Here is a 115,343-nt window from a genome sequence, read left to right as displayed (position 1 = left end):
AGACTTTATGCATAGGAATGGTGGGTGAATACCTCGGCCGAACGTATTTGAAATTAAACTGCAAACAGCAATTCACTATCGGCAGTACTACATGGCAAGGAACGGGATTACATGAACAAACCCGAGTTTGATAAGTTTGCGGATGAATATGACAAGGTTCTTGGCGAAACCATCCCAAACGCGTTGAATGAAGACGCTTACTTTGCCGAGTATAAGATAGCGCTTATGGCTTCCCGCCTGAAAGGCAAAAAGGTCACCCGCATCCTCGACTTTGGTTGTGGCGCAGGCAGAAGTCTGCAGTTCCTGAAAAACTATTTCCCGGATAGCGAAATATGGGGCTACGACGTCTCTCCTGAGTCCTTGAAGGTCGCGTCGAATCAATTACCGGAAGCCTTGCTGTTTTCGGACTGGTCGACCCTGGGCGATATTCAGTTTGACGCCATCATAGCCGCCAATGTCTTTCATCACATTCCAGTAGCAGAACGTCTGCCCGCGCTGGTACTTTGCCGAAAGTCGTTAAGTACCAAGGGGCAAATGTTCATGTTTGAACATAACCCTTACAACCCAATGACACGCTGGATTTTTGAACGCTGCCCGTTCGATGCCGATGCCGAGATGCTGAATCTCAGCACAGCCCTCGATCTCGCGCGGAAGGCCGGTTATGCCTCAGAGCAACACTCCTACACATTGTTCTTCCCCAAGCAACTTGCCTTCCTGCGCAAACTTGAACCTTGGCTAAAACGCCTACCATTAGGAGCTCAGTACTATGTCCAGATGGCAGGCTGAGTCGACATACCTTGGGCGTTATATTGGAAGCGGCGCATTCAACACCCTGGTGGGCTTTGCAGTCATATTTTTGGCAATGTGGGCCGGCTTCTCGCCTTCCGCCGCCAATATTTCCGGCTATGCCGCAGGGTTTATATTGGGATTTATATTGTCCAAAAAGATCGTATTTCGTAGTAACGGAAACTTCGTAAAAGAAAGCGTGCGCTACTTGATTGCGTTCTTGGGCGCATTCGCTTTGAACTTTATTGCTCTGCACATAGCTTTGGAAAAACTTGAGTTAGCGGCGATACTGGCTCAGATTGTCGCCGCGATCGTCTACACTCTGGCCATGTATGCCTTGACACGCTTTTATGTATTCTCGCCCGCCCTGGCTTCCAAAAGTACCCGTCAGTAACCGACCCGGCCTATCGCCATAAAGCGTAGCAGCCCGCCTGCTACTCCATGAACGTCAACTTACACGGCAAAAACAAGGCAATGGAATTCAATAATGCCCAGTAAAACATTTCTGATAATATCCGCAGTGATTGGAGTTTTGATCCTGGGACCGGTGTCCGTCGCGTTTTACCAAGAGCTGGCCGCGTTACCCTATAGCGTGCGCATGCTCAGTACCGGTCTCGCCATTACCATCTTCATCCTGGCATTTTTCTTGATCCGCCAACCCTTCCGAGAAATGGGGGCTGTTAAATATTGGTTGCTTGGCGCCACGTTCCTGCTTGGATGGGGATTATACGCCTCATCCGATATTGAAGTTCAGTCTGGGGATGTTGCTCAAGCGCACTACTCAGACGGCACGCAAATAGAAGATGTCAAACCCTCCGGCGTAATCGCTTGGGGCCGCACGGTCAGTGGCTACAATATGCACCCCGCGTACAGAACAGCAGTCGTTTTAAACTCCGTGGTGGCCACATTTGCGTCCCACCCCGGCAAGGTCAAGCTGCTGTTCACCAAACCCCCAAAAGCTTTATTCCAAGCCGACGGCACCCCCACTGCGAGTGATGGCATTTCTGTCGAACTCAGTGCCTTTGACGCAAAAGGCAATCTTGGCTATTCACAGACCTTCATGATTTCCCAGGAAAGTTTCCTGAAAGACAAGTGGATTGAGAAAGCCGTACGGATGGACGCCGGCATTGCTTCGATCAAAGTGACGCTGGGATGCGGGCCTCCTGGAAGCACACCTGATTTTGATGCCACGATAGTTGGATTCCAGATTTTGAACTGGCACACCCATGCCAAATTAATCGGGAAAGTGATGCTCGTGTGCATCGGTTTCTTCGTTGTTGGACTGTTCCTGATTCTCAACCTCAACTTTTCTACCACGGGCTCCGCAGCCAGCCGGAAAACCGCATCCTCGCGAACCCTTTTCTTTTACGTTTTGGTACTCGCCTGCTTGGTGCTTCTGGCCTATTGGTCCGAAAGCAAGACTTCATACGTATTTTTCTGGGATTTCCGAAATTACTGGGAAAAAACCGAGACGTTGTACGAACTATTCAAAGCAGGCTCGTGGGCACGAGCCATAGGCATGTTGTCGTCCACTTATGCTACGGATTACTCAATGCTGCCATCGGTGTTGCCAGCGTTGTTGAGTCTCGTGACAGGGTACCCAACCCGACTCAACTACTCACTCACCATCACGGCGCTTTATGCCGTTCCGGCCTATATAATGGTGGCCTACCTTGCCAAGAGGCTAATTGAAGGCAATCCCCCTCTAACTGGCGATGCATCGCTGCGAAGCGGATGGATCCTAGCGAGCTTCCCAGTCTTTTTTGGCCTACCTCTCTTCTTCGCGACAACGCTTTTCCTGATGCCGGACATCGGTGGTGTCATCATGTTTGTTGGCGCATTGTTAAGCGCCTCGACCTTGGTCGATGCTATCAGGGTAGAAGACGATAAGGCGCAGCCCTGGAAGGTATCTAAGACGCTATTGCGAGCCAGCATCAGTCTTGGCGTACTCTTCAGTCTGATGTTCGTTTTTCGGCGTTGGTATGTGTTTGCTGCCGCAGGGATAGCTTGCTCCCTGTTCGTCCTGGTACTGATTGAGATACTTCGCGCTCAATCCTCTCAAGGAATGGTAGCGTTTCGCGCCGTAAGCGCTGCTGTGCTAATGGCTTTTGCCGCATTACCTCTGTTGAGTTGGGTTCTGTTTGTCTGGTCGCAAGATTTTGGTCAACACGACTACTCGACTTTGTACGCGTCCTATCAGTATTCACTAAGTTCCGATATTAAACTTTTCGGAGCCGTATTCGGCTACATCGTCCCTCTACTATGCGTCGTAGGAGCCACGTTGTTGTACCGTCAAGGTAAATCCACGCGTCTTTTCTTCCTTCTCAGTGTATCGACGTGTATTGCTTGCATATTGTTTCTCCAAGTTCAAAGTCCAGGACACCATCACTTTTTCCTGCTCATGCCCTTGTTGGGGACGTGCCTAGCTGGGCTATCCATACTGTTGGCTCGTCGCTTTGGTCCGATGGCGCCGATTTGCCTTACCCTCCTCCTAGTCATAGGCAGCACTGTGACGACGCTATCCAGGGAGAAGTTCGAAGCCACTGCTTTTGCCTCTTACGAAGACTGGATGCCACAACATCAGCAGTATGCAGGCGGCTTTATCGACTTGTCCCATTGGCTCGCATTACCGGAGAATGAGAACAAGAAATTTTGCTTGCTTGCCTCTAGCAAGACGATAAATCTAGGGGTTCTCAACGAAATTTGGCAAATAGCGCCGACTGTCACTAAACATGCTTATGATCAACGATTGATCCAGCTGGGGCAGATAGACAGTGTCAACGGCCCACCCATGCCAGCTATCAGACAGTGCGAGATCTTTCTGGTCGGTGTGCCTTTTCAAACACACATGCCGCCCGGCCAGCAATCTACTTTAGAAATAGCTCAAAAAGACGTGATCAGTGGAACAGGTATCGGCGCAGCTGTTGCGCCGACTCCCACCACCTTCCCAATGGGCGACAATATAGAAGTGCGCGCGTACCAAAGGGTGAGGGACATAACCGACGAGGAGTACACAGACCTGGTCAAGCGTTTTCTGAATGGCAAGGGGCCTGGCTACATCAATCCCACCGCCTACCGATGAACCCGATTTACTGAACCCCTAAACTCACCCTCCCCCAGCCGTACTTGATCCATCTGGTACGGTTGGGGGTTTTGGCAAGTCTGCTTAATGCCTGGAGAAAACGACTATATCGAGTTCGACTCCACGGGCGCATTGAAAGCCTGAGCAACTTGAGTAGCCAATGCACGAGCATGTTGGCGAAGTTCCGGGACGGCTGTAGCCTCCAACAGTTGAGCCTTGAGCATAGGGCCTACATAACTAAACCACCCTAAGCTTTTCCCGGACCTGTCCACAACTGCATAGTCTTTACCGACATTGATTCCGAGATTCAATGCATCAGTGCAGATCATTACGCTCTTTCGACAAGTACGAAGTAAAAGTATCGGTAGTTTTCCCGATATCAGCGCCAACAGCAGTGGACATCCGCCGCAATTCGGCCAACGGGTTGCGGTGCGTTTGTCGGCTGAAAACCATCGCCAGCGCTGGTCCCGGAAAGCTTCGTCGTGCTGAGCGACTTAGCCGGCGGTCTGCCAGTAAGGTAGGTCCATGTAGTGGAAGGTATGGATGTGACTGATGGCCTGGACGCATTTATGCGCTATCTGGTGCCCGAAGGCGCAATTATCAATTTCGAGGTGTTCCTGGACACCGAACAGGACACGGCCAGCCAAATCGCCCAGGGCAAAGTCTATTGGTGCATTCGCTTTACCGACGTGCCGCAGGCAGAAAACCCGAATTTCCTTTTCGAAGTCACCGATCAATGGATGACCGAAGCTCCTTCGAAACAAAAGCTGATGCCCAAGCGTGGGTGCGCATGATCGAAAGCGAAATCGAGCGAGGCATTTTTGCCTCTCGCGTCGAGGCCGAATACTTTCTGGATCGACTCGTCTGGTATCTGAAAAACACTCAGGCGGCTACCGTCCAGGTGGGGCGGATGACATTTTTTCTGTGAGCCGCCTCGGATTGTTTCATCTTTTCTGGGATGATGGGCTTCTGCGATCCCGGAAGTGATGGACTCCCCCCTGAATTGGCGGGAGACAGGGATCAGCTTTTCTGAGATCCGACACAGGTTGTCGCTTTCGACATTAAAGAGATGGGCCCGAGCGTTGCGGCGTAAAGGGAAAGTGTTGTTCTAGAGGATTGAACATGGCGCCACCTAACCGAATTGAGCATGTTGGCTTCGATGATTTCCGACGCTTTGCACAGGATGAGTCGCTGTCCAAATATGAGCGCATCGGGTTTCCCGACTCATATCGTCAGGGTTATGAAGCAGTTATCTTCGAAGATATTTGCTCAAAGCTGACCAACCTGAAGAAAGCTGGCCAGCAAGTTGTCGATATCGGTCCGGGCTGTAGCGATCTGCCCAAGATGTTGATCGACCTGTGCGCATTGAATAGTCATGCCTTGACGCTGATCGACAGCCAGGAAATGCTGGATCTGCTTGAGAGCGCGTCCTTTATCGAAAAGGTGCCAGCGATGTATCCGCAATGCCCGGATTGGGTTGCGGGAAACGCAGGAAAGGTCGACGCGATCCTATGCTATAGCGTGCTGCACTATGTCTTAGTCGATGTGGGTTTCTTTCGATTTCTCGATGTTTCGCTTTCCCTGTTGGCGCCCGGCGGACAGATGTTGATAGGCGATATACCCAATATTTCCAAGCGCAAACGCTTTTTTTCCAGCGAAACCGGTGTGAGTTTTCATAAAGACTATATGAAGACGGATGAGGCGCCTGTCGTCGAATTCAACCAGATCGAGCACGATCAGATTGACGATGCCGTCGTGATGTCGATCATCCAGCGGGCACGGCTCCAGGGATTCGATGCCTATCTGTTACCGCAGGACCAGGCACTTCCGATGGCGAATCGGCGCGAAGATATCCTCATCATCAGACCTTGAGAGCAGGAAATGATAAAGACGAAAAAGGTTGTCATTCTGGGCGACAGTGCCTTCGCCGAGGTGGCTTATGAATGCTTTACTCACGACTCTGAATACGAAGTCGTCGGCTTCTCTGTCAACTCTGCATTTCTTGAACGTAATGAGTTGTTTGGTCTACCTGTCGTACCGCTTGAGGAGATTGAGCGCTTCTTCGATCCCGACCAGGTCGAGTTCTACGCGGCGCTTGTTTACTCCCAGCTTAATCGGCTGAGGACGCGGTTATACGAGGAAGCGAAGACGAAGGGGTATCGGCCAGCGAGTTATATCAGTAGCCGGGCGTTTGTATGGCCTAATGCGGTTTTGGGCGAACACTGCTTTATCTTTGAAGATAATACGATTCAGCCATTCGTCAAAATTGGCAATAACGTCGTGCTTTGGAGCGGAAACCATATCGGCCATCATTCGGTGATCGAGGACAATTGCTTTATCTCCTCTCACGCTGTTATTTCCGGATTTTGCACGGTCGGAAAAAATACTTTCATTGGCGTTAATTCGGCGATTGCCAATAACGTCGTCATCGGCGCCGATAATTGGCTGGGTGTTGGGGTCAATATCCTCAAGAACACGGATCCTGATTGTATTTTCAAAAGCGAGCATCCGGAGCCAGCCAAAGTATCCGCACGGCGTTTTTTCAAGGCCAGGACATGAAGTGGAATAAACTGGGCGTTGTCTGGACGCCTGATGGATCTCTCGATTGGGCCAGAACACATGCGATGGGCCCGACACCTTACCGACTCAACGATGATGTCATCCGTGTCTATCTGACATGCCTGGACGACAAGGGACGCGGTCGCCCGGGTTATGTCGATGTCTCAAGCTCGGACCCGACCCGGGTGTTGAAGGTCGCGACAACGCCATTGCTCGATATCGGCGAACCTGGGACGTTTGATGACAATGGTTTGATGGTCCTGAGTCTTGTCCCTGTCGATACGCAAACTGTGTATATGTACTACGCGGGATTCGAGCTCTGCGTGAATGTGCGATATCGGATCTTTACGGGGCTGGCGATCAGTCACGATGGCGGCGAGACGTTCCAGCGCTACAGCAAGGTCCCGATCCTGGATCGTAGCGATAGCGAGCGAGTGATTCGCGGTGGGAGTTTTGTCGTCAAGGAAGCTGACGTGTTCAAGATGTGGTACGTCGCAGGCAACGACTGGACCGAACTGCGGGGAAAACTGATGCCTGTGTACGACTTGCGGTATCAGGAGTCGGCCGACGGAGTGACGTGGTCGGATCGCGGTATTTTGTCGATGGCGCTCACCGGTGACGATGAGCACGGTTTCGGCCGCCCGTGGATCGTCAGACGCGACAACGGTGATTATCAGATGTTCTATTCGATCAGGCGCTGTTCGTTTGCCGCCTATCGTCTCGGCTATGCCGAGTCCAGCGACGGGGTTCAATGGGTACGTCAGGATCAGGAAATGGGACTCGATGTATCGCTGGAGGGCGTGGATGCGGAGGCAATCATGTATTCCGCCGTAATATCGGTTGGTGCCAAAACGTACTGCTTCTATAACGGCAATAATTTTGGTGAGCAGGGCTTCTGCGTCGCGGAGCTGATCCAGTGACCATCGAAGTCGTGCGCTATCAACCAGCACTGAGTGAAGCGTGGAATGCATTCTGCGCGAAGGCGGCAAACGCCACGTTCCTGCATTCGCGCCGTTTTCTCGAATACCATGGCGACCGGTTTCTGGATGTATCGGTTGTACTCATGCACGCCGACAGCATAGTCGGCGTTTTCCCTGCGGCGCAGTCCCCGGCAGATCGCTCCATGGTCATCAGCCACCCCGGTATCACCTATGGCGGCATTGTCCACGATGGCTACCTGTGCGGCGGCAAGATGATCGAAGCACTGGAGCGGGTGGGCGAGCACTACCGCGAGAGCGGATACGAACGCCTTCGCTATAAGGCGGTCCCCCATATCTACCAGTCTCGACCTTCGCAGGACGATCTTTATGCCTTGTTCCGGCTCGGCGCGCGTCGATCGCGCTGCGACTTGTCGTGCACAATTGATCTGGCCGATCGCGCAAAACCTTCCGAACGCCGCCGACGCGGGCTGAAAAAGGCGCTTAAATCGGTGTCAGTGGTGACGGGGACCGAGCAGGTGCGGGCATTGTGGCAGGTGCTGAACGATAATCTGGAGCGCAAGCACGGCGCGGCTCCCGTACACAGCCTGGAAGAGATGGAGCAGTTGATCACTCTTTTCCCTGGGGGGATCGAGTTGTTCTGCGCCAAGATCGATGGGCAAGTCGAGGCCGGGGTCGTGGTGTTCAAAGCGCGCACGGCATGGCATGCGCAATACATTGCGGCGAGTGAGGTGGCCTATTCGGTTTCCGCGCTCGATGCAGTGTTCGATCACGCCATGACCGAGGCCCTTTCAGCCGGGGTCCGGTATTTCGACTTCGGTACGAGCAACGAGTGTGAGGGCACGATTCTCAATGAAGGCCTCTACCAGTACAAGCATGAATACGGAGGCGGAGGCGCTGTGCACGAATATTACGATATTGATCTATTAGGTGTTCAGCATGTCTGTGTCTGATTGCAAGATTATCAATTTACCCAAGATCACCGATCCGCGGGGAAACCTGACTTTCCTGGAAAGTGGACGACACATTCCCTTCGATATCAGGCGTGTATTTTACCTGTACGATATCCCGACCGGGGAAGGCCGTGGCGCGCATGCGCACAAGGAACTGCACCAGCTGTTGATCTGCCTGTCCGGCAGTTTCGATGTCACGCTTGACGACGGGATGGAGAAGACGACGATCCACCTCAATCGTCCGTGGCAAGGTTTGCATATTCCCCCCATGATCTGGGCGGCCGAGCTCAATTTCGATCCCGGGTCTGTCTGCCTGGTCCTTGTGTCCATGGAATTCGACGAGTCCGATTATTATCGGGACTACGACGAGTTTATCGCCGCCGTCCGGTCTCGTTGAGTTTCTGCGAGACCTGGCCGCCTCGATAGCCATACCTTCAACCGCCACGCCGGAACGGTCTCGACTGCGTGCGCAGGGACACCCCGCCGATACGACGGATATGTCGTTCGGGGGGGGGGCAGGCGTCCAGTATGTGTTCGCGCATCGCCAATTATCGTCTGGTGCTACGAATGTGCGGCCAATGCAATTCCATTCCAGAGTTAGGAGCATGATTGTGAAAGTGCCATTTCTTGATGTCCGCAACGCCTATCTCGAGCTCAAGCCCGAACTCGATCAGGCGGTCGCGCGGGCTCTCGATTCTGGGTGGTATATCTTCGGGGAAGAAGTTGCCCAATTCGAAAAATCTTTTGCCGACTATGCGGGCGCCCGTTTTGCGATCGGGCTCGGCAACGGGCTCGACGCCTTGCGTATCACCTTGATGGCGATGGGCGTGTCCGAAGGGGACGAAGTCATCGTGCCGTCCAATACCTATATTGCTACCTGGCTCGCCGTGACACAGTGCGGAGCACGACCCGTGCCTGTCGAGCCCGACGTCGACACCCTCAATATCGATCCACAACGCATTGAGCAGGCCATGACCAGTAAAACCAAGGTCATTCTGCCCGTTCATCTGTATGGGCAGCCTGCAGCAATGGGACCGATCCTCGAACTGGCCCGCCACAAGGGGGTTCAGGTCCTCGAGGATGGCGCACAGGCGCACGGAGCACGTTATCGTGGTACGCGCATCGGTGGGCACGGAGATGCCGTGGCGTGGAGCTTCTATCCCGGCAAAAATCTTGGCGCGTTCGGTGACGGGGGCGGTGTCACTACCAACGACGCCGAACTCGCAGAGCGAATTCGGACGATTGCAAACTATGGTTCTAAAGTTAAATACGTCAATGAGGTTTGTGGCCTAAACAGCCGGCTCGATCCGATCCACGCCGCGGCACTGGCCGTCAAGCTGCCGTTCCTCGATGAATGGAACGCGCGTCGTGGGGAGATTGCAGCCTATTACCGCAAGCACTTGCAAGATACCTGTGTGAGGGTGCCGACTCCGCAACCGGATTGCACGTCGTCGTGGCATCTGTTCCCCGTTTTTTCGCAGCGGCGTGATGTTTTGCATGCGAGGCTGAAGGAGGCCGGCATCGAAACGCTGATTCATTACCCGATTCCTCCTCATATGCAGCAGGCTTACCAGTTTCTTGGTTTCGAAAAGGGCGCTTTCCCCATTGCGGAGGCACTGGCCGAGACTGAGCTCAGTCTACCGATCGGGCCACACATGACACTCGAGCAAGCGGCTTACGTGTGTGAAACTATTGCGAGTTTCCAGTAATGAATGATTTCGATCTCGACCGCTTGCAAGAAACGGTTGTGGAATATATTTGCCGGTCGCAATACGGCGATGCGATGGCGTGCATCAGGTCATTTGCCGAGCAAGTCATCAACGATCCGGCGTCGATTGGTGTTGTGTTCGCGAGCCGCGAGCTCGATGCGCTGTGCCGAATGCTAGCCGATGCCTACTACTACTATGCCGATCGTTGCCATGTGCCCGAGAGGGAAGGCCAGGGCACCGTCATTCTGGCGTCCGAACTGGTCAGGGCCGGAGGGCATACCGAACTGATCAAGGACTATCTGGCTCTCGGACTGTTCGAGAGCCCGGTTCGCGTCGCCTTGACCGATCTGTTCAATCGTATCGATCACGCCTCGATTAACGAGTGGGAGTCTCTGCTCGGCTGCGAAGTCTTCGTTGTGACCGAAACCGGGCTCGATGGCAAACTCGATGCCCTGACCGCGCGGCTTGGCGAGTGGAATCCTTCCACCGTTTTGACCCTCGGTCACAATCAGGACATCGTGTGCATCGTGGCGGCCCACGCCCCTGGCTTCAAGAACCGCTACTACATTCACCATGGCGATCACCATCTGTCTCTTGGTGTGACTTGCGAAGCGTTTCAGCATGTCGACTTGCACAACATGTCATATGAGTTGTGCAAAAACGAAATTGGAGTCGCGCAACAGCTTTATTGGCCGATAAGCGCAGTCCGTACATCCGAAATCAAAACCCGATTCCTCGACCGAGGGGCATTGACGACCTGCTCATGCGGTCGGATGTCCAAGTTCGAATCGGGATCATACGCGGTTCGCTATGAACGGGCAGTGGCTTGCATCCTAAAAGCCTCGCGCGGATACCATGTGCATATCGGGGAATTGTCCGATGCATTTCTGCAGAAAATCCACGAGGAACTCGATGCTGAGAACGTAAGCCATGACCGGTTCGTTCACATACCGTGGGTCGCTTCACTCTCTCAGGCGCTGATCGAAAACGCGGTGGATGTATATGTTTCTTCTTTCCCGCTTGGAGGCGGCAAATCGTTAATCGAGGCGATGTCGATCGGGGTGCCTGTCGTTACTCACGAATCATATCGCTCCCGTTATCACGCCGGATCCGATCTTGCTTATCCTGACAGCTATACTTGGAGCCAATATGAAGAACTCGGTCGGATTTTCAAGCAGTGGGACCAGCCGTTGTTGAAGCAGCACGCCGCATCGGCACAGCTGCATTTTGAGCGTTACTACTCGCAAGAAGCTTTATTGAAAGCTTTTGCCAGCGGGCTGGACAGTGCTGCCCTTGTTCCGCCATTGCATGCGTATCACAGAAACCAGCTGCAGAATCACCTGGATATAAAACGCCAGAAAGTGCAAGAAATCGGGCATTTGATATCTGAAGAGCATTCTGAGACGATCGCGGGGCTACAAGCGGTGATCAATCAGCTGACAAAGGAGAAGCTTGCGTTGGAAGCGTCAGTCATGACTCAACGACGGAATGAGGGTGCTCCAGGATCGTGGAAAGGAAAGATCAGAAAGATCGCTGCCGTGATACTTGATAAGTAAAGTTCAGTTGCTTTGCTTCGATAGAATCAACACATGCTATTTGCAAATCGCCGGCATGACTTCGCTTCCTGATCTCGACCACTTAAACACTGAACAACTGCGCGCTCTGGCGCGCAGTTGATGCTGCGTGCCTAGAATCTCGATCAGAAAGTCGAGACGATGGGTAAGCAAATCCACCATCACAAAGAAGCACTGGTCTTCAGGGCAAAACCAGAGAGTAGAAGTAGCCTGTACGTATAAGTGACGCTCCATGACATTGATAAGGAAGAACAGCTTTTCCGAAGCCGCCTCCCAAACCTAGGTCATGGGGAAGTTCTGTCAAAAATGTGCCTGTTACAGAGCGTGTAACAATCAAGGTTCGAGGCGACGCTGCTGGTAAATCAAGTCGACGATTTCACCATCCGGGGCGTAACCACTGACAGTGTCACGCAGAAGTTGGCGAACCCGCGAATAATCATCCCGCTCAACGGCAGACAGCAACTCCATCAAGTTGCGCTTGAGCACTTCCCAAGGCAAATGATCCTCCTTGGCGCTCATGATCATCGGGTGCTGGGTAGCGGACACGTTGTCGCCGATCAGCAACTCTTCGTAAAGCTTTTCCCCGGGACGCAGCCCAGTGAACTCGATGGCAATATCGCCTTGCGGATTTTTCTCCGTGCGAATGCTCAAGCCAGACAGGTGAATCATCTTCTCCGCCAGCTCGATGATCTTGACCGGCTCGCCCATGTCCAGCACAAACACATCACCACCCTGCCCCATTGAGCCGGCCTGTATTACCAGCTGTGCCGCCTCGGGAATGGTCATGAAGTAACGGGTAATCTTCGGATGGGTAACCGTCAAGGGCCCGCCCGATTTGATTTGGCTGTGAAAGCGCGGAATAACCGAGCCAGACGAGCCCAACACATTACCGAACCGCACCATGGTGAAACGGGTCTTGTTGACCCGGGACACATTGGACTTGTCCCCGAACAACACCGGCGCCAACTCACGACTGAGGGCCTGCAAGGTCAACTCGGCCAGCCGTTTGGTGCTACCCATGACATTGGTCGGGCGTACGGCCTTATCGGTCGAGATCAGCACAAAGTTTGCAACACCAGCCTCCAATGCAGCCTGAGCGGTATTGAGCGTCCCGATCACATTGTTGAGCACACCTTCGGCAATATTGTGCTCAACCATCGGCACGTGCTTATAGGCCGCCGCGTGATAAACCGTGTCCACGCTCCAGGTCTTCATTACATCCAGAAGTTTATGGGGATGGCGAATCGACCCCAGTATCGGTAACAACCGGACAGGCAACGACTCACGAGCAATACGATGCTCGAGCTCAGACAAAATGCTGTAAAGATTGAATTCGCTATGATCGAACAACAACAGCGTGGTCGGTCCCAGGGAGAAAATCTGCCGACAAAGCTCGGAACCGATCGAGCCGCCCGCCCCCGTCACCAAAACCGTCTTGCCCGTCACACATCGAGCCAACAAATCAGGCTGAGCCGGCACCGAATCCCGCCCCAACAGGTCAGCAATGTCGACTTCCTGAATGTTGTCCACCTTGACCCGACCACTGGCCAGATCAGTGAAATTCGGAACACTGCGCACATGGAGCGGGAAACCCTCCAGAAAATTGAGAATCTCCCTGCGCCGCGCACGGGTCGAAGACGGCAACGCCAGAAGAATTTCCTGAGCCCCGGTCATGTCGATCATCTGCTGAATATGCTTGGGCTTATAGACCCGCAACCCGGCAATCGAACGATCCGCGATAGAGGAATCGTCATCGATGAACGCCACAGGGCGCATCACGCGGCCCATGCGCAACGCTGCAACCAACTGGTTGCCTGCCACGCCTGCGCCGTAAATGGCGACCTTGGTCAAACCATCGTCTCGATTGACAAACGGTACATGCTGCGCAGCGGTGAACCAATCACCCATGAAGTATTGACGCATGCACAGACGCAGGCCGCCAACGATTACCAGGCTTAGCCACCAGTAATTGAAGATGATGGAGCGCGGCACCACGGCCTGGTGATTGCTGTACCAATACACCACCACGGCGAGGATCAGCGAGGACAGACTGACCGCCTTGACGATGGCAATCAGCGCATCATTGCCGAAGTAGCGCATGACAGCACGGTACATGCCAAAGCGTACGAAAAGGGGAATGGCAATAATCGAGGCACTGACGAACAGCCAGAAATGCGACTTTAGCGGATTGTACATGTCGTCGATGCCGAGGCGGACGATAAAGGCCAGCCACAAGGCGACCCACACCAAAACCACATCGGTGGCGACCTGTATCAGTCTTTTTTGCCTGCGAGGCAAACCAAGCAACACTCTGCGTATTTTATCCATTCAAGCTTTCGAGCCCGTAGCCCCCTCCTTTTACGCGGTCGTCGGTCGGCATTGTAACCTCAATGAGGACGAGATCGCCCAATACTTGCACAGGGGAGACCCCAGAGAGGAGCATTTTACTCAAAGCGCCGCTATAATTCGCCCCTCTGACCGGTCTGTCGGACAGAGAATGTGAGGATGCGAAACCCGGTCGAAAACCAGGACACGTTGCTGCTGTGAAGCTGCTCGTCGGCAACCATCAGCCAATCTCCCTGACCCCTTTCGATCAGGCGATTTACGTGGGGCACTTACGACCAGACGCTGCGACCTGGCTCAATATGCGTTTCTGGAATGTAGGAAATTTTCTTGGGAGTTAACCTCTGACCGTGGGATGATAGAAAAAGTGAAAATCATCCGGCAGGAACTTTATTTCTGAGCATTCGCACACCTGAATCGCTCGACACAAGCACTGTTTTCTGAACGAGTAGCTCAAGTTTGTCATGGTAGCGAGCGCACCGAGTGCGCGCCCGCCATACGAAATCGCTTCAGACTTTACACCGCCTACTTGCAGCGGGGGCATTCTACGTGGAGTACATCCCGCGATCGTAAAAAACTGGAAACTAGACGGGATGGAAAAAGTGACACTCGCCCCTCCTACAAGATTACAATCATTGACTGTTTTGACAACCCGGTGTTTCGAATGCTAAACAACTCAATTACCGCCGCTATGGCAGATATAGCGACGGCTGTAAAGCGCTATTCTCTGGTAGGCATGCTCGGATGGCAGGATGTACGTCAACGGTATAGGCGCTCTGCTGTCGGACCGTTTTGGCTAACCATCAGCATGGGCGTTATGATTGGTACTATTGGCCTCGTATTTGGCCAAATATTTAATTCCCCCATGAAAGAATTCCTGCCATTTCTCGCAGCAGGTATGATTCTCTGGAGTTTTATTTCTACCTGCGTGTTAGAGGGCTGCACCAGCCTCATCGCCGCAGAAAGCATTATCAAACAACTCCCCATCCCATTATTCGTGCATATTTTACGCACAATATGGCGCAATACTTTGATCCTCGCGCACAACATCGTCATTTTCCCGCTTGTGCTGCTGGCTGTTCAGAAACCATTGGGTCTTGGAGCGCTGTTGAGTATCCCGGGCTTTGCACTGCTTGTTCTCAATCTGGCATGGATCAGCTTGATATTGAGCCTTTTATGCGCTCGATATCGCGACCTCCCGCAGATCATTGCGAGCGTCTTGCAAATTGCCTTTTACTTGACGCCAATCATGTGGCTTCCAAGCCTGCTACCAGGACGAGCCGGCACCTATTTACTGGATTTGAACCCCATCTATCACCTCATACAAATCGTCAGGGCTCCCTTGCTCGGACAGGATGTGAGTACTGTTAGCTGGTGCGTGGCCGGGGGCATGGCTCTGTTTGGCTGGTGCATAGCGATCATCATCTATGGCCTCTATAAACGTCGCATTGCTTATTGGCTCTAAGAAGAAAACTATTATGGCTTTTATTGAATTTCATAACGCATGCGTTGATTTCCCTATCTATAACGCAAGTGCTCGCTCTCTGAAAAAGCGACTGATTCAAGTCGCTACAGGTGGCAAACTCAGTGCCAACGAGCAAGGCCGAGTGATCGTCAGAGCACTGGAAGACCTTACTTTTTCCCTCAATGACGGAGACCGGGTTGGATTGCTCGGTCATAACGGCGCTGGCAAAAGCACATTACTCAGACTGCTGAGCGGCGTATACGCCCCCTCCGCTGGCACCGCCAGTATCAGCGGCGAAGTCGCTTCCCTCATTGATATTTCATTAGGGATAGACCCGGAGGCATCCGGCAGGGAAAACATCTTCATGCGCGGCATCCTGCTTGGGATGACAAAAAGTGATATTGCAGAAAAACTCGACGAAATTATTGAGTTTTCAGAACTGGGTGACTTCATTGACATGCCGGTACGCACGTACTCTTCCGGCATGCACTTGCGCTTGGCCTTTGCGGTATCGACGACCATCAGACCTGAAATATTGATCATGGACGAATGGCTGTCGGTAGGGGACGAAGGCTTCAAGCACAAAGCAGAAGCTCGGATGAACGAACTGGTCCAAGCCACCAGCATTTTGGTGATAGCCAGCCACTCCCGTGACCTGGTGCTGCATACATGCAATCGGGTCATTTGGCTGGAGCACGGCAAAATAAAAATGGACTCGGACCCCGAAACAGTTACCCGAGCTTATTTTGGCCACTAATATTTTCCTACGCGTCTGCAACCCTCATTAAGCTAATAAACCGGTGAACTCATAAAGAACCCACTTTATCAAGTCAAGATAAACGTAGGTTCTGTATGAAAGTAGCCGCGTAGCCATTGCAGCGTAGAAGCCAAAGCAACAAAGCCTCTTGCCAGTTGCATCTCATGATGCGACCCGACGCAAAAGTCGAAAAGGTTTATCTGCATCCAAAACCAGCCCCCCCCCCCCCAAAGCTATGGGCCAAGGCTAGCCAAAACAAATAAATATGCCTATCTTCCCGCGCTTATAGATCAAACAATAAATATTCAAGGCCTGACATGTCAGCAATATTGGAATCCGGAAACAATAGACTATTCCCTCTTGAAGCCTATAGGGGAATAGCTGCATTTATTGTGCTTGTTCACCATTTTTTTTTAGGGTTTTCCCCATACACAACTGGATTATTAGGGGATGCACGAAACAACGACAGCTTAATAGGGCAGCCATTTTTTGCTCTTTTTAACGGTACAGCGGCTGTTGGTTTTTTCTTCACCCTTTCCGGCTTTGTGTTGTGCTGGTCCTATTTTAATCATGAAAACCCACAAAAACTTCTTCTGGCATTTCTTAAAAGATTTCCGAGACTGGCCGCCATCGTAACGATTACCACTGTCGCAAGTTACTGCTTATACAAGCTTGATTTTTATTACTTCCAGGATGCCTCGAAACTTAGCTTGAGCCCATGGCTTGCAACATTTGCTCAAGGATGGACGCCAGGGTTTGAGCCGAGCTTTTGGGAAGCGCTAACGCAAGGAATGACAACTTTTTTCACAGGAGAAAACAATTACAATACAAACCTCTGGACTATGAAAGCCGAGTTTTTCGGCAGCATGATTGTCTTTATGCTTGCATGCTTTATTTCCGTAATACTCGAATACCGCTACCTTATTTACGCCTTTATAATTATTTCAATATCAGCACTATTTTATAACAATTTCATATTCCCCTTTGTTGCCGGTACATTTCTTTCTGTTTATCTGGTCAAAAACAAAAATGAAATCCCCTTCCATACTTCCATAGCGCTAATTATTTTCGGGCTATACATGCTCGGATATATAATCCCGGAAAAATCATACGCATGGGCTTCAGCCATCCCAGATATTATGAAAGTGCACACCCAAACCCTGCTCCACACACTTGGTTCCGCCTGCATAATATTCGCAACCATGAGCAATCAAAAGGTGTTTAAAAGCCTGAATGGAAAACTTTTAAGAGGCATTGGAAAAATCAGTTTTCCACTCTATCTTGTCCATACCCTTGTGATCTGCTCGATATCAAGCTACGTATATCTTAAACTTGCAAATCACGGAGTCAGCAATACACCACGTTTAATTATCGTATTTATTTTCACCGCTACCACTTCAATTGCACTAGCAGTACCACTCTCTCGTTTTGATGACTGGTGGGTTAAACAGGTTAATGCAATCACACGAAAACTCTTGAAAGAGAAACAATTAGTCCATTGAACTCTACCCTATAAGACGCGCTTACCGCTCACCGACAAATCAGGTACAGGCGCGTAAATGGTCTTTCACGGATGACAGGAAATACAGAAACAAGAACGCCGATTTGATTGATGATGTTCGCGGGTGCAAACATATCTAACAAATCGGCGTTCTTATACGTAATATTCTGGAAGGGCTTTTCTTTCGTCACAACCCAGCCGGATGGTGACCCTCTACAGATCGATTTGGCGCCTCATGCCCCCGCCTTTGAAGCCCTCCCAAAGATCGTAACCGCCCCATAAGCTCACCTTCCAAGAGGCGGGCTTATGGAGTGTTTACATCGTTAAATCAATGTGATGATTCCGGATTATCCAATAACCAAGCAGCAAAGCGCTCCAATCCATGATCGAAACTCACGACAGGAACCCATCCTAAAGACTGCTTGGCGCGCTCGATATCCAGGACACTGACAGGCACGTCAAATCCGCGAGCCGACAAGTACTGACGACTTGCATCTCGCCCCGCGACCCTCTCGATCGCGTCAAGAACCTCATTGAGACTATGTCCGCGCCCTGAACCGATATTGAACACATGTTCTTCACCGGATCGCACTGACGATGCCAACAACGCTTGCACTACATCAGAGACATGTATGTAGTCGCGTACAACCGTGCCATCGCCCCAAATCTCGACCGTCTCGCCACGCAGGACTTTGCCAAGGAATACGGCAACCGCGCCTTGGCTAGCATAGGTGCGCTGCCCCTCACCAAAGGGGTTCGCAAGACGTAGAACAGTATAGTCAAGGCCGTATAAGCGATGGAAAAGCGCCAGATACTTCTCGATCGCCAACTTGGCAATTCCATAGGAACAGGCCGGGTCGGTAGCATGGGTTTCTGGAATAGGTACTTGCGTAGGGTCGCCATACACCGTGCCACCGGAGGAGATAAAAATAATCTTCCTCAGACCGGACTTTACCGCAAGGTTAAGCAAGCGGATGGTCGCAACGACATTGCTCTCCACATCGAAGATGGGATCAGCATTTGAAGACTTGGGGAGCGTAGTCGACACAAGGTGATAGCAAACATCGCAACCTTCCAATGCCCGGGCGACTTCGGCCTCACTGGTGAAGTCGCCTTCGCAAAGCTCGAAATTAGGATGATTGAAGTGAGATTCACCCAACGGCACCACATTGGGACGATCGAAACAGCGCACAAAATGCCCCTGATCGAGCAACGCGTCTATCAAGTGGGTGCCTATGAAACCGCGCCCCCCCAGAACCAGGGACCGCTTAACGGGATTAGGGGAAGTGTTCTCGGAATTATTCAACGTCGCCCTCCAGCGCTTGATATGGTTGGAACTGCCGCCTTGTGCAGCAGTAGACAAGGCGGGCGTGACCTGCCCCATCCTTGGCAACCATTGCAACGACCTACACTTTAATATGTAACGGAACACACTGTGACGGCTAATGATACGTCAAGAGAGGCGGCTTACCAAATTGCCGGAGACGCCCGTCTCGCTCTCACTGCAGGCCTGGCAATCAGCCGGACCTGCCCTGTGAGCCCTCCCCTTAACGCTAGCTGTCCTGCTTACAGCAAGTCCGGCTGCAGGTCTTGGACAGTCATGCCAGAGCCTTCGGCCTTCGCCGACTCTGCCCTGTGCTGCTGAATGTCACGCTCGAACAATCGAAGATATTGAGAGGCAACGGCGTCAATTCGGTATCGACTGGAAACGTCTTTCACCAGGCCGACGGCTTCCTGGTATTTCCGCTCATCTGTCGCGAACGCTGCAATTACGCGGCCCGCGCTCTCGATTGGGACGACCCAATCTTCCAACTCGATAATCTCCCCGGCAACGCCGCTCTCTATCGTCAACATGTTCTTGATGTCGCCTACGTCTGTGGCAATGTATGGCTTGCCGGCGAACAGACAATCGACAATGGTCAGGGGGAAACTCTCGGACCTGAAGGTCGATAACATGATGCCCATGTCCGCGGCAGCATAATGGCCTACGGAGTTATCACTAAAGCCAGCCAGGTAAACGAAGTCCGGCGCACCCGCTTGACAGTACTCATCGTACACCAGGCCATTACCGACCAATATAATACGGATGTCCCGACCGGAAAGTGATCGCGCAAGTTCTACCGCCTGGATAGCTTCGCCCCAGCCTTTATCGGGAATTGCCCGACTGACACAACACAATACAAAAGCATCCTCCGGTATACCCATCTGCACGCGCGAGATTGGAACAATTTCCGGCGGCTGCAACCCGTTAGGAACCTTGACGAAACGGGGAGAAGACTTGTCGTACAGCGAGATGTCCGAGAAAGGAACAAGATTTTTCTCAGCGGTATAGACCCATGTACTGACACCTTTGTCAGCAATGCGCAACTGTTCATCAGTCACTCCATTGCCATGTTCAATCATCCCGTGCAGAGCAGCCACGTGGGCGCCGAGCTCGGAAAAAACATCCGGGACATCGACCGGGTACTTCTGAACGTACCACTGGTGGCTATTAAGTGCTTCAATTCCGAAATCATGAATGATCTCTTTCACTGATTCGATATTCGACGTCTCGATCACCGGCACGTCGTTTCTCAGCATCTTGCGAACACCGTCTTCGCGTTTTGGTATTCCGGCGCTAAACAAGGAAACGGAAATACCCTGGCGTTTAAATTCGTTTGCCAGTCGAATCGGAAGAATTTCGGCACCGCCCGGATAGAAGCCGATGGTGGAAACCATCACGTTCGGCAGTCGGTCAGCCCTTGCACGAACAATCGAATCATGGTCATACCAGCGTAGAAACTCTTCTGCGGAGCCCCCGACATAGTGGTCATACAGCTTCTTGCTGGATTCCTCGCAAGCCTCAAGCACCGACATCGGAACATTGTAGAGGGACTGAACCGTTCTGTTGGCCACCCCGAGCTCGCGATAAAAGACCTCTTTGCGATAAGTGGTGTTGGCAGTACTTGCATAATGTCGACGGAAGAAGTTTGTACCCTCAGTGGAGTAAGCAATTTTTCCGCCGCGCAGGATGTGCAAATAGAAGACCCAGTCACCGGCAACTTTCATTGACAACCACGACTGATCATCCAGCAGAGGCATATCAACGGGACGCTTGAAAAGTACGCCACTGGCATTAGGTATTGTATTTTTAATACCCAACGCCGAGCGCACTTCGTTATGCGCCGTACTTACATAGGAACCCGCCCATTTATTCGCACACTCCAGATCACTTACATAGTTAAGGAACTGGTCCGGCATAACAACTTCGTCGGTGGTTACGAACTCACATTTCGAGTACGCAAGCATGACCGCTTCATCATCAAAACAACTGACAAGCGCCTCCAGGAAACGCTCATCACAGTAGTCATCGCTTTCAGCGACCCACACCAGGTCACCTGTGGCCGCCTTGATCCCCTTAGCCCACTGATGAAAAACGCCACCCGAATTCGTCTCATTGAATAACAAGCGCGTTACATCAGGGTACTTTTCCGCATAACCAGTTAACACCGAACGGCTATCATCAGTCGAACAGTCATCCATCAGGATAACTTCTATATTTTTGTAAGTCTGCCCATAAATACTATCCAGCCGACGAGCAAGGTAGCTTTCATGATTATAGTTTGGAACAACTACCGAAACTTTTGGCATAATGATACTGGAATCAATATCCAGCAAAGCGCGTGTTGTTTCGTTCAACCGACCAAAACCGGTGATACTGTCTGGCTCAAGGAAAAGTCCTTCCTGCCAATTGTTCCAGGCATTCACGAACAGTAGACGGCGATCCTCGGGGATAGCTTTTCTCGCGCCTCTGATCGCCGCGTCAAGCCAACGTCCATAGTCACGAATGTGAAAGCGCGAATACACCAGAGGAGAATATTGCTTAAGCGCAGTTTCATCACGCCCCAATGAAATAGCGTGGAAAACCGGAGTAGTACGAAGATGTGTTTTCTGCGCTCGCACGATCCCTTGCGAAGCAACAAGGTTATACGGAACGGTATCTATTCCATTCTTGTTTTGCGGTGTAAATACGCCAGTTTCGCCCGGCACAGGATCTGCAGAAAGATCAAGCGCGGCGTCACACAAACCATCCAGGTCCTGCGCCAACTCTTCCGAACCCGCGAAGCCAAACTGAGCAATCAAGTACACGCCGTCACACAGTTCATTCAAACGCTCACGTAGCTTGCGAATTGAATCAACGATGTCTTCGTCATACTCATTGAGCTTAACCACGATGACGGGTCGCTCATCAACCTGCACACATCGCTTATCAGCTAGAACTGCAACAACAGGCGCAATCAAGTTATTCGCCAGGCCTTCCTGATGCAAATCTATTTGAACGCAGAAATTAAAGTCGATTTCTGTATGGGCAAGAAAAATGTCCAGAGGCTGTGGCGACGCTTGCACAACCGAATCTGCGCTCAGTTTGAAGCAAAAGCCAAAAAAGCCATGGCTCTTGGCACTGAGTGCCTGCTGGGTGAGCACACGCCCATCCAACGAATCATACAATCCAAGCATCTTGTCAGGGCGTGGTCGCTGCGAATTGCCTTTGGCAGCGAATCTGGCACTACGCAACGCCTCCCAGTCAGGCGATACATAGAACGCGAGCAACTTGATGTCGCTGTTAACTTCACCAAAACGGATGTCGTTTTCGTGATTAATGAGTGCGTCCGGTACCGCTATTCTATGCTCCGCCGCGCCAGTGACAATGTAATGCCAAAGCGGGTTAAGACCAATGTGTTGAATGTCTTTGTAAAGTGCGAGGTAGGCGCGCGTATCAAAATCCATGGACGGATTTCTACCTTCGCGCCAGCCCTGTTCACAGTAGTGCCTGAGTGGATCTACCGAGACCTGCTCTACATCGCTGTACATCGCAAGGTAGTACTTCTCGTCGAACAAACCTGACTTTTTGACAGCTTCGATCTGTGCCTCGAGCACAGCCTTGAGTACCGGTATCGGTGTATATTCACCATACGGGTTGAAAATCGCATTACGCCCGACGGGACGACGCTTGACCGCCGTCATTTCGCAACTGCGAACTGGCAATCTGATTGGACGACCTTCGAGCTGTCCGCATTGAATGTAGTGAAGCAGCGGATGAACCTGAGCCTCGGCAACATCAGGGTTGGCCAGCAGATAATCCGAAGGACTGAAAGCGGCGCAAGGATTGCGATTTTCTATCCAGCCCTTGAGCATGTAGTGCTTGAGTGGATCAGTGCCTTTTGCCTGCACATCTGCATTATTGGCCAGGTAATATTCCGGATCAAACAACCCGCTTTCTTGAATCTCACGAAGAGTGTTTTCGTTATAAAGCTCTCGACGACGCCTTAACGAGTCGACAACTTTACTCCATGTCAGCGTTCTGACGTTATGGACAGACTCTCGCACAAACCCTGAAACCATGCGCACAGACGACATTAAACGCCAGGAATGCGAAGAGAGTAATGCCTGGAGTTCCTGCTGCGTCTTGAGCAGATCAGCCTTCAGACTGACATTCTCTTTTTCGTGATCAACCAAAACGGCTTTGAGATCGACTAACTGCCTGTTGAGCACACCCACAGATTGCTCAAGACTGGCGATATGCCGGTCACGCTTAACCAAAGAACCCATGAGCTCTTTTAACTGCGATTCACGTTCGAACAGAGTCGGATTCAATGACGCAATTCGCTGATTCAAATCCTCGATCTGTTGAGTCAAGTCCTGGATTTGAAGGGCGCGCGCACCTATTTGTTGACGACTTTCCCGAATCAGCCTGGCCGCGTCAAACGCGAGATCCAACTGCTCTACCGTAAACGCTTCTGTACGTTCTGGTACCTGCCTGTCATATCCGAAGACATCAAAATCTTCGACATACAACTCTTTAATCAAATTCGCACTTCGTTCCGTTATAAAAGCAGGAAGGAAGGGAATGACATTTTCACTTGGTGAAGGCTCTGCGAAAGGATCGGTGGCCTGCTCACCGAAGTGCTCCGATAATGCTTTATGGAGTTCAGAGGAACTTTCAATTTTGACCAACAAGGAATAATTGATCAGATCCGGACGCAATAGCGTGGCTTGAGGCGCCCAAAAATCTTTTTCAGGTGAAGATGCGCTATTACTAGCGAGATACTCCAGAAACGCCTCAAAAGCCGAAGCAATATCCGCTGTGCTTTTTACCGGCTGCTGTAACAACTCAAACTTTGGATACGATGCGACCTGCTGCGGATCTTGCAACAGTATTTTCGACTGCCATGCAGAGAAGATGCGCTTATAAGGGTTTCGTACGGCGGCAAATCGAAAATATGTATCAGAAAGAAGAGGTTCCAAAAGGTCGTCTATTTCCAGCCCGCTGACATGGGGCGCAACCTTGTGAAACTCGTGAACAACTTGATCAGAATTGCTTCCCGCAGCCTCACCGACGCCACGCAAGGCCTGCGAACAACCTTCCAGTGACGCAAACCACCACTTCAGGGAAGTACTCGCAACCTTGGGGGTACTAACGTATAAAACCTTGTACTTTTCGGAACGGAAACTGTTCCACTTGAGATAGTCAAAGACTTTTTGTTTGTCCACTGATGACAAATCACTAATATTTAGCATATGCGTCAAAAAATCCTATGGGCATGCTGACTCTCAGCAACGCACTTCCAATCGAGTAAATTATCTGCACTAATCCGAACACCCTGTAAGACGGCTACAACCATAGCCCTACATAAAAGGGTAACACTTGCAAATGACCACTCCCTGGTTCCAGCGACGACTATACGTCGACGACGTTAGCCCCCTTGGGCCGAGCGAACCACAAGCGCGGTCACTGACCCGGAGCAAACAAGCGCGAAACCAACCAAAACTGATTTATAACATTTTTTGGTCTTAACATTCAAAATAGCTCAGAAATACTGGGTTTCTCACCTATGGCCTGGCCGCAGCGCCCAAAAAAAAGGTTCAAGCCCCTACCGCCAAGGGCGAAAAACACCTCAAACCCAGGCACGCACACGGTGGACCGAATCGTTGACGGGACACAGGACCGTGCACCGCTCGAAACCATCCTGACCCAGGCTTGCGCCCCTCCCGAAACAGCCTGATTTGCTTATTTAAAGGGCTGCCCCCATCCATCTGGACAAAAAACCAGAATATTGAGGAGCAAAAAACCAATAAAGAGCCAACAAACTGTATACAAAACCAACGACATCGACCAACCAGCCAGAGCTCCATCAGTAGAGAAATACAAAAAAAGAGCCACTCACACGGAATGACTCAATTCACAAAATTCAATACCAAAAACCGCTAAAGCACGAACTCAGGTATAACTCTTACACGTTTTCACTGCGTGATTCTTGGCAATATAATAAGCTTCATGCAACTGCATATGCCGCTCCACCCGTACAGAGGGGTCACCAGGAGTTCTAAACAAAGACGTTGTTTTTGGCACATAAGCAAACGTATTGCCGTAACCATAGCGCAACCAAAGATTCCAGTCTTCGAGACTGCTCATATCGGTTTGAAATCCACCTCTCTGCAAGTAGAGATCCTTTTGAAAAAGGAGAGACTGGATGGCTATAAAGTTGTGATCCAACAGAACATCATAGTCATACTCTTGCTTGAGAATCGGAGGTACAGCATGACTAACCTCAAAATATTGCTCTTCCACGCCACTGGCAACAGTACCGACTTCCAGTGCCAATGAGTAGGCCGCTACCGCATCAGAATTTTTCGCCAACGCACCAACAAGCACCTCGACATGATCCGCAAAAAGCAAATCATCATCATCGAGAAACATGCAATATTTTCCGGCTGCCTTTTCGAGACCATAATTACCGGTAACCGAACGACCGACCTTATCGAGGGAGTAATAACTGACACTCATTCCCTCCGGAAACTCAAAATCAGCGACAACCGAGCTCATCGTAGAACCGCCATCCTCAACGACTATCAACTCGATATTCGGATACGTCTGATTAAGCACGGACATCATGGACTGCCTGAGAAACTCTCCTCGATTCTTGTAAGTTCGAGTAACCACAGTAACAAGAGGGCAATCGGCCAATGGCTCACCCACTTCCCAGAACGCCCCATCCCTGATCATTTCATAATCAAAGCCCCGGAAAGGGAAATAGCAGTTTTCACTCGGCCCCTTGCCCTGCATAAAATACCGAGCCTTCTTGAATATCACACCGAAGTTTCTGAACACATCGCGACGGGCGCCAGCATAGGGTTCCGGACGGAGCAAAAGCAGGCACTGCAAGATAAAGCCACCCACTCTATCGCTCAAATTCCCATAGCGTAGCCTGATATAAGCATTGGCCAGCGTGCTGCCGGTATACTGAATCGGTTTTATATGATGCTCATGCTCATAGGTATAATGATAGACGACGGCGGACGGGCAATACTTGAGTTGGTATCCATAGGACCTGAAGCGATAGGAAAGCTCGACGTCTTCGCCATACATGAAGATCTCGCGCTCGTATCCACCGACTTCAACGTAAGCCGACCTTCTTACGAGTACGCAAGCATGGGACGACCAGTTGGTTTCCAACGTTACCGGATCGTAATATTTAGGATGCTCATAAGGTGCCTGCCTCAACTCCCAGGATGCCACCTCAGCCTTGGCATCAGCCAACGCAGCGGCCACCACTCTGGTTATAGCGTCTTTGGCAAAAACGATATCTACATTACTAACAAGAAAATACTCAGAGCTTCCTTTATGGATTGCCTTTTCATGCCCGGCACCAAACCCGACATTGCCGCCTTCCAGAATGTCGAAACCAGCCACTTCCTCACCAAGCAATGCCTGCCAACGCTGCAATGCTTCGAGGGTGCTGTCCGAAGACCCGTTATCAACAAAGAACATATTCAATTTGCTGAGCGGGTAACTCTGCGCCTTTAACGATTCAAAAAAACCATCAATCCACTTGCCACTATTGAACGTGACCACCGACACATCAATAACGGGTTGCGCCTGGGCGACCGACGAGTTCTGGAACCGTGAAAAACGACGATTCAATATAGCCTGTATCGCCTTGGTATTATTTCGCGAATAAATCACTAACATTATGTTTTCGCGCAAACGCTTGAAAAACAAATGTATACGAACACGAACCCACACAAGGAAAGGAAACTTTTGGTAAAAGGGCCGAATGAACGCTTTAGACTTGGCCAAAAAAGCGCTCAGCCCTCGAAAAAAACGCGTTACGACTTGCCAAGTTTTTGAAGCAACCATACTGAATAAACCACTCATTAAATCGAATCCCCTAACCAATGCAACTTAGCGACCTGCAAATATCACAACATCAGCGGCAGGTTCTTCCCAAGACGCTCCACAAGAGAGGCGACCATGCAAACCTGTGTTGATATGTGTTTCTGACGCTTTTTAATTACACTACTTGCTCCGACTCTCCAGCTTTGTAGGTGCATGCGATAAATAGCAGTGGAGCATAAGCTACGACCATACCAAAAAATCCGGAAATCCACCCACTTGCTACAGCAATCGATATCGGCATGAGCCATACAAAATTAATAGTGATCGATGCCAGCACTACTGTTTTATGGCTACGGTGCTTGCGAGAGGCATATTGGTAACCATGACTGCGGTGGGCTTCATATACTTTTTCACCTCGCAAGAGCCTGCGCATCAGGGTCCACGTCGCGTCAACAATGAAAACGCCAAGCATGATCAACCAGCTCCAGAGCAACTCGGGCGACTTGGAGGCTGCCTCAATGGACATCCCTGCCAATACAACCCCCAAAAAACCACTGCCTGCGTCTCCCATGAAAATTTTCGCCGGCGGATAGTTCCAACAGAGAAAACCCGCGACCGCTGCCACCAGAGCCAGAGGCCCCCACGCCAGTTCGAGGTTTGCGCTAAACCAATAGACCAGCAACATTCCGAGGCAGACACTGATCGCTTCAGCACTGGCCAGGCCGTCAATGCCATCCATGAAGTTGTAAAGATTCAGCATCCAGACCAAATACAGCACGAACAAAATATTCCCAATCCACCCTGGATCAAGGGTAACGCCAAAGAGCGTGACGCAAGGAGAGCCTCCCAGCCAATACAACGCCCATATCGAGGCAGCAAAATGGCCTAATAGGCGCCACCTTGCAGCGATATGCCCGTGATCATCGGCAAAACCGATAAGCGCGACCAACAAGCCGCTCCCCAGCAAACCAAAGAGCGTCGCCAGGCTCATCAAATCAAGACCGCGAAGGATCAGAAGCGCCAACAGAAAAGAGACAACAATAGCTACACCTCCACCCCGAGGAGTAGGCACAGAGTGAGAGCTGCGCTCGTTTGGTATATCCATCAAGCTCTTGGCCAAAGCATAACGACGTAAAACAAGCGTCAGCCCCCAGGAAACAACGAATACTGCAAGTAGCAGCCACAAAAAAGTCATTTCGTCTGCGCGTCCAGATAGTGACCTGCGGTTTGGCGCATGGCTTCATCCATGTTGATGGGGGGTGTCCACCCCAATAATTCACGATTTTTGCTGATGTCGACCTGCAATGACCCGCAGATCCGTTGAGCAACGGATTGCTTTCTCAATGCCGAAGCCGCCACTACCAGCAACCACTCTGGCAATGGCAAGAGCCAGGCCTTCGTCCCGAGCGCATTGCCCAGGCGACGTAGCATTTGAGTTGTGGACAAGTCCTGGCCATCACTGACCAGAAAGGTTTGGTTCGCTGCGGCAGGATGATCGATACAGGTGATTACAAGGTCCACCAGGTTTCCGATCGCCACAAGGCTACGCTGATTCCGGACCGCTCCCAACGGTAACGGAATACCTTTGTTGAGCCAGCGCAGCATACTCAGAAAATTGGCTTTAACCCCCGCCCCATAGACCAATGGCGGGCGAATAATCACCACTTCCATTCCGGTTTCACGAGCAAGTTGTCTCAGGGCTTGTTCAGCCTCGTGCTTGGACACGCCATAAGGATCCACCGGGGCCGGAGTATCGTCAGCCTTGAACGGCTTGCCTGGCAGGGTGCTTTCGCCATTGACCTTGATCGAACTGATGAAGATGAAGCGTTTGACTCCCGATTCAGCGGCGCGCTTTGCCAACCGAAGAGTGCCCTCCACATTGACCTTGCGAAACTCGGCCAAGGCATCAGAAGCGATTTCGTTCATCACATGAACTCTGGCCGCCGCGTGGACGACCGCACTTACATCCTTCAACTCAGACAAGGCTTCAGGATCATTCAGATCAAAGGGTACAACCGGGCATAAACCCTGTAACCGGGTGGGACTGCGAGCGGCTGCGATCGGAGCGAACTGTTTGTCCACCAACATCCTGAAAACCAGCGCCTCACCCACGAAACCGCCTGCCCCCGTGACCAATACCTTTGGGGCTGTCATTGAGCTTTATTCCCTATCAACGCGGTGACCCAACAGATAAAAAAGAAGAAAATTTTGTCCCGTACCCGGCGCCTGCATTGCCAGGCACTGAAGGACAGTTTCATCAATTCCGTACGCCGTAATTGCAGCAAGACACCTTCAAAGGGCTTCGTCCCCTCCCCCACCAGATCTGCAATCAGGCGAACCTGACCGAACCACCAACCATCATGAATGGTTTTGTAACGAGCGATCAACGGACTCAGGCCTGTATTGGCACCGACCTGATTACGCTCGTGCTGCCGGTAATCCATGCTGGGTAACGGGTCGATATACCAACGGTAACCATGACTGCGCGCAAAGGCGTAGCAATACCAGTCATGCAAAGTTACACCTTGCAGTTGCTGCCAGTTGGCGAGCATCGAGCCTTTCAACGCTTCTACCAGGCTTTTTCTAAAGACATAGGTGCAGCCAGGCCCGGCTGCCTCGAACAAAAAATCCCAGGCGACCTGAGGCTGCGCCTTGTCCAGCAGCAGGGTTCTGCCGCTTGGCCAGAACGCCGTCACGTTACTGGAGTAGGCATCTACTCCTCGTGCCTGCAGCGCCTGGGTTGCTCTGTGCAGCTTGTCGGGATACCAGATGTCGTCCTGGTCGGCAAAGGCGACGAAGTCGTAGCCATCGAAGTCAACGTCCCGGATCAACCGAAAGAAGTTGCGCGATGCTCCGCCGAAGCGATTGGCATCCGGAAGCACTACAACTGCTGGATGCTCAGCCGCATAAGCTTTACACCACGCCTCGGTGCCGTCAGTAGAGGGGTCGATGCTAATGTGCAGGGTAACGTCGACCGATAACTGGCCGAGAATCGAGACCAGTTGCTCCTCAATCCACTGCATTCCGTTGTACGCAGCCAGCAAAACTGCAACCTTGGGATGTTTTACTGGCATGCTATTCCTGCTTGCACGGATTAAACGCTAGGTTTGAAAGTAAACCCTCTCGACTCAGAGGGAATCCAAATCCAGCAGTTTTTGCAGGTACTGACCATAGCCAGTCTTCTTCAGCTTATCGGCCTGAGCGCCCAACTGTTCAGCGGTAATCCAACCGTTGTTGTAGGCGATCTCCTCCAGGCAGGCCACTTTCAAGCCTTGACGCTGCTCGATCGTGTGCACGAAGTGACTGGCCTCGAGCAACGAGTCGTGAGTCCCCGTGTCCAGCCAGGCAAAACCGCGTCCGAGCATTTCTACATTGAGGGTGTTCTGCTCGAGGTAGGCGCGGTTAACGTCGGTGATTTCCAACTCGCCACGCTCGGACGGCTTAATGCTCTTGGCGATCTCGACAACATCGTTGTCGTAGAAGTACAGGCCGGTCACTGCATAGTTGGATTTTGGCTTCAGCGGTTTCTCTTCAATGCTAAGAGCGCGCCCGGTTTTGTCGAACTCGACAACACCGAAGCGTTCCGGGTCGGAGACGTGGTAGCCGAATACGGTAGCGCCATGTTGTTGAGAGCTGGCGGAGCGCAGGTTGTCCGAGAAATGCTGACCGTAAAAGATATTGTCGCCCAGGATCAGGCAGCAAGGATCTTCGCCGATGAACTCTTCGCCAATGATGAAGGCTTGTGCCAGACCATCCGGAGTAGGTTGTTCGGCGTAGGTCAGCTTGATGCCGTACAGGCTGCCGTCACCCAGCAATTTGCGGAAACATGGCAAGTCTTCAGGCGTAGAGATAATCAGGACTTCGCGCATACCCGCAAGCATCAGCACTGACAGCGGATAGAAGATCATCGGCTTATCGTAGATCGGCAGCATCTGTTTGGACACGCCGAGGGTCAACGGATGCAGACGCGTGCCCGAGCCGCCAGCGAGGATGATGCCTTTACGATTTGTCGTGCTCATTTATTCAGAACTTCCTTAAGCATTCGGGTTACGCCACTTTGCCAATCCGGCAAGTGTAGAGAAAAGTTGTCACGCAGCTTCTGAGTATTCAATCGCGAATTCAGAGGGCGGCGCGCAGGTGTTGGATAAGCCGTCGTTTCGATCGGATTGATCGCCGTTACGGCGAGCTGCTCGCCGTTGTCTTGGGCGAAACCGATCACATGGCTAGCATAGCCGTGCCAGGACACTTCGCCACTGGCCGCCAAGTGATACAAGCCCGACAGCTCGGGACGTTGCAGAACTTGCTGAATGGCCAACGCAGTCACGTCAGCAATCAGGTCTGCCCCGGTTGGGGCTCCGATCTGGTCGGCGATGACACTCAAGGTTTCGCGATCCTTGGCCAGACGCAGCATGGTCTTGGCGAAGTTGTTGCCGCGAGCGCCATAGACCCAGCTGGTGCGGAAGATCAGATGCTTGCAGCCCGACGCGGTAATCGCCTGTTCGCCGGCCAGTTTACTCGCGCCGTAGTGATTCACCGGGGCGACTGCATCTGACTCTTGCCACGGAGTAAAGCCTTGGCCGCTGAAGACGTAGTCAGTCGAATAATGAATCAGCCAGGCACCCAGAGTCGCAGCCTCTCCGGCAATGACCTGGCTTGCCTGACCGTTCACACGGTCGGCCAACTCGGTCTCGGACTCGGCTTTATCGACAGCGGTGTAGGCCGCAGCATTGACGATGACGTCGGGCTTGACCTGGCGAATCGTTGCGCGCAAGGCATCGAGATCGGACAGATCTCCGCACAAGCCATCAACTGTATGACGGTCCAGGGCGATTAACTCACCCAGCGGTGCGAGGGAGCGCTGCAGCTCCCAGCCTACCTGGCCGTTTTTTCCCAGCAGAAGGATTTTCATGCTTTGTTCGAACGATCTGCGTAGTTCTGGTCGATCCACTGCTGGTAGCTACCGCTCTTTACGTGAGCGACCCATTCAGTGTTGTTGAGGTACCACTCCACCGTTTTGCGAATGCCGGTTTCAAAGGTTTCTTCCGGCGTCCAACCCAGCTCACGCTGGATTTTACTGGCGTCGATTGCGTAACGCTGATCGTGGCCCGGGCGGTCCTGAACGTAAGTGATCAGGCTGGCATGTGGCCGGTGAGCTGAATCGGGACGCAGTTCGTCGAGCAGTGCGCACAGGGTATGCACCACTTCGATGTTTTGCTTTTCGTTATGGCCACCGATGTTGTACGTCTCGCCAATAACGCCTTCGGTCACGACTTTGTACAGTGCGCGGGCGTGGTCTTCGACGTAGAGCCAGTCGCGGACCTGGTTGCCTTTGCCGTAGACCGGCAGCGGCTTGCCTTCCAGTGCATTGAGAATGATCAGTGGGATCAACTTCTCAGGGAAATGGCATGGGCCGTAGTTGTTCGAGCAGTTGGTGACCAGGGTCGGCAAGCCGTAAGTACGGCTCCAGGCACGAACCAGGTGATCGGAACTGGCCTTGCTGGCGGAGTATGGCGAGCTTGGCTGATACGGTGTGGTTTCGGTGAAGAGGTCTTCCGGACCTTCGAGGTCTCCGTAAACTTCGTCAGTCGAAATATGGTGAAAGCGGAAGTTGGTTTTACGCGCATCATCCAGCGCCGCCCAATAGTGGCGTGCAGCTTCCAGCAGGGTGTAAGTGCCGATGATGTTGGTCTGGATGAATTCAGACGGACCAGAGATCGAGCGGTCAACGTGGGACTCTGCGGCCAGGTGCATGATCGCATCCGGTTGGTGTTCACGCAGGACGCGGTCGACCTGATCACGGTCGCAGATGTCGACGCGCTCGAATACGTAACGCGAGTTGTGGCTAACTTCGGCCAATGACTCAAGGTTACCGGCGTAAGTAAGCTTATCGACGTTAACGACAGAGTCGGTAGTGTTGGAGATGATATGACGGATGACTGCCGAGCCGATAAACCCGGCGCCGCCGGTTACTAGAATTTTCACGCGGAACCATACCCTTGAGTTACTGACAGGGCCGCCAACCGAGCACTGTCTAATCCATGAATGCAGAAGCCATCAAGTCAGCTGAGGCCTCTGACAGAGTCAGTCTGAACCGATGTGGGAATATGCCACTATCGGACAAGCGCAGCATTTTACAGCTTAATGACGGTTTTACTAATGGATATAGACAAAGTGTGGCTAAAGTTTAGTGCGCCGTCCGCGCCATGTCGCAATCAGACAAGCCGCTTGCGTGAAACTCTGGAAGTACGCCCCAGAAACCAGCCCAGAATCGGCCCGATCACCATCCCAATCAGCAACGCAACAACCATGACCAGCGATACCGGTAGTTGCGGCCCCGCCCAACCCAGGAACAGCAGGGAAACCGATTGCTGATTCTCGAGAACGAACGCCAGGATCGCCAAAGCCAGCAACAGGACGATTACGGCGAGCAGTACGCGCTTGAGGTTACGCATGAGCGGTTCCTTGAATAACGGAGGCCGTCAAAGCCCTTCCTCCTCTTCCTCGTTCACACGGTCGCGCAATTCTTTGCCTGGCTTGAAATGCGGCACGAACTTGCCGTCGAGGCTGACGGACTGACCGGTTTTTGGATTGCGACCTACGCGCGGTGCGCGGTAGTGCAAGGAGAAGCTGCCAAACCCACGGATTTCGATGCGATCACCGGTGGCCAGACATTGGGACATTTGTTCGAGCATGGTCTTGATGGCCAGCTCCACATCCTTGGATGAGAGCAGCCCTTGATGGGTGACAATTCGTTCGATCAACTCCGACTTCGTCATATTTTTCCCTTCTTTTTCAAGCAGCTAGGAAAAGCGCTTCAAAGGTTTTAGCATGCCCGGAGGAATTTGAACAGCCCGAGTTTTGACATATCTTTACCCACAAAGGGATGTCCGATTTACGATCACTGGAACGCTGATCATGCACTTCCAGATTCATCTGCAGATAACCAGCATGGTGCGCGTCAGATAGCCCGCGGGATTAAAGCCAAAGGGGTACTCATCCTCGTCTTTGGCATCATCAGACCTGGCTACAACTTTGTAGCCCGCCGCCTTGCACTCCTTGTTCGCTCGCTTGTGACACTTCTCCCATCCCGACCCCAGCCCCGAACAATCGATCTCGATGCCACTGACCCCACGCACCGCGTGAGTCTTGGCACTAGTGGTACAACCCGCCAAAGTCAGCACTGCTATGACAACTATGAGCTTGTTCATTCACTTCCTTAGGCCGGACACGCCGCCCGACGGTCGCTCGCTTCACGCTAAAGACTAGCTGCAAATAAACGATTGATCCGATTAAAGAAAGAGACAACTTGCCGGGTCGATTGGTTTCACGGCAAACAATCGCAGCGCCGCGTGACCATCAGAATCACCAAATCACAGGCACAAAAAAGGGCGACCGAAGTCGCCCTTTTTCTATGGTCTGACAGAACTTAGTTCTGTTTTTCCATTTGTGCACGCAACAGGTCGCCCAGAGTGGTAGGACCAGCAGCGATGTCAGCAGCAGGCTTGTCTTTCAAGCTCTGGATTGCTTCTTTCTCTTCAGCATCGTCTTTCGACTTGATGGAGAGCTGGATTACGCGGCTCTTGCGGTCAACGCTGATGATCTTGGCTTCTACTTCCTGGCCTTCTTTCAGAACGTTGCGCGCGTCTTCAACGCGGTCACGGCTGATTTCGGAGGCTTTCAGAGTCGCTTCGATATCGTCGGCCAGAGTGATGATGGCGCCTTTAGCGTCAACTTCTTTCACGATGCCTTTAACGATTGCGCCTTTGTCGTTCTCTTGAACGTACTCGGAGAACGGATCGCTTTCCAGTTGCTTGATACCCAGGGAGATACGCTCGCGCTCTGGGTCAACCGACAGGATAACGGTGTCCAGCTCGTCGCCCTTCTTGAAGCGGCGAACGGCTTCTTCGCCCACTTCGTTCCAGGAGATGTCGGACAGGTGAACCAGACCGTCGATGCCGCCGTCCAGACCAATGAAGATACCGAAATCGGTGATCGACTTGATGGTGCCGGAGATTTTATCGCCCTTGTTGAACTGGCCAGAGAAATCTTCCCATGGGTTAGATTTGCACTGCTTGATGCCGAGGGAGATACGACGACGCTCTTCGTCGATGTCCAGAACCATAACTTCCACTTCGTCGCCGACTTGTACGACTTTCGAAGGGTGGATGTTCTTGTTGGTCCAGTCCATTTCGGAAACGTGTACCAGGCCTTCAACGCCTTCTTCCAGCTCAGCGAAGCAGCCGTAGTCGGTCAGGTTGGTTACACGAGCGGTAACGCGAGTGCTTTCTGGGTAACGGGCTTTGATAGCAACCCATGGATCTTCGCCCAGTTGCTTGAGGCCCAGGGAAACACGATTGCGTTCGCGATCGTACTTCAGAACCTTGACATCGATCTCGTCGCCAACGTTGACGATTTCGGAAGGATGCTTGATACGCTTCCAAGCCATGTCGGTAATGTGCAGCAGGCCATCGACGCCACCCAGATCGACGAATGCGCCGTAATCGGTGAGGTTTTTGACGATACCTTTGACTTGTTGACCTTCCTGCAGGGATTCCAGCAGAGCTTCACGCTCAGCGGAGTTCTCGGCTTCGAGGACGCTACGACGGGAAACGACAACGTTGTTGCGTTTCTGGTCAAGCTTGATGACCTTGAATTCCAGCTCTTTGCCTTCCAGGTGCGTGGTGTCGCGCACAGGACGGACGTCAACCAGAGAACCTGGCAGGAACGCACGGATGCCGTTAACGTCGACAGTGAAGCCGCCTTTAACCTTACCGTTGATAACGCCCTTGACCACTTCTTCGGCTGCGAAGGCTGCTTCCAGAACAATCCAGCATTCAGCGCGCTTGGCTTTTTCACGGGACAGCTTGGTTTCACCAAAGCCGTCTTCAACCGAGTCCAGAGCAACGTGAACTTCGTCACCGACGTTGATAGTCAGTTCGCCAGCATCGTTGTAGAACTGCTCAAGCGGGATGAGTGCTTCAGACTTCAGGCCAGCGTGAACGGTTACCCAGCGAGCTTGGTAATCGATATCAACGATAACACCGGTGATGATGGAGCCTGCCTGAAGGTTCAGGGTTTTTAGGCTTTCTTCAAAGAGTTCCGCAAAGCTTTCGCTCATTTTAATTCCTGTTGAATAAGGGCGAAGGATACGCCCATCTCCACGTCCCAGACGACGTGGGTTATGTTCATTAGAAGAAACACCGCAAGACTATGACTGGTCCCCTACGGAGTTTCTTGGTCACCCGGCGATATCGCGAATGGCGATCTCGCTCATGATGCGTTCCAGCACCTGATCGATGGATAATTCCGTGGAATCCAGCTGTATGGCGTCAGCCGCCGGTTTGAGCGGGGCTACCGCTCGCTGGGTGTCACGCTCATCGCGGACACGTATCTCATCTAGCAGACTCGACAGACTAACACCATCGACTTTTCCCTTCAACTGCAAGTATCGACGGCGCGCACGCTCCTCGGCACTGGCAGTGAGGAATATCTTCAGCGGTGCATCGGGGAAAACCACCGTGCCCATGTCGCGACCATCGGCCACCAGACCCGGAGCCTCCTGAAACGCCCGCTGGCGCTGGAGCAGCGCATCACGCACCGCCGGCAGTGCAGCGACCTGGGAAGCCCAGGCGCCAACTTGTTCGTTGCGCAAATCATCAGTGACATCGTCACCTTCGAGAATGATCCGCTGCGGATGACCTTCGGTCGCACCGACGAACTGCACATCCAGATGAGCGGCCAATAGCTTCAGCGACTCTTCATTGGTCAGATCGACGCCATGGTTACGCGCGGCGAATGCCAGCAGACGGTACAGCGCACCGGAATCCAGCAGGCACCAGCCCAGGCGCTTGGCCAGAATTCCGGCAATAGTGCCCTTGCCCGAACCGCTAGGCCCGTCGATGGTGATGACCGGTGGCTTGATAATCACGACTGAGCCTCTTGTGCAACACGGATACCGACCTGCGCGCACAGCGCGAGGAAGTTCGGGAACGACGTCGCGACGTTGGCGCAATCATGAATGCGGATCGGGGCAGTGGCGCGCAGCGATGCCACGCTGAAGGCCATGGCAATCCGGTGATCGCCGTGACCGTGCACTTCGCCGCCGCCGATCTGGCCGCCGTCGATGATGATGCCGTCCGGAGTCGGTTCGCATTTGACGCCCAGCGCCAGCAAGCCATCCGCCATGACCTGAATCCGGTCCGACTCTTTAACCCGCAGCTCTTCGGCGCCACGCAGGATGGTGCGCCCTTCGGCACAGGCGGCAGCCACGAACAGCACCGGGAATTCGTCGATGGCCAGCGGAACCAGCGCTTCGGGAATCTCGATACCTTTGAGTTTAGCTGCACGTACGCGCAGGTCCGCAACCGGCTCACCACCCACTTCACGCTGGTTTTCCAGGGTGATATCAGCGCCCATCAGACGCAGAATATCGATCACACCGGTACGGGTCGGGTTGATGCCGACGTGCTCGAGCACCAGCTCCGAACCTTCAGCGATCGACGCGGCCACCAGGAAGAACGCGGAAGACGAGATGTCGCCCGGCACTTCAATGTGGGTCGCGGTCAGCTTGTGGCCGGACTCGACCGAAGCGGTCGCACCGTTGACGGAAACCGGGTAGCCGAAGCCACGCAGCATGCGCTCGGTGTGGTCGCGGGTTGGAGCCGGCTCGGTGACGGTGGTTTTGCCTTCGGCGTACAAACCCGCCAGCAGCAGGCAGGATTTAACCTGGGCACTGGCCATCGGCATGGTGTAGGTCAGGCCTTTGAGCTTGTTTCCACCACGAATGATCATCGGTGGACGACCTTCAGCGGCAGTCTCGATCACGGCGCCCATTTCACGCAGCGGATTGGCCACGCGATTCATCGGACGCTTGGACAGCGAAGCATCGCCTGTCAGCGTGCTGTCGAAGTTCTGCGCAGCCAACAGGCCAGACAGCAGACGCATCGATGTGCCGGAGTTGCCCAGATAGATCGGGCCCGGCGCAGGCTTCAAGCCATGCAGGCCGACGCCGTGAATGGTCACGCGGCCGTGGTGCGGACCTTCGATCACTACACCCATGTCGCGAAAGGCTTGCAAGGTTGCCAGGGCGTCTTCGCCCTCGAGGAAACCTTCCACTTCGGTGACGCCTTCAGCCAGGGAGCCGAGCATGATCGAACGGTGGGAAATCGATTTGTCGCCCGGTACTCGAATCCGCCCAGTCAGGCGGCCACCAGGTTGTGCCAGGAAAATCAGGTCGTTGGAATTCATAGCGTCCACATAAGCCCGGCGGGCCAGGATTTTACTGAAATGTTCGCGGGCAACCCGGGCGCGAGTGAACACGCCCAACAATTGGTGCCCATCCCCTGCATCGACCGCGTCGCGCAAGGCGTCGAGGTCGCTGCGAAATGTATCGAGTGTGCGCAGGACAGCTTCGCGGTTGGCGAGGAAGATGTCGTGCCACATGACCGGGTCGCTACCCGCGATTCTTGTGAAATCACGGAAACCGCCCGCAGCGTAACGGAAGATCTCAAGGTTTTCATTGCGCTTGGCCAACGAATCGACCAAACCGAACGCCAACAAGTGCGGCAAATGGCTGGTCGCCGCCAACACTTCGTCATGACGCTCGACCTGCATGTGCTCGACATCGGCGCCCAATTCGCGCCACAACCGGTCGACCACTGCCAGGGCTGCCGGATCAGTCTGATCCAGCGGTGTCAGAATCACTTTATGGCGGCGGAACAGCTCTGAGTTAGAGGCTTCCACCCCGCTCTGCTCGGAACCGGCAATCGGGTGACCCGGCACGAAACGCGCCGGCATGCCGCCAAACGCTTCGGTTGCCGCCCGCACCACATTGCCTTTGGCGCTGCCGACGTCGGTCAGAATCGCTTGCCCCAGGTCCATGCTAGCCAATTGGCCGAGCATTTTTTCCATGGCAAGGATCGGCACGGCCAACTGAATCACGTCAGCGCCCTGGCAAGCAGCGGCCAGGTCTTCTTCGCAGCGATCCACCACACCCAACTCAACCGCCAGTTTGCGCGACTGCGGGTCGAGATCGACCCCGACCACTTCGCGGCACAGGCCGCTTTCACGCAAACCCTTGGCAAACGAACCGCCGATCAACCCCAGTCCGACCACCACCAGGCGACCGATCATAGGTTCAGCAGATTGCAGTGCAGTGACATCAACCACGAGCCAGAACCTTGGTCAGCGCCTCGAGGAAGCGGCTGTTTTCCGCCGGCAAACCGATGGTGATGCGCAGGTGGTTCGGCATGCCGTAATTGGCCACCGGGCGCACGATCACGCCTTCGCGCAGCAAGCCCTGGAAGACCGGCGCCGCAACACGACCCAGATCGACGCAGATGAAGTTGCCCTTGGACGGAATCCAGCGCAACCCCAGCTCACGGAAACCCGCTTCCAGTTGCTGCATGCCGGATTCGTTCAAGCGACGGCTTTCAGCCAGGTACTCGGTATCTTGCAGCGCAGCGCACGCAGCAGCCAAGGCCAGGCTGTTCACATTGAACGGCTGACGCACTCGGTTCAGCACATCCGCAACCACCGCCGTGGACAAGCCATAGCCGACCCGCAACGCCGCCAAGCCGTAGGCCTTGGAGAACGTGCGCGAAACCAGCAGGTTCGGGTAGGCCGCCAGATAGTCCAGGCCATCTGGCAAGTCGCTGCCTTCAGCGTATTCGATATAGGCCTCGTCCAGCACCACCAGCACGTGTTCCGGTACGTCCTGCAGGAATTCATCCAGCGCTTCGGCGCCAAACCAGGTCCCGGTCGGGTTGTTCGGGTTGGCGATAAAGACTACGCGGGTATCAGCATCGATCGCGGCCAGCATGCCCGACAGATCATGGCCCCAGTCTTTGGCCGGGATCACTTTGGCCGTAGCGCCGACAGCTTGCGTGACGATCGGATAGACCGCAAACGCGTGCTCGCTGAACACGGCATTCAGACCCGGCGCCAGATAAGCACGTGCGACCAGCTCCAGAATGTCGTTGGAACCGTTGCCCAGCGTCACCTGATTGAGCTCGACGCGACACTGATCGGCCAGCAGGGTCTTGAGCGAAAAACCATTGCCGTCCGGATAACGGGTCAGCTCGGCCAGCGCTTCGTGAATCGCCGCCAGAGCCTTGGGACTGGCGCCCAACGGGTTTTCGTTGCTCGCCAGTTTGACGATGCTTGCCGGATCAAGGTCCAGCTCACGCGCCAGTTCGTCCACAGGCTTGCCCGGAACGTAAGGCGAAAGTTGTTGCACGCCCGGCTGTGCCAGAGCGAGGAAGTCACCACTCATTTGCTACCGCCCTTAGAGAACTGCTTTCGGGTAGGAACCCAGCACTTTGAGTGCCACTGCTTCCTGACTGATCTTTTCCAGCACACCCTTGATCAACGGATCACGGTGGTGGCCGACGAAATCGATGAAGAACACGTAGGTCCATTTACCGCTGCGCGACGGACGAGTCTCGATTCGCGTCAGGTCGATGCCGTTGTCGTGGAACGGCACCAGCAACTCGTGAAGTGCACCGGGTTTGTTGCTCATGGAGACGATGATCGAAGTCTTGTCGTCGCCGGTCGGCGGCACTTCCTGGCTGCCGATCATCAGGAATCGCGTGGAGTTGTCCGGGCGATCCTCGATTTTCTCGGCCAGACGGGTCAGCCCGTACAAGCCAGCCGCCATGTCGCCGGCAATCGCCGCCGAGTTCCACTCACCCTTGACCCGCTTGGCCGCTTCGGCGTTGCTGGACACCGCCACGCGCTCGACATTCGGGTAATGGGCGTCCAGCCACTTGCGGCACTGGGCCAGGGACTGGGCGTGGGAATAGATGCGGCTGATGCTGTCGGTCTTGGTGTTTTCACCGACCAACAGGTGGTGGTGAATCCGCAGCTCGACTTCGCCACAGATCACCATGTCGTGCTCGAGGAAGCTGTCGAGGGTGTGGTTGACCGCGCCCTCGGTGGAGTTTTCCACCGGGACCACGCCAAAATTCACCGCACCGGCCGCCACTTCACGGAACACTTCGTCGATCGCCGCCATCGGCTTGCTAATCACGGCGTGACCGAAGTGTTTCATGGCTGCGGCTTGGGTGAAGGTGCCTTCAGGGCCGAGGTACGCCACTTTCAGCGGCTGCTCGAGGGCCAGGCACGAGGACATGATTTCGCGGAACAGCCGCGCCATCTCTTCGTTGCCCAGCGGCCCCTGGTTACGCTCCATCACGCGCTTGAGCACCTGAGCTTCACGCTCAGGACGATAGAACACCGGCACTTCGCCTTCGGCCAGCGAGGCCATCTTTACTCGCGCAACTTCCTGGGCGCAGCGTGCGCGCTCACTGATCAGCTCCAGGACTTTCTCGTCCAGGGCATCAATGCGCAGGCGCAGTGCCTTGAGTTCTTGCTCAGACATTAGCCGTGTTCCTTCTCGAACTCTGCCATGTACGAAATCAGTGCGTTGACCGCAACGATGTCGACGGCGTTATAGATGGAGGCACGCATGCCACCCACGGAACGGTGACCCTTGAGGTTCAACAGGCCACGCTCTTCGGCACCGACCAGGAATGGCTTGTCGAGACGGTCGTCAGCCAGACGGAACGGCACGTTCATCCAAGAGCGATCCGACTTGTTGATCGGGTTGCTGTACAAGCCGCTGGCATCGATGAAGTCGTACAGCGTGCGCTGTTTCACTTCATTGAGCTTGCCGATGGCCTCAACACCACCCTGCTCTTTCAGCCACTCGAATACCAGACCCGAGAGATACCAGGCCAGGGTTGGCGGAGTGTTGTACATCGAGCCGTTATCGGCCGCGACCTTGTAGTTGAGCATGGTCGGGCACAGGGAACGGGCGTGACCCAGCAGGTCTTCGCGAACGATGTTGACGACGATGCCGCTCGGGCCGATGTTCTTCTGGGCACCGGCGTAAATCATGCCGAAGCGCGAAACATCGATCGGACGCGAGAGAATGTCGGAAGACATGTCGGCGACCAGCGGGACATCACCGGTTTCCGGAACCCAGTTGAATTCCAGACCGCCGATGGTTTCGTTCGGTGCGTAGTGAACGTAGGCCGCGTCTTTCGACAGGCTCCATTCGTTCTGACCGGGAATAGCAAAATAGTCGTAAGGCTTGGCGGTAGCGGCAACGTTGACGTTTCCGTAGCGCGACGCTTCTTCGATGGCTTTCTGCGACCAGATACCGGTGTCGATATAGTCGGCGGTGCCGCTTTCCGGCAACAGGTTCAGAGGAATCTGAGCAAATTGCTGGCTGGCGCCACCTTGCAGAAACAGCACTTTATAGTTCGAGGGGATATTCAGCAGATCACGCAGATCCTGCTCGGCCTTGGTGGCGATGGACACGAACTCATCACTGCGATGGCTCATTTCCATGACCGACAGGCCCTTGCCGTGCCAATCAAGGAGTTCACCCTGGGCGCGCTGCAGGACAGCTTCGGGAAGTGCCGCAGGACCGGCACAGAAGTTATAGGCTCTCTTGCTCACATCCAATCTCGCTCTGATTTGGTGGATCGTACAAACATATCAGTCGACACAGATCCAATGTGGGGGCGGCGGTGCGACGACTCGACTTGCTCGCGAAAGCGGTGTAACAGGCGACATCTGTGCTGAATGTCAGTCCGTCTTCGCGAGCAAGCCCGCTCCCACAAGGAATCTCCATGGGTGTCGATATTTGTTTACGGACAAACAACAAGGGGGCGAATTCTCATCCGCCCCCTGTCTGTCCGCTTATTCCTGCGGTTCTTCGTCAGCGGCGGCGTCGAGTTGCTGATCTTCAACAACGTCGTCGATTACGACTTCGCCGTCGAACACTGCACCCTCTTCACCCTCTTCACCTTCTTCCAGCTCTTCGCCTTCGACTTCCGACGGCTCCTGAACCCGCTCCAGACCTACCAGCGTTTCATCGCTGGCGAGTTTGATGAGGGTCACGCCCTGGGTGTTACGACCCAGACTGGAGACTTCGTCGACACGAGTACGAACCAGGGTGCCCTGGTCGGAAATCAGCATGATTTCCTCGCCGTCGAGCACCTGGACTGCACCGACCAGACGGCCGTTACGGTCGTTGCTGACCATGGCGATAACGCCCTGACCGCCACGTTTGTACTCAGGGAACTCGGTGATCGCCGTGCGCTTGCCGAAACCACGGGCCGAAGCGGTCAGGATCTGGCTGCCTTCTTCCGGGATCAGCATGGAAATCAGCTTCTGGCCTTCCGGCAGACGCATGCCGCGGACACCGCGAGCGGTACGGCCCATGGCGCGAACGTCGGTTTCCTTGAAGCGAGTGACCTTGCCGCCGTCGGAGAACAGCATGACTTCGCGCTCGCCATCGGTAATGGCGGCAGAGATCAGTACGTCACCTTCGTCCAGCTCCAGCGCGATCAGACCGACGCTGCGTTGACGGCTGAAGGACTCCAGCGGGGTCTTCTTCACGGTGCCTTTGGCAGTGGCCATGAAGATGAAGTGACCTTCGGTGTATTCGTCGACCGGCAGCATGGTGGTGATGTATTCATCACTGTCCAGCGGCAGCAGGTTGACCAGCGGACGACCACGGGCAGCGCGGGACGCTTCCGGGATTTCGTAGGTTTTCAGCCAGTACACTTTGCCTTTGCTGGAGAACAGCAGCAGCGTGGTGTGGCTGTTGGCGACCAGCAGGTGAGCGATGTAATCCTCATCCTTCACGCCAGTAGCCGATTTGCCTTTACCGCCACGACGCTGAGCCTGGTACGCAGCCAATGGCTGGGTCTTGGCGTAGCCACCGTGGGAAATGGTCACGACGCGCTCTTCTTCCGGGATCATGTCACCCAGGGTCAGGTCGAGACGGGCATCGAGAATCTCGGTGCGGCGCACGTCGCCGTATTCGGCGCGGATCACTTCCAGCTCTTCGCGGATCACTTCCATCAGGCGCGTGGCGCTGCTGAGGATGCGGATCAGCTCGCCGATCTGGTTGAGGATCTCTTGATACTCGGCCAGCAGCTTTTCGTGTTCCAGACCGGTCAGGCGGTGCAGACGCAGTTCCAGAATTGCTTGTGCCTGCTCTGGCGACAGGAAGTACTTGCCTTCGCGCAGACCGTATTGCGGGTCCAGGGTCTCTGGACGGCACGAGTCAGCGCCGGCGCGTTCAACCATCGCGACCACGGCGGAAGATTCCCACGCGGTCTTGATCAGCGCTTCCTTGGCTTCCGACGGGGTCGGCGAGGCCTTGATCAGGGCAATGACCGGGTCGATGTTCGACAGGGCAACCGCTTGACCTTCCAGAATGTGGCCACGTTCGCGAGCTTTACGCAGTTCGAACACGGTACGGCGGGTAACAACTTCGCGACGGTGACGAACGAAGGCTTCCAGCAGGTCCTTGAGGTTCAGGATCCGCGGACGGCCGTCGATCAGCGCAACGATGTTGATACCGAACACCGCTTGCAGCTGGGTCTGGGCGTAGAGGTTGTTGAGGATCACCTCAGGCACTTCGCCGCGACGCAGTTCGATCACGACGCGCATACCGTCCTTGTCGGACTCGTCGCGCAGTTCGGTGATGCCTTCAAGCTTCTTCTCTTTTACCAGCTCGGCGATCTTCTCGATCAGACGGGCCTTGTTCAGCTGGTAAGGGAGTTCGGTGATGACGATCTGCTGACGGCCACCGACCTTGTCGATGTCTTCGATCATCGAGCGGGCGCGCATGTAAATGCGGCCGCGACCGGTGCGGTAGGCTTCGATGATGCCGGCGCGACCGTTGATGATCGCGGCGGTCGGGAAGTCCGGACCAGGGATGTACTGCATCAGCTCATCGATGGTCAACTCAGGGTTGTCGATGAGTGCCAGGCAACCGTCGATGACTTCACCGAGGTTGTGCGGCGGGATGTTGGTCGCCATGCCCACGGCGATACCGCTGGAGCCGTTGACCAACAGGTTGGGAATACGGGTCGGCATGACCGCCGGGATCATTTCGGTGCCGTCGTAGTTCGGCACCCAGTCCACGGTTTCTTTGTGCAGGTCAGCCAGCAGCTCGTGCGCCAGCTTGGTCATGCGCACTTCGGTGTATCGCATGGCGGCGGCGTTGTCGCCGTCCACGGAACCGAAGTTGCCCTGACCGTCTACCAGCAGGTAACGCAGCGAGAATGGCTGCGCCATCCGAACGATGGTGTCGTACACCGCGGTATCACCGTGAGGGTGATACTTACCGATCACGTCACCGACAACACGGGCAGATTTCTTGTACGGCTTGTTGAAGTCGTTGCCCAGCTCGCTCATCGCGAACAGCACACGCCGGTGCACGGGCTTCAAGCCATCGCGCGCATCCGGCAGTGCCCGCCCGACAATTACGCTCATCGCGTAGTCGAGGTAGGACTGCTTCAGCTCGTCTTCGATATTGACCGGGAGGATTTCTTTGGCCAGTTCGCCCATGAGAAGCCTGATTCCTTTTTCTGGTGAAACTTCGTCACATCCATATGGGACGAACGAAGCTCGCCGCTGCAGGCTGAGTGCCATGCACCGACTTACGACAAATCAACGAGTTATGCCATGGATCTGCGCAGTAAAGGCAGCCACATCGGGCTACCTTGGAAACCGCCGGATGTTATCACAAGAGCCGCCACGCACCTATCCCCCTGATGCGCATGGAGCATAGTTAGTTGACCGGTGACAGGCTTGAAGGGGACGAGAGAGGCTTAGAGCCTTTTTAATTGAAGATTTACGGAGTGAATGGGGGTTGTTCGGTGGCTGTGAGGGCCTCTTCGCGAGCAAGCCCGCTCCCACATTTGACCGAGTTCTCCAGCGGGAGACGGTCGAGTGTGGGAGCGGGCTTGCTCGCGAAGGCGACTTATCAGACGCCAGAGATCATCAATGCAGACGCTTGCGACACATCAATTGCGCCATTTTCGCAGTGTCCGGGCGCTCGACGATGCCTTTTTCGGTAACGATCGCATCGATCAGGTCAGCCGGAGTCACATCGAATACCGGGTTGAACGCATCGACATCCGCCCCGACCCGCTTGCCGCCGACTTCCAGCAACTCGCGACCATCACGCTCTTCAATCGGGATCTCATCACCGCTGGCCAGGTTCATGTCGATGGTCGAACTCGGCGCCACCACCATGAAGCGCACGCCGTGGTGCATGGCGTTCACCGCCAGCTGATAAGTGCCGATCTTGTTGGCCACGTCGCCATTGGCGGTGATCCGGTCAGCGCCGACGATCACCCAGGTAATGCCCTTGGTCTTCATGATGTGGGCAGCGGCGGCGTCGGCATTGACGGTCACGGGAATGCCCTCGTTGGCCAATTCCCAGGCGGTCAACCGCGAACCTTGCAGCCATGGACGGGTTTCGTCGGCATAGACCCGCTCGACCATGCCTTCAATGAAAGCGCCACGAATGACGCCGAGCGCCGTGCCAAAGCCGCCGGTGGCCAGTGCGCCGGTGTTGCAGTGGGTCAGAATCGCCTGGGCGTTGCCTTGGTGCTTGCGGATCAGGTCCACGCCCAGTTGCGCCATGGTCAGGTTGGCTTCGCGATCACTCTCGTGAATGGCGATAGCTTCTGCCTCCAGCACCGCCAGCGGATCGGTGTGATGCTTCAGACGTTCAAGCCGGTCGCGCATGCGGCCCAGGGCCCAGAACAGGTTGACTGCGGTCGGACGGGAATCGGCCAGCAGCGCGAAATCCTCTTCCAGCGCCGCCTGCCAGTCACCGCCCTCGGCAAACCGCGCGCGGGCCGCCAGCACAACAGCATAGGCGGCACTGATGCCAATCGCCGGCGCGCCGCGCACCACCATCGAACGAATGGCCTCGGCCACGCCAGCAGCGCTGGTGTAGGCGATCCAGGTTTCCTCGAACGGCAAAATACGCTGATCCAGCAGGTAAAGGGCGCCATCACGCCAATCGATGGCCTTCACCTTCTCCGCAGCCAACAGTCGATCGCGCATCCGTCACCCCGTACTCATGAACAAAAGCCGTCGATTATAGCGATCCCCCTGCGAAGACGCTCGGGTATACTTCGCCATCCTTTACAAAAGCTCTGGAACCGACTCTCGATGCCGAACACTGCCGCTGCGCTCGACTTGCTATTGCTGCCGACCTGGCTGGTACCCGTCGAACCCGCTGGCGTTGTCCTCAAAGAGCACGCCCTGGGCATCCGCGACGGACGCATCGTCTTCATCGGCCCACGCTCGGCTGCGCTGAAGCTTAACGCAACCGAAGTCCGCGAACTGCCGGACATGTTGCTCTGCCCTGGCTTGATCAATGCCCACGGTCATGCGGCGATGACGCTGTTCCGTGGCCTGGCCGATGATTTGCCCCTGATGACCTGGCTGGAAGACCACATCTGGCCGGCCGAAGCCAAGTGGGTCGATGAAGCTTTCGTCCGTGACGGCACTGACCTGGCAATCGCCGAACAGATCAAAGGTGGCATCACCTGCTTCTCTGACATGTATTTCTTCCCGAAGGTTGCCAGCGAGCGCGCCCATAACAGCGGCATTCGCGCGCAAATCGTGATTCCGATCCTCGATTTCCCGATCCCGGGCGCCAGCACGGCGGACGACGCCATTCGTCAGGGCGTCGAATTATTTGGCGATCTCAAGCACCACGAGCGCATCAAAGTCACCTTCGGCCCCCACGCACCCTACACCGTGGGCGACGAGAGCCTGGAGAAAATCCGGGTGATCACCGAAGAACTGGACGCCTCGATCCACATGCACGTGCATGAAACCGCCTTCGAAGTGCAGCAGTCCGTCGAGCAGCGCGGCGAACGCCCATTGGCCCGCCTCGGACGCCTGGGCTTGCTGGGGCCGCGCTTTCAGGCGGTTCATATGACTCAGATCAGCGATGAAGACCTGGTGTTGCTGGTAGAAAGTAACACCAACGTGATTCATTGCCCGGAATCGAACCTGAAGCTGGCCAGCGGGTTCTGCCCGGTGGAGCGCTTGTGGCAGGCTGGCGTCAATGTTGCGGTCGGCACAGATGGCGCGGCCAGCAACAATGACCTGGACTTGCTCGGCGAAACCCGCACCGCCGCTTTACTGGCCAAAGCCGTCGCCGGCTCGGCCACCGCACTGGACGCTCATCGCGCCCTGCGCATGGCCACGCTCAATGGCGCCCGCGCGCTGGGCATTGAATCCGAAGCGGGATCGCTGGAAGTCGGCAAAGCGGCAGACATCGTCGCGTTCGACCTCTCCGGCCTGGCGCAGCAACCGGTCTACGACCCGGTTTCGCAGCTTATATATGCCACCGGCCGTGATTGCGTGAAACACCTTTGGGTCGCCGGCAAGCAACTGCTCGACGACCGTCGCCTGACTCGCCTGGATGAAGAACGGCTCTGCGCCACCGCCAAGGCCTGGGGCCAGCGCATCAGCGGCCATACCGAATCGTAAGCACCCCGGACTCAACACCGGGGCAACAGGATTTTTCAAGTTTTAGAGGACATAACCATGAGCAACGTCGACTACGCCGAAATCGCCAAATTCGAAGCCCTGGCCCATCGCTGGTGGGACCGCGAAAGCGAGTTCAAACCGCTGCACGACATCAACCCGCTGCGGGTCAACTGGATTGACGAGCGGGTCAACCTGGCCGGCAAGAAAGTCCTCGACGTCGGTTGCGGCGGCGGCATTCTCAGCGAAGCCATGGCCCAGCGCGGCGCTACCGTCATGGGCATCGACATGGGCGAAGCGCCGCTGGCAGTCGCGCAACTGCATCAACTGGAATCCGGCGTGACTGTCGAATACCGGCAGATCACCGCTGAAGCGCTGGCTGAAGAAATGCCCGAGCAGTTCGACGTGGTCACGTGCCTGGAAATGCTCGAGCACGTGCCGGATCCATCCTCGGTGATCCGCGCCTGCTTCCGTATGGTCAAGCCCGGCGGCCAGGTGTTCTTCTCCACCATCAACCGCAACCCGAAGGCGTACCTGTTCGCCATCGTCGGCGCGGAATACATCATGAAGCTGCTGCCGCGCGGCACCCACGACTTCAAGAAATTCATCCGCCCGTCCGAGCTGGGTGCCTGGAGCCGCATGGCCGGCCTGACCGTCAAGGACATCATCGGCCTGACCTACAACCCGCTGACCAAGCACTACAAACTGGCCTCCGACGTGGACGTCAACTACATGATCCAGACCCTGCGCGAGGAGTAAGCCGATGCGTATCAGAGCAGTTCTTTTCGACATGGACGGCACTCTGCTCGACACCGCGCCGGACTTCATTGCGATTTGTCAGGCGATGCGCGCCGATCGCGGCTTGCCGCCGATGAACGACAAACACATTCGCGACGAGATCTCCGGCGGCGCCAAGGCGATGGTCGCCGTGACCTTCTCCATGGACCCGGAATCACCGGGCTTCGAGGAATTACGCCTGGAGTTTCTGGAGCGTTACCTCGCCGGTTGCGCGGTTCACAGCAAACTCTTCGACGGCATGGGCGAACTGCTCGCCGACATCGAGAAGGCCAACCTGATCTGGGGCGTGGTCACCAACAAGCCGCTGCGGTTCGCCGAGCCGATCATGCAGCAGCTTGGCCTGGCCGAGCGCTCGGCGCTGTTGATCTGCCCGGACCATGTGAAGAACAGCAAACCGGACCCCGAGCCGTTGATCCTGGCGTGCAAGATGCTCGACCTGGACCCGGCCAGCGTGCTGTTTGTGGGTGATGACCTGCGCGATATCGAATCCGGTCGCGATGCCGGAACCAAGACGGCCGCCGTGACCTATGGCTACATTCATCCGGACGATAACCCGCGGCACTGGGGTGCGGATGTGGTGGTCGATCATCCGCTGGAGTTGCGCAAGGTGCTTGATAGCGCCTTGTGTGGTTGCTGATTGTAGGAGCATGGCTTGCCGGCGATGGCGATTCTGAAAACGCCATCGCTGGCAAGCCATGCTCCTACAGGGTCCGCTTTCTGATTTGTTGAGGGTTTCTTATGTTTGATTATTCCGCCCGCCCAGAATTGCTCAAGGACCGGGTCATCCTGGTCACCGGCGCTGGCCGTGGCATCGGCGCTGCCGCCGCAAAAACCTTCGCCGCACACGGCGCCACTGTGCTGCTGCTGGGCAAGACCGAAGCCAACCTGACTCAGATCTACGACGAAATCGAAGCCGCCGGCCATCCACAACCGGCCGTGATCCCGTTCAACCTGGAAACCGCCCTGCCCCATCAATACGATGAGCTGGCAGCGATGATCGAAACCGAATTCGGCCATCTCGACGGCTTGCTGCACAACGCGTCGATCATTGGCCCGCGTACACCGATCGAGCAACTGTCCGGCGAAAACTTCATGCGCGTCATGCACGTCAACGTCAACGCCATGTTCATGCTCACCAGCACCCTGCTGCCGCTGCTCAAGCTGTCGCAGGATGCTTCGGTGGTGTTCACCTCCAGCAGCGTCGGCCGCAAGGGTCGTGCGTATTGGGGCGCTTATGGCGTGTCCAAGTTCGCCACCGAAGGCTTGATGCAAACCCTCGCCGACGAAGTCGACACCGTGGCACCGGTGCGCTCCAACAGCATCAACCCGGGCGCCACCCGCACCAGCATGCGCGCCCAGGCTTACCCGGGTGAAAACCCGCTGAACAACCCGACGCCCGAGGAGATCATGCCGGTCTACCTCTACCTGATGGGTCCGGACAGTACCGGCATCAATGGCCAGGCGTTCAACGCTCAGTAACGCCCGCGCGTCGCTTTTGTGCCGCGACAGCTTCCCGTCGCGGCACTCAAAGTGCGTCGTAACCACTCCCGCGACAAGTCAAAGAACTGTCACCGAACGCAACAACGTTCTTCAACGACAGCTTCAATACTTTGATTTAGAACGTTTTTTATCCGACTGAACTGAATGGCACGACTTTCGCTCTAAATTTGCTCAGACACGCAGTGTGAAAGCAGACAGGGCGGACGCCTGAGCCGATAGGTTACTTATCGTCGGCAAAGCGGACTAAACTTGCGCCAAATGTCCTACGGGACTGATGGACCAGTATGACGCGCAGCCCAAAGCCGCTCTCACCCAGCCTGTAAGACAGCCTTACTGCTTAGGGGCGCATGCCATATGAAATCACCTTCCCAGACCAACGCAATTGACTTCGATAGCGCCAAATTGCAACGCCTGGGCTTTGGTCAGCAGCCTACCCTCATCGAGAGGTCCGTCAGCCTTGCGCAACTGCGCCAGCAACTGAGCCTGCAGCTGCAAACCAGTCTTGAGCCGCAACGCATTCTCGGGCTCTTCTTCCGTGAGATTCAGCAACTTGTACCGCTTGACGCCTTGACGTACGAGCACACGTCCAGCGACTTGCGCCTGGAATTCGGTCTGCGCGGCCATCATTCGATCAGTTACAGCCTCAGCCATGAAGGCGAGCATCTGGGTGAACTGGTGTTCCGCCGCAATCAACGGTTCAGTGAGCAGGAACAGGGCAACCTCGAGTCACTGCTGTCCGCATTGCTGTATCCGATGCGCAATGCCCTGCTCTACCGCGCCGCCACCCAAAGTGCCTTGCGCGATCCGCTCACGGACACCGGCAACCGCATCGCCATGGATCAGACCCTGCAACGGGAAATCGAAATGTCGCGTCGGCATCTGCAACCCTTGTCGCTGCTGATGCTGGACATCGATCACTTCAAACGCATCAACGACAACCACGGACACAGCGCCGGCGATGACGTGCTCAAGGCCGTTGCAGCCTCGATCAAAAACCAGTTGCGCAACGTGGACATGGTCTTCCGCTTTGGTGGCGAAGAGTTCCTGATCCTGCTTTCCAACACAAGTCGTGAGGCGGCGGCCATGGTCGGCGAACGGCTACGATTTGCGGTGCAGGCAGAGGATTATTTGGCCGATGGCCATGCGATCGAGCTGACGGTCAGCCTTGGCTGCTCGACGCTATTGCCCGGCGAGTCTGCTGACAGTCTGTTACGACGGGCCGACAGTGCGTTGTATGTGGCCAAGCGCGAGGGACGTAACCGGTTGGCGATGGCAGGTTGAATGCCCAGAGCGGGCACGCTTGGTTAGCGGCCCGCAACGAAAGGAACTAGCGCACAGCGCCGCGCAATTCCCCCACCATCCCTTGCAACCTGGCTGGCTCTGCCGCCTCAACCGACACCGCAGGCCCTGCCACCAGCGTCACCCGTGACCACAACCGGCGAAACATGCCCTTTTGCGGATCACGACTGAAGAAGCTCCCCCACAACCCCTGCAATGCCAACGGAATCACCGGCACCGGCGTCTCTTCGAGAATCCGCGTCAGCCCGCCCTTGAACTCGTTGATCTCGCCATCGGCGGTCAATTTGCCCTCAGGGAAGATGCACACCAACTCGCCGTCCTTCAGATACTGAGCAATGCGCGTGAAGGCTTTTTCGTAGATCTGAATGTCTTCCTGACGTCCCGCGATCGGAATGGTCCCGGCCGTGCGAAAGATAAAGTTCAGCACCGGCAAGTTGTAGATCTTGTAATACATCACAAAGCGAATCGGCCGACGCACCGCGCCGCCAATCAGCAAGGCGTCGACGAAGGACACGTGATTGCACACCAGCAACGCCGCGCCTTCATCGGGAATAAGCTGCAGATTGCGATGCTCCACGCGGTACATGGAATGGCTGAGCAGCCAGATCATGAAGCGCATGCTGAACTCGGGGACGATGCTGAAGATGTAGGCGTTGACGCCGATGTTCAGCAGCGACACCACAAGGAACAGCTGCGGGATCGACAGCTTGACCATGCTCAGCAAGACGATCGAGACAATCGCCGAGACCACCATGAACAACGCGTTGAGAATATTGTTGGCGGCAATCACCCGAGCCCGCTCGTTCTCGGGGGTCCGTGACTGAATCAGCGCGTACAGCGGCACGATGTAGAAACCGCCGAAAACCCCAAGCCCCAGAATGTCGATCAACACCAGCCAGGCGTGGCCAAAACCCAAGACTTCGATCCAGCCATGGCCTATATCGCTGTCCGGAATCCCACCGGAATGCCACCACAGCAGCAAACCAAACACAGTCAGACCGAACGAGCCGAACGGCACCAGACCGATCTCGACTTTGCGACCGGACAGTTTCTCGCAGAGCATTGAACCCAGCGCGATACCGACCGAGAACACGGTAAGAATCAGCGTCACCACGGTTTCGTCGCCGTGCATCCACTCTTTGGCATAGGCCGGGATCTGCGTCAGATAAATCGCCCCGACAAACCAGAACCACGAGTTGCCGACAATCGAGCGTGACACCGCTGGAGTCTGCCCCAAGCCCAGCTTCAACGTGGCCCAGGACTGGCTGAATATGTTCCAGTTCAGGCGCATTTCCGGGGAGGCGGCCGCGGCTCGTGGAATGCTGCGACTGGCCAGATAGCCGAGCACCGCAACACCGATGATCGCCGTGGAGACGATCGGCGCGTAATGACTGGAAGACATCATGATCCCGGCGCCGATGGTCCCGGCGAGGATCGCCAGGAAGGTGCCCATTTCCACCAGGCCATTGCCACCCACCAGCTCTTCGTCACGCAAGGCCTGCGGCAGGATCGAATATTTCACCGGTCCGAACAGCGCCGAGTGAGTGCCCATGGCGAATAGCGCCACTAGCATCAGCGACAGGTGATCGAACATGAAACCGACCGCGCCCACCGCCATGATGGCGATTTCCCCGAGTTTGATCAGACGGATCAGCGCGTCCTTGGCGAACTTTTCCCCGAACTGCCCGGCCAGTGCCGAGAACAGAAAGAACGGCAGAATGAACAGCAGCGCACACAGGTTGACCCAGATCGAGCGATCACCCTCGATAGTCAACTTGTAGAGAATGGCGAGAATCAGCGACTGCTTGAAGATGTTGTCGTTGAACGCCCCGAGCGACTGCGTGACGAAGAACGGCAGGAAGCGCCGGGTGCGAAGCAAGGTGAACTGTGAGGGGTGACTCATCTTCCATGTGTCCCTGATGTTGGGTAGAGAGTGGCGTGGATGCAGTTATTGGAATATCCAACGGCGATCCAGGCCACACATTACCTAAACTTTGCAGGTTATTTCTTTAATCCTGCAATACACGGCGACACAAACAACTCGCCCCGCCAGGCGCCCTGCACGGTCCGTTTGGCGACGATCAGCCACATCACCGCCAGCAACACCACCAGCACACAACCGAAGGCGCTGAAAAACGTCAGGTTCAAGACACTGGCCAGTTTCAACGTCGCCAGCGAATAGACGCCCAACGGGAAGGTGAAACCCCACCAGCCGAGATTGAACGGAATACCGACGCGCAGGTAACGCAGGGTGATGAGCACCGCGATCAGCATCCACCAAAGACCAAAGCCCCACAGGGTGATCCCGGCCACCAACCCCAGCCCTGCGGCGATTTCACCGATGCCCGGCAGACCGTTGGCAGCGAAGATCGCCGGCGCGTCGGCGCCCAGCAGCAACATGCCCAGCGCCCCGGTGCCGATCGGGCCGAGCGCCAGCCAGCTGGAGGCGGCCATGTTTTCGTGGGGTAATTTATGCAGCGCCATGCGCAGCAACAGAATGGTCAGAATGCTGAACGCAACCGGTAAGGAAAAGGCCCAGAGCACGTAGCTGGTCACCAGCACCACCAGTTGCGAATGGGCATCGGCCAAGTGCGGCGCCAGCAGACCACCGCTGGCGGCCGCCACTTCCGCCGCCACCACCGGCAACAGCCAGACGGCGGTCATCTGGTCGATGCTGTGTTCCTGACGGGTAAACATCAGGTAGGGGATCAGCACGCCGCACGCCACAGACATCGCCACGTCCAGCCACCACAGCACCTCGGCGAGATGAATCACACCCTCGCCCCAACGCGGCAGACCGAACACCAGGAAACCATTAATGATGGTTGCCAGGCCCATGGGAATGGTGCCAAAAAACATCGAGACCGTGGAGTGGCCGAAAATCCGTCGCGCCTCATCGAAAAACAGCGCCCAACGCGCCGCATACATAACCGTGAATAAAACAAACAGTACGATATTGAACAGCCAAAGGGCTTCGGCAATCGCGTGCAAACCGGCATTTGCGCCAGGCAGCTGCGCCAGCGCCAACGCCAGCACACCGGTGCCCATGGTGGCGGCGAACCAGTTCGGCGTGAACTGGCGGATGACTTCACGCGGATGCTGCAAATGACTAAAAGGTTTGAAACCGGCTGGGGCAGTGTTGGGGCATGTCATGGTGAACTCCTGTCCTCTGTTGAGGTGGAGCTCATGGTAGATCCGAATCGAATATCGATATAACGAGTAATATCTCTAACTGTTATCTGTTTTGCAGATATAGCGTCAGACGCTGCCTTCAGTCTCGATCACCAGGATTCTCGCCGCACCCTGCGGATGGGCAACGTGTTCGGTGCCGACGTCGGCGTAAAAGATATCGCCTACACCCAACATCACTTCTTTCTCCTGCCCTGCTTCGCGATAACGCATCTGCACGACACCATCCAGCACCACGAACACTTCTTGCCCATCATTGATGTGCCATTTATAGGGCTGATCGGTCCAGTGCAAACGTGTGGTGATGCCGTTCATGTTGGCGATATCCAAAGCGCCCCAGGCACGGTCAGCGGTGAAGGATTTGCTGCGGATGATTTTCATGCGTCGGTCCGTCGAAATGAATGGCGGCGCCAAGGCTAGCGGTCATCGAACATCGACGCCACAGACTTTCATGGACTGCTGACGCATCAACGCGAACAAAGCGCCGGCCGAGAGAATAATCAGCACCGCGCCGTAACCATCGGTGGTGGCCACCAGCCCGAAGGTCCGGGTCAAGTTCCCGGCCAACAACGACGGCAAGCAGAAAGCCAGATAACTGAGCACGTAGTAAGCCGACATCAACCCCGCCCGCTCATGGGGCAAGGCCAGCGGCACGACGCTGCGCAATGCACCGAGGAAACCGGCGCCGAAACCGCAGCCGGCGACCAGCGTGCCAACAAAAAACAGCGGCAGGCTGGCGCCGTGCACCGCGATCAGAATCAGCGCGACGCCGACGGGCAGCAGACTGCCGCCCAAGCGCAACACCTTGTCGGCCGGCCGATCGCGCAGGGTGTAGATCATCAGCGCGCCGGTCACCGTCAACACCGCCACCGTCGCACCGCCAATCAGATTTGAGGTCGATCCGGTGGCCGTGCGCACCAGAGACGGCGCCAAAGAAGCGTAAAAGCCACCGAGTGCCCACACCGCGATGTTGATCGGCAGCACCAGCCACAACGCACGTCGCGCCTGGATCGGCACATGCAGGGTCGGACGCAGCGAGGCCCAGGCTCCCGGTTGCCGACTGACGCTTTCCGGCAAACGCCAGACGTACAGCCCCTGCATCACAAACAGTGCGAACAGCACCCAATAGGTCAACTGCAACGGCAACGGCGCAAACTCGGCCAACAAGCCGCAGCCCATGGCGCCCGACGCCATGCCCAGCAACGGCGCGACACTATTGATCAGCGGCCCTTGCTGGCGATCGGTGTCCAGCAGTGCCGCACTCAATACGGCAGTGGCCATCCCCGTAGCAAAACCTTGAAGCACTCGTGCGCTGATCAACCAGGCGACACTGTCTGCATTGATAAACAGCAGCATCGCCAGCATGTTCAACATCACAGCGGTGAAGATCACCGGTTTGCGCCCCAGGTAATCCGAGAGCGAACCGACCGTGAGCAACGCCGCCAGCAAGCTGATCGCGTACACACCGAAAATCAGGGTCAGGGTCGCTGCCGAGAATTGCAGGTGTTCCTGGTACAAGTGATACAACGGCGTCGGTGCCGTGGACGCCGCAAGAAAACTGAGTAAGGTGATCGCCAGGAACCACAGGCTTGAACGATTAGATGTTGAACTGGACATGGGCACACTCCGCAAAAGCTAACTTTTTGCTTTTGCGGAGTGTGCGACTGGCTGACGCTTAAAGCAAATTCTTTGTGTTAAGGTCCGATGCATGGCAATTAAAGAAGGTTTACGCCCTGGCGGTAGAAGTGCCCGGGTGCAAGAGTCGATTCATTCGGCAGTCCGCGATCTCCTCGAAGAGCAGGACCGCGCCACCGTGACCGTCCCGCAAATCGCCGCGCGCGCCGGCGTCACGCCGTCGACCATCTACCGGCGCTGGGGCGATCTGTCGGTGTTGTTAGCGGATGTCGCCCTCGCCCGCATGCGCCCCGAAAGCGAGCCGGCCAATACCGGCAGCCTGCGCGGTGACGTGCGCGCCTGGGCAGAGCAGTATCTGGACGAGATGAGCTCCGAGCCCGGCCGCAACATGTTGCGCGACGTGCAATGCAGCACCACGCCGGCCCTTTGCGCGACGATCATTGGCGGGCAGCTGCAGACGATTCTGGATCGTTACCCCGATCAGCCGAAGCCGAACGTTGATCGGCTGATTAACATGGTGGCGGCGCCGACGGTGTTTCGTATCCTGTTTTCAGCGGCGCCGCTGGAGGTTGAGGAGTTGCATCGGTTGATCGAGATTGCGTTGAATCAGTGAGGCCGCCTTCGCGGGCAAGCCTTGCTCCTACAAGTTTCGTGTCGTAGCCGAATAATGCGGACAACACGAAACCTGTAGGAGCAAGGCTTGCCCGCGAAGAGGCCCGAAAGAACACTGAAAATCCAACTGATACACACCCTGCGACACCCCGCCGCGCCGCGACCTTGGTCGACACTGACTAACCCCTGCCATCGTGCGAGACTGTCTGTCCGGGCGGGAGTCCCGGGTGTCTTTTGTCTGGAGTTCCCATGTCACTGTCCAGCGGGCTGATCGCCGCCGTCGCCCTGGCCTATATGGCCATCCTGTTCGCTATCGCCTTCTACGGCGACCGTCGCAGCACACCGTTGCCGCCGCGAGTGCGCGCCTGGGTGTACAGCCTGTCGCTGGCCGTCTATTGCACCAGCTGGACCTTCTTTGGCGCCGTGGGCCAGGCCGCCGAACAGCTCTGGTCTTTCCTGCCGATCTACCTCGGGCCGATCCTGCTGCTGGTGTGCGCGCCGTGGGTCCTGCAAAAAATGGTGATGATCAGCAAGCAGGAGAACATCACCTCCATTGCCGACTTCATCGCCGCGCGTTATGGCAAATCCCAGTCGCTGGCCGTGGTGGTGGCGCTGATCTGCCTGGTTGGTGTGTTGCCCTACATTGCGTTGCAACTCAAGGGCATCGTGCTCGGGGTGAACTTGCTGATCGGCGCCGGTGCCGACGCCATGGGCACGCGCGCCCAGGACACGGCGCTGATCGTGTCGCTGGTGCTGGCGCTGTTCACCATCGTCTTCGGTACCCGCAACCTCGACGCCACGGAACACCACCGCGGCATGGTGCTGGCGATTGCGTTCGAATCGCTGGTCAAGTTATTCGCGTTTCTCGCGGTCGGCGCGTTCGTGACCTACGGCCTGTACGACGGTTTCGACGACCTGTTCGACCAGGCCATGCTCGCACCGCGCCTGGAAGAGTACTGGAAGGAAACCATCAACTGGCCGTCGATGGTGGTGCAGACCGGCGTGGCAATGATGGCAATCATCTGCCTGCCCCGGCAGTTCCACGTGACCGTGGTGGAAAACATCGACCCTCAGGATCTGCGCCTGGCCAAATGGGTGTTTCCAGCTTATCTGGCGCTGGCGGCGCTGTTCGTCGTTCCCATCGCCCTCGCCGGTCAGATGATGCTGCCAAGCTCGGTACTGCCGGACTCGTTTGTCATCAGCCTGCCGCTGGCCCAATCCCATCCTGCCCTGGCGATGCTGGCATTTATCGGTGGCGCCTCGGCGGCGACCGGCATGGTGATTGTCGCCAGCGTCGCGTTGTCGACCATGGTCTCGAACGACATGCTGTTGCCATGGTTGCTGCGGCGTAACAACGCCGAGCGGCCGTTCGAAGTGTTCCGCCAGTGGATGCTCTCGGTGCGCCGAGTGAGCATTGTGGTGATTCTGCTGCTGGCCTACGTCAGTTATCGCCTGCTCGGCTCGACGGCGAGCCTGGCGACCATCGGCCAGATCGCCTTCGCCGCCGTAACCCAACTGGCCCCGGCCATGCTCGGCGCGCTGTACTGGAAACAGGCCAATCGTCGCGGAGTGTTCGCCGGTCTCGCCGCCGGGACATTCCTCTGGTTCTACACCCTGATTCTGCCGATCGCGGCCCACAGCCTCGGTTTGTCCTTGAGCAGCTTCCCGGGGCTGGCCTGGTTGCACAGCAACCCGCTGAACCTGCCGCTCACCCCGCTGACCCAAGGCGTGGTGTTGTCGCTGGCGGCCAACTTCACGCTGTTCGCCTGGGTGTCGGTGCTGTCGCGTACAAGGGTGTCGGAGCACTGGCAGGCGGGGCGTTTCATCGGTCAGGAAATCAGCGCCCGCCCCAGCGCCCGTTCGATGCTGTCGGTGCAGATCGACGATTTGTTGCAGTTGGCCGCACGCTTCGTCGGCGAAGAACGCGCCCGTCAGAGTTTTATCCGCTTCGCCTACCGCCAAGGCAAAGGCTTCAACCCGAACCAGAACGCCGACGCTGAATGGATCGCCCACACTGAACGCTTGCTGGCCGGTGTGCTCGGTGCTTCTTCGACGCGGGCGGTGGTAAAAGCCGCCATCGAAGGTCGGGAAATGCAACTCGAGGACGTCGTCCGAATCGCCGACGAAGCCTCGGAAGTGCTGCAGTTCAACCGCGCGCTGCTGCAAGGTGCGATCGAGAACATCACCCAAGGCATCAGTGTGGTCGACCAGTCGCTGAAACTGGTGGCCTGGAACCGGCGCTATCTGGAGCTGTTCAACTACCCGGATGGACTGATCAGGCTTGGCCGCCCGATTGCCGACATCATTCGCTACAACGCCGAACGCGGCCTGTGCGGCCCCGGCGAAGCCGAAGTGCACGTCGCCCGCCGCTTGCACTGGATGCGTCAGGGCCGCGCCCATACCTCTGAAAGACTTTTCCCCAATGGCCGTGTGATCGAGCTGATCGGCAACCCGATGCCGGGCGGCGGATTTGTCATGAGTTTCACCGACATCACCGCGTTCCGCGAGGCTGAGCAAGCGCTGACCGAAGCAAACGAGGGCTTGGAGCGTCGGGTCACCGAGCGGACCCACGAACTGTCGCAACTCAACGTCGCCCTGACCGAAGCCAAGGGCACCGCGGAGTCGGCCAACCAGTCGAAAACCCGTTTCCTGGCGGCGGTCAGCCACGACTTGATGCAACCGTTGAACGCTGCGCGACTGTTCTCGGCAGCCCTTTCGCACCAAGACGACGGCCTCTCCGGTGAGGCGCAGAAACTGGTCCATCATCTGGACACTTCACTGCGCTCCGCCGAGGACTTGATCAGCGACCTGCTGGACATTTCCCGCCTGGAAAACGGCAAGATCAACCCTGACCCCAAACCGTTCGTGCTCAATGAGATGTTTGACGTCCTCGGTGCCGAGTTCAAGGCGCTGGCCCGCGACCAGGGGCTGAAATTCCGTGTCAGGGGCAGTGCGTTGCGCGTCGACAGCGACATCAAACTGCTGCGGCGAATCCTGCAGAACTTCCTGACCAATGCCTTCCGCTACGCCAAAGGCCCGGTGCTGCTAGGGGTTCGCCGACGCAAGGGCGAGTTGTGCCTGGAAGTCTGGGACCGTGGTCCAGGCATTCCTGTGGATAAACAGCAGGTCATTTTCGAAGAATTCAAACGCCTCGACAGCCACCAGACGCGCGCTGAGAAAGGCCTGGGGCTGGGCCTGGCGATCGCCGACGGATTATGTCGCGTGTTGGGTCATACCTTGCGCGTACGCTCCTGGCCGGGGCGCGGCAGCGTGTTCAGCGTCAGTGTGCCGCTGGCTCGGGCGCAATCCGCGATGCCGACCAAGGTCGCCGAACTCAATGGCAAATTGCTGAGCGGCTCGCAGGTGCTGTGCATCGACAACGAAGACAGCATCCTGATTGGCATGAACAGCTTGCTCACGCGCTGGGGTTGTCAGGTCTGGACCGCGCGTAACCGCGATGAATGTGCGGCGCTGCTCAGCGATGGGATGCGACCGCAATTGGCGCTGGTGGATTACCACCTGGACGATGGCGAGACCGGGACCGAATTGATGGCATGGCTGCGAACCCGACTGGGTGAGCCAGTGCCAGGGGTTGTGATCAGCGCCGATGGGCGACCGGAGACGGTGGCCCAGGTGCATGCGGCGGGGCTGGATTATCTGGCTAAACCGGTGAAACCGGCGGCGTTGCGAGCGTTGCTGAGTCGGCATTTGCCGTTGTAACCCTGCAGGCTCAGATCGTTCCCATGCTCTGCGTGGGAACGATCATTTACTCGGGCAACTCGGCCAACCCATCCACATCGGTCATCGCGCGCTCCAGCAAGTCTGCAGGCAGGCTCTTGCTCGCCCGCGCGCCAAGCAACTTGAGCTGCTCGGCGCGGCTGACCAGATTGCCACGGCCTTCCGTCAGCTTGTTGCGCGCCGAGCTGTAGGCTTTATCCAGTTGCTGTAATCGATTGCCGACTTCATCCAGATCCTGAATGAACAACACGAACTTGTCGTACAGCCACCCGGCCCGCTCGGCGATTTCCCGGGCATTCTGGCTCTGGCGCTCCTGCTTCCACAGGCTGTCGATGACGCGCAGGGTCGCGAGCAAAGTGGTCGGGCTGACGATCACGATGTTGCGGTCGAAGGCCTCTTGGAACAGCGTCGGCTCAGCCTGCAATGCGGCGGAAAATGCCGCTTCGATCGGTACGAAGAGCAGGACGAAATCCAGGCTGTGCAAACCGTCGAGACGCTTGTAATCCTTGCCGGCGAGCCCTTTGACGTGAGTGCGCAGGGACAGTACGTGCTGCTTGATGGCAATCTGGCCGATGGCATCGTCTTCGGCCGCGACGTATTGCTGATAGGCCGTGAGGCTGACCTTGGAGTCGACCACCACCTGTTTGTCGCCCGGCAGATAAATGATCACGTCCGGCTGGAAACGCTCACCGTCCGGGCCCTTGAGGTTGACCTGGGTCTGGTACTCGCGCCCCTTTTCCAGGCCCGCGTGTTCAAGCACTCGCTCAAGAATCAGCTCACCCCAGTTGCCTTGGGTTTTCTGGCCTTTCAAGGCGCGGGTCAGGTTGGTGGCTTCGTCGCTCAGGCGCAGGTTCAGCTGTTGCAGCCGCTCCAGTTCCTTGGCCAGTGAAAAACGTTCGCGGGCTTCAGCCTGATAGCTTTCCTCGACGCGTTTTTCGAAGGACTGGATGCGTTCTTTCAACGGATCGAGCAACTGACCGAGGCGTTGTTGACTGGTTTCGGCAAAGCGCTGCTCGCGCTCGTCGAAGATCTTGCCGGCCAGCTCGGCGAACTGCGCTCGCAACTCGTCTCGCGAGCCCTGCAGGTCGTTGAGGCGCTGCTGATGGCTTTCCTGCTGCTCACGCAGCTCGGCGTTGAGCGAAGCGGCCTGGGCGTCCAGACGACGCAACTCAGCCTCTTTGCCGGCGCGTTCCAGATTCCAGGCGTGAGCGGCGTCGCGTGCGTCGTCACGTTCGATCTGCAGCAGTTCGACTTCACGGCGTACGGCGGCCAGGTCTGCCTGTTTGGCGGCGTTGGCCTGGCCCAGATCACCGATCTCATCGCGACAGGCTTCAAGTTGCGCGTTCAATCCATCCTGAGCCAGATGGGCCGTGGCCAGACGCTCTTCCAGCAGTGCAACCTCTGACTGCGTGGCGCTCGCTCGGCGCTGAAGTTGCCAGGCCAGTACCAGTAACGGCAGCGCAGCGCCCGCCAGACCGAGCAATGCGCTGGTCAAGTCCATAGCCATAGCCACTCCTGCCAATGAAATAAAGCTTGAAGGTTAACCAAGGCGTCAGGTCTTGGACAGCTCAGTCTTCGATCAGACCCAGTTCCTGCTGGGCGCGCCGATCCCCTGCCCGCGCGGCCGAACGCAAAAGGTCCTGGCCGATACGGAGATCCCGGGCATTCCCGCATTCACGGCACATCAGCTGACCGAGACGACTTTGCGCGGCCACGATCCCTTCACGGGCTGGCTGCTTGAGCAAACGTCCGGCGAAGTGTTTGACGTTGGAGTTTTCGCCCAGACGCGGGCTGTCCAGCAGCCACTCGGCCACACGCATCGAAAAGCGTTTGGGCGGGGTAATGCTGAGAGGTGTGGAGGTTGCAGAGACTGGTACTGAGCGAAACTTCATAAAGCACTGTGGGGCAGATCGGAAGGCGCGCCACTCTACTCTTTTTTTCTTACAGGTAAAGCCTAAAAAAACCCGGCACGCCCGTCCTAGAGCAAGCGCTCGGGACAATCCACAGAAGCTGTGGATAACTCAGTGGACAACCGCCCTTGAACTCTCGCAAAGCCGTATGGAATGGGGCTCGCAGTCAAACTGACGATTTTTTCACCAGTAAAAAAAAGCGATGTTTTTCATTGACTTAAATTTTGGTTACAGGCACCCACTGCGTTTGAAGGGGAGATGACAGCGGCGTGACACCCTCCGCGACTTATGTGCACAAGTACCTTCGAGGCAGTTATATCGATGCGCTTTTTCGGCGCATTTTTCGCTTGCTCCTGGGGATAAACCTTGGCAAACCCATGATCCAGGCTGGTCCTGGCCCGATGAGCCGTGACTACCAATGGTCGGAATTTGTGCTATTACGGGGCAAGTCTGCGGGTCATGACTTATTCCGAGCGCCCATCCGGACGTTGAATGAGGAGCCTCCACAGAACTTTTTTGCTAACACACTTCCCTTCAGCAATTCAATCCGTTAGTATCCGCGGCGTTAGTACCAAGCTGAAAGTCAATTCTGGTCGAACAAATCCCCCCGGTCAGCCTTCCCAAAGGAAGCCTCCACCGACAAAGCGGGATCGACCACCTCGATGGTTTCCAGGTAAACCTTGCGTCAACACAGCCTTTGAATCGAAAGCAAAGGGTGTTGCGAAGCTCACTTACTCTGACCGAACCAACCTGCAAATTGATCAGGATCTTCACCCCGGGCCCAGAACCTTTGCCCTTGATGTGTTGCCTGCCCTCCTAAGTACCTACCTGCCAGCCCAAGCGCGCCAATTTATCAGCGCTTCAAACTGGCTGCTTTGTTCCAGTCGGGTTCTTCGTTCGACCAATGGTGGTCGTCGTCACTGGAACGTTTTAACTTTGCACGGTTCTTATCCGTGTCGCTTGTAGGAACACCCAATGACTATGTCTACTCAAATCCACACCCAGGATGCCATCCGCACCCTAACCAACGCTTTTGCACCAATGAACTGCCTGATCATGGCCGCTCGCAAAGGCTGCTTCAGCTTCACTCTGGTCAACGAACACGGCATCGCTCGTCACAGCGAACGCCTGTACCCCGATCAATACTCCAGCGCCGAGCCGCTGCAGGCCGTGATCGAGCGTACCCGTCAGGCACTGGTTGCCTGATACGCCAGAAAGACTGAAAACCTCAAAAGCCTCGCTAAAAAAGCGGGGCTTTTTATTGCCTGATATTTCTCTTTTCGCTGCCACCGCCTAAGCACTAAGCGATATAAGGGTTATAACTCGCAGCCGGAAATATTTTAAAAACAGGCCTTTACGGCACGAATATGACACTACACTTCAACTCAAGCGGCTTGAGCCGCTTCCGGCGAGCCTGATTCGATTCACTGCTGCCAATGCCCTTCAGGTATCGCCGACCATTTCATGTTTCGAGGGCTTTATGGGTATCGCTGCCAGCGAACTGTGCCGTTATGTGATCCGCCCGACATTGATTTACCTCGGGTGCCATAGCGCAACTGCCGAATCCCTGCTGCTGGGCGTCGCCGCCAGCCAGTCAGCCCTTGGAACTGCCCTGCATGACCGCCGTGGACACGGCCTGTACCGAATCGCCGAACCCCGCCATCAAGCACTTTGGGACCACTACCTGGCACTTGACCCGGATCGCGCAAGCCTGGTTCGCGGCCTGGCCAGCCAACATGCGTTCCTGAGTGGTCCGCACCTCGAATTGACCGTCAACCTGCGTTACGCCACCGCCATCGCCTGGCTGCTGGTAGAAGAACAGAACACCCCCCTCCCCGAAGCAGACGACTTGCTGGGCATGGCCCGTATCTGGCGCCAGACCTTCCAGCCTCAAGGACGCCTGAGAGACTTCACCTGCGCCTGGCAAACCTGTGTATCACCACTGAATCAGGTTGCCTGCTGATCTGCTATTTCCACAAGATCGCGCAACTGCTGCGATTTTGGTCGGATTGTCCTACAAAACCGCTCTAAATCAAGCATTACAGCCTATGGCGCTGGGACGAAAATGTTGGTAATTTTCGCCCCGGTGATCACCAGGAGTTCTAATAATGAAAAAAGTAATGCTCAAAACCACCATTAGCCTCGCCGTTGCCATGGCATCCACCCAGATCTTCGCAAGTGGCTTTGCCCTCAACGAACAAAGCATCAGCGGGATGGGGACAGGTTTTGCCGGGCGATCTTCAGCTGCCGACGACGCATCCACAGTTTTTGGTAACCCTGCCGGCATGTCTCGCCTCAAGCGCGAACAAGTGACCGGTGGTGTTGCATTTATCGACGCGCACGCTGATATCAGTGATGCGAGCTCCAGTCCGAATAGTGGTACCAACAAAGGTGACATGGTCCCTTTCATGGGCGTGCCCATGGGCTACTACGTAAAGCCAATCGATGACCAGTGGGCAGTCGGTTTCGGCGTCTACGCTCCATTCGGCCTGGTGACCGACTACGAGAACGGCTTCGCCGGCAAATACTTCGGCAGCAAGAGCGAAGTCACAATCGTGACTCTCCAGCCAACCGTCAGCTACGCCTTCAACGACAAGGTGTCGATCGGTTTCGGTCCGACCATCAACCGCATTGACGGCACCCTGGAATCGAATCTGTCGCTGAACCCTCGCGCAGCAGACGGTACCGTCAAGATCAAGGGTGACGACACCGCGCTGGGTTACAACATCGGCATCATGGTTCAAGCTCTCGAAAGCACTCGCCTCGGCCTGACCTATCACTCGAAAGTGAAGTACAAGCTCGAAGGTGACACCAAGGTCAACTACGCCCTGCTCGGCCCACTGGGGAACCAGAAGTTCGACGCTTCGCTGGACATCACCACGCCTGAGTCGGTGGACTTCTCGGTCACTCACCAGCTGAACGACCAGTGGACCCTCTACGCAGGCAGCACCTGGACTCGCTGGAGCCGCCTGAAAGAGATCTCCGTCGAGAACGAAGGCGTTCCTGCCGCCCTGGCCGCACGCGGCTTTGGCACCATCACCGAAGAGCAGAACTGGCACGACACCTGGGCTCACGCCATCGGTGCGTCCTATCAGGTGAACAAGCAATGGGTGCTGCGTACCGGCCTGTCCGTTGACCAGTCGCCGACCAACAACGAAAACCGCTCTCCACGCATCCCGACTGGCGATCGCAAGATTTTCAGCCTGGGCGCTGGCTGGAGCCCGACCGACGACCTGACCATCGACGTAGCGTATTCGTACCTGCGCGAAGAGTCGGTCAAGGTCAACAACAGCAACGGCCGTCAGAACTACAGCGCAGAGTATGAAAACTATGCGAACGGTTTCGGTGTTGGCGCGACCTACCGCTTCTGACGGTTCCTCACTCGCCGTTTGAATCAAAAAAAGCCCCGCTCTCTTGTACAGAGGCGGGGCTTTTTAATGGACGTCGATCAGGGTTGCGAGGCCAGGGCTTTCTCCACCGCCTCGATAAACTCGGGATCATCAGGCGTGGTCAGGCTGGAGAAATTGGCGATCACCTTGCCCTTGCGATCGACCACGTACTTGTAGAAGTTCCACTTCGGCGCAGTGCTCTGCTTGGCGATGATCTTGAACAAGTGCGTCGCGTCATTACCGCGGACTTTCTGCGGTTCAGTCATGGTGAACGTCACGCCGTAGTTCACGTAGCAGACCTTGGCAGTCTCTTCGCCATCCTTGGACTCTTGCTTGAAGTCATTGGACGGAACGCCGATCACCTCCAGCCCCTGATCCTTGTAACGCTGATTCAGCGCCTCAAGACTTTTGAACTGCGGGGCGAAACCACAGAAGCTCGCGGTATTGACCACCACCAGCGGTTTGCCAGCGAAGCGCTGGCACAGGTCGATGGATTCCTTGGCGCGCAGCTTCGGCAACGAGCCTTGCAAAAGCTCCGGGCACTCTGCCGCTTGAGCCAATCCACTAAACGCTACCAGTAACGCGGGAACTGCGAGCCAACGCATCAGCATGTCGGTGCATCCTTGAGAAATCGTCATAACCGAAGTTACTCGCCCTCATATCCTGCTAGCAAGCACCCATGCCCAGTTGCATCAACGCCAGCCCGCCCTGATGCCAGCCCCACCACGACAGGGCCAGCAGCAAGGCGCAGACAGCGACGACAGCGATCCGCGGCCAGAGACTGTTCATATCGCACTCATCTGTGTTTGCAGGCGCGCCACCGGCTGCTCACGCACCGGCCAGTTCAGGGCGGCGGCCAACAGGCTCAAGAGAATCGCCACTTGCCAGATCAAGTCATAGCTCCCGGTTCGGTCGTACACCACCCCGCCCAACCAGCCGCCGAGGAACGATCCGAGCTGGTGAAACAGGAAAACAATCCCACCGAGCATGGACAGATTTCGCACGCCGAACAAGGTCGCGACGGTGCCGTTGGTCAAGGGCACGGTCGATAGCCACAGGAAGCCCATAGCCATGCCGAACAGGTACGCGGTGGTCGTCGTGACCGGCGCCCACAAGAACAACCCGATCACCACTGCCCGCAGCAGATACAGACCGGTGAGCAAACGCGGCTTGGACATCCGCCCGCCGAGCCAGCCTGCCGTGTAGGTACCAAAAATATTGAACAGCCCGATCAACGCCAGCACCGTCGTACCGACGCTCGCCGGGAGATGCTGATCCACCAGATAAGCCGGCAAGTGCACGCCGATGAATACCACCTGGAAGCCGCAGACAAAAAAGCCGAACGCCAACAGCCAGAATCCCGAATGGGAACAGGCTTCGTGCAGGGCTTCGGACAGTGTTTGTTCATGACCGAACACCGGTAGCGGCTTGTCCTTGAGCATGCTCACCAACGGCACAATCAGCGCCACCAACAGGCCCAACACCAGCAATGCCGCTGACCAGCCGAGCCAGCCGATCAACCCCAGCGTACCGGGCAACATGGCGAACTGACCAAAAGAGCCGGCAGCGCTGGCAATACCCATGCCCATGCTGCGTTTCTCCGGCGGCACTGCGCGACCAACCACGCCAAGGATCACCGAGAACGAGGTGCCCGACAGACCGATGCCGATCAACAGGCCGGCACTCAGGGACAAGGTCACGGCCGAATCCGACAGGCCCATGAACACCAGGCCCAATGCGTACAGGACACCGCCGACCAGCACCACTTTCGCGGCGCCAAAGCGGTCGGCCAGCGCGCCGGTGAATGGCTGCGCCAGGCCCCAGATCAGGTTCTGCAAGGCAATGGCGAAGGCAAACGTCTCACGCCCCCAGCCGAATTCGGCACTCATCGGCGCCAGAAACAGCCCGAAGCCGTGTCGGACGCCCAAGGACAACGCGAGAATCAGCGCACTCCCCAACAAAACCCAACCGCACGTACGCCACATCGAGGTCATTCTTATTCTCCGGTAGCGGGTATATACCCGCTTAAGATCGGAAAAACCGGCATCACGCCAGTTCGTCCAGCAGTCGCAGCAAGGTTTCGCGTTTCTCGGCACCCAAGCGGTCAATCAACCGCTGTTGCGCCGCTTCCCAGGCGGGCAAGGCCGCTTTCAGGCGTTCAACACCGGCCTCGGTGAGCATGACGATGCGATTGCGCATATCTTCGCCCTCGACCAGCATCAGCAGGCCTTCGCCTTCTAGCACGCGCAGATTGCGCCCCAAGGTGCTGCGATCCAGCCCCATGGCCTCGGCCAACGTGGAAATACTCGGTTTATCCAGACGCTGCAGATTACACAGCAGAGAATACTGGGCGACGTTGATCCCGAAGCCGTCGAGAGCGCCGTCGTAATGCCTGCTGACGCCACGGGCGGCGCGACGCAGGTTGATGCATAAACATTGGGAGTCGAGCATGGTGCGTGTATATACCCGCGGTTAAATGAATGCAAATTTTTGGAACATATTACCTGTAGGAGCAAGGCTTGCCCGCGATGAACGTTAACGCGGTTTCCCTGAAAGGACAGCAGCGCGGCCATCGCGAGCAAGCTTTGCTCCTACGGGACCAGGGCAACTCCCACCAGCAGCGACATCTCCATCAATTCCAGCAACGCCCCCGCCGTATCGCCTGTCGTGCCGCCCAATCGGCGCAGCATCACTTGCCGCAGCCAGACAAACACCAGCGCCGCCAGCACAACTGCCAGCACGCCGCTGAGACCGGCAATCAAAACACACGCCAACGCACTCACCGCCAACACCTGTTTGCCCGCCAAACGCGGCAGATGATCGGCCAGCGCTTGCCCCAAGCCACCGGCACGCACATAAGGCGTGGTCAGGAACAAGCCCAGCATCGCGCTGCGCCCGATCAACGGGACAATGATCAGGACAACGGCGTGTTGCTGCTCGATCAATGCCAGCAACGCGGCGAATTTGAGCAGCAACACCAGCACCAGTGTCACGACCGCAATCGGCCCGCTGCGCGGGTCCTTCATGATCGTCAACGTGCGCTCGCGATCGCCGAACCCGCCGAGCCACGCATCGGCGCTGTCGGCCAGGCCGTCCAGGTGCAACGCGCCGCTGAGCAATACCCAAACCGTCAGCAACAGTGCTGCATGAAGCAACAACGGGGTGCCGAGTAACAGCCAATTGAACGCCCACAAAATCCCGCCGAACAGCAGGCCGACCAGCGGATAAAACAGCAGCGACCGCCCCAATTCCTGTGGCGCCGGCATGCCCGGCAAACGAATCGGCAAACTGCTCAAAAATTGCAGGGCGATCCAGAATGGCAACATGGTCAGAGCGCTTCCTTTAACAACACGCCGGATTCGACCGTCAGCGAAAACAACGCGCCATGCCCGACTTCAACGTTGAGCAACTGCTCACGAGGCAATCCCCGCGCCTGAGCCAGCAACAAGCGCATGACCCCGCCGTGGCTGATCAACAACACCCGCTCGCCGGCGTAGGCGACATGCAAGCGTTCAACAGCCGCCAACACTCGCGTCGAAAAATCCACCACCGGCTCACCCTGCGGCGGCGTAAATGAATAGGGGTCGGCCCAGAACAACCCCAACGCCTCGGCATCGGTGTCCATCAGCGCGGCGGCGCTCTGCCCTTCCCAAGTGCCAAAGTGCAGCTCTTGCAGGTCTTTATCCAACTGCACCGGCAAACCCAGCTGTGTGCCGAGTTCTTCGGCGAACCGCGCACAACGTTGCAACGGCGAGCTGACCAAACGATCCCAAGGCCCCCGCTCGACCACCGCTGCGCGCATCTGCGCCCAGCCCTTGTCGGTCAGCGCATCGTCGAGGCTGCCGCGCAAGCCACCACCGAGCTCGGTTTCGCCATGGCGCAACAGGTCCAGGCGCAAGGTCATGCCGGACGATCCGCCACGGCGGCCTCGGCGAAAGTCGCCATCTGCCCGTGAAGGTCGCACGCCAGACGCAGCAAAGGCACAGCCAACGCCGCGCCGCTGCCCTCACCCAGACGCAGGCCGAGGTCCAGCAGCGGTTCGGCGTTCAGGGTTTCCAGTACATGACGATGACCCGGCTCAGCGCCGCGATGACCGAACAACAGCCACTGACGGCATTCAGGGTTCAAGCGCACCGCCACCAACGCCGCAACGCTGCAGATAAAACCGTCCACCAGCACCGCGACGCCTTCCTGGGCACACGCCAGATACGCGCCGACCAGTGCCGCGATTTCAAAACCGCCGAGGTTGAACAGGGTTTGTAGCGCATCGCCACGTTGAGCACTGTGCAACGCCAAAGCGCGCTCGATGACCTGAGCTTTATGGCTGACACCCGCCGCGTTCAAACCCGTGCCCGGCCCGGTCAGATGCAGCACCGGGCAATCGAGCAAGGCACAGGCCAACGCACTGGCCGCAGTGGTATTACCGATGCCCATCTCGCCACCGATAAACAACTGCGCACCCGCCGCGATGGCGCGCTGCACGCTGTCGCGGCCGGCCTGCAAAGCGAGTTCGCCTTGAGCCGGCGTCATGGCCGCCCCTTCGACGAAATTCGCCGTGCCCGGGCCGATGTTCACGTGACGCACACCCGGTAAATTCAACGACGGCGTCACCGTGCCAAGGTCGACGACTTCCAGGGATGCCCCGAGTTGCCGCGCCAGCACGCTGATCGCCGCCCCGCCGCTGACGAAGTTGTGCAGCATCTGCCCGGTGACTTCCTGGGGAAATGCCGACACCCCTTCAGCGACCACGCCATGGTCACCGGCAAAAATCGCGATCCACAGCTGATCCAGTCTCGGTTTGACCTGCCCCTGCAGCCCGGCCAGTTGCACGGCCACCGACTCCAGCTGACCGAGGGAGCCGGCCGGTTTGGTCAGTTGCTGTTGACGGGTCTGCGCCTGCTCGACCGCTTGAGCATCGATCGGCTTGCAGGGGTTCAGCCACCAGGATTGAGTCATAACGCAGTTCCTTTCAAAGTCAGGGGCAGGCCGGCGACGGTCAGGACGACGCGCTGACAACGCTCGGCCAACGCTTGATGCAGCCAACCGGCTTCATCTACATAGCGGCGAGTCAATTCGCCCAGCGGCACGACCCCCATTCCGGTCTCGTTGCTGACAAAAATGATTTCACCCGGCAGCGACGCCAGGCAGTCCAGTAATGCATCACGTTCGGCTGACAGACGCTTGGTGTCGTCGAGCATCAGCAGATTGGTCATCCACAACGTCAGACAATCCACCAGCAGGCACCGATCGGCGCTGGCGGTTTCGCGCAGGATCCGGGCGAGCTGCACCGGCTCTTCGATCAACGCCCATTCGGCTGGACGACGGGCACGGTGATGGGCCACCCGCTCGTTCATTTCACCGTCGAGGGGTTGGCTGGTGGCGATGTAAGTCACCGCCAGACAGCTGTCGGAGGCGAGTTTTTCGGCCAGGCGACTTTTACCGGAACGGGCACCGCCGAGGATCAGTTGCAGCATGGTTCATTCCTTCAAATTGGCGGTGTGGCGATGGACCTCATCGCGGGCAAGCCATGCTCCTACAGAAACAGAGCAGCTCTTGATCCTGTAGGAGCATGGCTTGCCCGCGATGACATTCTCAAATTCCCTCAAATCCCGCAGAGTTCACGCAACAGTCGGGTATCCAGATGCTTCTCCACCAGATCCGCCAGCCGCTCGATATCGCGCTCACGCAACGCGTGATAATCCACGTCCTGCACCGCCTGCAAACCTGCCCAGCGCAGCAGCGCACTGCACGCCGCGGGCGATTCAAACAGGCCATGCAGGTAGGTGCCAAAAATCTGCCCGTCCACGCTTTGCGCACCGTCGCAGCGACCGTCATCCAGCTGCACCGCGGCGTTTTCCAACGCCGGTCCAGTGGTCACACCGGCATGAATTTCATAGCCGCTGACCGGCGCGTCTTCGAGCGCCAAACGCCCGCGCACATTACGCAATTGCTTCTCTTCTTCGAGCTGGGTTTCGAACGCCAGCAAGCCCAAACCGGCGCTGGAACCCGGTGCACCTTCGAGGCCCAGCGGGTCGTGGACCTGCTCGCCGAGCATTTGCAGACCGCCGCAAATCCCCAGCACTTTGCCGCCATAACGAAGATGACGACTGATCACGGTGTCCCAGCCATTGGCGCGCAGATACGCGAGGTCGCTGCGCACGCTTTTCGAGCCGGGGAGAATAATCAGGTCGGCCGGTGGAATCGCCTGACCGGGACCGACAAATTGCAGATCCACCTGCGGATGCAAGCGCAGCGGATCGAAATCGGTGTGGTTGCTGATGCGCGGTAGCACCGGCACCAGCACTTTCAGCACCTGGTCGGCCTTGTCGGTCTGACGCTGGTCGATGCCGTCCTCGGCCTCCAGGTGCAGGTCCATCACGTAAGGCAGAACGCCGATCACCGGTTTGCCGGTGCGCGCTTCCAGCCAGTCGAGACCCGGTTGCAGCAACGCGATATCGCCGCGAAACCGGTTGATGATGAAGCCTTTGACCCGCGCCTGCTCGCTGGGCGACAGCAGTTCCAGCGTGCCCACCAGATGCGCAAAAACCCCACCGCGATTGATGTCGGCGATCAGCACCACCGGACAATCCACCGCCTCGGCAAAGCCCATGTTGGCGATATCGCCGGCACGCAGATTGATCTCGGCCGGCGAACCCGCGCCTTCGACCATGACCACCGGATACGCTGCGCTCAGCCGTTCATGAGAGGCCAGCACTGCTTGCATGGCGATGGCTTTGTAGTCGTGATACGCGACCGCGTTCATCGTCGTGACCGCGCGGCCATGGATGATCACTTGAGCGCCGGTGTCGCTGTTGGGTTTGAGCAGCACCGGGTTCATGTCGGTGTGCGGCTCAAGGTTGGCGGCCTGAGCCTGCACCGCTTGCGCACGACCGATCTCGCCACCGTCGGCGGTCACGGCACTGTTAAGCGCCATGTTCTGCGGCTTGAACGGCACGACGCTGACGCCCTGACGCGTGACCCAGCGGCACAATGCCGTCACCAGCGTGCTTTTACCTGCGTCGGAAGTGGTGCCCTGCACCATCAACGTAGTCATTGGGTTTCCTTGGCGTAGGCTTCGAACGCTTGCGCGAGACGTGTCCAGTCGGCTTCATCGGCGGGCAAGCCGAAACGCAGGCTGCCGTTGTTCGTGAACAACCGCAGCAGAATGCCGCGCCGGGCCATGAACTCATGCAACGCTTCGGCGCGGTCGGTGATCAGCCATTGAAACAAGGCGCAGCCGCCCTGGGGCTTGAAACCGTGATGTTCAAGCAGCAGCGCCAAACGCTCGCTGGCCTCTTCAGTGCGAACCCGTTGCCGGGCATGCCCTTCGGCATCCAACAGACAGGCCTGCCCCAGCACCCGCGTCGGCCCGCTGACCACCCACGGTCCCACTTGCTCGGCGAGCAACTTGAGCAACTTGCGCTCGGCCAGCACGAAACCCAGACGCACACCGGCCAGGCCGAAAAACTTGCCGAAGGAACGCAGCACGATCAACCCGACCTGATTGGCAAAAGGTGCCAGGCTCAGCTGCGGTGTGTTGTCCATGAACGCCTCGTCCACCACCAGCCAGCCACCGCGCTGGGCCAGCCGCGAGTGCCAGTCGAGCAGCCGACTCGGTGTCAGGCTCAGGCCGGTTGGGTTGTTCGGGTTGACCACCACCAGCACGTCGAGGCTGTCGAGAAAGAAGTCGACTTCCTGCTCCAGCACTTCACGCACGATGTAGCCATTACGGCGCCACGCTTCGGCGTGTTCGGCGTAACACGGCGAGAGCACGCCGACCTTGCCGGCCCGGCGCAAACGCGGCAGCAACTGGATCGCCATTTGCGAGCCGGCCACCGGCAGCACCTGAGCGGCGCCGTAATAATCACAGGCAGCCTGCTCCAGGCCGTCATCGGTTTCCGGCAAACGCGCCCAGGCCCGCAACGGAATCTCCGGGACCGGAAACGGCCAGGGCGCGAGGCCGCTGGACAGGTCGAGCCAATCGGCTTCGGCGATGCCGTAATCGAGCGCCGCCTTGCGTAACCGACCACCGTGTTCAAGCATAAAATTCAGCCCCCACGCAGAGGATCAGCAACCATAACCATACCCCGCGCTGGACCAATTGCCAGCCGCGGTCGATGGAGTCGGCGTCCGCCGGCACGCCTTCTCCTAGCGGCGGACGCTGATGCAATTCACCGTGATAAATCGCCGCCCCGCCCAACTCGACGCCGAGCGCACCAGCACCGGCCGCCATCACTGGCCCGGCATTCGGACTGTCCCAGGTCGGGCCCTGGGTACGCCAGCATTTCAGCGCCAGTCGGGTTTTGCCCAGCAGCGCGTAGGTCAGCGCCACCAGCCGTGCAGGAATATAGTTGAGGACGTCGTCGATCTTTGCCGCCGCCCAGCCGAAACGTTCGAAGCGTTCATTGCGGTAACCCCACATCGCATCCAGCGTGTTGCTCAAACGGTAGAGCACCACACCGGGCGCACCGGCCACGGCAAACCAGAACAGCGCAGCGAATACCGCGTCGCTGCCGTTCTCCAGGACAGACTCTGTGGCGGCGCGGGCGACTTCGGTTTTATCCAGTTCGCTGGTCTGGCGGCTGACCAGATAACTGACCCGTTTGCGCGCCTCGTCCAGATCATCGCTGCGCAGCGCCTTGGCCACCGGCTCGACGTGTTCACCGAGACTGCGCATGCCGAGGGCGCAATAGAGCACGAGAATTTCGACGATCCAGCCGACATAGGGCGCCCAGGAAAACGCCGTGGCCAGCAGGGTCAGCGGCAACACGGCGATTACCCAGGCAGTCACGCCATGGCTGCGCCAGCCGCGACCTTCACCATTGAAACGTTGCTCGATGCGGTCGGCAAAACGGCCGAACGCCACCAGCGGATGCCAGCGTTTGGGTTCACCCAGCAGCGCATCCAGCGCAACCGCGGCGACACTCAACAACGCCACACTCATTGACTCACTCCCCAATAATTTTCATACAGCAATTCACTGAGCGGACGCGCCTGCGCCCAGCCTTCCAGTACCAGCATCGGCGCCGGATAAAATTCCTTGACCGGGCCTAGACAAAGAACGGCCAACGGCTTGGCACCGGCCGGCATACCCAGCAGGTCCGCCAGGGCTTGCGGCTCGAACAGCGAGACCCAGCCCATGCCCAATCCTTCAGCGCGGGAGGCCAGCCAGAGGTTCTGGATCGCGCAGGACAATGAAGCCATGTCCATTTCCGGCATCGTGCGACGGCCGAAGATGTGACGCTCGCGATCGTCCATCAGCGCGGCGACCAGCACCTCCGCGCAGTCGTTGATGCCTTCGACTTTGAGCTTCATGAATTCATCGGTGCGCTCGCCGAGGGCTTCGGCGGTACGGATGCGTTCTTCTTCCACCAGTAACTGGATCTTGCCGCGCAGGGCTCGATCACTGATGCGGATGAACCGCCAAGGCTGCATCAGGCCGACACTCGGTGCCTGATGCGCGGCTTCGAGCAGGCGCCGCAGCAACTCCGGCTCGACGGTGCCGCCGCTGAAATGACGCATGTCACGGCGTTCGCCGATGGCTCGGTAGACCGCCGCGCGCTCAGCTTCGGAGAAGGCGTTGTCAGTCATGGCCTCTTCGCGAGCAAGCCCGCTCCCACAGTGGACCGCGTTTCTTCAGGCAACACACTTTCTAATGTGGGAGCGACGGTGCGACGATTCGACTTGCTCGCGATGGCGGCCTCAAGGTCAGGCAAAAACAGCGCGGCAATCGCCGATGGATTGGACGGAAAATAAAAGTGCACATACGAGGCAGTCATCCGCCCTTCACGATAAACCGCCTCCGCCCCCCGCCCACCGTTCGGGCTCAAGCCACGAGCAATCGGCTCAAGCTCGGTACTGGTCAGCGAATGGTGATAGGTGTGTCCGCGCAACGAACCTTCCGGCAACTCGACCGCCTGCAACGCCAACGCGGCCAGACGCTTTTGCATCACCGCATCACCGGCCAGCAAGCCGACCAGTTCAGCGCGGGTACCTTCGACATCCGTCAGAGAGTCGAGCAGATACAGCATGCCGCCGCACTCGGCCAACAACGGTTTCCCCGCCGCATGGTGAGCGCGGATGGCGGCCAGCATCGTGGTGTTCTGTGACAGCGCCACATGGTGCAATTCGGGATAACCGCCCGGCAGATAGAGGCTGTCTACCGGCGGCAATTGCGTGTCACGGATCGGCGAGAAAAACGACAACTCGGCGCCCATGGCTCGCAGCAAATCCAGGCTCGCGCCATAGGTGAAGGCAAACGCTTCGTCACGGGCCACGGCGATACGCACGCCGGCCAACAACGGTTCTGTAGCGATCACATCGGGTGCGGCGAATTCTACTGCCGGTGGCAGCGCGACCTCGCAACTGCTGGCCAGTGCGTCAGCCGCTGCATCAAGGCGCAGGTCGAGATCGTTCAACTCACTGGCCTGAACCAGACCGAGATGCCGACTCGGCAATTCGATCCCGGTTTCCCGGGACAAGGCGCCGTACCAGCGCAAGCCTTCAGTGAGGCTGCCTTCCAGTAATTGCGCGTGACGCAGGGTGCCGACGCGGTTGGCCAACACGCCAGCAAACGGCAAGTCCGGCTGATAGCGCGCCAGGCCCAACGCCAGTGCACCAAAGGTCTGCGCCATGGCAGTGCCGTCGATCACGCCCAGCACCGGCACACCGAAGTGCCGCGCCAGATCAGCGCTGGACGGCGTGCCGTCGAACAGGCCCATGACACCTTCGATGAGGATCAGATCGGCTTCGCCGGCGGCTTCCCACAACAGTCGACGACTTTCATGCTCGCCGACCATCCACATGTCCAGTTGATACACCGGCGCACCGCTGGCGCGCTCGAGAATCATCGGGTCGAGGAAGTCCGGGCCGCATTTGAACACGCGCACCTTGCGCCCCTGATTGCGATGCAAACGGGCCAGCGCAGCGGTGACGGTGGTCTTGCCCTGACCGGAGGCCGGCGCGGCAATCAATACCGCCGGGCAATGACGTGGTTGACTCACAATTCGACGCCTTTTTGCGCTTTGATCCCAGCCTGGAATGCGTGCTTGATCACGCCCATTTCGGTGACGGTGTCGGCCAGTTCGATCATCTCCGGTTTCGCACCGCGACCGGTGACCACCACGTGCTGCATCGGCGGACGGGCTTGCAAGTCGCTGAGCACTTGATCGAGATCCAGATAACCGTGCTTGAGCGCGATGTTCAATTCATCCAGCACCACCAGGCCGATCGACGGATCACGCAGCAATTCGCGGGACACCGCCCACGCGGCTTCGGCAGCGGCGATGTCACGCTGGCGATCCTGGGTTTCCCAGGTGAAGCCCTCGCCCATCACATGAAAACGCACCTGTTCCGGGAAGCGCCGGAAGAACAGTTCTTCGCCCGTGCTGCTGCGTCCTTTAATGAACTGCACCACGCCACACTGCATGCCGTGGCCCATGGACCGGGCGAGCATGCCGAAGGCCGAGCTGCTTTTGCCTTTGCCGTTGCCGGTCAGCACCAGCAGCAGGCCACATTCATTCGGGGAATTGGCGATGCGTTCGTCGATCACGGCTTTTTTGCGCAGCATGCGCGCCAGATGACGTTCGTCACGATCGGGGGTATCAGTCATGGGGGAGCTCTCCGTTGAGGCTGGATAACGGCGGGCAGGCACAAGAATAGACGGCAAAAAGCCTGGCATCGCCCACCGTGATGCCGCTGGATGGATCAGGCCGGTCTCCGGGCTCATGAGCGGCATTTTGCCTGACTGCGCGCCTTCCCATGTCTACGACACAGTGGCTCAAGGCGCAGCCTTCACTCATTTACCGTTGCGGGGGCAGCGCCGGGATCGTGAGCCTTCATCAATTGAAGAGATCGCTCACCGGCTTCCCTGTTTCACTCTGTCGACCAAGGTCACAGAGCACCTGAAACAAGCCGCGAAGGTTAGAGGGTTGGGGATGGAGCGTCAATTGAAGACGGGCGGCCTGCGAGCGAATAACTGCCGTCGATCAATTATCTGACGCCAATCTTGTGCCACACTCTCAGCAGTGATATCAAAGAGCCACAACCTGACAACACAATAACAAGGGTGAGCCACATGCAAGGCATGATCATCAGCAATCCGAAGCTGGAATTCCTGCGCCCGGTGCTGGAACGCTGGTTTGACTGTATCGACCGCTACAACGCCGTGCGCGGCGATAACGACACGCCTTACTGGTTCGACGAAAAAGCCAACCTGAGCCTGCTTTCCGCCGCGGCCTGGATGGCGGAAATGGTCACGCTGCAACAAACACCGACCCGTAAACAGACCGAAGAAGGCGAACGCAATGGCCGCGCCGACCTGTTTATCGCGACCAGCGAAGAACGCGCTTACCTTCAGGCGACCCAGCGCTGGCCCCGCGTCAACAGCCTGAACCTGACTCAAGCATTGCAGGACATCACCAGCGACGCCAAGCGCATCAGCTACGCCAGCGACCTGAAACTCGGTTGCCTGTTCGTCGCGCCGCAAAAAACCCAACAAAGCGCCACCCCGGAAGAACTCCAGGACATGGTCGATGACCTGCAAAAGGAACACACCTGCGCGGTGGCCTGGTACTTCCCCTATGCCTATCGCAAGTTGCGCAACGAAGCCGGCAACTATCACCCGGGCATAGCCGTGCTGTTCAAGGAAGCCCGCGGTTGACCCGTTGAACCATCGCGCATCTGCGCTTCTCTATTGATTAGGTCAATGCATTCATAGGGAAGATCAGCATGCGCAAGCCCCAGCTCGCTCTCGTTATCGTGCTCGCCGGAGGGCTTGCCGCCTGTGGTGAAACCGCCAGGCTGCAAGTCTCCGACGGCACCGGCCCGTCGCCCAAGCTACCAGAACCGAACAAGACCCTGATCCCGACGGTAAACATCGCCCCGGCGATCGGCTGGCCGGCCGGCGCGAAACCCATCGCCGCGACAGGGACTCAGGTGGCGGCTTTTGCCGAAGGTCTCGATCACCCGCGTTGGCTCTACGTGCTGCCCAACGGCGACGTGCTGGTCGCCGAAACCAACGCACCACCCAAACCCGATGACGGCAAAGGCATTCGTGGCTGGGTCATGGGCAAAGTCATGGGTCGCGCCGGTGCCGGCGTACCGAGCCCGAACCGCATCACGCTGCTGCGGGACAAGGACCACGACGGCATCGCCGAAACCCGCACAGTGTTTCTGGAAAACCTCAACTCCCCCTTCGGCATGACCCTGGTCGGCAATGACCTGTACGTCGCCGACACGGACCGCTTGCTGCGCTTCCACTATGAAAACGGCGAGACGGCGATCAAGTCACAGCCGATGAAGGTGATCGACCTGCCGGGTGGTGCGCTGAATCACCACTGGACCAAAAACGTCATCGCCAGCAAGGACGGTAGCAAGCTGTACGTCACGGTGGGCTCCAATAGCAACGTTGCCGAAAACGGCATGGACATGGAAGAAGGTCGCGCAGCGATCTGGGAAGTGGATCGCGCCACCGGCAACCATCGCATCTTCGCCTCGGGGATTCGCAACCCAAACGGCCTGGCCTGGGAACCGCGGAGCGGCGCATTGTGGACAGCGGTCAACGAGCGTGACGAGATCGGCAGTGATCTGGTGCCGGACTACATCACTTCAGTGAAGGACGGCGGGTTCTACGGCTGGCCTTACAGTTATTACGGTCAGCACGTCGACATCCGCGTCGAGCCGCAAAACCCCGACCTGGTGGCCAAGGCCATCGCTCCGGACTACGCGGTCGGCCCGCATACCGCCTCGTTGGGCCTGACGTTTGCTGAAGGCAACAGACTGCCGGCGCAATTCAAGGAAGGCGCATTCATCGGCCAGCATGGCTCGTGGAACCGTAAACCACACAGTGGCTACAAAGTGATTTTCGTACCGTTCAGCGCAGGAAAACCGGCCGGACAGCCGATTGATGTGCTCACCGGTTTCCTCAATAACGAGGAAAAAGCCATGGGCCGGCCGGTGGGTGTGGTGATTGATCAGCAGGGTGATTTGCTGGTGGCAGATGACGTGGGCAACAAGGTGTGGCGCGTGTCGGCGGCTAAATAGACAGCCCGTGAACATTTTGGTGGCTTTGCTGGCCTCTTCGCGAGCAAGCCCGCTCCCACATTCGATCTGCAGTGAACACAAAATTTGTGAGCGCCAGAGGTCAAGTATGGGAGCGGGCTTGCTCGCGAAGAGGCCCTCAATGTCACCCAAAAATCACCTGCCTAGCGCTTGCGACACAGCGTGAGGCCATCGCCTACCGGCAACAGCGACAGGTCGACACGCGAGTCATCCTTCAAAGCGCGATTGAGCGCCTGGATGGCTCGGGTGTCTTCGCTCTCGGGATTGTCCTCAAGCACCCGGCCGCTCCACAGCGTGTTATCAAACACCGCCAGACCGCCAACGCGCAGCAAACGCAATGCGTACTCCAGATAGCGTGGGTAGTTGGCTTTGTCGGCATCGATGAAGATCAGGTCGAATGGCGCTTGCCGATCCAGCTGAGCCAGGGTTTCCAGCGCGGGCGCCAGACGCAGATCGATCCGCTCGGCAAGCCCCGCCTCCTGCCAGTAACGGCGCGCGGTGGCGTTGTAGTCGCCAGGTATGTCACAGCAGATCAGCGAACCGTCATCCGGCAATGCAGCCGCCATGCACAAGGCGCTGTAACCGGTAAAGGTGCCCACTTCCAGCAGACGCTTGGCGCCGGTGAGCTTCACCAATAGCGCGAGGAACTGACCTTGCTCGGGTGCCACCTGCCAGCGAGCCATGGGCAGCGCTTGGGTTTCGTCACGCAAACGCTTGAGCAACGGCGTTTCGCGCAGGGAAACGTCGAGCAAGTATTGATACAGGGAATCGTCGAGATTAAGTGTGCGGGCGGTCATGACAACCTCGCGAACTATGGGTTATGCGCCAAGTGCTCAGGTTGCAAAACACGCTTGGCGCTCAGATAGGCTTTCTGCCAGTAAGCTTTGGACAAGCTGTCGAGCTTCACCGTGCCGCCGGTGGCCGGCGCATGGACGAAGCGACCTTCGCCGACGTAGATTCCGGCGTGACTGACCTGAGAACCGCCATTGGTGGCGAAGAAGATCAGGTCACCGGTTTGCAGGCCTTCTTTGCCCACGCTGGCCGCCTGCATGCTGATCATCTCGCGCGTGGTACGCGGCAGAGAAATGCCGGCGACGTCACGGTAAACATAACCGATCAGCCCGCTGCAATCGAAACCCGAATCCGGCGTGTTGCCACCCCAGCGATACGGCGTGCCCACCAGGCCGAGCGCGCGGAACAATACGTCTTCTGCCTCAGGGGAGAATGCCTGGGAGGAACCGAAAACAATGGGCGCGCGAACCACCGGCGCAGGGGGCGGTGTACGGCTGGCGCAGGCGCTGAGCAGCGCTGCGAAGAACATGATTGCGAGGCGGGCCGAGGTCGACATATGCAGAGCATCCTGATCTGGCTGCGGCTTTTTCTGCAGGGGACGCAGAAAAGAAAACCGCCTGCGCAGGACGCAGGCGGTTTGCCATCAATAATGATCAGGATTCTAGCGGCTATGCGGCAAACTTCAAGTAAGACTTTAAGTTCACCTTACAAAATGTCCGCTTACTTGCGTGCCGTGACGATCGCCGGGGACGCAGCCGGTGCCATCGCCAGTGCGCGCTTGGCTTCGATGAAGGTTTTGCTCCAGTAGCTGTCGCCCAGGCTATCGATCCGGACACCACCGCTTTTACGGCTGCTGGAATGGATGAACTGGTTGTCACCCAGGTAGATCCCGGCGTGACTGACACGGCCGCGACGGCCATTGGTGGCGAAAAACAGCAAGTCGCCCGGCTCCAGTTTGCTGCGAGAAACCAGCGGAGCGTCGACGTTGATCATTTCGCGAGTGGAGCGTGGCAGGTTCAGGCCGGCTTGTTCACGAAACAGGTAACCGATGAAGCCGCTGCAATCAAAGCCAGCTTCGGAGGTGCCGCCGAAACGGTAACGGGTACCGATCAGGGACATGCCGCGTTCGAGGATGCTGTCAGCCAGAACCGGAAGCTGGTACGACTTGCCGCCGGCGAAGTCTGCCAGTTCTTTTTCGGTGGCCGCCTCTTCCTGGAAAAGAGCTTGCTGATAAGCGGAAGATTGGGCGGTAGCAGAATTTTTAACCTGCTGTTGTTGCTCTTGCTGGGACACTGGAGAGTGAGCAGCGCAACCGAACAACAGGGTGACGAGTGCGAGGGGCACGAGGGGTGCAAAGCGATTTAGCATGGGCACGACCGTGGCTGATAGTTCTAAAGAAGCCGAGACTATGCCTACTATCAACCTCATTTGCAAATTCAATCGATCTTGATGTGACTTATCGGTTTCTCGTTTACATCTAAGCGCTTAAGCCCGTTTTAGACGTTCGCGCGGCCTACGACCCTGTAGGAAAGCGGAATTCTTGACGCCTGAAATATGCCGAAACCCGCTGCCGGCCTTGGCTTTACCAGCCCAGGGTTTCTTTCAGGAACGGAATCGTCAGCTTGCGCTGAGCTTGAAGGGAGGCCTGATCGAGACGCTCTAGCAACTCGAAAAGCGCACTCATGCTGCGCGTACCGCGGGTCAAGATAAAATGCCCGACTTCATCGGTCAGGTGCAGACCGCGACGAGATGCGCGCAGTTGCAAGGCACGCAATTTGTCTTCGTCGGAGAGCGGACGCATCTGAAAGATCAGCGCCAACGTCAGACGGGATTTGAGGTCCGCCAGCTTCACCGGCAGTTCACGCGGGGATGTCGACGCGGCGATCAACAGGCGTCGACCGCTGTCACGCAGACGGTTGAACAGATGGAACAGCGCCTCTTCCCAATCCGCCCGACCGGCCACCGCCTGCAAATCATCCAGGCAGACCAGTTCGTACTGTTCGAGGTTGTCGAGGATGGCGATGCCGCGATCAAGCAGTTCGGCCAACGGCAAATACACCGCTGGCTCCCCCAGTTGCTCGAAGCGCAGACAGGCCGCTTGCAACAAGTGCGTACGCCCTACCCCGTCCTTGCCCCAGAGATAAATCAGGCTTTCGGTCCAGCCGGCGTCGGCTTCGCATAGCCGCTCGACATAGCCGAGTGCAGCGGCATTGGCGCCTGGATAGTAATTGATAAAGGTAGCGTCATCACGCAGACGCACACCTAGGGGCAGCTGAATCGGTTTCATGCTGACTGAACAGTTCCAAAGGAACCGTTAGTGGCCTCTGTGTAAAGTTTGCGAAGTTTATACCCGTGAGGCGGGTCGCACAATGCGACAGACCACAAGCAAAATCAAAGGTTTGCGTTAACGCCCTGGTTTTATGACAGTTTCTTTGGCGGCGCATGTGACAGCCGCACGAGGGATCCGGGCCAGCCTGGCATGGAACCAGGCTGCCCGCGATGCTTGATCAGGCCCTCTTAAATCTCGGGCTCATCAACACCGCTGTACATACCCGAATCTTTATACAAATCATGCACATGGCGCACCAGAACCATGATCACCGCCGCCACCGGCAGCGCCAGCAGCACACCGGTAAATCCGAACAGCTCGCCCCCTGCCAGAATCGCGAAGATCACCGCCACCGGGTGTAGACCGATTTTGTCCCCCACCAGCAATGGCGTCAGCACCATGCCTTCCAGCGCCTGCCCCACCATGAACACCGCGACGATACCGAACATGGGATACAGATCGCCGCCGAACTGGAACAGACCGGCAATCAAGGCCGCGCCGATCCCGATGACAAACCCCATGTACGGCACGATCGCCGCCAGACCGGCAATCAACCCGATCAACAGCCCCAGCTCAAGCCCTACCAACATCAGACCGGCCGCGTAGATCACGCCCAACGCCACCATCACCAGCAACTGCCCGCGCACGAATGCACCCAGCACTTCATGGCATTCACCCGCCAGGGTCATAACACGCTCTTCGCGATCACGGGGCAGCAGGCTGCGGATCTTGGCCATCATCAGGTCCCAGTCCCGCAGCAAATAGAAAACCACCACCGGGATCAGCACCAGATTCGCCAGCAAGCCAATCAATGCAAGGCCGGAGGCCGTTGCCTGACTCAGCACAACACCGACAATGTCAGTGGTTTGGCCCATGTGCTCACTGATCGCAGCCTTGAGCTTGTCGAACTTCCAGAAATTATCCGACAGTCCGAATTTCGATTGCGCCCACGGCAGTGCGGTGTGCTGCAACCAGTCGAGCATCTGCGGCGTCAGTTCGTACAAACGAAACAACTGCTTGGCGAGCATCGGTATCAACACCAGCAGCAAGGTCGTGAAGATCAGGGTGAACAGCGCAAACACCGCCACCACGCCCCAGGTCCGAGACAGGCCGGCCTTCTCCAGCCGATCCACCAGCGGATCGAACAGATAAGCCAACAGCAGCGCCACCAGAAACGGCGTCAGAATCGGATGCAACAGCCAGACAAACGCGCAGAGCAGAACCACCCCACCCAACCAGAACCAACGCCGCGTATCGGCCATGTACCACTCCATATGCATCTATATAAAGAAAGAAAACCGTTACCAACGGAATCGCAACTGCGGCACAGGTGCCGGAGTCGGCGCGACTACCGGTGCCGAACCCTCGGCCGGCTGAGCCGGTGCGACTGGCGCCGGCGCTTCACCGGCCGGAACCTCCTGCAACTTCGCCAGTGACAATTGCGCCTTCAACTGTTCGGCGCTGCCACTGACCCGATAGAGAATCCGGTCGCCGTCGACACTTTGCAGGCGCGCACCAAACGGCTCCAGCAAGCGCCCAAGCGTCGCGTAGTGCTCCAGATTCATGCCCTGCACCTCAAGCAGTTGTTCACCCGACGCACCCGGCTTGACGACAAAGCGAGGCGCCAGCCGCTGACTGACCGCCAGCATCACCGCATCGGCCACCGCAGCCTGATCCGCCCCCTCTACGCTGCCCGCCTCCTTCTTGTCGCCCAGCCACAAATGCCACTTGGCCTGCCATTGGCCGCCCTCTTCACGAGCATGTACCGCGAGCAAGGCGTCAGCGTTGTAACGCTCCGATACCCCGCGCAGTGGCGTCGCGTCCGTACCTTCCAGATTCGGTGCCGTGGCGACAATCTGCTCACTCAGATCGGCCAGCGGCAAGCGCAGCGGCAAACCACGGTGTTGTGCTGCTCGACGCAGCGGTGCAGCACTGGCCTGGCCATCGCCGACCAGACTCGAACCCTCGGTAGAGTCGTTCAACCACCAGCCGAGGATCGAAGGCCGGTTCGCCCCCCACAACGACAGCCCGGCACGGCGCAACGCTTGCTCGGTGGTGGCCGGGTCGAAATCGACCTTCAGCACTTCCGGCGGGCCAGCGTCAAAGCCGTACTGACTGATGATTTGCTGCGGGTCCTTGCGCAGTGCCGCCAACCCCGGACTTTGCGCTGCCTTGGGATCCCCGGTCAGACGCAACACCAGCGTATCCAGCGCTTGCTGGGTCGCTTGATCGCGCACCTCAGGGCTTTGACCACTGACAGGCTGACGCACCTGATACAGGTTTTTGACGGTTTCGGCATGACTCGCCAGGCTGACCAATGACAAACAGCCCGCAAACAAAAATCTGGAAAAAAAGCGCATGGAGGATTCCTGACGACAAGAGCGGCTGGAACAGGCCGCGTGAACCGGATTGAGCAAGGCTGTGACCACGCCCCCAAGCAAAACATTCACCCGACCCCGGCAAGTTTTTGCACTGTCATAACGATAGACGGTTAATAGGGATACCTTATACAGCCATGAAGGAGGCGACCAACACGGGCAATGAAGGTTTTTTTAAGCGGATATGCCCCTGCCGTCGGCCTGAGGATGGCCGCTGCCCCTCAAGCCTGATAAAATCGCGCGCCTTCGCAGACCGGCAACAGCCGGGCACCCTGAAATTCGCGGATGGCAATCGCCTTCGTCAGTTTCGGTGGTCCCACTGGACTCGGTCGTTACCCCTGAATCCCCCCTAAAGGCCTGGATCATGAGCAAGCAACCCTCCCTGAGCTACAAGGACGCCGGTGTAGACATCGACGCCGGTGAAGCATTGGTCGAACGCATCAAGAGCGTCGCCAAGCGCACTGCGCGCCCGGAAGTCATGGGCGGCCTGGGCGGTTTTGGCGCCCTCTGCGAAATCCCGGCCGGCTACAAACAGCCAGTGCTGGTTTCCGGTACTGACGGCGTTGGCACCAAGCTGCGCCTGGCACTGAACCTGAACAAGCACGACAGCATCGGCATCGACCTGGTTGCCATGTGCGTGAACGACCTGGTGGTCTGTGGCGCCGAGCCGCTGTTCTTCCTCGACTACTACGCTACCGGCAAACTCAACGTCGAAACCGCGACCCAGGTCGTGACCGGCATTGGCGCTGGCTGTGAATTGTCCGGCTGCTCCCTGGTCGGCGGCGAAACCGCTGAAATGCCAGGCATGTACGAAGGCGAAGACTACGACCTGGCCGGTTTCTGCGTCGGCGTCGTGGAAAAATCCGAAATCATCGACGGTTCCAAAGTCGCTGCCGGCGATGCCCTGCTCGCCCTGCCGTCTTCCGGCCCGCACTCCAACGGCTACTCGCTGATCCGCAAGATCATCGAAGTGTCCGGTGCCGACATCGAAAACATCCAGCTCGACGGCAAACCGCTGACCGATCTGCTGATGGCCCCGACCCGTATCTACGTGAAGCCGCTGCTCAAGCTGATCAAGGAAACCGGCGCTGTGAAAGCCATGGCCCACATCACCGGTGGTGGCCTGCTGGACAACATCCCGCGCGTTCTGCCAAAAGGCGCACAAGCCGTGGTTGACGTCGCAAGCTGGACCCGTCCTGCCGTGTTCGACTGGCTGCAAGAGAAAGGCAACGTCGACGAAAACGAAATGCACCGCGTGCTGAACTGCGGCGTCGGCATGGTCATCTGCGTCGCTCAAGAGCACGTCGAAACCGCGCTGAACGTGCTGCGCGAAGCCGGCGAGCAGCCTTGGGTCATCGGTCAGATCTCCACCGCTGCCGAAGGCGCGGCTCAGGTTGAACTGAAGAACCTCAAGGCTCATTGATGTCCCAGACCTGTGATGTGGTGGTGCTGTTGTCCGGCACCGGCAGTAACTTGCAGGCCTTGATCGACAGCACGCGGACCGGCGACAGCCCGGCCCGCATCGCTGCGGTGATTTCCAACCGCGCCGACGCTTACGGCCTGCAACGCGCCAGGGACGCGGGTATCGACACCCGCACCCTGGATCACAAGGCTTTCGAAGGCCGCGAGGCCTTCGATGCCGCGCTGATCGAACTGATCGACGCGTTCAACCCCAAACTCGTGGTACTGGCCGGCTTCATGCGCATTCTCAGCGCTGACTTCGTGCGCCACTACGCGGGTCGCCTGCTCAACATCCATCCCTCGCTGCTACCCAAATACAAAGGGTTACACACGCATCAGCGCGCGCTGGAAGCCGGCGATACCGAACACGGCTGCTCCGTGCACTTCGTCACCGAGGAACTCGATGGCGGACCACTGGTCGTACAAGCAGTAATACCGGTAGAGTTGCACGATTCGCCGCAGAGTCTGGCGCAGCGAGTTCATACCCAGGAACACCTGATTTACCCGTTGGCTGTACGCTGGTTTGCCGAAGGTCGTTTATCACTCGGCGAGCAAGGTGCTTTACTGGATGGAAAGTTACTCGCGGCCAGCGGCCACTTGATTCGAACCTAGGAGATTTTATGCGTCGCGCCCTGCTCTTCGCTTGCGCTCTGCTCGCACTGCCATTTGCGCAGGCTGCAGAACTTCAACCTTTCTCCGCCAGCTACACTGCTGACTGGAAACAGTTGCCCATGAGCGGCACTGCTGAACGCAGCCTGACCAAGCAAGCCAACGGCGCCTGGAAGCTCAGCTTCAAGGCCTCGATGATGATCGCCAGCCTGACCGAAGAAAGCACCCTGACGCTGGACAAGGACACCTTGCTGCCGCAGTCCTACCACTTCGAACGTGGCGGCCTGGGTAAAGCCAAGAAGGCTGACCTGGATTTCGACTGGACCAACAAAATGGTCACCGGCACCGATCGCGGTGACCCGGTCAAGATCCCGCTCAACCGCGGCATGGTCGACAAATCCACTTATCAGCTCGCCCTGCAGCACGACGTGGCCGCTGGCAAGAAAAGCATGAGCTATCAAGTCGTCGACGATGGTGAAGTCGATACCTATGATTTCCGCGTGCTGGGTTCGGAAAAGGTCGACACCAAAGCTGGCCAGATCGATGCAATCAAGGTCGAGCGCGTGCGCGACCCGACACAAAGCAAGCGCATCACCGTCCTGTGGTTCGCCAAGGACTGGGATTACCTGCTGGTTCGTCTGCAACAGGTTGAAACCGACGGCAAGGAGTACAACATCATGCTCCTCGACGGTACGGTCAACGGCAAGGCTGTCAAAGGCAGCTGATCCGGCTCTACACAAAAATCCGGAATCCGATAAGGGTTCCGGATTTTTTTTGCCTGCTGAAACTCAGATCCGCGCCAGCGCCTGTGCCAGGTCGGCGCGCAGGTCTTCGACATCCTCAACCCCTACGGACAACCGCACCAGCGCATCGCCGATGCCGAGTTGCGCACGAGTATCCGCGGGGATGCTGGCGTGGGTCATGATCGCCGGGTGCTCGATCAGGCTTTCCACCCCGCCCAGGCTCTCGGCCAAGGCAAAGATCCGCACACTCTCGAGGAAGCGCGTGGCACCGGCTAGGTCGCTGTTCAGGTCGAGGGATATCATCCCGCCGAAACCGCGCATCTGCCGCTGCGCCAGGTTGTGCTGCGGGTGCGACGGCAGGCCCGGATAATAGACGCGCGCCACCTGCGGCTGACGCTCCAGCCATTGCGCCAGGTCCAGCGCATTGTTGCAGTGGCGTTCCATGCGCAGCGCCAGGGTCTTCACGCCGCGCAGGGTGAGGAAAGCGTCGAACGGCCCGGCGATCGCGCCTACCGCGTTCTGCAGGAAGCCCAGACGCTCCGCCAGGTCTGCGTTTTGTCCGACCACCGCGATGCCGCCGATCACGTCGGAGTGGCCGTTCAGGTACTTGGTGGTCGAGTGCAGCACGATGTCGAAGCCCAGCTCCAGCGGGCGCTGTATCCAGGGGCTGGCAAAGGTGTTGTCGGCCACACAAATGATGCCGCGCTGGCGGCAGATGCGCGCGATGGCAACGAGGTCAGTGAGGCGCAGCAATGGATTGCTCGGCGTCTCGACCATGACCATCCGCGTGTCGTCCTGCAGCGCCGCTTCGAAGGCCGACAAATCAGTCAGGTCGACGAAGCTGAAGCGATGCCCGGCGCTACGCCGGCGCACTTTGTCGAACAGGCGAAAAGTACCGCCGTACAGGTCGTTGCCGGAGACGATGTGCGAATCAGCATCGAGCAATTCGAGCACGGTGGAAATCGTCGCCAGCCCGGAGGCGAACGCGAAGGCCTGGGTGCCGCCTTCGAGGTCCGCAACGCAACGTTCCAGCGCAAAGCGCGTCGGGTTGTGTGAGCGCCCGTAGTCGAAGCCTTTGTGCACACCGGGGCTCTGCTGCAAATAGGTGGAGTTGGCGTAAATCGGCGGCATCAGTGCCCCGGTGGAAGGGTCGGGCGTTTGCCCGGCATGGATCACACGGGTGGCGAAGGCACGTGGCACAGCGTTTTCATCGTGTTGACTCATGTAAGGGATCTCCGTAAGTGGTTGAGCATGTCGACTCGAGTAATCAAGCCGTGGAAGCCCGAAGCGTCGGCGATGATCGCCACCAGCCCACGGTCGAGCTCCGCGCGTAGTTCAGCCAGACTGGCGCCTGGAGGCAGGGTTTGCAGCTGATCGGTCATCGCGCTGGCCACGCTCATGCGAAAGTGCGAAGCATCTTCCTGCATGCCCAGCAGAATGTCGGACTCGTCGATCACGCCGACCAGCCGCTGTCCGCCCTCCAGCACCGGCAGTTGCGACACATCCGCCAGGCGCATGCGCTGGAACGCGGTGAGTAGCGTGTCGTCCGGGCCTACGCTGATCACCCGACCATCCTCGAAGCGCCGCGAGATCAGGTCGCGCAGATCGCCATAATGTTTGTACTGCAGCAGGCCCTGATCGTTCATCCACTGGTCGTTATAGACCTTCGACAGATAGCGCGTGCCGGTGTCGCAGACGAAGCTGACGACCCGCTTCGGCTCGGTCTGCTCGCGGCAGTAACGCAGCGCCGCCGCCAGCAGTGTGCCGGTCGAAGAGCCGCCGAGTATGCCTTCGGCGCGCAGCAGTTGGCGGGCATGATCGAAGCTTTCCTCGTCACTGATCGAGTAGGCGTGGCGCACGCTGGACAGGTCGGCAATCGACGGAATGAAGTCCTCGCCGATGCCCTCCACCGCCCAGGAGCCGGGCGTGCTCATGGTGCCGCTGCGACTGTATTCGGCCATCACCGAGCCGACCGGATCGGCCAGCACCATGACCAGGTCCGGTTGCACGCGGCGAAAGAAACGGGTCAGCCCGGTCAGCGTACCGGCCGAGCCGACGCCAACGACGATGGCGTCCAGATCATGCTGAGTCTGCGCCCAGATCTCCGGCGCGGTGCTGCATTCGTGGGCCAGCGGGTTGGCCGGGTTGTTGAATTGATCGGCGAAGAAAGCGTCGGGAATTTCCAGCGCCAGCCGCGCCGCAACGTCCTGGTAGTAATCGGGATGGCCCTTGCCAACGTCGGAGCGGGTGATGTGCACCTCGGCGCCCATCGCCTTGAGGTGCAAAACCTTCTCGGTGGACATCTTGTCCGGCACCACCAACACCACTCGGTAACCCTTGGCACGGCCGACCAGCGCCAGGCCAAGGCCGGTGTTGCCGGCGGTGGCTTCGACGATGGTGCCGCCGGGGCGCAGGCTGCCATCGCGCTCGGCGGCGTCGATCATCGCCAGGCCGATGCGATCCTTGATCGAGCCGCCGGGGTTCTGTGATTCGAGCTTGAGGAACAGCGTGCACGGGCCGGTATCGAAACGGCTGACGCGCACCAGCGGCGTATTGCCGATCAGTTCGAGTACGGCGGGTCGGGAGTCGGTGGGCATGTCGTCACCTCGCTACGCAAATCAGCACTGGATGGACAGCGACCGGCGTCGAATCATTGCGCGCCAGTCGCGGCAAAGTATCGCTTGGACCATAGGCCGGGATGGCGCCACCCGCAACCTTGCACAGCCAGCCGGTAGCGTCGCCGGAACGACAAAACCGCTCGGCGTTCAGACCGAAAACCGCGCCACCATCGTATTCAGATCGACCGCCAACCGAGACAGCTCCTGGCTCGCGGCACTGGTTTGATTCGCCCCGGCCGACGTCTGCAACGCCAGATCGCGAATGTTCATCAGGTTGCGATCCACCTCACGCGCGACAGCCGCTTGTTCCTCTGAGGCGCTGGCGATCACCAGGTTGCGCTCATTGATCAGAGTAAACGCCGTGGCGATTTCTTCCAGCGCCGTGCCCGCAGCTTTCGCCACTTCCAGGGTCGAACGCGCGCGCGTGTTGCTCTGCTGCATCGAACTGACCGCCGCATCGGTGCCTTTCTGGATGCCGGAGATCATCTGCTCGATTTCCTGGGTCGATTGCTGAGTCCGGTGCGCCAGCGCTCGCACTTCATCGGCCACCACCGCAAACCCGCGCCCGGCACTCCCGGCCCGCGCCGCTTCGATGGCCGCGTTCAGGGCCAGCAAGTTCGTCTGCTCGGCAATCGAGCGAATCACATCCAGGACTTTGCTGATGCCATAGACTTTCTGCGCCAGGTCCTCGACCTGGGTCGCATTGGCCGTGACATCGTCGGCCAGGGATTCGATGGACAACACAGTCTGATGCACCTGCTCGCGACCGTGCTGGGCGATCCGGTCGGATTCCCGAGACGCTTCGGACGTGGCCACCGCATTGCTCGCAACCTCCTCCACCGCCGCGGTCATCTGATTCACCGCTGTGGCGGCCTGGTCGATTTCCAGGCTCTGCTGATGCAGGCCCCGGGTGGCCTCTTCGGTCACACAACTGAGTTCTTCCGAAGCCGAGGCCAATTGGCTGGATGAGTCGGAAATACGCCGCAGGGTTTCGCGCAAACTCCCCTGCATGCTCTTGAGCGCGTGCAACAGCCGCGCCGGCTCGTCCTTGCCGCTGATGCTGATGTCACCGGTCAGATCGCCGCCAGCCACCCCTTCAGCCACCTTCAACGATTGGGAAAGCGGCACGACGATGCTGCGGGTCAGCAGCAGCGCCAGGCCGATGGTCATCAGCGCCGTCAGGCCGATCATCACCCCGACCCCGACCCGCGAATGGCTGAACACTTGGCGCCCCGCCTCCGTCGCCAGGTTAGCGTTGTATTTGTTCAGTTCGACCAATGCCTTGAGGGTGGCGGCGATTTCATCGGCCAACGGACTCATCTCGCCATTGAGGATGGCAGCCGCCTCTTCCACCCGTCCCTGGGCCGAGAGCGTCATCACCTGAGTCTGGAACTGCAGGTAGTGTTGCTCCGAGGCTTTGAAGCGGTCGAACAGCACACGCTCTTCGGGCAGCACGATCAGCGCGTCATAACGCTGCTGAGGCTCACCCAGATTGCCTTTGAGTTCGTTGAGTTTGCTGACGTTTTGCGCCAACGCCTGCGGGTCGCGATTGATCAGCAGGCGCATGGTCAATGCCCGCAGCCGCAGCATGTCCTGATTCATCTCCCCGACCGCCATTACGCTGGGCAGCCAGTTGTCATCGACCTGATCGGACTGCGCGCGCATGTTCGACATTTGCAGCAGGGCGAACGCCCCCAATCCAAATACCATCAACGCCAGCAAGCCAAAACCCAGGCCCGCGCGCGGCGCAATATTGAGACTTCTGATACTCATTGCTCTGGTTCCTTCCAAAAGCGCTGCATCAACCCTGCAGCGGGTTGCTTAAGAAGGTATCGGCCCGGAGAAATTTTGCGTAAGACGAAAACGTGATATCAAAACGCCTTACTACTCCGATCGTCGAGCGGTAACGATTCAGCGCTCGGCAATGGGCGAGCAAGAAAGTGGAACGCGTAACAGGAGGAGTGCTCTATACCTTCAAGGTCTTTTTTGATCGAATGACTTTTCCTGTTACCTGCGAGGTTTCCCATGACTGTCACCGTCAACACCGTTTCCCACGAAGGTTTTCGTCACAGCGTACAGATCGATGACCATGAACTCTTTGCCGACGTACCGACACTCGCCGGCGGCGAAGGCTCGGCGCCCGAGCCACACGATTACTTCGACGCGGCCCTGGGTGCCTGCAAGGCCCTGACCCTGAAGATGTACGCGAAGAAGAAAGACATCCCGCTGACCGGTGTCACAGTTGAAGTCAAACGTGACAACAGCGAAGAGCAGAAAGGTAAATATGCCCTCCACGTCAAACTGACACTCAAAGGTGTGCTCACCGACGCTCAGCGCGATGAGCTGCACCGAGTGGCCGACCGTTGCCCGGTCCACAAGTTGATGACCACCACCGATGTCAGCATCGAAACGCACCTGTCTGAAGGTGCCTTCAGCCAATAGCGGCAAGGGCTGCGCAAGCGGGTTATGCTCCACGCATTACCCGCACAGCCTGGAATGCAGCATGAACACTCCGCTCGTGATCCGTCCCCGCGCCGAAGATGTCGAAGGCCAACCGATTCTTCGCCCGCTGCCATCAGCCAAATGCCGCAGCGTCGGGCCTTTCGTGTTTTTCGACCACATGCTCGAAACCCGTTATGAGGCGGGAAAAGGCATGAACATCCGTCAGCATCCGCACATAGGTCTGTCGACCCTCACGTACTTGTTCGAAGGAAAAATCCAGCACAAGGACAGCCTCGGCTCCGATCAGGTGGTGGAGGCCGGTGATGTCAGCTGGATGACGGCGGGCAGCGCGATTGCCCACGTCGAGCGCACGCCTGAGGCGTTGAAGGTCAGCGGTTTCACCCTGCACGGTTTGCAGATTTGGCTGGCCTCACCAAAAGATAAAGAGCACGGTCCCGGACACTACAGTCACCATCCGGCGGCCACGCTACCGGTCAGCGATAACCTGGGGGTGAAGATCCGGATGATTGCCGGGTCAGGCTTTTGCCTGGAATCACCGGTCCCGGTGCTTTCTCCTACCTTGTATGCCGAATTGAACCTGCAAACGGCGACCACATTGCTGATTCCCACCGAGCATGAAGAGCGGGCGTTGTATGTGCTGGACGGCGAGGTGCAACTGGATGGCGAGTTGATAGAGCCGCATTCGCTGGTGGTGCTGCCGGCCGGGGAAGAGATGACGCTGTTCGCTGAAAGCGACTGTCATGCCATGCTGTTTGGCGGGGCGCCACTGGATGGACCGCGGCGGATCAACTGGAATTTTGTGGCGAGCGATCCGGTGTTGATCGATGAGGCTCGCCGGCGCTGGGCGACCGGGGATTGGCCGACGGTGCCGGGGGAAAGTGAGCGGATCGAATTGCCAAAAGGACGAAGCGAGCCAACCCCGCTGTAATGATCGTTCCCACGCTCCGCGTGGGAATGCCTCTAGGGACGCTCCGCGTCCAGTGACGCGGAGCGTCACGGGCTGCATTCCCACGCGGAGCGTGGGAACGATCACAAGCGAGGATCAGCCTTTAAACACTTCATCCAGCAAGTTGTGCATCGACGCAAACGCACGCCCCGCCGTCTTCGCGTCATACATCATCATGCCCGGCACATTGGCGCGCGGATCGGTGAAGGAATGCACCGCGCCGCCGTAGCTCAGCAGTTGCCAATCCACGCCTGCCGCGTTCATCTCATCTTCAAACGCCGGCAATTGCTCTTTCGGCACCAGTGGGTCGGATGCACCGTGCAGCACCAACACCGAACCTTTGATATTCCTGGCATCAGCCGGATTCGGCGAATCCAGCGTTCCGTGGAACGACACCGCAGCCTTCACTGGCGCGCCGATACGCGCCAGGTCCAGTGCGCAGCAGCCGCCGAAGCAGAAACCAAAGGTCGCCAGTTTCGAGCTATCGACCGCCGCTTCGTCCTGGATCTGCAGCTGATCGAACGCTGCTTGCATGCGTTTGCGCAACAACGGTCGGTCATGCTTGAGCGGCATCATGGCTGCACCCGCCTCGTCGCCGTTCTGCGGACGGACCGACTGACCGTAGAGGTCCGCGATCAGCACCACATAACCCTTGGACGCCACGGACTTGGCGATCTCCTCGGCACCGGCGCTGACGCCCATCCAGTTCGGCGCCATCAACAAACCGGGGCGTGGGCCTTTGTGGTCGGCATCGAACGCCAGACGGCTTTCATACGACTGGCCATCAATCTGATAAGCGACGGAACGAACAGTGATTTGGCTCATGACTAACTCCCAGTAAAAGACACCAGAATAAAAAAACCCGCCGAAGCGGGTTTTTGTACAACGCAGTTAAACCGACAGTTCAACCAGCAGCTTGTTGAGACGGCGCACGTAGGCGGCCGGGTCTTTCAAGCTGTCGCCGGCGGCCAGGGCCGCCTGATCGAAGAGAATGTGCGACAGATCGCCGAAGCGTTCGTCGCTTTGCTCGTTGTCGAGCTTCTCGATCAGCGGGTGAGCCGGGTTGAATTCGAAGATCGGCTTCGATTCAGGAACCTTCTGACCGCTGGCTTCGAGGATCTGACGCATCTGCATGCCCAAGTCCTGTTCGCCGATGGCCAGAATCGCCGGGGAATCGGTCAGACGATGGGAAACCCGCACTTCAGCGACGGAATCGCCCAGTGCAGTTTTCAGACGCTCAACCAGACCTTCTTTGGACTTGGCGACTTCTTCCGCAGCTTTCTTGTCTTCTTCCGAATCCAGGTTGCCCAGGTCCAGATCACCGCGCGCCACGTCGACAAAGCTCTTGCCGTCGAAGTCGCTGAGGTAGCTCATCAGCCACTCGTCGATGCGGTCGGTCAGCAGCAGCACTTCGATGCCTTTCTTGCGGAAGACTTCCAGGTGCGGGCTGTTTTTGACTTGCGCGTAGGTTTCGCCGGTCAGGTAATAAATCTTGTCCTGACCTTCCTTGGCGCGAGCCAGGTATTCGGCCAGACCCACCACTTGCTCGCCTTCATCACCGTTGGTCGATGCAAAACGCAACAGGCCGGCGATTTTCTCTTTGTTGGCGAAGTCTTCTGCCGGGCCTTCTTTCATGACCTGGCCAAAGTTTTTCCAGAAGCTCTTGTATTGCTCAGGCTCGTTCTTCGCCAGCTTTTCCAGCATGTCGAGAACGCGCTTGGTCAGCGCCGACTTCATGGAGTCGATGATCGGGTCTTTCTGCAGGATTTCCCGCGACACGTTCAGCGACAGGTCGTTGGAATCGACCACGCCTTTGATGAAGCGCAGGTACAGCGGCAGGAACGACTCCGCCTGATCCATCACGAACACGCGCTGCACATACAGCTTCAGGCCTTTCGGCGCTTCACGCTGGTACAAATCGAACGGAGCACGGGCCGGCACGTAGAGCAGCGAGCTGTATTCGAGCTTGCCTTCGACCTTGTTGTGGCTCCAGCTCAGCGGATTTTCGAAGTCGTGAGCGACGTGTTTGTAGAACTCCTGATATTCCTCGTCCTTGATCTCGGTACGCGGACGGGTCCACAGCGCGCTGGCACGGTTGACGGTTTCCCATTCAACGGCCGGTTGCTCTTCGCCTTCAACGGCTGCCACTTCTTTCGGCAACTCGATCGGCAGAGCGATGTGGTCGGAGTACTTCTTGATGATGTTGCGCAGACGCCAGCCATCGGCGAACTCGTCTTCACCGGACTTCAGGTGCAGGACGATACGGGTGCCGCGCTCGGCTTTATCAACGGTGGCAACTTCAAAATCGCCTTCGCCCTTGGACGACCAGTGCACGCCTTCGCTGGCAGCAGCACCGGCACGACGGCTGAACACGTCGACTTTATCGGCGACGATGAATGCAGAGTAGAAACCCACACCGAATTGACCGATCAGGTGCGAGTCTTTTTTCTGATCGCCGGAGAGATGTTTCATGAAGTCGGCAGTGCCGGATTTGGCGATGGTACCCAAGTGGGTGATCGCATCTTCACGGCTCATGCCGATGCCGTTGTCTTCGAGGGTGACGGTTTTAGCGTCCTTGTCGAAGCTCACACGGATTTTCAGTTCGGCGCCACCTTCCAGCAACTCAGGCTTGGACAGGGCTTCGAAACGTAATTTGTCGACAGCGTCAGAGGCGTTCGAGATCAATTCGCGAAGGAAAATTTCCTTGTTGGAATACAGCGAATGGATCATGAGGTGCAGCAGCTGCTTCACCTCGGTCTGGAAGCCCAGGGTTTCCTTTTGAGTTTCCACACTCATGGTCATCAAACTCCAATCAGATGGCAGTGGCCGCGACCTGAAGGGTCGGCGGCGGGTTGTCATCAAAGTTGGGGGCTGAGTTCAGGATTTCAAGGGCTCTTCAATTTTGAAATGAGCGCGGGCTGTGGCAATCGGTTCGGCTTCGGTGCTTTGCCAGGCCGTAATCGCAACATTGGCCACCCGGCGACCCTGCCGGCAAACCTGGCATCTGGCCCAGGTGTCGCGAAACTGCCCGGCGCGAAGATAGTCGAGGGAGAAATCGATGATCTTCGGCACACCCGGCGAGCCGGTGAAAATCAGCAGGTGCAGCGCTGCGGACAGCTCCATGAACCCGGCAATCACCCCGCCATGGATCGCCGGCAATAAAGGGTTACCAATGTTGTCCTTGTTGGCCGGCAAGCGAAACAGCAGGTCATCCCCCACCCGCGAACATTCGACACCGATCAGTTTGGCGTAGGGGATCAGGTGCAACAGCGAGGCGTAGTCGCCCTGCTCATGTGCCTGCTGAAGTTGTTCCTTGAAAGAATCGGTCATTTCGCACCTCCGGCGATGACGCCGCCAAAACCTTTTGCGCCCTTGATGGCTTTGCCCATGCGCATGAAGGTGCCTACTACATGAGCGATGGGCTGCTCGGGATCGTCCTGATAGGCGAAACCGCGAGCAAAGATCACATCTGTGGTCACCCGGTAGCACTGGGCAAAACCGTAGACATCTTTATGCGGCTCGGCGGCGTGCATGTAGTCGATGCGCAGGTCGAGGGTCGGACAAACTTCGAACTCGGGCAGGACGCAGAGGGTGGACATGCCGCAGGCAGTGTCCATCAGCGAGGTAAGCGCCCCGCCGTGAATCACGCCGGTTTGCGGGTTGCCAACAATTTGCGGACTGTACGGCAGGATGACCGTTAGTCCATCACCGCTGGCGCTGTGAACCCGCAGCCCAAGCACCTGACAATGTCGCAGCGCCGATAAAAATCGTGTAGCGCGCTCAAAAACGGGGTTTTCGGCCATTTTGATAAAACTCTTCTTAGTGTTCAGGCAATGCACTAGGCGTTTTTAGTAAAAGTTCCCGTCAGAATAATCTTATATATCTGTCTGAATTGAGGAACTTAACGCTATGGGCTGTGCTCTTAAGGCCAGTAGATATTTTCCATAAGGAGAAACACCCATGCGTAAGACTTTAGCTATTGCCTTGATGTTGACCGCTTCCCTCGGTCTCGCTGCCTGCGATAAAAAATCCGAGGACAAAGCTCAAGATGCAGCCAAACATGCTGAGCAAGCTCAGCAAGACATGAGCAAAGCTCAGGATAAAGTGAACGACGCTGCGAAAGAAAACGCCGAAGCTGCCAAAGCTCAGGCTGAATCGAACGAAGCAGCTACAAAAGAAGCACCTAAAAACTAAAACGGTTTTTAGCGTGATAAAGAAAACCCGCCAAGTGCGGGTTTTCTTTTGCCTGTTTTTTGCAAAGCAGGCGTTACAGCAAAATAGTTTTAAAAGTCGGACTAATCATCAGCAACAACGAACACACTAATCCGACGAACCAAACCAGGCTCCGCTGCCAGGCCAGATCAACCCAATAGCACAGCAAATAAATGATTCGCGTAATCACGAAGATGATTGCCAGCAAGTCGATCAGCCACCCCGCTGTCTGCGTGGTGTGCGCCATCAACACCCCCACCGCGAACAGAATGAATGCCTCAAAACAGTTTTGATGAGCCGCCAACGCACGGGCACCAAAGCCAGTCAGTTGCGCCTGTTGCTGACGCGGCAGATGGTTGTCATAACCGCCCAGGTCATTCATCGCCCTGGCGACTGGAATCTTCGCCACATAAATCAGCAGTGCACTGATAAATACACACCAGAACGGAATACTCATCAAACAGCCTCTTTAATCGCCTCGGGCAATGGCGCCTCTGTAGGTGTATAGACCATCACGTCGAGAACGTCGGAATGAAACTCCCGGCGATACAACACCAGCACCACGCCGGCACTCATCAACATGAACAACCACGGGCTGACGAACCAGGCCAGCATGGTCATGCCGAAGTAGTAGGATCGCAGTCCGAAGTTGAACTGGTTGGCGGCCATGGAAATGACGCGGGCCGCCCGGGCAGCAAAGGCTTTGCGCTCTTGTTCGGAAACGTGACGCTCACCGACCATAGGCGCCGAGCCCACCAGAATGGCCGCAAAGTTGTACTGGCGCATGCACCAGCTGAACGTAAAGAACGCATAGACAAACACCAGCGCCAGGCACAGCAACTTGATCTCCGACATCCCTTGGGATGCCTGTTGCACCATCGGGATATCCGCCAACAACGACACCGCCCGTTCGGAGGCTCCGAGCACCGTGAGAATGCCGGCCAGAATAATCAGTGTGCTGGAGGCGAAGAACGAGGCGTTGCGCTCCAGGTTACCGATCACGCTGGCGTCAGCGATGCGGTTGTCGCGCAACAGCATGCGGCGCATCCAGTCTTCGCGATAAAGGTGCAGCACGCTGGCCAGGCACGCGGTGTCGCGGCCCTTCCACGTCGCATAACGGGTGTAGCCACCCCAGCAGATGGCGAACCAGAGCGCGGCGAGGATGTGGATCATGTTGGCGTGGATGAACGACATGCAGGTCCTTGTGATGTGTTTGGTAAAAGCAATGTAGTGCTTCGACGTTAGCTCAAGGAAAAAGACACTGCACCACCTCCAAAAAAAATGCCCCGTATCGATTGATACGGGGCATTTCCATGTGTGTTCACAGCCCGCTTGTGGCGGGCCATGAAGCGGCTTAAGCCAGTGCTTCTTCGCGCTTGCCCAGCATGCGATCGCAAACCACCGCGACGACCAGGGTCATGACCGACGGCACCAGCCAGGCCAGGCCTTGCTCGCTCAGCGGCAGGTGGGACAACTGAGTCGGCATCCAGTCCGCCAGACCCGCACCCTTGAGGGCGTCGATCAAACCGAAGATGAACGACACCAGCATCACCGGACCGACGATGCGGCCCTGCTCATGCCAGAAGTCCTTGCAGAAGCTCAGGGCGACCAGGGCAATGCACGGCGGGTAGATCGCGGTCAGCACCGGGATCGAGAACGCAATCAGCTTGGTGAGGCCCAGGTTGGACACCAGCAGGGAGAATGCGGCCAGGATGATGACCAATGTCTTGTAGGACAGCGGCAGCACACGGCTGAAGTATTCAGCACAGGCACATGTCAGACCCACCGCCGTCACCAGGCAGGCCAGGGAGATCAGCACCGCCAGAAAACCGCTGCCCAGAGAGCCGAAGGTGTGTTGCACGTAAGCGTGCAACACCGCCGCGCCGTTGGTGGCACCCGCGGCCACTTCATGGCTGCCCGAACCGAGACGGAACAGGCTGACGTAAACCAGCGCCAGACCCACGCCGGCAATCAGTCCGGCGATGATCGCGTAACGGGTAATCAACACCGGCGACTCAACGCCACGGGAACGGATTGCGTTGACGATGACAATACCGAACACCAGCGCGCCCAGGGTATCCATGGTCAGGTAACCATTGATGAAGCCTTGGGAGAACGGTGCCGCCACGTATTCCGGGGTGGCCACGCCGACATCACCGGCCGGCAATGCAAACGCTGCGATGCCGAGCGCGGCCAGGGCGATGATCTTCAGCGGTGCGAGGAAACGTCCTACGGTATCCAGCAGCCGGCCCGGATAGAGCGAGATGAAGAACACCACCAGGAAGTACACCGAGCTATAGAGGAACAGTGCCAGCGGGCTCTCGCCGGTCAGCGGCGCCAAGCCGACTTCGAATGACACGGTAGCGGTGCGCGGTGTCGCGAACAGCGGGCCGACAGCGAGGTAGCACGCAGCAGCCAGCAGGCCACCGGCGACTTTGCCGATCGGGCTGCTCAAGGCATCCATGGCGCCACCGACCTTGGCCAGCGCAACAACGGTGATCACCGGCAGACCGACCGCAGTGATCAGAAAACCCAGCGCCGCCATCCAGACATTTGGACCGGACTGCAGACCGACGATAGGCGGGAAGATGATGTTGCCAGCCCCGACAAACAGGGCAAACGTCATAAAACCAAGTGCCAGGATGTCCTGGCCTTTCAACACTTTCATTAAGGAAATACCACACTACTGAATCGGAATTTAGAGAGGGATTTCCCTGAGGGGTGAGGGAAATGCTGTCGGTCCGTATAGGACTGACCCGTTTAGCGCGTAGCAACCTTGTGGGCCGCGGACGCAAAAATGGCTGCTAGCCTAACGAATTTGCCCGACAAACGCACTGTTAGGGTGCGATCTATCCGATATGCGACATTCCCGTGTCGCGTTTACATATATAAATTTCCTACCTCCGCACAGATCGTTCCCACGCTCTGCGTGGGAATGCATCCCGTGACGCTCTGCGTCACATCCAAAGGCGGAACGCGGAGCGTCCCCGGCGGCATTCCCACGCGGGAGCGTGGGAACGATCACCAGAAACGACAAAGGCCACCCGAAGGTGGCCTTTGTTTGGTGAAGCGTCAGATAAGCGCGAGGCTTACTTGATCGCCCAACCGGTCAGCTCGGACAAAGCCTTGCCGATGTCTGCCAGCGAACGCACGGTTTTAACGCCTGCGTCTTCCAGGGCAGCAAACTTCTCGTCTGCAGTGCCTTTGCCGCCAGAGATGATTGCGCCAGCATGGCCCATGCGCTTGCCCGCAGGGGCAGTCACACCAGCGATGTAGGAAACAACCGGCTTGGTCACGTGTGCCTTGATGTAGGCAGCCGCTTCTTCTTCAGCCGAACCGCCGATCTCACCGATCATAACGATCGCTTCGGTCTTCGGGTCTTCCTGGAACAGCTTCAGGATGTCGATGAAGTTCGAGCCCGGGATCGGGTCACCGCCGATGCCGACGCAAGTCGACTGACCGAAACCGGCGTCAGTAGTTTGCTTCACAGCTTCGTAGGTCAGGGTGCCGGAACGGGAAACGATACCGACCTTGCCTGGCAAGTGAATGTGACCTGGCATGATGCCGATCTTGCATTCGCCTGGAGTGATCACGCCTGGGCAGTTAGGACCGATCAGGACTACGCCCAGCTCGTCGCACTTGACCTTGGCATCCAGCATGTCCAGGGTAGGAATGCCTTCAGTGATGCAAACGATCAGCTTGATGCCGCCGAATGCTGCTTCCAGGATGGAGTCCTTGCAGAAAGGAGCTGGAACGTAGATCACGCTGGCGGTGGCGCCAGTGGCAGCTACAGCATCTTTCACGGTGTTGAACACTGGCAGACCCAGGTGCTCGGTGCCGCCTTTGCCCGGAGTTACGCCACCAACCATCTTGGTGCCGTATTCGATGGCTTGCTGGGTGTGGAAACTACCTTGCGAACCGGTAATACCCTGGCAGATAACTTTGGTGTCTTTATTGATCAGGACGCTCATTATTTGCCCTCCGCAGCTTTGACAACTTGTTGAGCAGCGTCGGTCAGGCTGGTAGCAGCGATGATGTTCAAACCGCTTTCTGCCAGTACTTTAGCGCCCAGCTCAGCGTTGTTGCCTTCAAGGCGAACAACAACCGGGATTTTCACGCCGACTTCTTTCACAGCGCCGATGATGCCTTCGGCAATCATGTCGCAACGAACGATGCCGCCGAAGATGTTGACCAATACTGCAGCGACGTTAGTGTCGGACAGGATGATCTTGAACGCTTCGGTAACGCGTTCTTTGGTAGCACCGCCGCCCACGTCGAGGAAGTTGGCTGGTTTGCCGCCATGCAGGTTGACGATGTCCATGGTACCCATGGCCAGGCCAGCACCGTTGACCATGCAACCGATGTTGCCTTCCAGTGCTACGTAGTTCAGTTCGAACTTGGCAGCGTGCGCTTCGCGCGGATCGTCTTGCGACGGATCGTGGAAAGTCTTCAGCTTAGGCTGACGGTACATGGCGTTGGCGTCGATGTTGATCTTGGCGTCGAGGCAATGCAGATCGCCGTCAGCCTTGATCACCAGCGGGTTCACTTCCAGCAGAGCCAGGTCGTGATCCTTGAACAGCTTGGCCAGACCTACGAAGATCTTGGCGAACTGAGCAACTTGCTTGCCTTCCAGACCCAGCTGGAATGCCAGCTCGCGACCCTGGAATGGCTGAGCGCCAACCAGTGGATCGATAGTGGCCTTGAGGATTTTCTCAGGGGTGTCGTGAGCGATTTTCTCGATGTCCACGCCACCTTCGGTGGAAGCCATGAACACGATGCGACGGCTCGAACGGTCAACGACAGCGCCCAGGTACAGCTCTTTAGCGATATCAGTGCACGATTCAACCAGGATCTTGGTGACTGGCTGGCCATTGGCATCAGTCTGGTAAGTCACCAGACGCTTGCCCAACCACTGTTGAGCGAATGCTTTGGCGTCTTCTTTGCTGCGAACCAGCTTAACGCCGCCCGCTTTACCGCGACCACCTGCGTGAACCTGGGCTTTGACAACCCATTCGGTCCCGCCGATTTTGTCGCACGCTTCTGCTGCTGCTTCCGGGGTGTCTACGGCGAAACCCTGGGATACTGGCAGGCCGTATTCAGCGAACAGCTGCTTACCCTGATACTCGTGAAGATTCATGCTTATTACCGTCTTCGTTAGGTACTGCGCATTCGGTGCTGCACTTGTTCAAGTGCCGCACCACCTGTGACTGCTGCTTGCGTAGGTGTTCCGGATAACCGGTGAGACTACGCAAGGCTGCGTCCGGCGGACATTCCGCGGTGAGTCTTGCACGCAAGGCTCACGACGGGCCTTCCGCCGTGGTTTCTTATTGTCTTGTCTTAACGCTTCTTGCGGTTGGCAATGTGGATGGCGCCGCCATTCACAGCCAGAGCTGCTTCGTGCAAGGCTTCGGACAGGGTCGGATGGGAGAAAACCATCATGCCCAGGTCTTCAGCGCTGGTGCCGAATTCCATACCGATCGCGCCCTGCTGAACCAGTTCTGCAGCGCTCGGGCCAATCACGTGGACGCCCAATACGCGGTCAGTCTTGGCATCAGCGATGACTTTCACGAAACCGCCGGTATCGTTGGCTGCCATGGCACGGCCACTGGCTGCGAACGGGAAGGTGCCAACGTTAACTTCAACGCCTTCAGCCTTCAAGACCTGCTCGGTTTTGCCGACCCACGCGATTTCCGGGTGAGTATAAATAACAGACGGGATCAGGTCATAGTTGATTTGGGCTTTGTGGCCCTTGATGCGCTCAACCACCATGATGCCTTCTTCGGACGCCTTGTGCGCCAGCATCATGCCGCGAACCACGTCGCCGATCGCGTAAACGCCCGGCACGCTGGTCGCGCACTGGTCGTCAACGAAAACGAAGCCACGTTCGTCGATGTTCACACCGCTGTCAGCTGCCAGCAGCTCGGTGGTCACCGGACGGCGACCAACGGCAACGATCAGCTTGTCGAACGTGATGTTCTGTTCGCCATTGGCATCGGTGTAGTTCACGACAACTTCGTTGCCGTTCACTTTGGAACCGGTGACGCGAGCGCCCAGCTTGATGTCCAGACCTTGTTTGGTCAGGGTCTTGTAGGCTTCTTTGGAAACGGCGTCGTCAGCCGCTGGCAGGAACTTCTCCAGGGCTTCCAGAACAACCACTTCGGAACCCAGACGGGACCAGACCGAACCCAGCTCCAGACCGATTACGCCAGCGCCGATCACGCCCAGACGTTTTGGAACCGATTGGAATTCCAGTGCGCCCGTCGAATCGACGATTACGTTCTGGTCAACCGGAGCCGGTGGAATGTCGATCGGACGCGAGCCCGAAGCCAGAATCACGTTCTCGGCTTCGATGATTTCGACGGTGCCATCTGGCTTGGTCAGCTCGACTTTCTTGCCGGCCAGCAGTTTGCCGTGGCCTTGCAGGGAAGTGACGCCGTTCGCCTTGAACAGGGTGGCAACGCCAGAGGTCAGGCCTTTGACGATGTTGGCTTTACGGCCAACCATTGCCGCCACGTCCATGGTCACGCCAGCGTGATTGATACCGTGGATCGCGAAGCCTTCTTTGGCTTCCTTGTACTTCCAGGAGCTGTCCAGCAGCGCCTTGGATGGAATGCAGCCGACGTTCAGGCAAGTACCGCCGAGGGCCAGTTTGCCTTCCTTGTCGGTGTATTTCTCGATGCAGGCAGTGGAGAGGCCCAGTTGCGCTGCTTTAATGGCAGCCACGTAGCCGCCAGGGCCCGCGCCAATCACTACCACGTCGAATTTCTGAGTCATGTGTCATTCCTTCTCGAATCAAACCGGACGGGCCCTTTTGAGGACCGTCGTGGGACGAAGCTGGTCATTACAGATGGGCCGTCCATCACTGGACGGCCCGTGCAACGAAATCAGATATCCAGCAGCAAACGAGCCGGGTCTTCCAGCAGGTTCTTGATGGTAACCAGGAAGGTCACAGCTTCTTTGCCATCGATCAGACGGTGATCGTAGGACAGAGCGAGGTACATCATCGGACGGATTACAACCTGACCGTTGATCGCCATAGGACGCTGCAGAATGTTGTGCATGCCCAGGATGGCCGCTTGCGGCGGGTTGACGATCGGGGTCGACATCATCGAACCGAAAGTACCACCGTTAGTGATGGTGAAAGTACCGCCGGTCATCTCGTCCATCGACAGTTTGCCGTCACGAGCCTTCTTGCCGAAGGTGGCGATGCCGCCTTCGATTTCAGCCAGGCTCATCAGTTCGGCGTTACGCAGAACCGGAACAACCAGGCCGCGGTCGCTGGAAACAGCAACACCGACGTCAGCGTAGCCGTGGTAAACGATGTCAGCACCGTCGATCGAAGCGTTGACCGCAGGGTAGCGTTTCAGCGCTTCGGTGGCAGCCTTGACGAAGAACGACATGAAGCCCAGGCGCACGCCGTTGTGGGACTTCTCGAACAGGTCCTTGTACTTCGAACGCAGCGCCATGACTTCGGTCATGTCGACTTCGTTGAAAGTGGTCAGCATCGCCATGTTCGATTGAGCTTCAACCAGACGCTTGGCGACGGTGGCCCGCACGCGGGTCATCGGTACGCGCTTCTCGATGCGATCGCCGGCAGCGAACACTGGAGCAGCAGCGGCAGGAGCAGCTGCCTTGGCAGGCGCGGCAGCTGGAGCGGCTTTCTTGGCAGCTACAGCGGCAACAACGTCTTCCTTGGTCACACGACCGCCTTTGCCAGTGCCGGCAACGGAAGCGATGTTGATACCGTTTTCTTCAGCCAGCTTGCGAGCAGCCGGTGCAGCAACAGGATCATCTTCGCCTTCAGCGGCTGGAGCAGCAGCTTGTGCAGCGGCCGGAGCAGCGGCAGCAGCTGGAGCGGCAGCAGCGCCGCCCGCTTCGATGGAGCCCAGGACTTCGTCGGACAGAACGACGTCGCCTTCGTTCTTGACGATCGCGCCCAGCACGCCATCAGCGGTGGCCAACACTTCCAATACGACTTTGTCAGTTTCGATGTCGACGATCAGGTCGTCGCGCTTGACGGCGTCGCCCGGCTTTTTGTGCCAGGTGGCAACGGTGCCATCGGCAACCGATTCCGGGAAAGTGGGGGCTTTGATTTCGATAGCCATTATCTGTGGGTCCTTAAATTCGGTTTCAGGTGCGCGAAGGCGTTAAACAGTAAAGGCGTCTTGCAGCAGTTTTTCCTGCTGCTCAGCGTGCATCGATGCATAACCACAAGCAGGTGCAGCAGAAGCATCACGGCCCGCGTACTCGAGTACGAGAGACTTGTTGTGATTGCCAACGATGCGGCGCATGTGGTGTTGGCTGCAGTACCAGGCACCCTGGTTCATCGGCTCTTCCTGACACCAAACGATATGTTTGAGGTTGGTGTACGGAGCCAGGACTTCGTTCAAGTCGTCCTCAGGGAATGGGTACAGCTGCTCGATACGCACGACGGCGATGTCGTCACGACCTTCGGCACGGCGTTTTTCCAGCAGGTCGTAGTAGACCTTGCCGCTACACAGAACAATGCGCTCGACCTTTTTCGGGTCTTGAACATCGATTTCCGGGATAACGGTCTGGAACGAACCTTCGGCCAGATCTTCCAGGGTCGAGATGGCCAGTTTGTGACGCAACAGCGACTTCGGAGTCAGAACGATCAACGGCTTGCGCAGCGGGCGAATCACCTGACGACGCAGCAAGTGGTAGATCTGAGCCGGCGTAGTCGGGACGGCGACCTGAATATTGTGCTCGGCGCACAGCTGCAGGTAACGCTCCAGACGAGCCGAAGAGTGCTCCGGACCCTGACCTTCATAACCGTGCGGCAGCAGCATGGTCAGACCGCAGAGACGGCCCCACTTGTGCTCGCCACTGGTGATGAACTGGTCGATAACCACTTGGGCACCGTTGGCGAAGTCGCCGAACTGGGCTTCCCAGATCACCAGCGCCTCAGGCGTGGTGGTCGAGTAACCGTATTCGAACGCCAGCACGGCTTCTTCGGACAGGAACGAATCGTACAGGTCGAAACGTGGCTGGCCCTTGTACAGGTTTTGCAGCGGGACGTAGGTACCCGCGTCTTTCTGGTTGTGCAAGACAGCGTGACGGTGCGAGAACGTACCGCGACCGATGTCCTGACCCGTCATGCGAATCGGGTGACCTTCGAACGCCAGGGTCGCGTACGCCATGGTTTCGGCGTAACCCCAGTTGATCGGCAGGCCGCCGGCTTGCATTTTCTGACGGTCTTCGTAGATTTTCGAGACCTGGCGCTGAACCACGAAGCCTTCCGGAATTTCCAGCAGCTTGGCGGACAGTTCCTGCAAGGTTTTCAGATCGAAGCGAGTGTCGTGACGCGCGGTCCAGGCGTGGCCCAGATACGGACGCCAGTCCACGAACAACTCTTTGTTCGGCTCTTTGACCAGGCTTTTTACAACATGCAGACCGTTGTCCAGCGCATTGCGGTATTCGTCGACTTTCGCCTGAACACGCTCTGCGTCCAGCACACCGCCCTGAGTCAGACGATCGGCATACAGCTCACGGGTGGTGCGCTGTTTGGTGATCTGCTGATACATGATTGGCTGGGTGCCGCTTGGCTCGTCGGCCTCGTTGTGGCCACGACGACGGTAGCAGACCAGGTCGATCACCACGTCACGCTTGAACTGCATGCGGTAGTCGATGGCCAGCTGGGTCACGAACAACACGGCTTCCGGATCATCACCATTCACATGGAGGATCGGCGCCTGGATCATTTTCGCAACGTCGGTCGCGTACTCGGTGGAACGCGAGTCCAGCGGGTTGCTGATGGTGAAACCGACCTGGTTGTTGATCACGATGTGCACGGTGCCGCCGGTCTTGAAACCGCGGGTCTGCGACATCTGGAAGGTTTCCATGACCACACCCTGACCGGCGAATGCCGCGTCACCGTGGATGGAAATCGGCAGAACCTTCTCGCCGGTAGGGTCGTTACGACGATCCTGACGGGCGCGAACCGAACCTTCGACCACCGGGGAAACGATTTCCAGGTGGGACGGGTTGAACGCCATGGCCAGGTGAACTTCACCGCCAGTGGTCATCACGTTGGACGAGAAGCCCTGGTGATACTTAACGTCACCGGAACCCAGCTCGACCTTCTTCTTGCCTTCGAACTCGTCGAACAGCTCGCGCGGGTTCTTGCCGAAGGTGTTGACCAGCACGTTCAGACGACCACGGTGGGCCATGCCGATAACGATTTCCTTGGTGCCGTAGGAACCGGAACGCTGGATCAGCTCGTCGAGCATCGGAATCAGGCTCTCGCCGCCTTCCAGACCGAAACGCTTGGTACCCGGGTATTTGGTACCCAGGTATTTTTCCAGACCTTCGCCGGCAGTCACGCGCTCAAGCAGGTGGCTCTTGATGTCGGCGGAGTACGTCGGACGGCCGCGCACGCTTTCCAGACGCTGCTGGAACCACTGGCGCTGCTCGGAATCGGTGATATGCGTAAATTCAGCGCCGATGGTGCGGCAATATGTCTGCTGCAACGCTTCGTGAATTTCGCGTAGGCTCGCTTCCTCTTTGCCGATGAACAGGTCGCCGGCACGGAAGGTCGTATCAAGATCGGCATTGGTCAAGCCGTAATGATTGATCGACAGGTCTGCAGGTGCAGGACGCTGCCACAGCCCCAGCGGGTCAAGCTGGGCTGCCTGGTGGCCACGCATACGGTAGGCCTGGATCAATCGCAGCACTTCAACTTGCTTCTTCTCGTGCTCACTGCTCACGCTGCCGGCGGAAACCGGTTGGGCGCGGCGCTGGTTCTTTGCCAGCAAGACGAAATGATCGCGAATTGTGGAGTGCGAAACATCGGTGGCAGTGTTGCCGTCAGCAGGCAACTTCTGGAAGTAGGTGCGCCACTCTTCTGGCACAGCGTTAGGGTCGTGCAGGTAGAGCTCGTAGAGCTCTTCCACATAGGCAGCGTTACTACCGGATAGGTAGGCGCTGTTCCACATGCGCTGCATCACGCTTTCTTGCATGCTTGGTCACCCTCGGTTAGGGGAACACCACCGGCGTCGACACCGAGCACACTTGCAGAAGTCCGAATGCAGCGACTAAAACAAGCCACTTAGGATCACGCTGATAGTCCGGGTACCAGCCCGGATGCCCCTGCTTGTCTCATTTCTTCAAAATAAGAGCCGCAGCCTTATAAGCTGCTGCTCAGGTTAAAACTACGGCGCCGGTTGAAGCCTGCGCCGTAGCATCTACGGGTACTGCGGTCCTACGGGTACTGCTGAATCACACGCCGCTTTGCAGCAACATGTGACGTACGTGACCGATGGCCTTAGTCGGGTTCAGGCCTTTCGGGCAAACGTTGACGCAGTTCATGATCCCGCGGCAGCGGAATACGCTGAACGGGTCATCCAGCGAAGCCAGACGCTCGGCAGTCTTGGTGTCGCGGCTGTCTGCCAGGAAGCGATACGCTTGCAGCAGAGCAGCTGGACCCAGGAACTTGTCCGGGTTCCACCAGAAGGACGGGCAAGAGGTCGAGCAGCAAGCGCACAGGATGCACTCGTACAGACCGTCGAGCTTTTCACGCTCTTCAGGGGTCTGCAGACGTTCGATGGCCGGAGCCGGCGTGTCGTTCTGCAGGTATGGCTTAACCTTTTCGTATTGCTTGTAGAAGATGCTCATATCGACGACCAGGTCACGAATAACCGGCAAACCTGGCAGAGGACGAACGATCAGCTTGTTACCTTTTACGACAGCGGACAGCGGCGTGACGCACGCCAGAGCGTTTTTGCCGTTGATGTTCATGCCGTCGGAACCGCAAACACCTTCACGGCAAGAGCGACGATAGGAGAACCCTTCGTCCTGCTCTTTGATCAGGGCCAGCACGTCCAGCACCATCAGGTCTTTACCACCGGTATCGACCGAAAATTCCTGCATGAACGGCGCAGCGTCCTGATCAGGGTTGTAGCGATAAACACTGACTTTCAACATGGCGGCCACCCTTAATAAGTCCGAATCTTAGGTTCAAAAGTCGGAACAGTCTTCGGCGAGAAGTTCACAGCACGCTTGGTTACGCGCTTGTCACCCGGGAAGTACAGGGTGTGGCACAGCCAGTTTTCGTCGTCGCGATCTTCGTAGTCTTCACGGGCGTGAGCGCCGCGGGACTCTTTGCGGATCTCTGCGGCGATGGCGGTAGCTTCGGCCACTTCCAGCAGGTTCTGCAATTCCAGAGCTTCGATACGAGCGGTGTTGAACGCCTGGCTCTTGTCGTTGATCTTGACGTTGGCGATACGGCCACGCAGATCAGCCAGCTGAGCAATACCCTTCTGCATGTATTCGCCGGTACGGAATACACCGAAGTAGTTCTGCATGCAGCTTTGCAGCTCTTTACGCAGGGTGGCGACGTCTTCGCCTTCGGTACGCGAGTTCAGGCCATCGAGACGCGCCAGGGCAGCATCGATGTCGGACTGGCGAGCGCGGGTGTAGTCGACGCCTTCTTTCAGGGTCTGTTCCAGGAACAGGCCGGCTGCACGGCCGAACACCACCAGGTCGAGCAACGAGTTGCCGCCCAGACGGTTGGCACCGTGAACCGATACGCAGGCCACTTCGCCTACTGCGAACAGGCCCGGGATGATCTGGTCAACGCCGTTTTCATCCTGAGTGATTGCCTGACCATGAATGTTGGTCGGCACGCCGCCCATCATATAGTGGCAGGTTGGAACGACCGGAATCGGCGACACGGCTGGATCGACGTGGGCGAAGGTCTTGGACAGTTCCATGATGCCTGGCAGACGGCTGTGCAGAACTTCTTCACCGAGGTGATCGAGTTTCAGCATTACGTGGTCGCCATCCGGACCGCAACCGTTGCCGGCGATGATTTCTTTAACCATCGAGCGAGCAACAACGTCACGACCAGCAAGGTCTTTGGCGTTCGGAGCATAACGCTCCATGAAACGCTCGCCGTGCTTGTTGATCAGGTAACCGCCTTCACCGCGGCAACCTTCAGTAACCAGTACACCGGCGCCGGCGATGCCGGTCGGGTGGAACTGCCACATTTCAATGTCTTGTACCGGCACGCCAGCACGCAGAGCCATGCCGACACCGTCACCGGTGTTGATCAGGGCATTGGTGGTGGACGAGTAGATACGACCTGCACCGCCAGTCGCCAGTACAGTGGCGTTAGCGCGGACGTAGGAAGTTTCGCCAGTTTCGATGCAGATGACGATCATGCCGACAAAGGCACCATCTTCGTTCTTCACCAGGTCGACACCGTAGTATTCGTTGAGGAATACGGTGCCGGCCTTCAGGTTGGCCTGGTACAGGGTGTGCAGCAGTGCGTGACCGGTACGGTCGGCAGCGGCGCAAGTACGTGCAGCCTGGCCACCTTTACCGAAGTCTTTCGACTGACCGCCGAACGGACGCTGATAGATGCGACCTTGTTCGGTACGGGAGAACGGCAAGCCCATGTGCTCGAGCTCGAAGACCGCTTCCGGGCCTACGGAACACATGTATTCGATAGCGTCCTGGTCACCGATATAGTCGGAACCCTTGACGGTATCGTACATGTGCCAGCGCCAGTCATCGTTCGGATCTGCCGAGGCGATGGCGCAGGTGATGCCACCCTGAGCGGATACAGTGTGCGAACGAGTCGGGAAAACCTTGGTAACTACGGCAGTCTTGTGACCGCCCTGTGCCAGCTGCAGAGCAGCGCGCATACCAGCACCGCCGCCGCCAATGATGATGGCGTCGAACGAAAGTGTATTAACTGTATTAGACATGAATCAGATACCCCAAAGAATCTGCACACCCCAGACGAAGTACGCGAACATCGCGACGCCGCATACCGCCTGGAAGAGGAAACGTACTGCAGTCGCGGACTTGCCCAGCGCCATTGGCGTCAGGTAGTCGGTCGCGATGGTCCACATGCCGACCCAGGCGTGAGCGCCGAGGGCAACGAGGGCCAGGAGACTGAAGATACGCATTCCGTTGTGGGCGAACAGGCCATGCCATTGGGCATAGTCAATACCAGGGTTCGCAACGAGGTATCCGATCAGGAAGATGAAATAAGCCGCGAGAACGACCGCAGACACACGCTGTGCCATCCAGTCATAGAGGCCTGAACGCGACAGGTTCGTAACGCTGGTTACCATATCCAAACTCCCGCCAGAACGATCAACACCGCAGACACGGCGATAATGATTTTCGAGCCCAGCGTGCCGCCTTCCAGCGTCTCACCGATGCCCATGTCCATGATCATATGGCGCACACCGGCTACCAAGTGATACAGAAGAGCGGACAGGAGGCCCCATGCTACGAACTTGGCCAGAGGGCTGGTCAAGGTTGCCTTCACGTCGGCAAAACCTTCCTCGGAACCCAGGGATTTGCTCAATGCATACAGCATGAAGCCAAGGCCCAGGAAGAGGATGATGCCGGAAACACGGTGAAGAAACGACGTAACGCCGGTGATGGGGAGTTTGATGGTCCTTAGGTCTAGGTTTACAGGTCGTTGGCTTTTCACGGCTTTTTTTCACACTGAAGAGCCCCTAACAATCAGGGCAAAGTTGTTGGGGAGTGCACTGGTCAGGTAACCACCACCCAGGGATGCGACCCCCAATAAAGCAGGCCCAAAAGCCCCTGGCGGTCGGTGGCCGAGTATAGACAGTTAGGCTACTAATGACAACGCGTTCGCCTTCCCCTAATAGCTCATTGCACAAGTCGTATAAAAGGCGTAAATGGCAGTCAATTTCGAGGAAAAAGTCCGGTTAAAGCCTTCTGGAGCAAGACTTTAGGCAAATTGACATTCGAATTTATCTCACTATAGTGGTGCGGGCCCTGCGTGGGGGGTCTGTCTGATGATTTCAAGCATAAATAGGAGGCCACATGGCTGACAAAAAAGCGCAGTTGATCATCGAGGGCGCAGCCCCCGTCGAGCTGCCCATTTTAACCGGCACCGTTGGTCCCGATGTTATCGATGTTCGGGGCCTGACGGCCACGGGCCGTTTCACCTTTGACCCTGGTTTCATGTCGACAGCTTCCTGCGAGTCGAAGATCACCTATATCGACGGCGACAACGGCATTCTGCTGCACCGCGGCTACCCGATCGAACAGCTGGCTGAAAAGTCGGACTACCTGGAAACCTGCTATCTGCTGCTCAACGGCGAATTGCCGACCGCAGAACAGAAGGCCCAGTTCGTCAGCACCGTGAAGAACCACACCATGGTTCACGAGCAGCTGAAGACGTTCTTCAACGGTTTCCGTCGCGACGCCCACCCAATGGCCGTCATGTGCGGCGTAGTCGGCGCCCTCTCGGCCTTCTACCACGACTCCCTGGACATCAATAACCCGCAGCATCGCGAAATTTCCGCGATCCGTCTGGTTGCCAAGATGCCAACCCTGGCAGCGATGGTTTACAAGTACTCCATGGGCCAACCCATGATGTACCCGCGCAACGACCTGACGTACGCGGAAAACTTCCTGCACATGATGTTCAACACCCCGTGCGAGATCAAACCGATCAGCCCGGTACTCGCCAGCGCCATGGACAAGATCTTCATCCTCCATGCCGACCACGAGCAGAACGCATCGACGTCCACCGTACGCCTGGCCGGCTCTTCGGGTGCCAACCCGTTCGCCTGTATCGCCGCCGGCATCGCTGCACTGTGGGGCCCTGCCCACGGCGGCGCGAACGAAGCTGTTTTGACCATGCTCGATGAAATTGGCGATGTATCGAACATCGACAAGTACATCGCCAAGGCCAAGGACAAGAACGATCCGTTCAAACTGATGGGCTTCGGTCACCGGGTTTACAAAAACCGCGACCCACGCGCAACAGTCATGAAGCAGACCTGCGACGAAGTGCTGAAAGAACTGGGCATCACCAACGATCCGCAACTCGAACTGGCCATGCGCCTGGAAGAGATCGCCCTGACCGACCCGTACTTCATCGAACGCTCGCTGTACCCGAACGTCGACTTCTACTCGGGGATCATCCTCAAGGCGATCGGCATTCCAACCAGCATGTTCACCGTGATCTTCGCCCTGGCGCGGACTGTCGGCTGGATCTCCCACTGGAAAGAAATGCTCTCCAGCCCGTACAAGATTGGCCGTCCGCGCCAGCTGTACACCGGCTACGAGTCGCGTGATATCACCAAGCTGGAAGACCGCAAATAAGACCTGTCTTGCGATAACGTCTTGAGTTGCACCGGGAACGGCCTCTATTTATATAGAGGCCGTTTTTGTTTGTGCTGGCTCAGCGGCCTGAGGGCCGACTGGGTCTTTGGTCGTGTACATATCCGTTTCTGCGGTGATGGCTGATTACGGTTTCGCTTTTACAGCGAATCACTTGGAAAAACCCCAAGTAACCAAGGGCTTCTGCCCCGCCATTCGGTGCCTTGCCTAGGCTCGGCATGCCCTCACTCCGGCATTGCTCCGGGGGCCCGCCGCCATCGGCCATCCATGGCCGGGGGCGGCTACCGCGGCATCCTTGCCGCGGTGCCCCCTGCGCAACGCCTGCGTTCGGCCTCTGGGAAAGGGGCAAGCAGATCAAGATCAAAAGCCA

The 115,343-nt window shown here is 57.3% G+C and carries 99 protein-coding genes, 1 pseudogene and 1 riboswitch (1 of these 101 running past the window's edge); of the genes and pseudogenes, 34 read left to right on the top strand and 66 right to left on the bottom strand.

The window, feature by feature from the left end:
* The 12 genes and pseudogenes from CKW16_RS20615 to CKW16_RS20555 form a co-directional block, all read left to right on the top strand.
* On the top strand, window positions 1-131 hold the 3' end of the coding sequence (locus CKW16_RS20615; RefSeq protein ID WP_095130213.1) for a glycosyltransferase family 2 protein. It extends 850 nt beyond the left edge of the window; the window shows 131 of its 981 coding nt (coding positions 851-981); its start codon lies off the left edge, out of view; the stop codon is at window positions 129-131.
* The gene (locus CKW16_RS20610; protein ID WP_095130211.1) at window positions 112-786 is read left to right on the top strand and encodes a trans-aconitate 2-methyltransferase; all 675 of its coding nucleotides are present in this window, start codon (window positions 112-114) and stop codon (window positions 784-786) included. The genes CKW16_RS20615 and CKW16_RS20610 overlap by 20 nt, the downstream gene beginning before the upstream one ends.
* Entirely contained in the window at window positions 767-1,180 is a 414-nt protein-coding gene (locus tag CKW16_RS20605; RefSeq protein WP_095130209.1) for a GtrA family protein, read from the top strand. Before CKW16_RS20610 ends, CKW16_RS20605 begins: the two co-directional genes overlap by 20 nt.
* Window positions 1,181-1,273: 93 nt before the next feature.
* A complete protein-coding gene (locus CKW16_RS20600) occupies window positions 1,274-3,868 on the top strand; it encodes a hypothetical protein (RefSeq protein ID WP_095130207.1) in 2,595 nt (864 codons plus the stop codon).
* Between the two features lie 542 nt (window positions 3,869-4,410).
* Window positions 4,411-4,662 (top strand): annotated as a pseudogene (locus tag CKW16_RS20590) (phage tail sheath C-terminal domain-containing protein); the annotation flags it as partial.
* A 328-nt stretch (window positions 4,663-4,990) separates the two neighbouring features.
* Window positions 4,991-5,740 carry a class I SAM-dependent methyltransferase gene (locus tag CKW16_RS20585; RefSeq protein ID WP_095130203.1) on the top strand — a complete coding sequence of 250 codons (750 nt, stop codon included), beginning with the start codon at window positions 4,991-4,993 and terminating at the stop codon, window positions 5,738-5,740.
* Between the two features lie 9 nt (window positions 5,741-5,749).
* A complete protein-coding gene (locus CKW16_RS20580; protein ID WP_095130201.1) occupies window positions 5,750-6,427 on the top strand; it encodes an acetyltransferase in 678 nt (225 codons plus the stop codon).
* Window positions 6,424-7,347, top strand: a complete 924-nt coding sequence (locus tag CKW16_RS20575; protein ID WP_176471580.1) for a hypothetical protein — start codon at window positions 6,424-6,426, stop codon at window positions 7,345-7,347. The genes CKW16_RS20580 and CKW16_RS20575 overlap by 4 nt, the downstream gene beginning before the upstream one ends.
* Window positions 7,344-8,318: a GNAT family N-acetyltransferase gene (locus CKW16_RS20570; protein ID WP_095130197.1), complete on the top strand. Its 975-nt coding sequence runs from the start codon at window positions 7,344-7,346 to the stop codon at window positions 8,316-8,318. Before CKW16_RS20575 ends, CKW16_RS20570 begins: the two co-directional genes overlap by 4 nt.
* Window positions 8,305-8,715, top strand: coding sequence for an FdtA/QdtA family cupin domain-containing protein (locus tag CKW16_RS20565; RefSeq protein WP_095130195.1), 411 nt, complete (start codon window positions 8,305-8,307; stop codon window positions 8,713-8,715). The genes CKW16_RS20570 and CKW16_RS20565 overlap by 14 nt, the downstream gene beginning before the upstream one ends.
* Before the next feature lie 208 nt (window positions 8,716-8,923).
* Window positions 8,924-10,027 carry a DegT/DnrJ/EryC1/StrS aminotransferase family protein gene (locus CKW16_RS20560; RefSeq protein WP_218244108.1) on the top strand — a complete coding sequence of 368 codons (1,104 nt, stop codon included), beginning with the start codon at window positions 8,924-8,926 and terminating at the stop codon, window positions 10,025-10,027.
* Entirely contained in the window at window positions 10,027-11,583 is a 1,557-nt protein-coding gene (locus CKW16_RS20555) for a glycosyltransferase family 4 protein (RefSeq protein ID WP_095130193.1), read from the top strand. Before CKW16_RS20560 ends, CKW16_RS20555 begins: the two co-directional genes overlap by 1 nt.
* Before the next feature lie 351 nt (window positions 11,584-11,934).
* Here CKW16_RS20555 and CKW16_RS20550 read toward each other — a convergent pair whose 3' ends face one another.
* The gene (locus tag CKW16_RS20550) at window positions 11,935-13,929 is read right to left on the bottom strand and encodes a nucleoside-diphosphate sugar epimerase/dehydratase (RefSeq protein WP_095130191.1); all 1,995 of its coding nucleotides are present in this window, start codon (window positions 13,927-13,929) and stop codon (window positions 11,935-11,937) included.
* Window positions 13,930-14,608: 679 nt separating this feature from the next.
* Between CKW16_RS20550 and CKW16_RS20545 the strand changes: the two genes are divergently transcribed.
* From CKW16_RS20545 to CKW16_RS20535, 3 genes are all read left to right on the top strand, one after another.
* A complete protein-coding gene (locus CKW16_RS20545) occupies window positions 14,609-15,409 on the top strand; it encodes an ABC transporter permease (RefSeq protein ID WP_170206206.1) in 801 nt (266 codons plus the stop codon).
* A 13-nt stretch (window positions 15,410-15,422) separates the two neighbouring features.
* A complete protein-coding gene (locus tag CKW16_RS20540) occupies window positions 15,423-16,166 on the top strand; it encodes an ABC transporter ATP-binding protein (RefSeq protein ID WP_095130189.1) in 744 nt (247 codons plus the stop codon).
* Between the two features lie 317 nt (window positions 16,167-16,483).
* Window positions 16,484-17,668, top strand: coding sequence for an acyltransferase (locus tag CKW16_RS20535; RefSeq protein ID WP_095130187.1), 1,185 nt, complete (start codon window positions 16,484-16,486; stop codon window positions 17,666-17,668).
* Window positions 17,669-17,995: 327 nt separating this feature from the next.
* Here the strand turns inward: CKW16_RS20535 and CKW16_RS20530 are convergent, their stop codons facing one another.
* The 20 genes from CKW16_RS20530 to mtnA all read right to left on the bottom strand — a co-directional run bounded on the left by CKW16_RS20530 (window position 17,996) and on the right by mtnA (window position 46,711).
* Window positions 17,996-19,051, bottom strand: a complete 1,056-nt coding sequence (locus CKW16_RS20530) for an NAD-dependent epimerase/dehydratase family protein (protein ID WP_256580528.1) — start codon at window positions 19,049-19,051, stop codon at window positions 17,996-17,998.
* A gap of 182 nt (window positions 19,052-19,233) precedes the next feature.
* A complete protein-coding gene (locus CKW16_RS20525; RefSeq protein WP_176471579.1) occupies window positions 19,234-24,198 on the bottom strand; it encodes a glycosyltransferase in 4,965 nt (1,654 codons plus the stop codon).
* A gap of 727 nt (window positions 24,199-24,925) precedes the next feature.
* A complete protein-coding gene (locus CKW16_RS20520) occupies window positions 24,926-26,863 on the bottom strand; it encodes a glycosyltransferase family 2 protein (RefSeq protein ID WP_095130183.1) in 1,938 nt (645 codons plus the stop codon).
* A 136-nt stretch (window positions 26,864-26,999) separates the two neighbouring features.
* Window positions 27,000-28,019 (bottom strand): glycosyltransferase family 4 protein, encoded by a 1,020-nt coding sequence (locus CKW16_RS20515; protein ID WP_095130181.1) that lies wholly within the window; start codon window positions 28,017-28,019, stop codon window positions 27,000-27,002.
* Window positions 28,016-28,978, bottom strand: coding sequence for an SDR family oxidoreductase (locus CKW16_RS20510; RefSeq protein ID WP_095130179.1), 963 nt, complete (start codon window positions 28,976-28,978; stop codon window positions 28,016-28,018). The genes CKW16_RS20515 and CKW16_RS20510 overlap by 4 nt, the downstream gene beginning before the upstream one ends.
* Entirely contained in the window at window positions 28,975-29,898 is a 924-nt protein-coding gene (locus CKW16_RS20505; protein WP_095130177.1) for a glycosyltransferase, read from the bottom strand. The genes CKW16_RS20510 and CKW16_RS20505 overlap by 4 nt, the downstream gene beginning before the upstream one ends.
* Before the next feature lie 54 nt (window positions 29,899-29,952).
* Window positions 29,953-30,843 (bottom strand): glucose-1-phosphate thymidylyltransferase RfbA, encoded by an 891-nt coding sequence (gene rfbA / locus CKW16_RS20500; protein ID WP_095130175.1) that lies wholly within the window; start codon window positions 30,841-30,843, stop codon window positions 29,953-29,955.
* The gene (gene rfbD / locus CKW16_RS20495; protein ID WP_095130173.1) at window positions 30,840-31,733 is read right to left on the bottom strand and encodes a dTDP-4-dehydrorhamnose reductase; all 894 of its coding nucleotides are present in this window, start codon (window positions 31,731-31,733) and stop codon (window positions 30,840-30,842) included. Before rfbD ends, rfbA begins: the two co-directional genes overlap by 4 nt.
* The gene (gene rfbB / locus CKW16_RS20490) at window positions 31,730-32,806 is read right to left on the bottom strand and encodes a dTDP-glucose 4,6-dehydratase (protein WP_046047987.1); all 1,077 of its coding nucleotides are present in this window, start codon (window positions 32,804-32,806) and stop codon (window positions 31,730-31,732) included. The genes rfbD and rfbB overlap by 4 nt, the downstream gene beginning before the upstream one ends.
* 230 nt (window positions 32,807-33,036) lie before the next feature.
* The gene (locus CKW16_RS20485; protein WP_095130169.1) at window positions 33,037-33,276 is read right to left on the bottom strand and encodes a LapA family protein; all 240 of its coding nucleotides are present in this window, start codon (window positions 33,274-33,276) and stop codon (window positions 33,037-33,039) included.
* A gap of 27 nt (window positions 33,277-33,303) precedes the next feature.
* Complete coding sequence (gene ihfB, locus CKW16_RS20480; protein WP_007899751.1) at window positions 33,304-33,600, bottom strand: integration host factor subunit beta; 297 nt, start codon at window positions 33,598-33,600, stop codon at window positions 33,304-33,306.
* 153 nt (window positions 33,601-33,753) lie between these two features.
* Window positions 33,754-34,032 (bottom strand): hypothetical protein, encoded by a 279-nt coding sequence (locus CKW16_RS20475; RefSeq protein WP_095130167.1) that lies wholly within the window; start codon window positions 34,030-34,032, stop codon window positions 33,754-33,756.
* 218 nt (window positions 34,033-34,250) lie between these two features.
* The gene (gene rpsA, locus CKW16_RS20470; protein WP_033055812.1) at window positions 34,251-35,942 is read right to left on the bottom strand and encodes a 30S ribosomal protein S1; all 1,692 of its coding nucleotides are present in this window, start codon (window positions 35,940-35,942) and stop codon (window positions 34,251-34,253) included.
* 120 nt (window positions 35,943-36,062) lie between these two features.
* Window positions 36,063-36,752: a (d)CMP kinase gene (gene cmk, locus CKW16_RS20465; protein WP_008148720.1), complete on the bottom strand. Its 690-nt coding sequence runs from the start codon at window positions 36,750-36,752 to the stop codon at window positions 36,063-36,065.
* Window positions 36,749-38,956, bottom strand: coding sequence for a bifunctional prephenate dehydrogenase/3-phosphoshikimate 1-carboxyvinyltransferase (locus tag CKW16_RS20460; protein ID WP_256580534.1), 2,208 nt, complete (start codon window positions 38,954-38,956; stop codon window positions 36,749-36,751). The genes cmk and CKW16_RS20460 overlap by 4 nt, the downstream gene beginning before the upstream one ends.
* 28 nt (window positions 38,957-38,984) lie before the next feature.
* Window positions 38,985-40,097 (bottom strand): histidinol-phosphate transaminase, encoded by a 1,113-nt coding sequence (hisC, locus tag CKW16_RS20455; RefSeq protein WP_095130162.1) that lies wholly within the window; start codon window positions 40,095-40,097, stop codon window positions 38,985-38,987.
* Between the two features lie 12 nt (window positions 40,098-40,109).
* The gene (gene pheA, locus CKW16_RS20450) at window positions 40,110-41,204 is read right to left on the bottom strand and encodes a prephenate dehydratase (protein ID WP_030128742.1); all 1,095 of its coding nucleotides are present in this window, start codon (window positions 41,202-41,204) and stop codon (window positions 40,110-40,112) included.
* Window positions 41,204-42,289: a 3-phosphoserine/phosphohydroxythreonine transaminase gene (gene serC, locus CKW16_RS20445; protein WP_095130160.1), complete on the bottom strand. Its 1,086-nt coding sequence runs from the start codon at window positions 42,287-42,289 to the stop codon at window positions 41,204-41,206. Before serC ends, pheA begins: the two co-directional genes overlap by 1 nt.
* Window positions 42,290-42,532: 243 nt before the next feature.
* Window positions 42,533-45,199, bottom strand: coding sequence for a DNA gyrase subunit A (gene gyrA, locus CKW16_RS20440; protein WP_095130158.1), 2,667 nt, complete (start codon window positions 45,197-45,199; stop codon window positions 42,533-42,535).
* 435 nt (window positions 45,200-45,634) lie between these two features.
* The gene (gene mtnA, locus CKW16_RS20435) at window positions 45,635-46,711 is read right to left on the bottom strand and encodes an S-methyl-5-thioribose-1-phosphate isomerase (RefSeq protein WP_095130156.1); all 1,077 of its coding nucleotides are present in this window, start codon (window positions 46,709-46,711) and stop codon (window positions 45,635-45,637) included.
* Between the two features lie 108 nt (window positions 46,712-46,819).
* Between mtnA and CKW16_RS20430 the strand changes: the two genes are divergently transcribed.
* The 5 genes from CKW16_RS20430 to CKW16_RS20410 all read left to right on the top strand — a co-directional run bounded on the left by CKW16_RS20430 (window position 46,820) and on the right by CKW16_RS20410 (window position 51,730).
* Window positions 46,820-48,154, top strand: coding sequence for a TRZ/ATZ family hydrolase (locus CKW16_RS20430; RefSeq protein ID WP_095130154.1), 1,335 nt, complete (start codon window positions 46,820-46,822; stop codon window positions 48,152-48,154).
* A gap of 57 nt (window positions 48,155-48,211) precedes the next feature.
* On the top strand, window positions 48,212-48,910 hold the full coding sequence (gene ubiG / locus CKW16_RS20425; protein ID WP_095130152.1) for a bifunctional 2-polyprenyl-6-hydroxyphenol methylase/3-demethylubiquinol 3-O-methyltransferase UbiG: 699 nt from the start codon (window positions 48,212-48,214) through the stop codon (window positions 48,908-48,910).
* 4 nt (window positions 48,911-48,914) lie between these two features.
* Window positions 48,915-49,586: an N-acetylmuramic acid 6-phosphate phosphatase MupP gene (gene mupP, locus CKW16_RS20420; RefSeq protein WP_033055824.1), complete on the top strand. Its 672-nt coding sequence runs from the start codon at window positions 48,915-48,917 to the stop codon at window positions 49,584-49,586.
* A gap of 101 nt (window positions 49,587-49,687) precedes the next feature.
* Window positions 49,688-50,428 carry a YciK family oxidoreductase gene (locus CKW16_RS20415; protein WP_046047994.1) on the top strand — a complete coding sequence of 247 codons (741 nt, stop codon included), beginning with the start codon at window positions 49,688-49,690 and terminating at the stop codon, window positions 50,426-50,428.
* Between the two features lie 375 nt (window positions 50,429-50,803).
* Complete coding sequence (locus CKW16_RS20410; RefSeq protein ID WP_095130150.1) at window positions 50,804-51,730, top strand: GGDEF domain-containing protein; 927 nt, start codon at window positions 50,804-50,806, stop codon at window positions 51,728-51,730.
* A gap of 46 nt (window positions 51,731-51,776) precedes the next feature.
* On the opposite strand, the gene CKW16_RS20405 is transcribed toward CKW16_RS20410, so the two are convergent.
* The 4 genes from CKW16_RS20405 to CKW16_RS20390 form a co-directional block, all read right to left on the bottom strand.
* Complete coding sequence (locus CKW16_RS20405; protein WP_095130147.1) at window positions 51,777-53,651, bottom strand: MFS transporter; 1,875 nt, start codon at window positions 53,649-53,651, stop codon at window positions 51,777-51,779.
* A gap of 98 nt (window positions 53,652-53,749) precedes the next feature.
* Window positions 53,750-54,901, bottom strand: coding sequence for a TDT family transporter (locus CKW16_RS20400; protein WP_095130146.1), 1,152 nt, complete (start codon window positions 54,899-54,901; stop codon window positions 53,750-53,752).
* A gap of 105 nt (window positions 54,902-55,006) precedes the next feature.
* Window positions 55,007-55,318 carry a cupin domain-containing protein gene (locus tag CKW16_RS20395; protein ID WP_046047998.1) on the bottom strand — a complete coding sequence of 104 codons (312 nt, stop codon included), beginning with the start codon at window positions 55,316-55,318 and terminating at the stop codon, window positions 55,007-55,009.
* Between the two features lie 42 nt (window positions 55,319-55,360).
* Window positions 55,361-56,554, bottom strand: coding sequence for an MFS transporter (locus CKW16_RS20390; protein ID WP_095130144.1), 1,194 nt, complete (start codon window positions 56,552-56,554; stop codon window positions 55,361-55,363).
* 91 nt (window positions 56,555-56,645) lie between these two features.
* On the opposite strand from CKW16_RS20390, the gene CKW16_RS20385 reads away from it, so the two are divergent.
* Both CKW16_RS20385 and CKW16_RS20380 read left to right on the top strand, forming a co-directional pair.
* A complete protein-coding gene (locus CKW16_RS20385) occupies window positions 56,646-57,185 on the top strand; it encodes a TetR/AcrR family transcriptional regulator (protein ID WP_095130143.1) in 540 nt (179 codons plus the stop codon).
* A 248-nt stretch (window positions 57,186-57,433) separates the two neighbouring features.
* Complete coding sequence (locus CKW16_RS20380; protein ID WP_095130141.1) at window positions 57,434-60,904, top strand: PAS domain-containing hybrid sensor histidine kinase/response regulator; 3,471 nt, start codon at window positions 57,434-57,436, stop codon at window positions 60,902-60,904.
* A gap of 46 nt (window positions 60,905-60,950) precedes the next feature.
* On the opposite strand, the gene rmuC is transcribed toward CKW16_RS20380, so the two are convergent.
* Window positions 60,951-62,315: a DNA recombination protein RmuC gene (gene rmuC, locus CKW16_RS20375; protein ID WP_176471581.1), complete on the bottom strand. Its 1,365-nt coding sequence runs from the start codon at window positions 62,313-62,315 to the stop codon at window positions 60,951-60,953.
* Window positions 62,316-62,490: 175 nt separating this feature from the next.
* Entirely contained in the window at window positions 62,491-62,814 is a 324-nt protein-coding gene (locus tag CKW16_RS20370; RefSeq protein ID WP_095130137.1) for a hypothetical protein, read from the bottom strand.
* 999 nt (window positions 62,815-63,813) lie between these two features.
* Between CKW16_RS20370 and CKW16_RS20360 the strand changes: the two genes are divergently transcribed.
* From CKW16_RS20360 to CKW16_RS20350, 3 genes are all read left to right on the top strand, one after another.
* Window positions 63,814-64,038, top strand: coding sequence for a hypothetical protein (locus CKW16_RS20360; RefSeq protein WP_007898912.1), 225 nt, complete (start codon window positions 63,814-63,816; stop codon window positions 64,036-64,038).
* A gap of 274 nt (window positions 64,039-64,312) precedes the next feature.
* Window positions 64,313-64,795, top strand: coding sequence for a hypothetical protein (locus tag CKW16_RS20355; protein WP_095130135.1), 483 nt, complete (start codon window positions 64,313-64,315; stop codon window positions 64,793-64,795).
* A 145-nt stretch (window positions 64,796-64,940) separates the two neighbouring features.
* A complete protein-coding gene (locus CKW16_RS20350; protein WP_095130133.1) occupies window positions 64,941-66,203 on the top strand; it encodes an OmpP1/FadL family transporter in 1,263 nt (420 codons plus the stop codon).
* A 77-nt stretch (window positions 66,204-66,280) separates the two neighbouring features.
* Here CKW16_RS20350 and CKW16_RS20345 read toward each other — a convergent pair whose 3' ends face one another.
* The 14 genes from CKW16_RS20345 to cobO all read right to left on the bottom strand — a co-directional run bounded on the left by CKW16_RS20345 (window position 66,281) and on the right by cobO (window position 77,832).
* Entirely contained in the window at window positions 66,281-66,832 is a 552-nt protein-coding gene (locus CKW16_RS20345; RefSeq protein ID WP_095130132.1) for a glutathione peroxidase, read from the bottom strand.
* A 55-nt stretch (window positions 66,833-66,887) separates the two neighbouring features.
* Window positions 66,888-67,010, bottom strand: coding sequence for a hypothetical protein (locus CKW16_RS32650; protein ID WP_008148682.1), 123 nt, complete (start codon window positions 67,008-67,010; stop codon window positions 66,888-66,890).
* On the bottom strand, window positions 67,007-68,215 hold the full coding sequence (locus CKW16_RS20340) for an MFS transporter (protein WP_076030232.1): 1,209 nt from the start codon (window positions 68,213-68,215) through the stop codon (window positions 67,007-67,009). Before CKW16_RS20340 ends, CKW16_RS32650 begins: the two co-directional genes overlap by 4 nt.
* A gap of 52 nt (window positions 68,216-68,267) precedes the next feature.
* Complete coding sequence (locus tag CKW16_RS20335; RefSeq protein ID WP_033055842.1) at window positions 68,268-68,672, bottom strand: MarR family winged helix-turn-helix transcriptional regulator; 405 nt, start codon at window positions 68,670-68,672, stop codon at window positions 68,268-68,270.
* A gap of 140 nt (window positions 68,673-68,812) precedes the next feature.
* Complete coding sequence (locus CKW16_RS20330) at window positions 68,813-69,547, bottom strand: adenosylcobinamide-GDP ribazoletransferase (protein ID WP_095130130.1); 735 nt, start codon at window positions 69,545-69,547, stop codon at window positions 68,813-68,815.
* Between the two features lie 2 nt (window positions 69,548-69,549).
* Window positions 69,550-70,125 carry an alpha-ribazole phosphatase family protein gene (cobC, locus tag CKW16_RS20325; protein ID WP_095130128.1) on the bottom strand — a complete coding sequence of 192 codons (576 nt, stop codon included), beginning with the start codon at window positions 70,123-70,125 and terminating at the stop codon, window positions 69,550-69,552.
* Window positions 70,122-71,177, bottom strand: a complete 1,056-nt coding sequence (gene cobT, locus CKW16_RS20320; protein WP_095130126.1) for a nicotinate-nucleotide--dimethylbenzimidazole phosphoribosyltransferase — start codon at window positions 71,175-71,177, stop codon at window positions 70,122-70,124. Before cobT ends, cobC begins: the two co-directional genes overlap by 4 nt.
* Window positions 71,174-71,695, bottom strand: a complete 522-nt coding sequence (cobU, locus tag CKW16_RS20315) for a bifunctional adenosylcobinamide kinase/adenosylcobinamide-phosphate guanylyltransferase (RefSeq protein WP_095130124.1) — start codon at window positions 71,693-71,695, stop codon at window positions 71,174-71,176. Before cobU ends, cobT begins: the two co-directional genes overlap by 4 nt.
* A 128-nt stretch (window positions 71,696-71,823) precedes the next feature.
* A complete protein-coding gene (locus tag CKW16_RS20310; RefSeq protein WP_095130122.1) occupies window positions 71,824-73,275 on the bottom strand; it encodes a cobyric acid synthase in 1,452 nt (483 codons plus the stop codon).
* Window positions 73,272-74,264, bottom strand: a complete 993-nt coding sequence (gene cobD / locus CKW16_RS20305) for a threonine-phosphate decarboxylase CobD (RefSeq protein ID WP_095130120.1) — start codon at window positions 74,262-74,264, stop codon at window positions 73,272-73,274. Before cobD ends, CKW16_RS20310 begins: the two co-directional genes overlap by 4 nt.
* Window positions 74,257-75,165, bottom strand: a complete 909-nt coding sequence (cbiB, locus tag CKW16_RS20300; protein ID WP_095130118.1) for an adenosylcobinamide-phosphate synthase CbiB — start codon at window positions 75,163-75,165, stop codon at window positions 74,257-74,259. The genes cobD and cbiB overlap by 8 nt, the downstream gene beginning before the upstream one ends.
* Window positions 75,162-75,812, bottom strand: coding sequence for a 5,6-dimethylbenzimidazole synthase (gene bluB / locus CKW16_RS20295; RefSeq protein WP_095130116.1), 651 nt, complete (start codon window positions 75,810-75,812; stop codon window positions 75,162-75,164). Before bluB ends, cbiB begins: the two co-directional genes overlap by 4 nt.
* Complete coding sequence (locus CKW16_RS20290; protein ID WP_095130114.1) at window positions 75,809-77,224, bottom strand: cobyrinate a,c-diamide synthase; 1,416 nt, start codon at window positions 77,222-77,224, stop codon at window positions 75,809-75,811. Before CKW16_RS20290 ends, bluB begins: the two co-directional genes overlap by 4 nt.
* The gene (cobO, locus tag CKW16_RS20285; RefSeq protein WP_046048017.1) at window positions 77,221-77,832 is read right to left on the bottom strand and encodes a cob(I)yrinic acid a,c-diamide adenosyltransferase; all 612 of its coding nucleotides are present in this window, start codon (window positions 77,830-77,832) and stop codon (window positions 77,221-77,223) included. Before cobO ends, CKW16_RS20290 begins: the two co-directional genes overlap by 4 nt.
* 80 nt (window positions 77,833-77,912) lie before the next feature.
* Window positions 77,913-78,143: riboswitch (cobalamin riboswitch) on the bottom strand.
* A gap of 154 nt (window positions 78,144-78,297) precedes the next feature.
* Here cobO and CKW16_RS20280 point away from each other — a divergent pair.
* Window positions 78,298-78,882 (top strand): hypothetical protein, encoded by a 585-nt coding sequence (locus CKW16_RS20280; protein WP_095130112.1) that lies wholly within the window; start codon window positions 78,298-78,300, stop codon window positions 78,880-78,882.
* A 68-nt stretch (window positions 78,883-78,950) separates the two neighbouring features.
* On the top strand, window positions 78,951-80,264 hold the full coding sequence (locus CKW16_RS20275; protein ID WP_095130110.1) for a sorbosone dehydrogenase family protein: 1,314 nt from the start codon (window positions 78,951-78,953) through the stop codon (window positions 80,262-80,264).
* Window positions 80,265-80,425: 161 nt separating this feature from the next.
* Here the strand turns inward: CKW16_RS20275 and CKW16_RS20270 are convergent, their stop codons facing one another.
* The 6 genes from CKW16_RS20270 to CKW16_RS20245 form a co-directional block, all read right to left on the bottom strand.
* Window positions 80,426-81,079 carry a class I SAM-dependent methyltransferase gene (locus CKW16_RS20270; protein WP_095130107.1) on the bottom strand — a complete coding sequence of 218 codons (654 nt, stop codon included), beginning with the start codon at window positions 81,077-81,079 and terminating at the stop codon, window positions 80,426-80,428.
* Between the two features lie 14 nt (window positions 81,080-81,093).
* Window positions 81,094-81,630 carry a C40 family peptidase gene (locus CKW16_RS20265; protein WP_046048021.1) on the bottom strand — a complete coding sequence of 179 codons (537 nt, stop codon included), beginning with the start codon at window positions 81,628-81,630 and terminating at the stop codon, window positions 81,094-81,096.
* A 164-nt stretch (window positions 81,631-81,794) separates the two neighbouring features.
* The gene (locus CKW16_RS20260) at window positions 81,795-82,442 is read right to left on the bottom strand and encodes a C40 family peptidase (protein ID WP_095130106.1); all 648 of its coding nucleotides are present in this window, start codon (window positions 82,440-82,442) and stop codon (window positions 81,795-81,797) included.
* A gap of 214 nt (window positions 82,443-82,656) precedes the next feature.
* Window positions 82,657-83,361 carry a DnaA regulatory inactivator Hda gene (gene hda / locus CKW16_RS20255; protein WP_008148645.1) on the bottom strand — a complete coding sequence of 235 codons (705 nt, stop codon included), beginning with the start codon at window positions 83,359-83,361 and terminating at the stop codon, window positions 82,657-82,659.
* A 230-nt stretch (window positions 83,362-83,591) separates the two neighbouring features.
* Window positions 83,592-84,665, bottom strand: coding sequence for an AI-2E family transporter (locus CKW16_RS20250; protein ID WP_095130104.1), 1,074 nt, complete (start codon window positions 84,663-84,665; stop codon window positions 83,592-83,594).
* 39 nt (window positions 84,666-84,704) lie between these two features.
* On the bottom strand, window positions 84,705-85,763 hold the full coding sequence (locus tag CKW16_RS20245; protein WP_095130102.1) for a DUF2066 domain-containing protein: 1,059 nt from the start codon (window positions 85,761-85,763) through the stop codon (window positions 84,705-84,707).
* Window positions 85,764-86,145: 382 nt separating this feature from the next.
* Between CKW16_RS20245 and purM the strand changes: the two genes are divergently transcribed.
* From purM to CKW16_RS20230, 3 genes are read left to right on the top strand one after another with little or no spacing between them, the layout of a single operon-like run.
* Window positions 86,146-87,204 carry a phosphoribosylformylglycinamidine cyclo-ligase gene (gene purM / locus CKW16_RS20240; RefSeq protein ID WP_008148639.1) on the top strand — a complete coding sequence of 353 codons (1,059 nt, stop codon included), beginning with the start codon at window positions 86,146-86,148 and terminating at the stop codon, window positions 87,202-87,204.
* On the top strand, window positions 87,204-87,854 hold the full coding sequence (gene purN / locus CKW16_RS20235) for a phosphoribosylglycinamide formyltransferase (protein ID WP_074880550.1): 651 nt from the start codon (window positions 87,204-87,206) through the stop codon (window positions 87,852-87,854). The genes purM and purN overlap by 1 nt, the downstream gene beginning before the upstream one ends.
* 8 nt (window positions 87,855-87,862) lie before the next feature.
* A complete protein-coding gene (locus tag CKW16_RS20230) occupies window positions 87,863-88,576 on the top strand; it encodes a DUF3108 domain-containing protein (protein ID WP_056744016.1) in 714 nt (237 codons plus the stop codon).
* Window positions 88,577-88,639: 63 nt separating this feature from the next.
* On the opposite strand, the gene CKW16_RS20225 is transcribed toward CKW16_RS20230, so the two are convergent.
* From CKW16_RS20225 to CKW16_RS20215, 3 genes are all read right to left on the bottom strand, one after another.
* Window positions 88,640-89,818 (bottom strand): PLP-dependent aspartate aminotransferase family protein, encoded by a 1,179-nt coding sequence (locus tag CKW16_RS20225; RefSeq protein WP_095130100.1) that lies wholly within the window; start codon window positions 89,816-89,818, stop codon window positions 88,640-88,642.
* Entirely contained in the window at window positions 89,815-91,191 is a 1,377-nt protein-coding gene (locus CKW16_RS20220) for a pyridoxal-phosphate dependent enzyme (protein ID WP_095130098.1), read from the bottom strand. The genes CKW16_RS20225 and CKW16_RS20220 overlap by 4 nt, the downstream gene beginning before the upstream one ends.
* A 168-nt stretch (window positions 91,192-91,359) precedes the next feature.
* Window positions 91,360-92,985: a methyl-accepting chemotaxis protein gene (locus tag CKW16_RS20215; protein ID WP_095130096.1), complete on the bottom strand. Its 1,626-nt coding sequence runs from the start codon at window positions 92,983-92,985 to the stop codon at window positions 91,360-91,362.
* 252 nt (window positions 92,986-93,237) lie between these two features.
* Here CKW16_RS20215 and CKW16_RS20210 point away from each other — a divergent pair, with 252 nt between their 5' ends.
* Together CKW16_RS20210 and CKW16_RS20205 are read left to right on the top strand one after the other, a co-directional pair.
* A complete protein-coding gene (locus tag CKW16_RS20210; RefSeq protein ID WP_095130094.1) occupies window positions 93,238-93,654 on the top strand; it encodes an OsmC family protein in 417 nt (138 codons plus the stop codon).
* A 61-nt stretch (window positions 93,655-93,715) separates the two neighbouring features.
* Window positions 93,716-94,603: a pirin family protein gene (locus tag CKW16_RS20205; protein ID WP_095130092.1), complete on the top strand. Its 888-nt coding sequence runs from the start codon at window positions 93,716-93,718 to the stop codon at window positions 94,601-94,603.
* Between the two features lie 114 nt (window positions 94,604-94,717).
* Here CKW16_RS20205 and CKW16_RS20200 read toward each other — a convergent pair whose 3' ends face one another.
* The 4 genes from CKW16_RS20200 to CKW16_RS20185 all read right to left on the bottom strand — a co-directional run bounded on the left by CKW16_RS20200 (window position 94,718) and on the right by CKW16_RS20185 (window position 98,424).
* On the bottom strand, window positions 94,718-95,446 hold the full coding sequence (locus tag CKW16_RS20200) for a dienelactone hydrolase family protein (protein ID WP_095130090.1): 729 nt from the start codon (window positions 95,444-95,446) through the stop codon (window positions 94,718-94,720).
* Window positions 95,447-95,512: 66 nt separating this feature from the next.
* Window positions 95,513-97,417: a molecular chaperone HtpG gene (gene htpG / locus CKW16_RS20195; protein WP_095130312.1), complete on the bottom strand. Its 1,905-nt coding sequence runs from the start codon at window positions 97,415-97,417 to the stop codon at window positions 95,513-95,515.
* A gap of 81 nt (window positions 97,418-97,498) precedes the next feature.
* The gene (locus CKW16_RS20190; protein ID WP_046048032.1) at window positions 97,499-97,951 is read right to left on the bottom strand and encodes a PaaI family thioesterase; all 453 of its coding nucleotides are present in this window, start codon (window positions 97,949-97,951) and stop codon (window positions 97,499-97,501) included.
* A complete protein-coding gene (locus CKW16_RS20185) occupies window positions 97,948-98,424 on the bottom strand; it encodes a PaaI family thioesterase (protein ID WP_095130088.1) in 477 nt (158 codons plus the stop codon). The genes CKW16_RS20190 and CKW16_RS20185 overlap by 4 nt, the downstream gene beginning before the upstream one ends.
* A gap of 157 nt (window positions 98,425-98,581) precedes the next feature.
* Here CKW16_RS20185 and CKW16_RS20180 point away from each other — a divergent pair, with 157 nt between their 5' ends.
* Entirely contained in the window at window positions 98,582-98,815 is a 234-nt protein-coding gene (locus CKW16_RS20180; RefSeq protein ID WP_095130086.1) for a hypothetical protein, read from the top strand.
* Window positions 98,816-98,888: 73 nt separating this feature from the next.
* Here the strand turns inward: CKW16_RS20180 and CKW16_RS20175 are convergent, their stop codons facing one another.
* From CKW16_RS20175 to sdhC, 12 genes are all read right to left on the bottom strand, one after another.
* On the bottom strand, window positions 98,889-99,290 hold the full coding sequence (locus CKW16_RS20175) for an MAPEG family protein (RefSeq protein WP_095130084.1): 402 nt from the start codon (window positions 99,288-99,290) through the stop codon (window positions 98,889-98,891).
* Window positions 99,290-100,027: a DUF599 domain-containing protein gene (locus CKW16_RS20170; protein WP_008148609.1), complete on the bottom strand. Its 738-nt coding sequence runs from the start codon at window positions 100,025-100,027 to the stop codon at window positions 99,290-99,292. The genes CKW16_RS20175 and CKW16_RS20170 overlap by 1 nt, the downstream gene beginning before the upstream one ends.
* Before the next feature lie 160 nt (window positions 100,028-100,187).
* The gene (gene brnQ / locus CKW16_RS20165) at window positions 100,188-101,501 is read right to left on the bottom strand and encodes a branched-chain amino acid transport system II carrier protein (protein ID WP_095130082.1); all 1,314 of its coding nucleotides are present in this window, start codon (window positions 101,499-101,501) and stop codon (window positions 100,188-100,190) included.
* A 421-nt stretch (window positions 101,502-101,922) separates the two neighbouring features.
* A complete protein-coding gene (gene sucD, locus CKW16_RS20160; protein WP_008148605.1) occupies window positions 101,923-102,804 on the bottom strand; it encodes a succinate--CoA ligase subunit alpha in 882 nt (293 codons plus the stop codon).
* Window positions 102,804-103,970, bottom strand: a complete 1,167-nt coding sequence (gene sucC / locus CKW16_RS20155) for an ADP-forming succinate--CoA ligase subunit beta (RefSeq protein WP_008148602.1) — start codon at window positions 103,968-103,970, stop codon at window positions 102,804-102,806. Before sucC ends, sucD begins: the two co-directional genes overlap by 1 nt.
* A 200-nt stretch (window positions 103,971-104,170) precedes the next feature.
* Complete coding sequence (gene lpdA / locus CKW16_RS20150; protein ID WP_095130080.1) at window positions 104,171-105,607, bottom strand: dihydrolipoyl dehydrogenase; 1,437 nt, start codon at window positions 105,605-105,607, stop codon at window positions 104,171-104,173.
* Between the two features lie 110 nt (window positions 105,608-105,717).
* Complete coding sequence (odhB, locus tag CKW16_RS20145; RefSeq protein ID WP_046048039.1) at window positions 105,718-106,938, bottom strand: 2-oxoglutarate dehydrogenase complex dihydrolipoyllysine-residue succinyltransferase; 1,221 nt, start codon at window positions 106,936-106,938, stop codon at window positions 105,718-105,720.
* Window positions 106,939-106,980: 42 nt separating this feature from the next.
* Window positions 106,981-109,812: a 2-oxoglutarate dehydrogenase E1 component gene (locus CKW16_RS20140; RefSeq protein ID WP_095130078.1), complete on the bottom strand. Its 2,832-nt coding sequence runs from the start codon at window positions 109,810-109,812 to the stop codon at window positions 106,981-106,983.
* 259 nt (window positions 109,813-110,071) lie between these two features.
* Window positions 110,072-110,776 (bottom strand): succinate dehydrogenase iron-sulfur subunit, encoded by a 705-nt coding sequence (locus CKW16_RS20135; RefSeq protein ID WP_095130076.1) that lies wholly within the window; start codon window positions 110,774-110,776, stop codon window positions 110,072-110,074.
* Window positions 110,777-110,787: 11 nt separating this feature from the next.
* The gene (gene sdhA / locus CKW16_RS20130; RefSeq protein ID WP_095130074.1) at window positions 110,788-112,563 is read right to left on the bottom strand and encodes a succinate dehydrogenase flavoprotein subunit; all 1,776 of its coding nucleotides are present in this window, start codon (window positions 112,561-112,563) and stop codon (window positions 110,788-110,790) included.
* 3 nt (window positions 112,564-112,566) lie between these two features.
* Complete coding sequence (gene sdhD / locus CKW16_RS20125) at window positions 112,567-112,935, bottom strand: succinate dehydrogenase, hydrophobic membrane anchor protein (protein ID WP_095130072.1); 369 nt, start codon at window positions 112,933-112,935, stop codon at window positions 112,567-112,569.
* Window positions 112,929-113,303, bottom strand: a complete 375-nt coding sequence (gene sdhC / locus CKW16_RS20120) for a succinate dehydrogenase, cytochrome b556 subunit (protein WP_084322329.1) — start codon at window positions 113,301-113,303, stop codon at window positions 112,929-112,931. Before sdhC ends, sdhD begins: the two co-directional genes overlap by 7 nt.
* Window positions 113,304-113,665: 362 nt before the next feature.
* Between sdhC and gltA the strand changes: the two genes are divergently transcribed.
* The gene (gene gltA / locus CKW16_RS20115; RefSeq protein WP_095130070.1) at window positions 113,666-114,955 is read left to right on the top strand and encodes a citrate synthase; all 1,290 of its coding nucleotides are present in this window, start codon (window positions 113,666-113,668) and stop codon (window positions 114,953-114,955) included.
* The last annotated feature ends 388 nt before the right edge of the window (window positions 114,956-115,343 follow it).

Source organism: Pseudomonas sp. Irchel s3h14, from assembly GCF_900187425.1.
In the GTDB taxonomy this organism is placed as follows: domain Bacteria; phylum Pseudomonadota; class Gammaproteobacteria; order Pseudomonadales; family Pseudomonadaceae; genus Aquipseudomonas.
Note: the sequence above shows the minus strand (reverse complement) of the source record. Positions and strands in the feature narration are given on the sequence as shown.

What these genes read in the sequence shown, in the direction of transcription:
- CKW16_RS20610 (WP_095130211.1), top strand. Translation starts at nt 112, where the DNA reads ATGAACAAACCCGAGTTTGATAAGTTTGCGGATGAATATGACAAGGTT.
- CKW16_RS20605 (WP_095130209.1), top strand. Translation starts at nt 767, where the DNA reads ATGTCCAGATGGCAGGCTGAGTCGACATACCTTGGGCGTTATATTGGA.
- CKW16_RS20600 (WP_095130207.1), top strand. Translation starts at nt 1,274, where the DNA reads ATGCCCAGTAAAACATTTCTGATAATATCCGCAGTGATTGGAGTTTTG.
- CKW16_RS20585 (WP_095130203.1), top strand. Translation starts at nt 4,991, where the DNA reads ATGGCGCCACCTAACCGAATTGAGCATGTTGGCTTCGATGATTTCCGA.
- CKW16_RS20580 (WP_095130201.1), top strand. Translation starts at nt 5,750, where the DNA reads ATGATAAAGACGAAAAAGGTTGTCATTCTGGGCGACAGTGCCTTCGCC.
- CKW16_RS20575 (WP_176471580.1), top strand. Translation starts at nt 6,424, where the DNA reads ATGAAGTGGAATAAACTGGGCGTTGTCTGGACGCCTGATGGATCTCTC.
- CKW16_RS20565 (WP_095130195.1), top strand. Translation starts at nt 8,305, where the DNA reads ATGTCTGTGTCTGATTGCAAGATTATCAATTTACCCAAGATCACCGAT.
- CKW16_RS20560 (WP_218244108.1), top strand. Translation starts at nt 8,924, where the DNA reads ATGATTGTGAAAGTGCCATTTCTTGATGTCCGCAACGCCTATCTCGAG.
- CKW16_RS20555 (WP_095130193.1), top strand. Translation starts at nt 10,027, where the DNA reads ATGAATGATTTCGATCTCGACCGCTTGCAAGAAACGGTTGTGGAATAT.
- CKW16_RS20550 (WP_095130191.1), bottom strand. Translation starts at nt 13,929, where the DNA reads ATGGATAAAATACGCAGAGTGTTGCTTGGTTTGCCTCGCAGGCAAAAA.
- CKW16_RS20545 (WP_170206206.1), top strand. Translation starts at nt 14,609, where the DNA reads ATGCTAAACAACTCAATTACCGCCGCTATGGCAGATATAGCGACGGCT.
- CKW16_RS20540 (WP_095130189.1), top strand. Translation starts at nt 15,423, where the DNA reads ATGGCTTTTATTGAATTTCATAACGCATGCGTTGATTTCCCTATCTAT.
- CKW16_RS20535 (WP_095130187.1), top strand. Translation starts at nt 16,484, where the DNA reads ATGTCAGCAATATTGGAATCCGGAAACAATAGACTATTCCCTCTTGAA.
- CKW16_RS20530 (WP_256580528.1), bottom strand. Translation starts at nt 19,051, where the DNA reads ATGGGGCAGGTCACGCCCGCCTTGTCTACTGCTGCACAAGGCGGCAGT.
- CKW16_RS20520 (WP_095130183.1), bottom strand. Translation starts at nt 26,863, where the DNA reads ATGAGTGGTTTATTCAGTATGGTTGCTTCAAAAACTTGGCAAGTCGTA.
- CKW16_RS20515 (WP_095130181.1), bottom strand. Translation starts at nt 28,019, where the DNA reads ATGACTTTTTTGTGGCTGCTACTTGCAGTATTCGTTGTTTCCTGGGGG.
- CKW16_RS20510 (WP_095130179.1), bottom strand. Translation starts at nt 28,978, where the DNA reads ATGACAGCCCCAAAGGTATTGGTCACGGGGGCAGGCGGTTTCGTGGGT.
- CKW16_RS20505 (WP_095130177.1), bottom strand. Translation starts at nt 29,898, where the DNA reads ATGCCAGTAAAACATCCCAAGGTTGCAGTTTTGCTGGCTGCGTACAAC.
- rfbA (WP_095130175.1), bottom strand. Translation starts at nt 30,843, where the DNA reads ATGAGCACGACAAATCGTAAAGGCATCATCCTCGCTGGCGGCTCGGGC.
- rfbD (WP_095130173.1), bottom strand. Translation starts at nt 31,733, where the DNA reads ATGAAAATCCTTCTGCTGGGAAAAAACGGCCAGGTAGGCTGGGAGCTG.
- CKW16_RS20485 (WP_095130169.1), bottom strand. Translation starts at nt 33,276, where the DNA reads ATGCGTAACCTCAAGCGCGTACTGCTCGCCGTAATCGTCCTGTTGCTG.
- ihfB (WP_007899751.1), bottom strand. Translation starts at nt 33,600, where the DNA reads ATGACGAAGTCGGAGTTGATCGAACGAATTGTCACCCATCAAGGGCTG.
- CKW16_RS20475 (WP_095130167.1), bottom strand. Translation starts at nt 34,032, where the DNA reads ATGAACAAGCTCATAGTTGTCATAGCAGTGCTGACTTTGGCGGGTTGT.
- rpsA (WP_033055812.1), bottom strand. Translation starts at nt 35,942, where the DNA reads ATGAGCGAAAGCTTTGCGGAACTCTTTGAAGAAAGCCTAAAAACCCTG.
- CKW16_RS20460 (WP_256580534.1), bottom strand. Translation starts at nt 38,956, where the DNA reads ATGATCGGTCGCCTGGTGGTGGTCGGACTGGGGTTGATCGGCGGTTCG.
- hisC (WP_095130162.1), bottom strand. Translation starts at nt 40,097, where the DNA reads ATGAGTGGTGACTTCCTCGCTCTGGCACAGCCGGGCGTGCAACAACTT.
- pheA (WP_030128742.1), bottom strand. Translation starts at nt 41,204, where the DNA reads ATGTCTGAGCAAGAACTCAAGGCACTGCGCCTGCGCATTGATGCCCTG.
- gyrA (WP_095130158.1), bottom strand. Translation starts at nt 45,199, where the DNA reads ATGGGCGAACTGGCCAAAGAAATCCTCCCGGTCAATATCGAAGACGAG.
- mtnA (WP_095130156.1), bottom strand. Translation starts at nt 46,711, where the DNA reads ATGCGCGATCGACTGTTGGCTGCGGAGAAGGTGAAGGCCATCGATTGG.
- CKW16_RS20430 (WP_095130154.1), top strand. Translation starts at nt 46,820, where the DNA reads ATGCCGAACACTGCCGCTGCGCTCGACTTGCTATTGCTGCCGACCTGG.
- ubiG (WP_095130152.1), top strand. Translation starts at nt 48,212, where the DNA reads ATGAGCAACGTCGACTACGCCGAAATCGCCAAATTCGAAGCCCTGGCC.
- mupP (WP_033055824.1), top strand. Translation starts at nt 48,915, where the DNA reads ATGCGTATCAGAGCAGTTCTTTTCGACATGGACGGCACTCTGCTCGAC.
- CKW16_RS20415 (WP_046047994.1), top strand. Translation starts at nt 49,688, where the DNA reads ATGTTTGATTATTCCGCCCGCCCAGAATTGCTCAAGGACCGGGTCATC.
- CKW16_RS20410 (WP_095130150.1), top strand. Translation starts at nt 50,804, where the DNA reads ATGAAATCACCTTCCCAGACCAACGCAATTGACTTCGATAGCGCCAAA.
- CKW16_RS20405 (WP_095130147.1), bottom strand. Translation starts at nt 53,651, where the DNA reads ATGAGTCACCCCTCACAGTTCACCTTGCTTCGCACCCGGCGCTTCCTG.
- CKW16_RS20400 (WP_095130146.1), bottom strand. Translation starts at nt 54,901, where the DNA reads ATGACATGCCCCAACACTGCCCCAGCCGGTTTCAAACCTTTTAGTCAT.
- CKW16_RS20395 (WP_046047998.1), bottom strand. Translation starts at nt 55,318, where the DNA reads ATGAAAATCATCCGCAGCAAATCCTTCACCGCTGACCGTGCCTGGGGC.
- CKW16_RS20390 (WP_095130144.1), bottom strand. Translation starts at nt 56,554, where the DNA reads ATGTCCAGTTCAACATCTAATCGTTCAAGCCTGTGGTTCCTGGCGATC.
- CKW16_RS20385 (WP_095130143.1), top strand. Translation starts at nt 56,646, where the DNA reads ATGGCAATTAAAGAAGGTTTACGCCCTGGCGGTAGAAGTGCCCGGGTG.
- CKW16_RS20380 (WP_095130141.1), top strand. Translation starts at nt 57,434, where the DNA reads ATGTCACTGTCCAGCGGGCTGATCGCCGCCGTCGCCCTGGCCTATATG.
- CKW16_RS20370 (WP_095130137.1), bottom strand. Translation starts at nt 62,814, where the DNA reads ATGAAGTTTCGCTCAGTACCAGTCTCTGCAACCTCCACACCTCTCAGC.
- CKW16_RS20360 (WP_007898912.1), top strand. Translation starts at nt 63,814, where the DNA reads ATGTCTACTCAAATCCACACCCAGGATGCCATCCGCACCCTAACCAAC.
- CKW16_RS20355 (WP_095130135.1), top strand. Translation starts at nt 64,313, where the DNA reads ATGGGTATCGCTGCCAGCGAACTGTGCCGTTATGTGATCCGCCCGACA.
- CKW16_RS20350 (WP_095130133.1), top strand. Translation starts at nt 64,941, where the DNA reads ATGAAAAAAGTAATGCTCAAAACCACCATTAGCCTCGCCGTTGCCATG.
- CKW16_RS20345 (WP_095130132.1), bottom strand. Translation starts at nt 66,832, where the DNA reads ATGCTGATGCGTTGGCTCGCAGTTCCCGCGTTACTGGTAGCGTTTAGT.
- CKW16_RS32650 (WP_008148682.1), bottom strand. Translation starts at nt 67,010, where the DNA reads ATGAACAGTCTCTGGCCGCGGATCGCTGTCGTCGCTGTCTGCGCCTTG.
- CKW16_RS20340 (WP_076030232.1), bottom strand. Translation starts at nt 68,215, where the DNA reads ATGACCTCGATGTGGCGTACGTGCGGTTGGGTTTTGTTGGGGAGTGCG.
- CKW16_RS20335 (WP_033055842.1), bottom strand. Translation starts at nt 68,672, where the DNA reads ATGCTCGACTCCCAATGTTTATGCATCAACCTGCGTCGCGCCGCCCGT.
- CKW16_RS20330 (WP_095130130.1), bottom strand. Translation starts at nt 69,547, where the DNA reads ATGTTGCCATTCTGGATCGCCCTGCAATTTTTGAGCAGTTTGCCGATT.
- cobC (WP_095130128.1), bottom strand. Translation starts at nt 70,125, where the DNA reads ATGACCTTGCGCCTGGACCTGTTGCGCCATGGCGAAACCGAGCTCGGT.
- cobT (WP_095130126.1), bottom strand. Translation starts at nt 71,177, where the DNA reads ATGACTCAATCCTGGTGGCTGAACCCCTGCAAGCCGATCGATGCTCAA.
- cobU (WP_095130124.1), bottom strand. Translation starts at nt 71,695, where the DNA reads ATGCTGCAACTGATCCTCGGCGGTGCCCGTTCCGGTAAAAGTCGCCTG.
- CKW16_RS20310 (WP_095130122.1), bottom strand. Translation starts at nt 73,275, where the DNA reads ATGACTACGTTGATGGTGCAGGGCACCACTTCCGACGCAGGTAAAAGC.
- cobD (WP_095130120.1), bottom strand. Translation starts at nt 74,264, where the DNA reads ATGCTTGAACACGGTGGTCGGTTACGCAAGGCGGCGCTCGATTACGGC.
- cbiB (WP_095130118.1), bottom strand. Translation starts at nt 75,165, where the DNA reads ATGAGTGTGGCGTTGTTGAGTGTCGCCGCGGTTGCGCTGGATGCGCTG.
- bluB (WP_095130116.1), bottom strand. Translation starts at nt 75,812, where the DNA reads ATGACTGACAACGCCTTCTCCGAAGCTGAGCGCGCGGCGGTCTACCGA.
- cobO (WP_046048017.1), bottom strand. Translation starts at nt 77,832, where the DNA reads ATGACTGATACCCCCGATCGTGACGAACGTCATCTGGCGCGCATGCTG.
- CKW16_RS20280 (WP_095130112.1), top strand. Translation starts at nt 78,298, where the DNA reads ATGCAAGGCATGATCATCAGCAATCCGAAGCTGGAATTCCTGCGCCCG.
- CKW16_RS20275 (WP_095130110.1), top strand. Translation starts at nt 78,951, where the DNA reads ATGCGCAAGCCCCAGCTCGCTCTCGTTATCGTGCTCGCCGGAGGGCTT.
- CKW16_RS20270 (WP_095130107.1), bottom strand. Translation starts at nt 81,079, where the DNA reads ATGACCGCCCGCACACTTAATCTCGACGATTCCCTGTATCAATACTTG.
- CKW16_RS20265 (WP_046048021.1), bottom strand. Translation starts at nt 81,630, where the DNA reads ATGTCGACCTCGGCCCGCCTCGCAATCATGTTCTTCGCAGCGCTGCTC.
- CKW16_RS20260 (WP_095130106.1), bottom strand. Translation starts at nt 82,442, where the DNA reads ATGCTAAATCGCTTTGCACCCCTCGTGCCCCTCGCACTCGTCACCCTG.
- hda (WP_008148645.1), bottom strand. Translation starts at nt 83,361, where the DNA reads ATGAAACCGATTCAGCTGCCCCTAGGTGTGCGTCTGCGTGATGACGCT.
- CKW16_RS20250 (WP_095130104.1), bottom strand. Translation starts at nt 84,665, where the DNA reads ATGGCCGATACGCGGCGTTGGTTCTGGTTGGGTGGGGTGGTTCTGCTC.
- CKW16_RS20245 (WP_095130102.1), bottom strand. Translation starts at nt 85,763, where the DNA reads ATGCGCTTTTTTTCCAGATTTTTGTTTGCGGGCTGTTTGTCATTGGTC.
- purM (WP_008148639.1), top strand. Translation starts at nt 86,146, where the DNA reads ATGAGCAAGCAACCCTCCCTGAGCTACAAGGACGCCGGTGTAGACATC.
- purN (WP_074880550.1), top strand. Translation starts at nt 87,204, where the DNA reads ATGTCCCAGACCTGTGATGTGGTGGTGCTGTTGTCCGGCACCGGCAGT.
- CKW16_RS20230 (WP_056744016.1), top strand. Translation starts at nt 87,863, where the DNA reads ATGCGTCGCGCCCTGCTCTTCGCTTGCGCTCTGCTCGCACTGCCATTT.
- CKW16_RS20225 (WP_095130100.1), bottom strand. Translation starts at nt 89,818, where the DNA reads ATGAGTCAACACGATGAAAACGCTGTGCCACGTGCCTTCGCCACCCGT.
- CKW16_RS20220 (WP_095130098.1), bottom strand. Translation starts at nt 91,191, where the DNA reads ATGCCCACCGACTCCCGACCCGCCGTACTCGAACTGATCGGCAATACG.
- CKW16_RS20215 (WP_095130096.1), bottom strand. Translation starts at nt 92,985, where the DNA reads ATGAGTATCAGAAGTCTCAATATTGCGCCGCGCGCGGGCCTGGGTTTT.
- CKW16_RS20210 (WP_095130094.1), top strand. Translation starts at nt 93,238, where the DNA reads ATGACTGTCACCGTCAACACCGTTTCCCACGAAGGTTTTCGTCACAGC.
- CKW16_RS20205 (WP_095130092.1), top strand. Translation starts at nt 93,716, where the DNA reads ATGAACACTCCGCTCGTGATCCGTCCCCGCGCCGAAGATGTCGAAGGC.
- CKW16_RS20200 (WP_095130090.1), bottom strand. Translation starts at nt 95,446, where the DNA reads ATGAGCCAAATCACTGTTCGTTCCGTCGCTTATCAGATTGATGGCCAG.
- htpG (WP_095130312.1), bottom strand. Translation starts at nt 97,417, where the DNA reads ATGAGTGTGGAAACTCAAAAGGAAACCCTGGGCTTCCAGACCGAGGTG.
- CKW16_RS20190 (WP_046048032.1), bottom strand. Translation starts at nt 97,951, where the DNA reads ATGACCGATTCTTTCAAGGAACAACTTCAGCAGGCACATGAGCAGGGC.
- CKW16_RS20185 (WP_095130088.1), bottom strand. Translation starts at nt 98,424, where the DNA reads ATGGCCGAAAACCCCGTTTTTGAGCGCGCTACACGATTTTTATCGGCG.
- CKW16_RS20180 (WP_095130086.1), top strand. Translation starts at nt 98,582, where the DNA reads ATGCGTAAGACTTTAGCTATTGCCTTGATGTTGACCGCTTCCCTCGGT.
- CKW16_RS20175 (WP_095130084.1), bottom strand. Translation starts at nt 99,290, where the DNA reads ATGAGTATTCCGTTCTGGTGTGTATTTATCAGTGCACTGCTGATTTAT.
- CKW16_RS20170 (WP_008148609.1), bottom strand. Translation starts at nt 100,027, where the DNA reads ATGTCGTTCATCCACGCCAACATGATCCACATCCTCGCCGCGCTCTGG.
- brnQ (WP_095130082.1), bottom strand. Translation starts at nt 101,501, where the DNA reads ATGAAAGTGTTGAAAGGCCAGGACATCCTGGCACTTGGTTTTATGACG.
- sucD (WP_008148605.1), bottom strand. Translation starts at nt 102,804, where the DNA reads ATGAGCGTCCTGATCAATAAAGACACCAAAGTTATCTGCCAGGGTATT.
- sucC (WP_008148602.1), bottom strand. Translation starts at nt 103,970, where the DNA reads ATGAATCTTCACGAGTATCAGGGTAAGCAGCTGTTCGCTGAATACGGC.
- lpdA (WP_095130080.1), bottom strand. Translation starts at nt 105,607, where the DNA reads ATGACTCAGAAATTCGACGTGGTAGTGATTGGCGCGGGCCCTGGCGGC.
- odhB (WP_046048039.1), bottom strand. Translation starts at nt 106,938, where the DNA reads ATGGCTATCGAAATCAAAGCCCCCACTTTCCCGGAATCGGTTGCCGAT.
- CKW16_RS20140 (WP_095130078.1), bottom strand. Translation starts at nt 109,812, where the DNA reads ATGCAAGAAAGCGTGATGCAGCGCATGTGGAACAGCGCCTACCTATCC.
- CKW16_RS20135 (WP_095130076.1), bottom strand. Translation starts at nt 110,776, where the DNA reads ATGTTGAAAGTCAGTGTTTATCGCTACAACCCTGATCAGGACGCTGCG.
- sdhA (WP_095130074.1), bottom strand. Translation starts at nt 112,563, where the DNA reads ATGTCTAATACAGTTAATACACTTTCGTTCGACGCCATCATCATTGGC.
- sdhD (WP_095130072.1), bottom strand. Translation starts at nt 112,935, where the DNA reads ATGGTAACCAGCGTTACGAACCTGTCGCGTTCAGGCCTCTATGACTGG.
- gltA (WP_095130070.1), top strand. Translation starts at nt 113,666, where the DNA reads ATGGCTGACAAAAAAGCGCAGTTGATCATCGAGGGCGCAGCCCCCGTC.